General features: G+C 72.7%; 98 protein-coding genes, 1 tRNA gene and 1 riboswitch (1 of these 100 cut by a window edge). Of the genes, 38 read left to right on the forward strand and 61 right to left on the reverse strand.

Features of this window, described 5'->3' with window-relative positions; translation table 11 throughout:
* Positions 1-397 precede the first annotated feature (397 nt).
* On the reverse strand, positions 398-1,405 hold the full coding sequence (locus ACFZBD_RS29405; RefSeq protein WP_391145376.1) for a stage II sporulation protein M: 1,008 nt from the start codon (positions 1,403-1,405) through the stop codon (positions 398-400).
* A gap of 119 nt (positions 1,406-1,524) precedes the next feature.
* Between ACFZBD_RS29405 and ACFZBD_RS29410 the strand changes: the two genes are divergently transcribed.
* On the forward strand, positions 1,525-2,499 hold the full coding sequence (locus ACFZBD_RS29410; RefSeq protein WP_391145379.1) for an RDD family protein: 975 nt from the start codon (positions 1,525-1,527) through the stop codon (positions 2,497-2,499).
* Here ACFZBD_RS29410 and ACFZBD_RS29415 read toward each other — a convergent pair.
* The 8 genes from ACFZBD_RS29415 to ACFZBD_RS29450 all read right to left on the reverse strand — a co-directional run bounded on the left by ACFZBD_RS29415 (position 2,496) and on the right by ACFZBD_RS29450 (position 11,613).
* Positions 2,496-3,128, reverse strand: coding sequence for a hypothetical protein (locus tag ACFZBD_RS29415; protein ID WP_391145381.1), 633 nt, complete (start codon positions 3,126-3,128; stop codon positions 2,496-2,498). The genes ACFZBD_RS29410 and ACFZBD_RS29415 overlap by 4 nt on opposite strands.
* 166 nt (positions 3,129-3,294) lie before the next feature.
* Positions 3,295-4,752, reverse strand: a complete 1,458-nt coding sequence (gene ahcY, locus ACFZBD_RS29420) for an adenosylhomocysteinase (RefSeq protein ID WP_391145383.1) — start codon at positions 4,750-4,752, stop codon at positions 3,295-3,297.
* A gap of 337 nt (positions 4,753-5,089) precedes the next feature.
* Positions 5,090-6,055 (reverse strand): cation diffusion facilitator family transporter, encoded by a 966-nt coding sequence (locus ACFZBD_RS29425; protein ID WP_391145387.1) that lies wholly within the window; start codon positions 6,053-6,055, stop codon positions 5,090-5,092.
* A gap of 69 nt (positions 6,056-6,124) precedes the next feature.
* Positions 6,125-7,276: a mannose-6-phosphate isomerase, class I gene (gene manA, locus ACFZBD_RS29430; protein ID WP_391145390.1), complete on the reverse strand. Its 1,152-nt coding sequence runs from the start codon at positions 7,274-7,276 to the stop codon at positions 6,125-6,127.
* Positions 7,277-7,355: 79 nt separating this feature from the next.
* Positions 7,356-8,513, reverse strand: coding sequence for an SIS domain-containing protein (locus tag ACFZBD_RS29435; RefSeq protein ID WP_391145392.1), 1,158 nt, complete (start codon positions 8,511-8,513; stop codon positions 7,356-7,358).
* A gap of 178 nt (positions 8,514-8,691) precedes the next feature.
* Entirely contained in the window at positions 8,692-8,874 is a 183-nt protein-coding gene (locus tag ACFZBD_RS29440; protein WP_391145394.1) for a Trm112 family protein, read from the reverse strand.
* A gap of 655 nt (positions 8,875-9,529) precedes the next feature.
* Positions 9,530-10,897 (reverse strand): phosphomannomutase/phosphoglucomutase, encoded by a 1,368-nt coding sequence (locus ACFZBD_RS29445; RefSeq protein WP_391145397.1) that lies wholly within the window; start codon positions 10,895-10,897, stop codon positions 9,530-9,532.
* 287 nt (positions 10,898-11,184) lie between these two features.
* A complete protein-coding gene (locus ACFZBD_RS29450) occupies positions 11,185-11,613 on the reverse strand; it encodes a DUF3499 family protein (protein ID WP_391146112.1) in 429 nt (142 codons plus the stop codon).
* A gap of 655 nt (positions 11,614-12,268) precedes the next feature.
* Between ACFZBD_RS29450 and ACFZBD_RS29455 the strand changes: the two genes are divergently transcribed.
* The gene (locus tag ACFZBD_RS29455) at positions 12,269-12,673 is read left to right on the forward strand and encodes a metallopeptidase family protein (protein ID WP_391146115.1); all 405 of its coding nucleotides are present in this window, start codon (positions 12,269-12,271) and stop codon (positions 12,671-12,673) included.
* 61 nt (positions 12,674-12,734) lie between these two features.
* Here ACFZBD_RS29455 and ACFZBD_RS29460 read toward each other — a convergent pair whose 3' ends face one another.
* The 3 genes from ACFZBD_RS29460 to ACFZBD_RS29470 all read right to left on the reverse strand — a co-directional run bounded on the left by ACFZBD_RS29460 (position 12,735) and on the right by ACFZBD_RS29470 (position 18,482).
* A complete protein-coding gene (locus ACFZBD_RS29460) occupies positions 12,735-14,261 on the reverse strand; it encodes a DUF5719 family protein (protein ID WP_391145400.1) in 1,527 nt (508 codons plus the stop codon).
* Positions 14,258-17,998, reverse strand: coding sequence for a glycosyltransferase (locus tag ACFZBD_RS29465; RefSeq protein WP_391145403.1), 3,741 nt, complete (start codon positions 17,996-17,998; stop codon positions 14,258-14,260). Before ACFZBD_RS29465 ends, ACFZBD_RS29460 begins: the two co-directional genes overlap by 4 nt.
* 220 nt (positions 17,999-18,218) lie before the next feature.
* Positions 18,219-18,482, reverse strand: a complete 264-nt coding sequence (locus tag ACFZBD_RS29470) for a WhiB family transcriptional regulator (RefSeq protein WP_015033978.1) — start codon at positions 18,480-18,482, stop codon at positions 18,219-18,221.
* A 740-nt stretch (positions 18,483-19,222) separates the two neighbouring features.
* Between ACFZBD_RS29470 and ACFZBD_RS29475 the strand changes: the two genes are divergently transcribed.
* The 3 genes from ACFZBD_RS29475 to ACFZBD_RS29485 are packed head-to-tail and all read left to right on the forward strand — an operon-like array spanning position 19,223 to position 22,122.
* Positions 19,223-19,786, forward strand: a complete 564-nt coding sequence (locus ACFZBD_RS29475) for a cupin domain-containing protein (protein ID WP_391145406.1) — start codon at positions 19,223-19,225, stop codon at positions 19,784-19,786.
* A 36-nt stretch (positions 19,787-19,822) separates the two neighbouring features.
* Complete coding sequence (cofD, locus tag ACFZBD_RS29480) at positions 19,823-20,779, forward strand: 2-phospho-L-lactate transferase (RefSeq protein ID WP_391145409.1); 957 nt, start codon at positions 19,823-19,825, stop codon at positions 20,777-20,779.
* Positions 20,776-22,122, forward strand: coding sequence for a coenzyme F420-0:L-glutamate ligase (locus ACFZBD_RS29485; RefSeq protein ID WP_391145412.1), 1,347 nt, complete (start codon positions 20,776-20,778; stop codon positions 22,120-22,122). The genes cofD and ACFZBD_RS29485 overlap by 4 nt, the downstream gene beginning before the upstream one ends.
* A 96-nt stretch (positions 22,123-22,218) precedes the next feature.
* On the opposite strand, the gene ACFZBD_RS29490 is transcribed toward ACFZBD_RS29485, so the two are convergent.
* The 3 genes from ACFZBD_RS29490 to ACFZBD_RS29500 form a co-directional block, all read right to left on the reverse strand.
* Entirely contained in the window at positions 22,219-23,232 is a 1,014-nt protein-coding gene (locus ACFZBD_RS29490) for a DNA-3-methyladenine glycosylase family protein (protein ID WP_391145415.1), read from the reverse strand.
* 92 nt (positions 23,233-23,324) lie between these two features.
* Positions 23,325-24,407: a sugar phosphate nucleotidyltransferase gene (locus tag ACFZBD_RS29495; RefSeq protein ID WP_391145418.1), complete on the reverse strand. Its 1,083-nt coding sequence runs from the start codon at positions 24,405-24,407 to the stop codon at positions 23,325-23,327.
* A 95-nt stretch (positions 24,408-24,502) separates the two neighbouring features.
* A complete protein-coding gene (locus tag ACFZBD_RS29500) occupies positions 24,503-25,849 on the reverse strand; it encodes an N-acetylmuramoyl-L-alanine amidase (RefSeq protein WP_391145420.1) in 1,347 nt (448 codons plus the stop codon).
* A 137-nt stretch (positions 25,850-25,986) separates the two neighbouring features.
* Between ACFZBD_RS29500 and ACFZBD_RS29505 the strand changes: the two genes are divergently transcribed.
* The 4 genes from ACFZBD_RS29505 to ACFZBD_RS29520 all read left to right on the forward strand — a co-directional run bounded on the left by ACFZBD_RS29505 (position 25,987) and on the right by ACFZBD_RS29520 (position 32,351).
* On the forward strand, positions 25,987-26,739 hold the full coding sequence (locus tag ACFZBD_RS29505; RefSeq protein WP_391145422.1) for a TIGR03089 family protein: 753 nt from the start codon (positions 25,987-25,989) through the stop codon (positions 26,737-26,739).
* Between the two features lie 186 nt (positions 26,740-26,925).
* Positions 26,926-28,503: an LCP family protein gene (locus tag ACFZBD_RS29510; protein WP_391145424.1), complete on the forward strand. Its 1,578-nt coding sequence runs from the start codon at positions 26,926-26,928 to the stop codon at positions 28,501-28,503.
* Positions 28,504-28,727: 224 nt separating this feature from the next.
* The gene (locus ACFZBD_RS29515; protein WP_391145426.1) at positions 28,728-30,527 is read left to right on the forward strand and encodes an LCP family protein; all 1,800 of its coding nucleotides are present in this window, start codon (positions 28,728-28,730) and stop codon (positions 30,525-30,527) included.
* A 51-nt stretch (positions 30,528-30,578) separates the two neighbouring features.
* Positions 30,579-32,351: an LCP family protein gene (locus ACFZBD_RS29520; RefSeq protein ID WP_391145429.1), complete on the forward strand. Its 1,773-nt coding sequence runs from the start codon at positions 30,579-30,581 to the stop codon at positions 32,349-32,351.
* Positions 32,352-32,418: 67 nt separating this feature from the next.
* Here the strand turns inward: ACFZBD_RS29520 and ACFZBD_RS29525 are convergent, their stop codons facing one another.
* Positions 32,419-33,438 (reverse strand): glycosyltransferase, encoded by a 1,020-nt coding sequence (locus ACFZBD_RS29525; RefSeq protein WP_391145432.1) that lies wholly within the window; start codon positions 33,436-33,438, stop codon positions 32,419-32,421.
* A 253-nt stretch (positions 33,439-33,691) separates the two neighbouring features.
* Here ACFZBD_RS29525 and ACFZBD_RS29530 point away from each other — a divergent pair, with 253 nt between their 5' ends.
* Complete coding sequence (locus ACFZBD_RS29530; RefSeq protein ID WP_391145435.1) at positions 33,692-35,059, forward strand: LCP family protein; 1,368 nt, start codon at positions 33,692-33,694, stop codon at positions 35,057-35,059.
* A 71-nt stretch (positions 35,060-35,130) separates the two neighbouring features.
* Here ACFZBD_RS29530 and ACFZBD_RS29535 read toward each other — a convergent pair whose 3' ends face one another.
* Positions 35,131-35,664 (reverse strand): hotdog domain-containing protein, encoded by a 534-nt coding sequence (locus ACFZBD_RS29535; protein WP_391145437.1) that lies wholly within the window; start codon positions 35,662-35,664, stop codon positions 35,131-35,133.
* Between the two features lie 129 nt (positions 35,665-35,793).
* On the opposite strand from ACFZBD_RS29535, the gene ACFZBD_RS29540 reads away from it, so the two are divergent.
* Positions 35,794-37,068 (forward strand): LCP family protein, encoded by a 1,275-nt coding sequence (locus ACFZBD_RS29540; protein ID WP_391145439.1) that lies wholly within the window; start codon positions 35,794-35,796, stop codon positions 37,066-37,068.
* A gap of 226 nt (positions 37,069-37,294) precedes the next feature.
* Positions 37,295-38,623 carry a nucleotide sugar dehydrogenase gene (locus ACFZBD_RS29545; protein WP_391145442.1) on the forward strand — a complete coding sequence of 443 codons (1,329 nt, stop codon included), beginning with the start codon at positions 37,295-37,297 and terminating at the stop codon, positions 38,621-38,623.
* 247 nt (positions 38,624-38,870) lie between these two features.
* On the opposite strand, the gene ACFZBD_RS29550 is transcribed toward ACFZBD_RS29545, so the two are convergent.
* Both ACFZBD_RS29550 and ACFZBD_RS29555 read right to left on the reverse strand, forming a co-directional pair.
* On the reverse strand, positions 38,871-39,794 hold the full coding sequence (locus ACFZBD_RS29550; RefSeq protein ID WP_391145445.1) for a membrane dipeptidase: 924 nt from the start codon (positions 39,792-39,794) through the stop codon (positions 38,871-38,873).
* Between the two features lie 136 nt (positions 39,795-39,930).
* Positions 39,931-40,518: a tellurium resistance protein gene (locus tag ACFZBD_RS29555; RefSeq protein WP_391145447.1), complete on the reverse strand. Its 588-nt coding sequence runs from the start codon at positions 40,516-40,518 to the stop codon at positions 39,931-39,933.
* A 179-nt stretch (positions 40,519-40,697) separates the two neighbouring features.
* On the opposite strand from ACFZBD_RS29555, the gene ACFZBD_RS29560 reads away from it, so the two are divergent.
* Genes ACFZBD_RS29560 through ACFZBD_RS29580 form a run of 5 tightly spaced genes read left to right on the forward strand, consistent with a single transcriptional unit; the run spans position 40,698 to position 45,164 of the window.
* Positions 40,698-42,056, forward strand: a complete 1,359-nt coding sequence (locus tag ACFZBD_RS29560; protein ID WP_391145449.1) for a methyl-accepting chemotaxis protein — start codon at positions 40,698-40,700, stop codon at positions 42,054-42,056.
* Positions 42,053-42,535, forward strand: coding sequence for a hypothetical protein (locus ACFZBD_RS29565; RefSeq protein WP_391145451.1), 483 nt, complete (start codon positions 42,053-42,055; stop codon positions 42,533-42,535). Before ACFZBD_RS29560 ends, ACFZBD_RS29565 begins: the two co-directional genes overlap by 4 nt.
* A gap of 35 nt (positions 42,536-42,570) precedes the next feature.
* A complete protein-coding gene (locus tag ACFZBD_RS29570) occupies positions 42,571-43,236 on the forward strand; it encodes a VWA domain-containing protein (protein WP_391145454.1) in 666 nt (221 codons plus the stop codon).
* A gap of 12 nt (positions 43,237-43,248) precedes the next feature.
* Entirely contained in the window at positions 43,249-44,214 is a 966-nt protein-coding gene (locus ACFZBD_RS29575; protein ID WP_391145457.1) for a protein phosphatase 2C domain-containing protein, read from the forward strand.
* The gene (locus ACFZBD_RS29580; RefSeq protein ID WP_391145461.1) at positions 44,211-45,164 is read left to right on the forward strand and encodes a hypothetical protein; all 954 of its coding nucleotides are present in this window, start codon (positions 44,211-44,213) and stop codon (positions 45,162-45,164) included. The genes ACFZBD_RS29575 and ACFZBD_RS29580 overlap by 4 nt, the downstream gene beginning before the upstream one ends.
* 7 nt (positions 45,165-45,171) lie before the next feature.
* Here ACFZBD_RS29580 and ACFZBD_RS29585 read toward each other — a convergent pair whose 3' ends face one another.
* The 3 genes from ACFZBD_RS29585 to ACFZBD_RS29595 all read right to left on the reverse strand — a co-directional run bounded on the left by ACFZBD_RS29585 (position 45,172) and on the right by ACFZBD_RS29595 (position 48,127).
* A complete protein-coding gene (locus ACFZBD_RS29585; RefSeq protein ID WP_391146117.1) occupies positions 45,172-46,338 on the reverse strand; it encodes a membrane dipeptidase in 1,167 nt (388 codons plus the stop codon).
* Between the two features lie 113 nt (positions 46,339-46,451).
* Positions 46,452-46,991: a 5-(carboxyamino)imidazole ribonucleotide mutase gene (gene purE / locus ACFZBD_RS29590; RefSeq protein WP_391145463.1), complete on the reverse strand. Its 540-nt coding sequence runs from the start codon at positions 46,989-46,991 to the stop codon at positions 46,452-46,454.
* Entirely contained in the window at positions 46,988-48,127 is a 1,140-nt protein-coding gene (locus ACFZBD_RS29595; RefSeq protein WP_391145465.1) for a 5-(carboxyamino)imidazole ribonucleotide synthase, read from the reverse strand. Before ACFZBD_RS29595 ends, purE begins: the two co-directional genes overlap by 4 nt.
* 162 nt (positions 48,128-48,289) lie before the next feature.
* Between ACFZBD_RS29595 and ACFZBD_RS29600 the strand changes: the two genes are divergently transcribed.
* Positions 48,290-48,805, forward strand: a complete 516-nt coding sequence (locus ACFZBD_RS29600; protein ID WP_391145467.1) for a GtrA family protein — start codon at positions 48,290-48,292, stop codon at positions 48,803-48,805.
* A 28-nt stretch (positions 48,806-48,833) separates the two neighbouring features.
* Here ACFZBD_RS29600 and ACFZBD_RS29605 read toward each other — a convergent pair whose 3' ends face one another.
* Together ACFZBD_RS29605 and ACFZBD_RS29610 are read right to left on the reverse strand one after the other, a co-directional pair.
* On the reverse strand, positions 48,834-50,099 hold the full coding sequence (locus ACFZBD_RS29605; protein WP_391145469.1) for an ATP-binding protein: 1,266 nt from the start codon (positions 50,097-50,099) through the stop codon (positions 48,834-48,836).
* Between the two features lie 221 nt (positions 50,100-50,320).
* A complete protein-coding gene (locus ACFZBD_RS29610; RefSeq protein WP_391145472.1) occupies positions 50,321-50,998 on the reverse strand; it encodes a response regulator in 678 nt (225 codons plus the stop codon).
* Between the two features lie 427 nt (positions 50,999-51,425).
* Here ACFZBD_RS29610 and ACFZBD_RS29615 point away from each other — a divergent pair, with 427 nt between their 5' ends.
* Positions 51,426-52,943, forward strand: coding sequence for an oligopeptide:H+ symporter (locus tag ACFZBD_RS29615; protein ID WP_391145473.1), 1,518 nt, complete (start codon positions 51,426-51,428; stop codon positions 52,941-52,943).
* Between the two features lie 134 nt (positions 52,944-53,077).
* Here the strand turns inward: ACFZBD_RS29615 and ACFZBD_RS29620 are convergent, their stop codons facing one another.
* The 6 genes from ACFZBD_RS29620 to ACFZBD_RS29645 form a co-directional block, all read right to left on the reverse strand.
* Positions 53,078-54,439: a hypothetical protein gene (locus tag ACFZBD_RS29620; RefSeq protein WP_391145476.1), complete on the reverse strand. Its 1,362-nt coding sequence runs from the start codon at positions 54,437-54,439 to the stop codon at positions 53,078-53,080.
* A gap of 14 nt (positions 54,440-54,453) precedes the next feature.
* A complete protein-coding gene (locus ACFZBD_RS29625) occupies positions 54,454-55,599 on the reverse strand; it encodes a hypothetical protein (RefSeq protein ID WP_391145479.1) in 1,146 nt (381 codons plus the stop codon).
* Between the two features lie 179 nt (positions 55,600-55,778).
* Complete coding sequence (locus tag ACFZBD_RS29630; RefSeq protein WP_391145480.1) at positions 55,779-56,660, reverse strand: hypothetical protein; 882 nt, start codon at positions 56,658-56,660, stop codon at positions 55,779-55,781.
* Positions 56,660-57,346 (reverse strand): peptidase, encoded by a 687-nt coding sequence (locus ACFZBD_RS29635; protein WP_391145482.1) that lies wholly within the window; start codon positions 57,344-57,346, stop codon positions 56,660-56,662. The genes ACFZBD_RS29630 and ACFZBD_RS29635 overlap by 1 nt, the downstream gene beginning before the upstream one ends.
* Positions 57,347-57,529: 183 nt before the next feature.
* Positions 57,530-58,072 (reverse strand): ATP-binding protein, encoded by a 543-nt coding sequence (locus ACFZBD_RS29640; protein ID WP_391146120.1) that lies wholly within the window; start codon positions 58,070-58,072, stop codon positions 57,530-57,532.
* Positions 58,073-58,374: 302 nt separating this feature from the next.
* The gene (locus tag ACFZBD_RS29645; protein ID WP_391145485.1) at positions 58,375-58,743 is read right to left on the reverse strand and encodes an anti-sigma factor antagonist; all 369 of its coding nucleotides are present in this window, start codon (positions 58,741-58,743) and stop codon (positions 58,375-58,377) included.
* A 221-nt stretch (positions 58,744-58,964) separates the two neighbouring features.
* Here ACFZBD_RS29645 and ACFZBD_RS29650 point away from each other — a divergent pair, with 221 nt between their 5' ends.
* Positions 58,965-59,861, forward strand: coding sequence for a SigB/SigF/SigG family RNA polymerase sigma factor (locus ACFZBD_RS29650; RefSeq protein WP_391145488.1), 897 nt, complete (start codon positions 58,965-58,967; stop codon positions 59,859-59,861).
* A gap of 143 nt (positions 59,862-60,004) precedes the next feature.
* Here ACFZBD_RS29650 and hutI read toward each other — a convergent pair whose 3' ends face one another.
* The 4 genes from hutI to hutU form a co-directional block, all read right to left on the reverse strand.
* Positions 60,005-61,252 carry an imidazolonepropionase gene (gene hutI, locus ACFZBD_RS29655; protein WP_391145491.1) on the reverse strand — a complete coding sequence of 416 codons (1,248 nt, stop codon included), beginning with the start codon at positions 61,250-61,252 and terminating at the stop codon, positions 60,005-60,007.
* A gap of 17 nt (positions 61,253-61,269) precedes the next feature.
* A complete protein-coding gene (locus ACFZBD_RS29660; RefSeq protein WP_391146123.1) occupies positions 61,270-62,634 on the reverse strand; it encodes a formimidoylglutamate deiminase in 1,365 nt (454 codons plus the stop codon).
* 74 nt (positions 62,635-62,708) lie between these two features.
* A complete protein-coding gene (locus ACFZBD_RS29665) occupies positions 62,709-63,899 on the reverse strand; it encodes an allantoate amidohydrolase (protein WP_391146125.1) in 1,191 nt (396 codons plus the stop codon).
* Positions 63,900-63,916: 17 nt separating this feature from the next.
* Positions 63,917-65,581, reverse strand: a complete 1,665-nt coding sequence (gene hutU / locus ACFZBD_RS29670) for a urocanate hydratase (protein WP_391145492.1) — start codon at positions 65,579-65,581, stop codon at positions 63,917-63,919.
* 103 nt (positions 65,582-65,684) lie between these two features.
* Here hutU and ACFZBD_RS29675 point away from each other — a divergent pair, with 103 nt between their 5' ends.
* From ACFZBD_RS29675 to ACFZBD_RS29705, 7 genes are all read left to right on the forward strand, one after another.
* Complete coding sequence (locus ACFZBD_RS29675) at positions 65,685-67,013, forward strand: diaminopimelate decarboxylase (RefSeq protein WP_391145494.1); 1,329 nt, start codon at positions 65,685-65,687, stop codon at positions 67,011-67,013.
* A gap of 41 nt (positions 67,014-67,054) precedes the next feature.
* A complete protein-coding gene (locus ACFZBD_RS29680) occupies positions 67,055-67,519 on the forward strand; it encodes an SRPBCC family protein (RefSeq protein ID WP_391145497.1) in 465 nt (154 codons plus the stop codon).
* An 82-nt stretch (positions 67,520-67,601) separates the two neighbouring features.
* Positions 67,602-68,948 (forward strand): amino acid permease, encoded by a 1,347-nt coding sequence (locus ACFZBD_RS29685; protein ID WP_391145499.1) that lies wholly within the window; start codon positions 67,602-67,604, stop codon positions 68,946-68,948.
* A gap of 217 nt (positions 68,949-69,165) precedes the next feature.
* Positions 69,166-69,600: a hypothetical protein gene (locus tag ACFZBD_RS29690; RefSeq protein ID WP_391145502.1), complete on the forward strand. Its 435-nt coding sequence runs from the start codon at positions 69,166-69,168 to the stop codon at positions 69,598-69,600.
* Positions 69,597-70,355 carry a transcriptional regulator gene (locus tag ACFZBD_RS29695; protein WP_391145505.1) on the forward strand — a complete coding sequence of 253 codons (759 nt, stop codon included), beginning with the start codon at positions 69,597-69,599 and terminating at the stop codon, positions 70,353-70,355. The genes ACFZBD_RS29690 and ACFZBD_RS29695 overlap by 4 nt, the downstream gene beginning before the upstream one ends.
* Positions 70,355-70,789, forward strand: a complete 435-nt coding sequence (locus ACFZBD_RS29700) for a roadblock/LC7 domain-containing protein (RefSeq protein ID WP_391145508.1) — start codon at positions 70,355-70,357, stop codon at positions 70,787-70,789. The genes ACFZBD_RS29695 and ACFZBD_RS29700 overlap by 1 nt, the downstream gene beginning before the upstream one ends.
* An 86-nt stretch (positions 70,790-70,875) precedes the next feature.
* Complete coding sequence (locus ACFZBD_RS29705; RefSeq protein ID WP_391145510.1) at positions 70,876-71,247, forward strand: hypothetical protein; 372 nt, start codon at positions 70,876-70,878, stop codon at positions 71,245-71,247.
* Between the two features lie 5 nt (positions 71,248-71,252).
* Here ACFZBD_RS29705 and ACFZBD_RS29710 read toward each other — a convergent pair whose 3' ends face one another.
* Positions 71,253-72,116: a MurR/RpiR family transcriptional regulator gene (locus ACFZBD_RS29710; RefSeq protein ID WP_391145513.1), complete on the reverse strand. Its 864-nt coding sequence runs from the start codon at positions 72,114-72,116 to the stop codon at positions 71,253-71,255.
* A 96-nt stretch (positions 72,117-72,212) separates the two neighbouring features.
* Here ACFZBD_RS29710 and ACFZBD_RS29715 point away from each other — a divergent pair, with 96 nt between their 5' ends.
* Positions 72,213-72,626, forward strand: coding sequence for a hypothetical protein (locus tag ACFZBD_RS29715; RefSeq protein ID WP_391145515.1), 414 nt, complete (start codon positions 72,213-72,215; stop codon positions 72,624-72,626).
* Positions 72,627-73,161: 535 nt separating this feature from the next.
* Here the strand turns inward: ACFZBD_RS29715 and ACFZBD_RS29720 are convergent.
* Positions 73,162-74,559 carry a cystathionine beta-synthase gene (locus ACFZBD_RS29720; RefSeq protein WP_391145517.1) on the reverse strand — a complete coding sequence of 466 codons (1,398 nt, stop codon included), beginning with the start codon at positions 74,557-74,559 and terminating at the stop codon, positions 73,162-73,164.
* Positions 74,560-74,663: 104 nt separating this feature from the next.
* On the opposite strand from ACFZBD_RS29720, the gene ACFZBD_RS29725 reads away from it, so the two are divergent.
* The 3 genes from ACFZBD_RS29725 (at position 74,664) to ACFZBD_RS29735 (ending at position 78,368) form a co-directional block, all read left to right on the forward strand.
* Positions 74,664-75,686, forward strand: a complete 1,023-nt coding sequence (locus ACFZBD_RS29725; protein ID WP_391145520.1) for a GDSL-type esterase/lipase family protein — start codon at positions 74,664-74,666, stop codon at positions 75,684-75,686.
* 238 nt (positions 75,687-75,924) lie between these two features.
* Positions 75,925-77,145 carry an acetyl-CoA C-acetyltransferase gene (locus ACFZBD_RS29730; protein WP_391145523.1) on the forward strand — a complete coding sequence of 407 codons (1,221 nt, stop codon included), beginning with the start codon at positions 75,925-75,927 and terminating at the stop codon, positions 77,143-77,145.
* Positions 77,146-77,525: 380 nt separating this feature from the next.
* Positions 77,526-78,368 (forward strand): hypothetical protein, encoded by an 843-nt coding sequence (locus ACFZBD_RS29735; RefSeq protein ID WP_391145526.1) that lies wholly within the window; start codon positions 77,526-77,528, stop codon positions 78,366-78,368.
* A 147-nt stretch (positions 78,369-78,515) separates the two neighbouring features.
* Here ACFZBD_RS29735 and ACFZBD_RS29740 read toward each other — a convergent pair whose 3' ends face one another.
* On the reverse strand, positions 78,516-78,845 hold the full coding sequence (locus ACFZBD_RS29740) for a hypothetical protein (RefSeq protein WP_391145528.1): 330 nt from the start codon (positions 78,843-78,845) through the stop codon (positions 78,516-78,518).
* Positions 78,846-78,945: 100 nt separating this feature from the next.
* On the opposite strand from ACFZBD_RS29740, the gene ACFZBD_RS29745 reads away from it, so the two are divergent.
* On the forward strand, positions 78,946-79,176 hold the full coding sequence (locus tag ACFZBD_RS29745; protein ID WP_365715911.1) for a DUF4287 domain-containing protein: 231 nt from the start codon (positions 78,946-78,948) through the stop codon (positions 79,174-79,176).
* 196 nt (positions 79,177-79,372) lie between these two features.
* On the opposite strand, the gene ACFZBD_RS29750 is transcribed toward ACFZBD_RS29745, so the two are convergent.
* Both ACFZBD_RS29750 and ACFZBD_RS29755 read right to left on the reverse strand, forming a co-directional pair.
* Positions 79,373-80,260, reverse strand: coding sequence for a Bax inhibitor-1/YccA family protein (locus ACFZBD_RS29750; RefSeq protein ID WP_391145531.1), 888 nt, complete (start codon positions 80,258-80,260; stop codon positions 79,373-79,375).
* 142 nt (positions 80,261-80,402) lie between these two features.
* Positions 80,403-80,484 (reverse strand) — tRNA-Leu (locus ACFZBD_RS29755).
* Between the two features lie 400 nt (positions 80,485-80,884).
* Between ACFZBD_RS29755 and ACFZBD_RS29760 the strand changes: the two genes are divergently transcribed.
* Both ACFZBD_RS29760 and ACFZBD_RS29765 read left to right on the forward strand, forming a co-directional pair.
* On the forward strand, positions 80,885-81,655 hold the full coding sequence (locus ACFZBD_RS29760) for an ATP-binding cassette domain-containing protein (RefSeq protein ID WP_391145534.1): 771 nt from the start codon (positions 80,885-80,887) through the stop codon (positions 81,653-81,655).
* Positions 81,656-81,737: 82 nt separating this feature from the next.
* Positions 81,738-84,269: an FtsX-like permease family protein gene (locus ACFZBD_RS29765; RefSeq protein WP_391145536.1), complete on the forward strand. Its 2,532-nt coding sequence runs from the start codon at positions 81,738-81,740 to the stop codon at positions 84,267-84,269.
* 85 nt (positions 84,270-84,354) lie between these two features.
* Here the strand turns inward: ACFZBD_RS29765 and ACFZBD_RS29770 are convergent, their stop codons facing one another.
* From ACFZBD_RS29770 to ACFZBD_RS29835, 14 genes are all read right to left on the reverse strand, one after another.
* The gene (locus ACFZBD_RS29770; RefSeq protein WP_391145538.1) at positions 84,355-85,590 is read right to left on the reverse strand and encodes a phospholipase D-like domain-containing protein; all 1,236 of its coding nucleotides are present in this window, start codon (positions 85,588-85,590) and stop codon (positions 84,355-84,357) included.
* 138 nt (positions 85,591-85,728) lie between these two features.
* On the reverse strand, positions 85,729-87,033 hold the full coding sequence (locus tag ACFZBD_RS29775) for a class I SAM-dependent methyltransferase (RefSeq protein WP_391145539.1): 1,305 nt from the start codon (positions 87,031-87,033) through the stop codon (positions 85,729-85,731).
* A gap of 224 nt (positions 87,034-87,257) precedes the next feature.
* Complete coding sequence (locus ACFZBD_RS29780; protein WP_391145540.1) at positions 87,258-88,640, reverse strand: FAD-dependent oxidoreductase; 1,383 nt, start codon at positions 88,638-88,640, stop codon at positions 87,258-87,260.
* Between the two features lie 369 nt (positions 88,641-89,009).
* Positions 89,010-89,933, reverse strand: a complete 924-nt coding sequence (locus ACFZBD_RS29785; protein WP_391145541.1) for an exopolyphosphatase — start codon at positions 89,931-89,933, stop codon at positions 89,010-89,012.
* A complete protein-coding gene (locus ACFZBD_RS29790) occupies positions 89,930-90,481 on the reverse strand; it encodes a DUF501 domain-containing protein (RefSeq protein WP_391145543.1) in 552 nt (183 codons plus the stop codon). Before ACFZBD_RS29790 ends, ACFZBD_RS29785 begins: the two co-directional genes overlap by 4 nt.
* A 55-nt stretch (positions 90,482-90,536) precedes the next feature.
* Complete coding sequence (locus tag ACFZBD_RS29795; protein WP_391145545.1) at positions 90,537-91,028, reverse strand: septum formation initiator family protein; 492 nt, start codon at positions 91,026-91,028, stop codon at positions 90,537-90,539.
* Positions 91,029-91,129: 101 nt separating this feature from the next.
* Entirely contained in the window at positions 91,130-92,416 is a 1,287-nt protein-coding gene (gene eno, locus ACFZBD_RS29800) for a phosphopyruvate hydratase (protein ID WP_365715901.1), read from the reverse strand.
* 309 nt (positions 92,417-92,725) lie between these two features.
* Positions 92,726-93,415: a transglycosylase family protein gene (locus tag ACFZBD_RS29805; RefSeq protein WP_391145548.1), complete on the reverse strand. Its 690-nt coding sequence runs from the start codon at positions 93,413-93,415 to the stop codon at positions 92,726-92,728.
* A gap of 2 nt (positions 93,416-93,417) precedes the next feature.
* Positions 93,418-93,590: riboswitch (cyclic di-AMP (ydaO/yuaA leader) on the reverse strand.
* Positions 93,591-93,849: 259 nt separating this feature from the next.
* On the reverse strand, positions 93,850-94,791 hold the full coding sequence (locus ACFZBD_RS29810; RefSeq protein ID WP_391145550.1) for a transglycosylase family protein: 942 nt from the start codon (positions 94,789-94,791) through the stop codon (positions 93,850-93,852).
* 179 nt (positions 94,792-94,970) lie between these two features.
* A complete protein-coding gene (locus ACFZBD_RS29815; protein ID WP_391145553.1) occupies positions 94,971-96,233 on the reverse strand; it encodes a cytochrome P450 in 1,263 nt (420 codons plus the stop codon).
* 138 nt (positions 96,234-96,371) lie between these two features.
* Positions 96,372-97,346, reverse strand: a complete 975-nt coding sequence (locus tag ACFZBD_RS29820; protein ID WP_391145556.1) for a nucleoside triphosphate pyrophosphohydrolase — start codon at positions 97,344-97,346, stop codon at positions 96,372-96,374.
* A 106-nt stretch (positions 97,347-97,452) separates the two neighbouring features.
* On the reverse strand, positions 97,453-98,097 hold the full coding sequence (locus ACFZBD_RS29825; RefSeq protein ID WP_391145559.1) for a SurA N-terminal domain-containing protein: 645 nt from the start codon (positions 98,095-98,097) through the stop codon (positions 97,453-97,455).
* Between the two features lie 81 nt (positions 98,098-98,178).
* Entirely contained in the window at positions 98,179-98,595 is a 417-nt protein-coding gene (locus ACFZBD_RS29830) for a GtrA family protein (RefSeq protein ID WP_391145562.1), read from the reverse strand.
* Positions 98,592-99,554, reverse strand: a complete 963-nt coding sequence (locus tag ACFZBD_RS29835) for a glycosyltransferase (protein ID WP_391145565.1) — start codon at positions 99,552-99,554, stop codon at positions 98,592-98,594. Before ACFZBD_RS29835 ends, ACFZBD_RS29830 begins: the two co-directional genes overlap by 4 nt.
* A gap of 125 nt (positions 99,555-99,679) precedes the next feature.
* Between ACFZBD_RS29835 and ACFZBD_RS29840 the strand changes: the two genes are divergently transcribed.
* Positions 99,680-102,100, forward strand: coding sequence for a YfhO family protein (locus ACFZBD_RS29840; protein WP_391145568.1), 2,421 nt, complete (start codon positions 99,680-99,682; stop codon positions 102,098-102,100).
* Here ACFZBD_RS29840 and ACFZBD_RS29845 read toward each other — a convergent pair.
* The 5 genes from ACFZBD_RS29845 to ACFZBD_RS29865 form a co-directional block, all read right to left on the reverse strand.
* Entirely contained in the window at positions 102,090-102,488 is a 399-nt protein-coding gene (locus ACFZBD_RS29845) for a hypothetical protein (RefSeq protein WP_391145571.1), read from the reverse strand. The genes ACFZBD_RS29840 and ACFZBD_RS29845 overlap by 11 nt on opposite strands.
* A 140-nt stretch (positions 102,489-102,628) precedes the next feature.
* A complete protein-coding gene (locus ACFZBD_RS29850; RefSeq protein WP_391145573.1) occupies positions 102,629-103,918 on the reverse strand; it encodes a phospholipase D-like domain-containing protein in 1,290 nt (429 codons plus the stop codon).
* Between the two features lie 140 nt (positions 103,919-104,058).
* Entirely contained in the window at positions 104,059-105,579 is a 1,521-nt protein-coding gene (locus ACFZBD_RS29855; protein ID WP_391145575.1) for a protein kinase, read from the reverse strand.
* Entirely contained in the window at positions 105,576-106,133 is a 558-nt protein-coding gene (locus tag ACFZBD_RS29860) for a hypothetical protein (RefSeq protein ID WP_391145577.1), read from the reverse strand. Before ACFZBD_RS29860 ends, ACFZBD_RS29855 begins: the two co-directional genes overlap by 4 nt.
* A 169-nt stretch (positions 106,134-106,302) precedes the next feature.
* Positions 106,303-108,408: an N-6 DNA methylase gene (locus tag ACFZBD_RS29865; protein WP_391145580.1), complete on the reverse strand. Its 2,106-nt coding sequence runs from the start codon at positions 108,406-108,408 to the stop codon at positions 106,303-106,305.
* Positions 108,409-108,592: 184 nt separating this feature from the next.
* Between ACFZBD_RS29865 and ACFZBD_RS29870 the strand changes: the two genes are divergently transcribed.
* Positions 108,593-109,390 carry a DUF4352 domain-containing protein gene (locus tag ACFZBD_RS29870; RefSeq protein ID WP_391145582.1) on the forward strand — a complete coding sequence of 266 codons (798 nt, stop codon included), beginning with the start codon at positions 108,593-108,595 and terminating at the stop codon, positions 109,388-109,390.
* 208 nt (positions 109,391-109,598) lie between these two features.
* Positions 109,599-110,378 carry a hypothetical protein gene (locus tag ACFZBD_RS29875; RefSeq protein WP_391145584.1) on the forward strand — a complete coding sequence of 260 codons (780 nt, stop codon included), beginning with the start codon at positions 109,599-109,601 and terminating at the stop codon, positions 110,376-110,378.
* A 105-nt stretch (positions 110,379-110,483) separates the two neighbouring features.
* On the opposite strand, the gene ACFZBD_RS29880 is transcribed toward ACFZBD_RS29875, so the two are convergent.
* A complete protein-coding gene (locus ACFZBD_RS29880) occupies positions 110,484-111,230 on the reverse strand; it encodes an N-acetyltransferase (protein ID WP_391145586.1) in 747 nt (248 codons plus the stop codon).
* Between the two features lie 63 nt (positions 111,231-111,293).
* Positions 111,294-111,968: a DUF1524 domain-containing protein gene (locus ACFZBD_RS29885; RefSeq protein ID WP_391145587.1), complete on the reverse strand. Its 675-nt coding sequence runs from the start codon at positions 111,966-111,968 to the stop codon at positions 111,294-111,296.
* Positions 111,969-112,093: 125 nt separating this feature from the next.
* Here ACFZBD_RS29885 and ACFZBD_RS29890 point away from each other — a divergent pair, with 125 nt between their 5' ends.
* A complete protein-coding gene (locus ACFZBD_RS29890) occupies positions 112,094-112,303 on the forward strand; it encodes an Rv0909 family putative TA system antitoxin (protein ID WP_391145590.1) in 210 nt (69 codons plus the stop codon).
* Positions 112,304-112,456: 153 nt separating this feature from the next.
* On the opposite strand, the gene ACFZBD_RS29895 is transcribed toward ACFZBD_RS29890, so the two are convergent.
* Positions 112,457-112,723, reverse strand: the end of a protein-coding gene (locus ACFZBD_RS29895) for a hypothetical protein (RefSeq protein WP_391145593.1). It continues 621 nt past the right edge of the window; the window shows 267 of its 888 coding nt (coding positions 622-888); its start codon lies beyond the right edge, outside the window; the stop codon is at positions 112,457-112,459.

Genomic DNA, 112,723 nt, shown 5'->3' on the forward strand with positions numbered 1-112,723 from the left:
GGACGCTTCCTTCGTACTCACCCTCTCGGGCTTTCCTCCGGGCTTTTCCCTTCGGTCTTTCGTGTTTCCAGCTTAGCAGATCCGATTTCCGTTTCTGCCACCCGCTGGAGCGGGTTTCGCCTTCTTGGAATTCGCTTTCGCGCTTTCCCTTTCCGGCGGTTCCGACTTTATCAGATTCATTCGGGCCGACCTAATCGGTGGCTTTCGTGATTCGAATAAGGAATCGGATGGCTCCGTGGAAATCGATGTTCCCGACCGGAGCGAGAGAGACACTATCGGGTCGCCCTCGAACTTGTCCAGTTCAGGCAACCGTTAAAATCTACCTCCCCACAGCCCCCGTGTCAACAGGTTTTGTGGGCGAGGAGGAGACTAGCAGGTCAGCGGCGTGCTCCGCACATCAGGCTGCGGTGGGCAGCTGGGCGCTGCGGTCGGGCTCGTCGATGTCGCCGGTGTCGCCGGTGCGGGACGCGCGGGCGCCGAGGACGTAGACGTAGGCGAGGAAGGCCAGCTCGGCGCCGATTCCGATGGTGATGCGGGCCCAGGTGGGGAGGCCCGAGGGGGTTACGAAGCCTTCGATCAGGCCCGCGACGAAGAGGACCAGGGCAAGGCCGATGGCCATGCCGACGGCGGCGCGGCCCTGCTGGGCGAGGGCGGCGCGGCGGGTCGTCGGGCCGGGGTCGATGAGGGTCCAGCCGAGGCGCAGGCCGGTGCCGGCGGCGACGAAGACGGCGGTCAGTTCGAGCAGGCCGTGCGGCAGGACGAGGCCGAGGAAGACGTCGAGGCGGCCGGCGGCGGACATCAGACCGATGCCGACGCCGAGGTTCAGCATGTTGAGGAAGAGGATCCACAGCACCGGGACGCACAGGAACGCGCCGAGGACCAGGCACAGGGCGGCGGCGCGGGCGTTGTTCGTCCAGACCTGGGCGGCGAAGGAGGCCGCGGGGTGGCTGGAGTAGTACGTCTCGTACTGGCCGCCCGGGCGGGTCATCTCGCGCAGGTCGGCGGGGGCCCCGATCGCGGACTGGACCTCCGGGTGGGTGGCGATCCACCAGCCGATGAGCGCCGCGAGGAGGGTGGAGAGGACGGCGGTGGGGACCCACCAGTGGCGGGAGCGGTAGACCGCGGCCGGAAATCCGTTGGTCAGGAAGGTGACGGCGTCGCGCCAGGAGGCGCGGCGGGTGCCGGTGACCGTGGCGCGGGCGCGGGCGACGAGCTGGGTGAGGCGGGCCGTCAGCATGGGGTCCGGGGCGCTGGACTGGATCAGCGAGAGGTGGGTCGCCGTGCGCTGGTAGAGGGTGACGAGTTCGTCGGCCTCGGTGCCGGTGAGTCTGCCGCCGCGGCTCAGGAGGTGGTCCAGGCGTTCCCACTCGGCGCGGTGGGCGGTGACGTAGACGTCGAGGTCCATGATCGGCTGCTGCTCCAGGCACTGGGTGCGTACGGGTCCGTCCTACTGCGGCGCGCTGCGGGTCAGCTTGGCAGACTGTCGTACCGAGGGGTCGGGAAGGTCGGAGAAGGGTGGGCGTCGTGAGCGGGGTTGTGACGGGGGACGCCGTCGTCCTGGGGTTGCGGCCGGCGAGGGTGCCGAGTCGGGCCCTGGCGCTGTGCATCGACCTCGCGGTGGTGTTCACGGTCTATGTGCTGATCACCCTCGGGCTGGCGTTGGCCACGGCCTCGCTGGACGAGGCCGCACAGATGGCGGTGTCGATCGCGTCGTTCCTGCTCGTGCTGGTGGGGGCGCCGATCGCGGTGGAGACGCTGTCGCACGGGCGGTCGCTCGGGAAGATGGCGTGCGGGCTTCGGGTGGTGCGGGACGACGGGGGGCCGATCCGCTTCCGGCATGCGCTGGTGCGGGGCGCCGTCGGGGTCGTGGAGATCCTGATGACCTTCGGGGTCGTCGCGTGCATCGCGTCGCTCGTGTCGGAGCGGGGGCGGCGCCTCGGGGACGTCTTCGCGGGGACACTGGTCGTACGGGAGCGGGTGCCGGTGGCTCGTGGCGCGGCCGTTCCGCCTCCCCCGCCGTGGCTCGCCGGGCGGTTCGCCGGGCTGGATCTGTCGGCGGTGCCGGACGGGCTGTGGCTGGAGATACGTCAGTACCTGACGCGGGTGCGGCAGCTCGATCCGGTCGTGGGGCGGCAGCTCGCCGAGCGGCTGGCCGATGAGCTGGTCGCGCGGACCGGGACTCCTCCGCCTGCCGGGGTGCCGGCCGCGGACTATCTGGCCGGGGTGGTCGGTGAGCGGCAGGCTCGCGAGGCGCGGCGGGCCTTCGCCCCGGCCGCCGTGGCGCCCGCCGGGTTCGGGCCGGGGCCGGCTGTCGGTCAGGCTCCCGGGTCCCCGCCCGCGCCGGTCGGTCCCGGCCCGCACCCCTACGGGGGCGCGGGGTTCGCGGCTCCGGCCGGTCCCGTCGAGCACGCGGCTCCCGGGGGCGCTTCCGCTCCGGTGCCTCCGGCTCCTCCCGCTCCCCCCGCTTCTCCTTCGACGGGGTTCGCGCCTCCCGCCTAGAGCTCGTCCGGGGCGGAGGGGAAGACGGACGGCGGAGTCTCGAGGGCTTCGAGTTCGATGCCGGGGGCGGAGAGGACCACGTCGCCGGCGAGGTGGAGGGTGTGCCGCTCCCCCGTGTCCAGGGCGTTGACCTGGTATTCGTCCACGGTCAGGGGGCCGTTGTCAGTGGCGTGCGCTTCACTCTTCACCAGGGCCCAGGACTGGTCGATCGTGAGGGGGGCGAGGACCGTGTGCGAGAAGGCGACGAGCCGGACGCGGGCCGCGGGGGAACCGGGGGTGAGGCGCAGAAGTCGGCTGATCGCGACGAGGAACGCCGGTGAGGTGCCGGTGAAGGCGTGGGCGCGCACATTGCCTTCCGTGGCATGGCTGCCGGTGGGGTCGGTACGGACCCAGGTGACGCCGTCGAGGGCCGCGCCGCGGACCTGCCAGTCGGCGGCGTGGAGTTCGAGGCGGATGGGGCGGCCGAGTTCGTCGATGGCCAGGTCGACGGAGCCTGCGTGGTCGCCGGAGGGGGTGGTGGTCCGGGAGACGTAGCGCCAGCCGGAGGGGCCGGGCGCGCACTGGAAGTGTTCTTCGCCGAGGGGGGTGTGATCGTGCGGATCATGGAGCGAATAGCGGCCGCGGGGCATGGGTCCTCGGGATGGTTCCTGGGGCGGTAGGTCCGGGTCGGTCGGGCCGGGACGCCGGTGACGGACGCGGCAGGCCCCCGGCACGGGGGTGCGGGGGCCTGCCTGAGTCCTCTACGGGTGCCGTCGACGGGTGTGCGTCAGTGCACGGGCGCCGTCGGTCGGGGCATCAGTAGCGGTAGTGGTCCGGCTTGTACGGGCCCTCGACCCGGACGCCAATGTAGGCGGCCTGCTCGGGGCGCAGGGTCGTCAGCTTCACGCCGAGGGCGTCGAGGTGGAGGCGGGCGACCTTCTCGTCCAGGTGCTTGGGCAGGACGTACACCTCGGTCGGGTACTCCTCCGGCTTGGTGAAGAGCTCGATCTGGGCCAGGGTCTGGTCCGCGAAGGAGTTCGACATCACGAACGACGGATGCCCGGTCGCGTTGCCCAGATTGAGCAGCCGGCCCTCGGAGAGCACGATCAGGACCTTGCCGTCCGGGAACGTCCAGGTGTGGACCTGCGGCTTGACCTCGTCCTTCACGACACCCGGAAGCTTGGCAAGACCCGCCATGTCGATCTCGTTGTCGAAGTGACCGATGTTCCCCACGATGGCCTGGTGCTTCATCCGGGCCATGTCCGAGGCCATGATGATGTCCTTGTTGCCGGTCGTCGTGATGAAGATGTCCGCCGTCTCCACCACATCGTCCAGCGTGGCCACCTGATAGCCGTCCATCGCCGCCTGCAGCGCACAGATCGGGTCGATCTCCGTCACGATCACCCGCGCACCCTGACCACGCAGCGACTCCGCACAGCCCTTGCCCACATCGCCGTACCCGAACACGACCGCGGTCTTCCCACCGATCAGCACGTCGGTGGCACGGTTGATGCCGTCGATCAGAGAGTGACGGCAACCGTACTTGTTGTCGAACTTCGACTTCGTCACCGCGTCGTTCACATTGATCGCCGGGAACAACAGCGTGCCCTCGGACATCATCTCGTACAGACGGTGAACACCCGTCGTCGTCTCCTCCGTCACGCCGCGGATCTCCGAGGCGAGCTGGGTCCACTTCTGCGGGTTCTCACCGAGGGTGCGGTTGAGGAGGGTCAGGATGTGGGCGTACTCCTCGCTGTCCGCGGTGGACGGGTCCGGGGCGGAGCCGGCCTTCTCGAACTCGACGCCCTTGTGGACGAGGAGGGTGGCGTCGCCGCCGTCGTCCAGGATCATGTTCGGGCCGCCGGTGGGGGTGTTCGGCCAGGTCAGCGCCTGCTCCGTGCACCACCAGTACTCCTCCAGGGTCTCGCCCTTCCAGGCGAAGACCGGGACGCCGGCGGGGGCCTCGGGGGTGCCGTTCGGGCCGACGGCGATGGCCGCGGCGGCGTGGTCCTGGGTGGAGAAGATGTTGCAGGAGGCCCAGCGGACCTCGGCGCCGAGGGCGACCAGGGTCTCGATGAGGACGGCGGTCTGCACGGTCATGTGCAGCGAGCCGGTGATCCGGGCGCCGGCGAGGGGCTGCTGCTCGGCGTACTCGCGGCGGATCGACATCAGGCCGGGCATCTCGTGCTCGGCGAGGGTGATCTCCTTGCGGCCGAAGGCGGCCAGGGACAGGTCGGCGACCTTGAAGTCCTGCTGGTTGGCGACAGTCGTCATGACTGGGCTGCTCCTCGTGGTTCGGGTTCGAGGGTCGGTTGAAGCGCCTGACACCGCAGCTCGGGACCCCACGGGCATACGAATGCCCGGGTGCTCCCGCGGTGCAGTCGTCGGAGGCCCTCTCTCCCTCGGCCGGTCCGAGAGGACCGCCCGACCGCCATCAGCAGCGACGTCTGGCTGGTCACGAATCTACACCGATCAGCCCGGCGACCCACAGTCCGCCCGGGGCCGGGATTCGGCCGGATCCGGCCTCGACACGGGGGGTTGGAGATCTTCCGGGGACGGGGAAGGGCCCCGGACCGGGTGGTCCGGGGCCCTTCCCTCGCAGGTGGTGGGCTCAGTGGCCGGAGCCGCCCGGGGACTTCGCGGGGTTGGTGCCGGAGGCTGCCGCCGACTCGCTGTAGATGTCCGGTTCGAGGTAGATGACCCGGGCGATGGGGACGGCGGCGCGGATGCGGTCCTCGGCGGCGTTGATCGCGGTCGCGACCTCGGTGGCCGACTCGTCGTGCCGGACGGCGATCTTCGCGGCGACGAGAAGTTCCTCGGGGCCGAGGTGGAGGGTGCGCATGTGGATGAGGCGGGTGACGGTCACGCCGTCGACGACCGCGTCCTCGATCTTCTTCACCTGGTCGAGGCCGGCGGACTCGCCGAGCAGCAGCGACTTGGTCTCGACGGCGAGGACGAGGGCGATGACGATGAGCAGGACGCCGATGCAGAGCGTGCCGATGCCGTCCCAGAGGCCGTCGCCGGTGGCGAGGGCCAGGCTGACGCCGCCGAGGGCGAGGATCAGGCCGACGAGCGCGCCGAGGTCCTCCAGGAGGACGACCGGCAGCTCGGGGGCCTTGGCCCGGCGGACGAACTCCTTCCAGGAGAGCCCGCCGCGGATGTGGTTCGACTCCTTGATGGCGGTGCGGAAGGAGAACGTCTCGGCGATGATCGCGAAGACGAGGACGCCGACCGGCCAGTACCAGGCCTCGATCTCGTGGGGGTGCTTGATCTTCTCGTAGCCCTCGTAGATGGCGAACATGCCACCGACGGAGAAGAGCACGATGGAGACGAGGAAGGCGTAGATGTACCGCTCGCGGCCGTAGCCGAAGGGGTGCTGGGGGGTCGCTTGGCGCTGGGCGCGCTTGCCGCCGAGGAGGAGCAGGCCCTGGTTGCCGGAGTCGGCGAGGGAGTGCACGCTCTCGGCGAGCATCGAGGACGAACCGCTGAAGAGGAACGCCACGAACTTGGCTACCGCGATCGCGAGGTTGGCGGCGAGTGCCGCCACGATCGCCTTGGTTCCGCCTGACGCGCTCATGGGTGTACGAGTTCCCTTCGTCGATGCTGGGGCCGTGCCGCCGCCGCTGTGCGGCCGCACATTTTTACATCAGGCGATGACGGTGGCGCGGAAGACCGTACCCGCACCGGACAGTTCGGTCCGCTCTCCGGCCGGGACGAAGACGGACTCGCCTGCTGCGAGGGGCAGTTCGCCGGCGGTGGGCCGGCCGGCGACGGCGAGCAGGATCTGCGGGGTGCCGGCGGTGATGTCGGTGGGGGCGGCGCCCTCGGCCCGTACGTAGCGGGAGAGGCGGAACTCGTCGATCGGGGTGTCGTAGACCTCTTCGCCCGACTCGGTGGCCTCGGGGCGCAGGAGGGTCGGGTCGGTCGGCTCGAAGCGGACGACGCGGAGCAGTTCCGGTACGTCGACGTGCTTGGGGGTCAGGCCGCAGCGCAGGACGTTGTCGGAGTTGGCCATGATCTCGACGCCGAGGCCGTCGAGGTAGGCGTGGGGCACTCCGGCGCCGAGGTACATGGCCTCGCCGGGCTGGAGCCGTACGGGGTTGAGGAGCATGGCCGCGATGACGCCCGGGTCGGACGGGAAGTGGTGGGCGAGGGTGGCGTACGGGGCGTGGGCGCCGCCGAGCCGGTCGGCGGCGGCCGTGGCCTCGGCGACGGTGTGGCCCATCTCCTCGTGGTCGGCGGTCAGCAGGGCTGTCAGGACCTCGCGGAGGGCCGCCTCTTCGGGGTGGGCGTGCAGGAGGTCCACGTACGGCTTGAGGGAGTCGACGCCGAGTGCGGCGAGGGTGTCGGCGGCTTCGCCGGGGGCGCGGAAGCCGCAGAGGCCGGTGAACGGCGTGAGCGCGCAGATCAGTTCGGGCTTGTGGTTGGCGTCCTTGTAGTTGCGCCGGGGCGCGTGGATCGGGACGCCGGCCGCTTCCTCGGCGGCGAAGCCGGCCTCGGCCTGGGCGAGGTCGGGGTGGACCTGGAGGGAGAGCGGGGCGCCGGCGGCGAGGATCTTGAACAGGAACGGCAGGCGGGGGCCGAACTTCTCGACGGTGGGCGCGCCCAGTTCGCGTACGGGGTCGGCGTCGATGACCTCGTTCAGGGGTCCGCGCGCGGTGCGGGAGGGGGCCCCGGGGTGGGCGCCCATCCACAGTTCGGCCTGGGGTTCGCCGGTGGGGGTGGTGCCGAGGAGTTCCGGGATGGCCGTGGAGGAGCCCCAGGCGTAGGGGCGGACGGTGTTGACGAGGCGGTCCATGGGCCTTCCAGCCTTCCTCGGGGGTGCGGGTGTGCGAGGCCCGGGCCCAGGGTCCCGGGGAGGTGCCGTGGGGGGCGGGTCAGGTGGTGGTGTGGGGGGTGACGCCTGCGGAGGCCAGGGAGAGGTAGACGGCGGCGAAGTCGGTGACGGCGAGGAGTTCGGCCAGGGCTTCCAGCTCGCCGCCCTCCTCCGGTTCCAGTTCGCTGAGGGCCGTCTCGTGGCTGAGGGCGAGTTCGCGGGCGGCCGGGGCGGCGGTGAGGCCGCCGGCGGGCCGGTCGCGCAGGAGCACGACCCGGGCGCGCAGGGCCTGCGGCTCGTCGACCCGGTCGCGGAAGAAGTCGTCGGGGTCCGCCCCCGCGGCGTAGTCGCCCGCGAGCAGCACGCCGTGGGCGGGCAGGGCTTCGGGGAGTTCGGCGGCGAGTGCGGGCAGTCCGGCCAGTTCGGCGAGTACGGCGGCGAACCGGCGGCCCGCCGGGCCGGCGGCGGCGCCCTCGGTCCAGATCAGCGGGAGGGAGTCGGCGAGTTCGGCGGCGAGGGTCTTGGCCGGGTTGCTGTAGGTGGCGATGGCCGGGCCGCAGCGCTCGGCCGTGCGGTCGAGCCGGTCGGCGACCTTCTCCAGGGTCTCCTGGGGGGCGTCGAGGAGGCCGACCCGGTCGAGCAGCACCAGGAGCGGGGTGAACAGGGCCCAGAGGGCGCTGGGGCCGGCGGCGAGGTCGTCGGAGGTCTCCTCGGCGCTCTCGAAGGGGGCGGTGGCCATCGGCACGAGAAGGCCGTGGGAGCCGTTGACGGCTTCGGAGAGCGGGGAGGTCCTGGGGGCGACGGCGACGACGGTGATGCCCCGGCGGTACGCCTGCTCGGCGAGGAGGGCGAGCCCGGGCTCCGAGCCGTCGGTCGTGGGGATGAGCAGGAGGTCCACGGAGCCGGCCCAGCCCGGGAGCGCCCAGCGCAGGGCGCCCGCGGCGGCGGCGACGCCGGTGGGCTGGAGGCGGATGACGGGGGCGGCGGCTCCGGCGAGGGAGCCGATCAGATCGGCGACGCACGCGGCCGCGGTGCCGGGGCCCGCGACGAGGACGGCGCGGGGGCGGCCCTCGGGGCGGAGGTCGGCGATCCCGGCCTCGGCGGCGTGCCGGGCGGCGGTCCGTACCCGCGCGCCCGCCTCGGCGGCGCCGCGCAGGAGGCCTCGGCGGTCGGCGACGGCCAGGGCGTCCGGTGCGTCGAGGAGGGTCTCGTCCAGCATGGGGCCTCCGATGCGGGCGGGGCGGGTCGGGGTGGGGCGGGCGGCTGGGGGGGGTGGTCCCGGTGGTGCCCGGCCGTCGACCGGGCCCGTGTCGCCACCCGCACCATCCGTGCGTCTCGGATGCCGGCCGGCGGGCGTGCCGCGGCCGGGCAGCGCCGTCGGCGGCTGCTGTTCGCCACTACCCCGGGCGGCGGGCCTCATCCACGAGGAGGACCGGGATGCCGTCGCGGACCGGGTAGGCCAGGCCGCAGTCGTCGCCCGTGCAGACCAGCTCGGGGGTCTCGGCCGCCGTGCGGTCGTTCAGCGGCGCGTGGCAGGCCGGGCAGGCCAGGATCTCCAGGAGGCCGGCTTCGAGCGGCATGAGGTGTCCCTTCGAACGAACATGGTGGTACGGGCGGGCTTCGGGCCAGGTCAGCCTACCGCCGGGCCACAAGGGGGTGTCGTGTCGGTCAGGCCGGATCAGGGAGCGGCGTCCGGTGCCGTGGATCGCCGGGTGTCGTGTCGATGCCCGCCTCGTCACCCGGCGAGGATCCGGTGCGTAAGCGACGGGAAACCGACGGGGAGCGGGCGCGGTGCCGAAGGGAAGCGGGCGCGCACCCGACGGGGGTGGGGCGGGATGCCGGAGGGTGCGGTCCGGGGGGTGTGGCCCGGCGCAGCGCCTGCGGGGCCGGGCCGGGGCCGTGGGGCCGTGGGGCCGTGGAGGCCGGGGCCGTGGGGCGGGCCCCGAGTCGGATCCGTACGGGGTGATCCGGGCGCCACCCGTACGGGGCGGCGGGGCCGGGGCTCCGGCGGGAGCTCCGGCCCCGTTCCGTGTCGGCGGTCAGCGCGGGCCGGGGGCGAAGGGCGACGGCCCGCGCGTCCCGGCAGGCCATCGCGGGCCTGACGCCCGGCGCCGGGCGTCAGGCCCGTGGGCCTCGGGTCTTCGCGGGCACCCTCGTGGGCCTCGGGCCCTCGTGGGCCTCGGGCCGTCTCCGGTCCTCGCGGGCGCCCTCGTGGGCCCTGCGGTGTCGCGTACGTCAGGCCGTCGCGCGGACCAGGGCCAGGACCTCGTCGCGGAGCTTGGCCGTGGTGGGCTCGTCGCGGGATTCGATGTTGAGGCGCAGGAGGGGCTCGGTGTTCGAGGCGCGGAGGTTGAACCACCAGTCCTCGGACGTCACCGTCAGCCCGTCCAGCTCGTCCAGGGTCACGCCCTCCCGGCCCTCGTACGCGGCCCTGACCGCCGCCATGCGGGCGGTCTGGTCGGCGACCGTGGAGTTGATCTCGCCGGAGGAGGCGTACCGGTCGTAGGCGGAGACCAGGTCGGAGAGCGGGCCGTCCTGGCCGCCGAGGGCCGCCAGGACGTGCAGGGAGGCGAGCATGCCGGTGTCGGCGTTCCAGAAGTCCTTGAAGTAGTAGTGCGCGGAGTGCTCGCCGCCGAAGATCGCGCCCGTCTTGGCCATCTCCTCCTTGATGAAGGAGTGCCCGACGCGGGTGCGGACCGGCGTGCCGCCGTTCTCGCGCACGACCTCGGGGACCGACCAGGAGGTGATCAGGTTGTGGATGACCGTGCCGCCGGGGTGCTTGGCCAGCTCGCGCGCGGCGACCAGCGCCGTGATGGCGGACGGGGAGACCGGCTCGCCGCGCTCGTCGACGACGAAGCAGCGGTCGGCGTCGCCGTCGAAGGCGAGGCCGAGGTCGGCGCCCTCGGCGCGGACCCGGGCCTGGAGGTCGACGATGTTCTTCGGGTCGAGGGGGTTGGCCTCGTGGTTCGGGAAGGTGCCGTCGAGCTCGAAGTACATCGGCACGACGTCCAGCGGGAGGTCCGCGAGGACGGTCGGGACGGTGTGGCCGCCCATGCCGTTGCCCGCGTCCACGACGACCTTCAGCGGCCGGATGGCGGTGAGGTCGACGAGGCCCCGCAGGTACGCGGAGTAGTCCGCGAGGGTGTCCTGGCGGGTGATGTCGCCGGTGGTCCCGGCGGCCTCGGGCGCGCCCTGCTCCGACCACTGCTCGACGAGGGCGCGGATCTCGGCGAGGCCGGTGTCCTGGCCGACCGGGGCGGCGCCCGCGCGGCACATCTTGATGCCGTTGTACTGCGCCGGGTTGTGCGAGGCGGTGAACATGGCGCCGGGCAGGTTCAGCCGGCCGGAGGCGAAGTAGAGCTGGTCCGTGGAGCAGAGCCCGATCAGCGTGACGTCGGCGCCCAGGCGGGCGGCGCCGCGCGCGAAGGCGTCGGAGAGGCCCGGCGACGAGGGGCGCATGTCGTGGCCGATGACGATCGCGTCCGCGCCCGTCACCCGTACGAACGCGGCGCCGAACAGCTCGGCGAGACCCTCGTCCCACTGATCCGGCACCACCCCGCGGACGTCGTACGCCTTCACGATCTGCGACAGATCAGCAGCCACGGAACAACCCTCCTGAAGTCACCGCACGCGTATGCGGCGCGTGTACGGAGCGCCCAAACTACCCGGGGCGGGGCGTCCCTACGCAGACCGAGGGGTCGGTCGGGTACCGGTGGCCGGTTTCGGCAGGTGCCGGGGGTGCACGGGGCGGGACGGGCGGCCGCGGAAGCGTTCCGCCGGGGGAGGTACGGGGGACGCACGGGCGGCCATAAAAGCGCGCCGCCGAGGGAGACACGGCCCGGGGACGCGGATCGTCGCGGAAGCGTTCCGCCTCGGGGGCGTCGGGGGTGTCAGGAGTCCGGGGAGCGCAGGACCCGGAGGTGTCCGCGGCGTCCGACCTCCACCGGGTCGCCGCCACGGCCGCCCTTGCCGCCCGCCTCGGCGGCGCGTTCCTGGGGGCGTGCCGCCTCCCGCACCGCGTTGGCGAGGGCTTCGAGGTCGTCCCCGCTGGGCCGGGACGGAGCGGAGCCGTCCGTGAGCCGCACGACGTCCCAGCCGCGCGGGGCGGTGAGGCGCTCGCTGTGTTCGGCACACAGGTCGTAGCAGTGGGGCTCGGCGTAGGTGGCGAGCGGGCCGAGGACCGCAGTCGAGTCGGCATAGACGTACGTCAGTGTCGCGACGGCAGGGCGGCCGCACGCGGTGCGCGAACAGCGACGTACAGGGCTCACGACGTTGGACGGTACCGCACTCTTGAGCGGGCCGCGACGACTCTCCGCCAGGTCACTCGCCCGTGTCGCGGTGTGACGTCCGCCACGGCGCGTCCCCGGACCGCCCCGCTGACCTGCGCGGGAGGAGGCCGACGGGGGCCGCGGCGGCGGTCGATCCGGACGGCGCTCGGCGCCGATCCGGTCAAGGACGGCCAGATGGCCGATCTCCGCTACCTACCGAAACGAGCCGTCGCTTGGCCGGAATGCTCAATAAACGACAGCGGGGTCCGGCCGATCCGGGCCCGGCCTGTGTGCGGCCCGGCCGAGGAACACCGAGGAGAGTTACGCTGCGTCAGTGATGGACAGTCCTGTGCCGCCGCGCCCCTCGTCCCGTCCGTCGTCGAACCCGGCGGAGCCTGCCTCCGCGGGGCCGGGCCCGGCCGACGCGAGCCCGGGCCGCTCCGCCCCGGGCGGCTCGGACATGAGCGAGCCCGGTGACCACCCCGGCACGAGCGAGTCCGGTGACGAGCCCGGCATGAGCGGGTCCGCTGACGAGCTCGATGCCGAGGCCGGTGTGAGCGAGCCCGAGGATGAGTCCGATGCCGAGGCCGGTGTGACCGGGTCCGGCGAGGGCGAGCCGCGTGACGGCACGGCCAACCCGAACGAGTCGCACCCGAACGAGTCGCGTCCGGGCGCGTCGGCCCCCGCCGCGTCGGGCGCCGGTGCCGTGGAGGCGCGTCCGCGTCGGCGCGACCGGCACGGGCGGGGGATGCGCGGGCCGGTGGCCCCGCCGCAGGTCCCGCTGTCCGCGAGCCGGGCCGACTCGTTCCGCGATCTGGTCCTGGACTCCGTCGAGCGGCTGGAGCGGCGCTGGCCGCAGCTGGCGGAGGTCGAGTTCATGGTCCTGGACGTGCCGCCCGCGGTGACGGGCGAGGCCGTGCCCCTCGGGGGGTCCGTACCGGCGGAGAAGAGCGGCCCCGCGCGGGTCGTCGTCTACCGCCGGCCCGTGGAGATCCGCTCCAAGAACCGCGACGAGCGGGCGCTGCTCGTCCACGAGGTCGTGGTGGAGCAGGTGGCCGAGCTGCTGGGCCTGTCCCCCGAAACGGTCGATCCCCGCTACGGGCAGGACTGACCGGCGGATGCACGCCACGGGCGGAGGGCCACCCCCGCCGCCCGACCGGTTCGCGTACTCGTCAGTCGTCCAGGACGGACAGGTCCTGCTTCGCCGCCGGCACCACGACCGTGCCCCGGTCGTCGGCCAGCGTCTGGACCGTGAACATCGGGACGCCGTCCTGCGGGAGGGCCAGCATGCGCGCCGCGTGGACCGGGCCGCCCGAGACGCGCTCCACCGTCAGGGCGTAGGAACCCTTCAGGCCGGCCGGGACGGGCGGTGCCACGGCCGTCGTCGTCCCGGCCTTGACCGTGAACGTCTTGGAGACCGTGGTGCCGCCCCCCGTGCCGGCGGAGGCGGTGACCTTGACCTCGGCCGTCTCGGCGGGAGCGGTCAGCGAGAGCGTCGAACCGGCCGCGCGGTTGTCCGCGACGATGGCGCGGGCGGTGATCGCCGGGGTCGCCGGGATGAAGGCGACCTCCTGCTTGTCGCCCTTGCCGCGGACCACCCGCAGGGCGGCGGCCACGGGGGTGGGCTTCTTCGGGTCGGCCGGGGTGAGCAGCAGCGCGCCCGCCTCGCCCCGGGTGAGGTCCGGCAGGTCGACGGCGGCGGTCATCCCCGACTTCACCGACAGGGCCTGCGCGCTCGCCGGCACGATCGTGCCGCCCTCGCCGACCAGCTGGATCTTCAGGTCGGCGTCGTCGTCGCCGGGCGCGTACGCCACCAGGCGGACGGAGGTGGCGTCCTTCGGGATGCCGGGCAGGACGACGCGGGCGGCGGGGTCGGCCGACGCGGCGAGCCAGTCGCTGCCCAGCTTGTCGTCGGCGGCCCCGATGACCGCGCCGACGCGTCCGCTGCGGGTCGTCACGTGCACGGTCACGTCGGGCTGTGCGGCCTCGGTGGTGAGCGTGGAGAGCAGGACGGGGACGCTGGAGTGGGCCGGGACCGGGATGCCCTCGGTGAGCTGCGAGGGGAGGGCGCCCTCGGGGCCGTACAGCTCGATGTCGGCGACGGCGGCGGTGTCGTCGGGGTTGGTGAGGTGGACGTAGTCCTGGCGCTCCTTGGCCGTGGAGGCGGCCGGGAACCAGAAGTCCGTGTCCGGCGCGGTGCAGGAGACGCCGAGGAGCCCGCGGGAGCCGCCGGCCGGGACGACGGTGGTCTGCTGGACGGTCCAGCCGGGGGCGAGGGTGCCGGTCGCCGAGCCGGTGAGGGCGGGGGCGGCGCCGCCGTCGGCCTTGGCGGTGACGGGTGTGCCGGGCCGGGTGACGGTGGCCGGGGGCTTGGCGGCCCCGGGCTTCTTCGGCTTGCCGTCGGCCGGCGCGGCGGCGGCGGCCGGCCTGAGCTCCGCCTTGCCCGCCGCCCCCGGCTTGCCGGTGCCCGCGGCGGGCGCGCCGGTCTTCCCGGCCGGGGTGTACGAGGTGTAGACCGTCTCGGCCAGCTCGGAGACGCTCGGGGCCGGGCAGAGCAGGCTGGAGCGCTCCACGGGCAGCGGCTGCCCTGCGAGGGCGGGGGCCGCGGGGGCGCCGTCGGGCGCGGTCAGGGCGGCGAAGCCGGTGACGGCGGCGAGGGCGGTGGCGGCCGCGATCAGGGAGAGGGTGGTGCGCTTCACTGGTTGCTGCTCCCGTCGGGACGCTGCTCGGTGTCATAGCCGTAGCCGTACGGGTCGTACGCCTGCTGCCCGTGCCCCTGCCGGCCGTGCCCCTGCTGGTCCGGGGCCTGCGGGTCGTGCGGGGGCTGCTGCTCATAGGGCTGCTCGTACGGCTGCTGCTCGTACCCCTGCTGCTGGTACGGGTCGTACTGCTGCTGACCGTAGGTCTGCTCGTAGCCCTGCTCGTAGCCCTGCTCGTACGCCTGCTGGTCGTACTGCTGGGGGTGCTGCTGGTACGGGTCGGCGGCGTACGGCGCGTACTGCTGGGGGTAGCCCTGCTGGGCGTACTGCTCCTGGGGCTGCTGCCACTCGTCGGCGGTGTACGTCTGCTGCGCCGGGACGGTGACGGGCGCCGGGGCCTGTCCGTCCGCCGGGGCGTGCGCGGTGTCCGTGGCTTCCGCGCCCTCGGCGGCCGTGGCGGCCTCCGCCTCGGCGGCGGCGCGCAGCCGGCGGGCCCGGCGGCCGTCGCCCTCCATGGCCTGGGCGGGGACGGCGACCTCCTCCTCGGGCAGGTCGTCGTCGATCTCGCGTCGCCGGCCGGGCAGGGCGAGGACGAGCAGGACGACGGCGAGGCCGGCCTGGGCCCAGATCCAGGCGGTGTGGGTGAGCGGCTCGTCGTACGTGAGGTCGAGGCGGCCGCCCTCGGTGGGCAGGGCGAAGCCCTGGGCCCAGCCGTCGACGGTGGTCTTCTTCAGCTCCTTGCCGTCGAGCGTGGCCGTCCAGCCGTCGTCGGCGCGGTCGGCGATGCGCAGGACCCGGCCGGCGGGGCCCGCCGGGATCTTCGTGTGGGCCTCGACGGGTCCGGCGGCGACGGCGACGGGCCGGGCCGCGGTGTCCGTTCCGGCGCCGCTACCGGCGGGGGCGCCTTCGGCCGGGGCGGCGGGGACGATCATGGCGCGGGCGACTTCGCGGTCGACGCGCCAGAGCGCGCTGCCGTCGAGCTGGCTGAGGCGGCTGAGGCCGGGGGTGGAGTCGAGGACGCGGCTCATCTGGCGCGGTGCCCCGTCCCGTACGAGGACGTAGCGGATGGCGAAGCCGCTCAGCTCGGCCGTCTGGTCGGCGCCGGAGCCGGCCACGAGGTGGGCGACGACCTTGTCCAGGAGGGGGTCGCCGCCGGCGGCGGCGGCCAGTTCGGCGTCGCCGAGGCGACCGCCGGAGCCGCGGACGAGGGTGTACGCGACCTCGCCGGGCGAGGTGCCGCCGAGGACGAGGGTGCGGGGCTGGTCGCGGGTGCCGCTCTCCTCGGCGACGAACGCCGGGACCTGGACGGGGTCGCGGCGGGTCAGCGGGCCGTCGGCGCCGGCGATCATCCAGGTGACGGCGGCGGTGACCGGTCCGAGGGCGGCGGCGAGGGCGATGAGGGCGGCGACCGGCTGGCGCCAGCCGAAGCCGTGGGCGGCGACGCGGGTGCGGCCGCCTTCTGCGCCGATCATGCCGGCAACGAGGAGGGCCGCGCCGTAGACGAGGGTGGCGGGGCCGGCCCAGCCGGTGCCGTCGGCGCCGTTGGACAGGGCGGCGAAGAGGAGGCCGGCGAGGGCGGCGGCCCAGGCGGTGCGGACGGCGAACCGGCGCTCCTCGCGCAACAGCCCGGCCAGGGCGGCGAGCACGATGCCGACGAGGAGGAGGCCGCTGAGGGTGCCGGGGCCGCCGGGGCTGATCCCGAGCAGGTCGAGGGCGGAGGCCGTTCCCGTACGAATATCGAGCCCGGCCTCGCGGAGGAAGGCGCTCGGGCCGGTCAGCAGGGTGAGCGACCAGGGGGCCAGCACGAGGAGGGGGGTGCCGACGGTCGCCAGGAAGCGGAGTCCGTACGCGGTGATGTCGTCGCGGCGCAGGACGAGGACGGCGATGCCGAGGACAACCGCGAGCGGCCAGACGATCGGGGTGAACGCCATCGTGAAGGTCAGCAGGAAGGTGTAGGCCCAGGTGGCGCGCCAGCTGCCGCGGTCCGGGCGGTGGAGTCCGGCGGCGGCGACGGCGGCGCGGGCGATGAGCGGGAGCAGGATCGCCAGGACGGCGGTGCCGAGGCGGCCGGTGGCGAGCGCTCCGGTGGCGGCGGGCAGGAACGCGTACGCGATGGAGCCCCAGGCGCGCAGCAGCCGGGACTCGACGATCGGCCGGGCCGCGAAGTAGGCGGTGAAGCCGGCCAGCGGGACCGAGCAGACGAGGAGCAGGGTCAGCGCGAAGGAGGTGGAGCCGAGGAAGAGCGTGGAGAGTCCGGCGAGGACGGCGAGGTACGGCGGTGCGGTCTGGGTGCCGCCGGTGCCGATGGCGTGCCAGGCGTCGGCGTACCGGGCCCAGAGTCCGGAGACGGAGTCGGGGGCGGGCAGCAGGGCTCCGCCGGCGAGCGAGCCGCCGCCGTAGAGCCCGCGGCAGGCGACCACGGAGACGATGAGGAGCAGGGCGAAGAGGAGCGGTCCCGGCTTGCCGGCGATCTTCTTCAGGCGGGCGAACTGCTCGATCTCCAGGAAGTCGGCGTCGTCGCCGCCGGGGCCGGATTCGACGGCGCCGTGGCGGGATCCGCCGGAGTCGGCGTCGGAGCCGCCGAAGTCGGCGGCGACCTGTTCGGCGGCGGCCCGGACGGTGGCGCCGGGCGGCGGGAAGAGCGGGCGCAGTTCGCTCGCGGCGACGGCGGGGTTCTTGCGGCGCTTGCGGGCGGCGAGGATCCTCTCGGGCCGCAGCAGGGTGCCGAAGAGGCCCATGACCTCGTCGACGGCCTGGCCGGGGACCTTGCCGACGAGGTAGGCGAGGGTCCGCAGCAGGGTGCCGAGGACCAGCCGGACGAGGACGTACGGGAGGGCGGCGCCGCGGGTGTTGGCGAGGAGGGTGTAGACGGCTCCGGCCTTGTCGACGCGGTGCGGGTTGGCGACGGAGCGGCCGGCGCAGTCGACGGTGCGGCGTTCGCGGGCGGAGGCCTCGGCGTGCCGCAGGACGGCGTCGGGGGCGACGAGGACGCGGTGGCCGGCGGAGTGGGCGCGCCAGCAGAGGTCGACGTCGTCGCGCATGAGGGGCAGGCGCCGGTCGAAGCCGCCGAGCTCCTCGAAGACGTCGCGGCGGATCAGCATGCCGGCGCTCGACACGGACAGGACGGAGCGGACCTGGTCGTGCTGGCCCTGGTCCTGTTCGCGGCGGTCGAGTCCGGTCCAGCGGCGGCCGCTGCGGGCGATGGAGACGCCGGCTTCGAGCAGCTGCTTGCGGTCGTACCAGCCGCGGAGCTTGGGGCCGACGACGGCGGCGTACGCGTCGGAGTCGGCGACGCGCAGGAGTTCGGCGAGCGCGTCGGGCTCGGGGGCGCAGTCGTCGTGGAGGAGCCAGAGCCACTGCACGGGCTCGCCGTGCGGGAGTTCCGGCAGGTCGTAGGCGTCGTCGCGCCAGGTGCGGCTGACGGGGTCCCAGCCGCTGGGGCGCTTCAGGTACGGGAGTTCCTCGGGGCCGAGCACGGGGGCGGTGCGGGCGGCCTCCTCGACGGCGGCTCCGAAGCCGGTGCGGCGGGCGAGGTGCAGGACGCGGTCGTCGCCGATGGCGTCGGCGAGCAGGCGCGCGGAGTCGTCGGCGCTGCCGGTGTCGGCGGCGAGGACGTTCTGCACGGGGCGTTCCTGGGCGAGCAGCCCGGCGAGGGCGTCCGGCAGCCAGCGGGCGCCGTCGTGGGCGACGAGCACGGCGGTGACGACGTGTCGCGGAAACTCGGGAGTTGAGGACATCGAGGTACGGGCCCTCCGGCCGGGGGTCGCCCGCGGGGGGCGTGGGTGCGTCTCGGACGGGGCCCCACACTAACGGCTGCCAACGGGGACGGTCCGCCGCCTGTGGACAGAGCACAGGGGGCGGACCGTTCGGTGTGTGCGGGTGTGCGCGGTTTGGGGCCGGGCTTCGGCATCGTGTGCCGGGGTCCGGCGGGGCCGCGGCCGTCGGGCGCCGTGGGCGTCAGACGGCGGCCTTCTTGAGGCGCCGGCGTTCGCGTTCGGACAGACCGCCCCAGATGCCGAAGCGTTCGTCGTTCTGGAGGGCGTACTCCAGACACTCGGAGCGGACCTCGCACGCCAGGCAGACCTTCTTGGCCTCGCGGGTCGAGCCGCCCTTCTCGGGGAAGAAGGACTCGGGATCGGTCTGGGCGCACAGTGCGCGCTCCTGCCAGCCGAGTTCCTCGTCCGCGTCCTCGACCAGCAGTTCCTGGAACAACTCGGTCATGTGCGCCCCTCGTCTGTCTTTAGCGTCCCCGTGATGTAGCCGTTACCGATTCCGGCCGAACGACACGAGTGAAATTACAAGTTCGTGCTCTGTGCGAGTCAAGCCGGAATCTGCTATTGGGCCCGGTATTCACTCTGCGGAACCAAGGCTACGCGGAAAGTGTTCAAATCACTAAAAACCTGACACATGCCACCGGCCTGACCCGCGTCCCGCTCGAAGGGAAGGACGACCGAGGCGTGGATCTTGTTGCGATTCGGCCACGGAAGCGATCGGGATCACAGTCCGGTCACGAGACGTCTGCCGCGTTTACGGGCTTGGTTGCTGCGCCATGTCTCCTGGTCCGGCGCTGCACAAACCTTTCTCCGGGCGCTGTAACCGGATGAGGTGAAACTTTGCCCCCAAAACGGGCAATGAGTTGACAGTCGGGCCGCCCGCCCGTCACCTTTGGTGCCATGCCAGCGATCTCAGCGCCCTCCGCGACCCGCGCCCGTGGGTTCCGCCGCGCTGTCCAGGCTCGCTGTTGCTGTTGTTGTCCCAGCTGTTGATCCCTCAGCTGAAGATCCACCGGCTGTGGACACACCGGCCGTCGATGCCCCGGCTCCCTCAGCCCCAGGGCTCCGGCCCTCTCGCTCTCTCGCGTCACCCTTCTCGCGCTACCCCCGTTTTCCCGGGGCACCCCCATTTTTTTGCGACACCCCCGCACTGCACCTTTCTGCTCCTGCCGAGGAACCACCGCACCCATGAACAGCAGCGACAGCGACCTGAAGATCGCCGGCGACATCCTGGAGGTCCAGCACCTCCTCCAGCCCGCCCGCGAGCACCCCGCCACCGTGGCCGAGTTCGCCGGCCTCGCCCGCTCTCTCGCCGCGGACCGCGCCCAGTGGGCCCCGTACGTCCGGTACGACGCCACCACCCGCTGGTACCACCGGCTGCGCACCGGCCCCGGCTACGAGGTCTGGCTGCTCTCCTGGGTGCCCGGTCAGGGCAGCGGAGCCCACGACCACGGCGACTCGTCCGGCGTGCTGACCGTCCTCGAGGGCGAACTGACGGAGCGTACGGACCGGGGCGTACGGACGCTGGGGGCCGGGGCGCAGCGGGTCTTCGCGCCCGGGTACGTGCACGAGGTCGCCAACGACTCCCTGGAGCCGGCGGTCAGCCTGCACGTCTACTACCCGGGCCTGACCGAGATGCCCCTGCACGCCTCGCACCGCGAAGGGGCCACCGCGGCCCCGGTCGCCCCCGCGGGAGCCGGAACGGTCTCCGGACCGGGTGCTCCGGCCTCCGCGGCCGCCCTGGGAGCCTGACGTTCCCGTCCGTCACCCGCCTGACAGACTGTTCGCATGCGCATTGTGGTTCTGGCAGGTGGCATCGGTGGGGCCCGTTTCCTTCGCGGTCTGAAGCGGGCCGCGCCCGACGCGGAGATCACCGTCATCGGCAACACCGGTGACGACATCCATCTCTTCGGGCTGAAGGTCTGCCCCGACCTCGACACGGTGATGTACACCCTCGGCGGTGGCATCGACGAGGAGCAGGGCTGGGGGCGCGAGGACGAGTCCTTCACGGTGAAGGAGGAGCTCGCGGCGTACGGGGTCGGGCCCGAGTGGTTCGGCCTCGGCGACCGGGACTTCGCCACCCATATCGTCCGTACCCAGATGCTGGGCGCGGGCTTCCCGCTGAGCGCCGTCACCGAGGCGCTGTGCGCCCGCTGGCAGCCCGGCGTACGGCTGATCCCGATGTCCGACGACCGGATCGAGACCCATGTCGCCATCGACGTGGACGGCGAGTCCAGGGCGGTGCACTTCCAGGAGTACTGGGTACGGCTCCGGGCGTCCGTGGACGCGAAGGCCGTCGTGCCGGTCGGCGCCGAGACCGCGAAGCCGGCGCCCGGCGTGCTGGAGGCGATCGCCGAGGCGGACGTCGTTCTCTTCCCGCCGTCCAACCCCGTGGTGTCGGTCGGCACGATCCTGGCCGTGCCGGGGATCCGCGAGGCGATCGCCGAGGCGGACGTGCCGGTCGTCGGCCTCTCCCCCGTCGTCGGCGGCGCGCCCGTGCGGGGCATGGCCGACAAGGTCCTCGCGGCGGTGGGGGTGGAGTCCACGGCCTCCGCGGTGGCGCGGCACTACGGCTCGGGGCTGCTCGACGGCTGGCTCGTCGACACGGTCGACGCCGGAACCGTGGCGGACGTGGAGGCGGCGGGGATCCGCTGCCGGGCGGTGCCGCTGATGATGACGGACCTGGACGCGACCGAGGCGATGGCGCGCGAGGCGCTGGCGCTGGCGGAGGAGGTCCGGGGATGACGCGAGACACGGCCGTGCCGGGGGCGGCGGGGGACACCGGCGCGCCCGCCTACCGGGTGTGGGCGCCGGGCGGGCTGCCCGAGGTGCGGAGCGGGGACGATCTCGCCAAGCTGATCGCCTCCGCGGCCCCGGAGCTGCGGGACGGTGACGTCCTGCTCGTCACCTCGAAGATCGTCAGCAAGGCCGAGGGGCGGATGATCGCCGCCGACGACCGCGAGGAGGCGATCGACGCCGAGACCGTACGCGTGGTCGCGCGGCGCGGCGCGCTCCGGATCGTGGAGAACCGGCAGGGGCTCGTCATGGCCGCCGCCGGTGTGGACGCCTCCAACACCCCCGCCGGGACGGTGCTGTTGCTGCCCGTCGACCCGGACGCCTCGGCCCGGGCCATCCGGGAGGGGCTGCGGGACGCGCTCGGTGTCGACGTCGGCGTCGTCGTCACGGACACCTTCGGCCGGCCCTGGCGCAGCGGTCTGACGGACGTGGCGATCGGTGCGGCCGGGGTGCGGGTCCTCGACGACCTGCGCGGGGGTACGGACGCCCACGGCAACCCGCTCGGCGCGACCGTCGTCGCCACCGCCGACGAACTCGCCGCGGCGGGAGACCTGGTCAAGGGGAAGACGAGCGGGATGCCGGTCGCCGTGGTCCGCGGGCTGCCGCACCTGGTGGGCGAGGTCGCCGGCGCCGAGGGCGGGGCCCGGGCGCTGATCCGGGGCGCCGCGGACGACATGTTCCGGCTCGGCACCTCGGAGGCGGTCCGGGAGGCGGTGACCCAGCGGCGTACCGTCCGGGAGTTCACCGACGAGCCCGTCGACCCCGGGGCGGTCCGGCGCGCCGTCGCGGCCGCCGTCACGGCGCCGGCCCCGCACCACACCACGCCCTGGCGTTTCGTCCTGCTCGAATCGGCCGGGTCCAGGACCCGGCTGCTCGACGCGATGCGGGAGGCGTGGATCGCGGACCTGCGCCGGGACGGCAGGTCGGAGGAGTCGGTCGCCCGGCGCGTCCGCCGCGGCGACGTCCTGCGGAACGCGCCGTACCTCGTCGTGCCGTGCCTGGTCATGGACGGCTCCCATCACTACGGCGACGCGCGCCGGGACGCCGCCGAACGCGAGATGTTCGTCGTGGCTGCGGGCGCGGGCGTGCAGAACTTCCTGGTGGCGCTGGCGGGTGAGCGGCTGGGCTCGGCGTGGGTGTCGTCCACGATGTTCTGCCGGGACGTCGTCCGGGAGGTCCTCGGGCTGCCGGAGGGCTGGGACCCGATGGGAGCGGTGGCGGTCGGACACGCGGCGGTGGCGCCGAAGGAGCGGCCGGCGCGGCAGGCGGGACCGTTCATCGAGGTGCGCTGAGGCCACCGCAGACCGGGGCGGGCGCAGACCCGGGGCGGGCGCGGGCCGGGGCGGGCGGGCGCGGGCCGGGGCGGGCGGGCGCGGGCCGGGGCCTCGTCAGAGGGCCGCGATGTCGCCCGGGGTCATCCGGGGCGCGCGGCGGGGCGGGGTGTGGCCGCTGAGCAGGATCAGCCGGGCCGCGCGGTGCCGCTGGCCGGCGTAGGGCGCGAGCAGTTCCAGCATGGCCGCGTCGTCGGCGGTGCGGTCGCCCGCGAGGGCGTGGCCGACGATGCCGGGCAGGTGGTAGTCGCCGACGCTCACGGCGTCCGGGGCGCCGTTGCTGCGCTGGACGGTCTCGGCGGAGGTCCAGGGGCCGATGCCGGGGATCAGCTCCAGGCGCCGCTGGGCCTCCTCCGGCTCGATCGTGGCCGCCTCCTCCATGCGGCGGGCGACCTTGGCGGCGCGCAGGACGGTGGCGGCGCGCTTGCCGTCGACGCCGGCGCGGTGCCACTCCCAGGACGGGATGAGCGACCAGGTGCGGGCGTCGGGCACGACGTGCAGTCCGTACGTCCCCTCCGGCGTGGGCCCGGGGGCCGGCTCGCCGAACTTCCGTACGAGCAGACGCCAGGCGCGGTACGCCTCCGCGGTCGTGACCTTCTGCTCCAGGATCGACGGGACCAGCGACTCCATGACCAGGCCGGTCCGGGTGAGGCGGAGTCCGGCGCGGCGGCGGTGGGTGGCGGCGAGCAGCCGGTGGCGGGGGGTGAAGACGGACGGGTCGTCGTCGGCGCCGAGGAGCTGGGGCAGCCGGTCGAGGAACCACTGCGCGCCGGGCCCCCACGCCTCGGCCTCCACCGCGCCGCCCCGGGCGACGACCCTGAGCGTGCCGGGCCCGGCGGGCGTACGGCTGGTCCGCCAGACGGACCCGTCGGCGGTGGCCCGGAAGGTGGGGTCGCCGGGCCCGCGCCGCAGCGGGCCGAGGGTGAGCCCCAGGTCCAGCGGCTCCTCCGGCACCCACCGCCGCGTCACCGCGGCCGTCCGGACGGCACCGGCCGGGCGGGGAGGGGGCACGGCGACATGACCGCCCCGCACGCTGGTGCGGGTGGGACGTGGAGCGAAGCGGCCGGCCATGGGTACGAGGGTAAGCGGCCGGGGGCGGCGGGGGGTGCCGGAGACGGCGCCGGGCCGGGCCGCTCCGGTGCCGCTGGTCCGCTGGTGGTCCGCTACTGGTCCGAGGAGAAGCGGACCGAGCCCGCCGGGAGGCGGGCGTCGCACCAGACGCGGACGCCGTCGCGGAGTTCGTTGTCGGCCCCCACGTGGGCGCCGTCACCGATGACCGTGCCCGTCAGGACCGTGCGGGCGCCGATGCGGGCGCCCGCGCCGATCAGGGAGTCGGTGATCACCGCGCCGGGTTCGACCACCGCGCCCGCCAGCAGGACGGAGCCCGTGACGCGGGCGCCCTCGCCGACCACCGCGTCCGCGCCGACCACCGTGCCGCCGGTGAGCTTGGCGTCCGGGGCGACGCGGGCCGACGGCAGGACGAGCCGGTCGCCGCAGCGGCCCGGGACCGCCGGCGACGGGGCGCGGCCCAGGACCAGGTCGGCGGAGCCGCGGACGAAGGCCTGCGGGGTGCCCAGGTCGAGCCAGTAGGTGGAGTCGACCATGCCCTGGAGGTGCGCCCCCGAGGCGAGCAGGTCGGGGAACGTCTCCCGTTCGACGGAGACGGGGCGGCCCGCCGGGATCGTGTCGATCACCGAGCGGCGGAAGACGTACGCCCCCGCGTTGATCTGGTCGGTGACGATCTCCTCGGGCGTCTGCGGCTTCTCCAGGAAGGCCGTGACGCGGCCGGTGCCGTCCGTCGGGACCAGGCCGAAGGCCCGCGGGTCCTCGACGCGGGTCAGGTGCAGCGAGACGTCGGCGCCCGACGAGGCGTGGGTGGCGACCAGCGCCTGGATGTCCAGGCCGGTCAGAATGTCGCCGTTGAAGACCAGCACCGGGTCGTCCGGGCCGGAGTCCAGGCGCGAGGCGACGTTGCGGATCGCGCCGCCCGTGCCGAGCGGCTCGTCCTCGGTGACGTACTCCAGGCGCAGCCCCAGCGACGAACCGTCGCCGAAGTAGGGCTCGAAGACCTCCGCCAGATACGACGTGGCGAGCACGATGTGCTCCACGCCCGCCGCGCGGGCACGAGCCAGTTGGTGCGTCAGGAACGGGACGCCCGCCGCCGGAACCATCGGCTTCGGGGTGTTCACCGTCAGGGGCCGCAGCCGTGTGCCCTTGCCACCGACCAGGAGGATCGCTTCTGTCACCTGTCGTCTCTGCTTCCTGTCCGGGTCCGGTCACATCGCTCGTCCGTGCGATATGACCGGTCAGTTTATGCGGACGTTCAGGCGGGTTCTCGTCATCATCGGCCCTGGTACTTCGCCGACGCCGTCCGGGCGGTACCGAGCTTGCCGTACAGGCGCCCGCCGGGGCAGTCCGTCGCAAAGCCGTCACGGTGGCCGGCGATGGTGTTGAACTTGACCTTCTTGCCCTTTTTGTAGCGGTTCCCGCCGCCGGACGTCAGGGTCGCCTTTCCCTTCGGATTCCCCCCGTGCAGCCCCAGCTTCCACGCCGTCAGACGCGCCACGGCCGTCACGGCGGCGGCCGGCGGGTTGGTGGAACTGTAGGTGCCGATGACCGCGATCCCCATGCTGTTGGTGTTGAACCCCAGGGTGTGCGCGCCGAGGACCGGCTTGGACACGCCCCCGGCCCGGCCTTCGTAGATGTTTCCGCACTTGTCGACGGCGAAGTTGTAGCCGAAGTCACGCCATCCGCTGCTCTTCACGTGGTAGCGGTAGATACCGCGCAGGACGGAGGGCGCCTGGGCACAGGAGTAGTTGTTGCCGGTGGCCGTGTGGTGGACGAAGGCCGCTTTGACCGACTTGGTGTAGACGAAGCCCTTTTCGCGCATCTTCTCGTCCGCGCCCCAGCCCTTGCGGGTGACGATCTTCGGGCGGGGCCCGATGTACGGCTTCGCGGCGACGCCTGCGGTCGACAGCCCCGCCGCCGCGGCCGTGGCGGCCCGGGAGAGCGCCGGGAGCACCGACGCCCCGGCGGCCGGCACCGCCGAGGAGGAGGAGGAGGCCGCGGCGTTCGAGGAGGCGGACATCGCCCGCTGGGCGGCGGGCTCCGGCCACGCGCCCGGCGCGTCGGCGCGGGGCTCCGGGCCCGGGTCGATCAGTTCGAGGCGCAGTCCGGCGGGGAGCGCCGCCGCGCCGCGCCCCTCCGGCCGTACGCGGATCTCGACGCCGTCCGAATCGCCGACCCACAGCGGGGCGGTGGCGCCCCGCAGCGCCGCGGAGCTGCCCTCCCGGCTGTCCGGATCGGCGCCGTGCTCGGCGGTGTGGGTCTCCACGTCCTGCCATCCCGACCACTCCGAGCCGCCGGTGGCCCGGGTGCGGACCTGCACGGTGCCGTGCAAGGGGGCCCTGACGTCGTCCCACACCACGCCGAGCAGGGAGAACGGCCTGACGTCCTGCCGGGCGAGGCCGCGCTCGGCGGGGGCTCCCCCGATGGTCCGTTCACCGCCCCCGAGCGGAACGAGGCGCAGGGACTGGGTGGATCCGGCGAGGTCCCCCTCTCCCTGGGGGGCGGCGGGAGCGGCGGGCGGGGCGCCGGAGTGCGACGCCGCGGGGGTCGCGAGGGTCAGCGGCAGCGTGAGGGCTGCCGCGCACGTGACGGCGATCGAGGAAACCAGGTTGGCACGCATGGACCGATCGTCGGTACGGCGCGTCCGTTCCGCGCGGCAGGATGGGGCCCGGAAATGGACGGGCCGTCAGTCCGACCGGTGGACGGTGTCACCGGTACGGGGGGTTCCCGCGCCCCTCCGCGCGTACGCTTGCCCGCGTGAACGCCAGCGACCGCACCCCCGCCGACCTGCTGCGATCCGCGCTCGCCGCGGACCCCGCCCGCCCCTTGGTCACCTTCTACGACGACGCCACCGGTGAGCGCGTGGAATTGTCCGTCGCCACCTTCGCCAATTGGGTGGCCAAGACCGCCAACCTCCTCCAGGGCGAGCTGTCCGCCTCCCCCGGCGACCGGCTCGCCCTGCTGCTGCCCGCGCACTGGCAGACCGCGGTCTGGCTGCTCGCCTGCTCGTCCGTCGGCGTGACCGCCGTGGTCGGCGGCGACCCGGCCGACGCCGACTACGTCGTCGCGGGACCCGGGACGCTCGAGGCGGGGCTCGCCTGCTCCGGGGACCGCATCGCACTCTCCCTCGCCCCGCTGGGCCGCCGCTTCCCCGCGCCGCCCGCCGGATACGCCGACTACGCGGTGGAGGTGCCGAGCCAGGGTGACCGGTTCGCCCCCTTCGTACCGGTCGACGCGGACTCCCCCGCCCTCCTGGTCGGCGGTACGGAGTCGACCGGCGCCCAACTGGTCGAGCGCGCCCGGGCGGACGCCGGGGCGCGGGGCCTCGCGCCCGGGTCGCGGCTGCTCTCCGGGCTGTCGTACGACACCTGGGAGGGGCTGTCCGCCGGGCTGTACGCGCCCCTGGCCGCCGGCGGCTCCGTCGTGCTGTGCCGGAACCTGGACCAGCTGGCGCCCGAGGCGTTCGACAAGCGCGTCGAGAGCGAGCGGGTCACCGCGACGGCGGTGTGACGAGCGGCGGGAGAGCCACCCGTACGGCGCAGCGACCCGCCGAGTCCCCGGGTCTGCGCGTCCACTCCGGTGGATGATCGACGGGTACGCGTCCCTCCCCGGACAACCAAGCGTCGGGTTCAGCCGTCTACCCCTTCGACCGGCGGCCCGGGCGCGCCGCCGACGCCATGAAGGACGGACTCAGACGTGACGGACAGTGCTGCCACGCCCGCCGAACCGGACCACCCGGCCGAGGACGAGACGTCCAGCACCTCCGACACGCCCGCCGCCCCCGGACGCACCGGCAAGCCGGGCCGGACCGGCCGGACGAACGGCACGGGCAGGCCGGCCCGGACGGGCAGGAACGCCGGGAACGGCGGGAACGGCAGGACCGGCGGGCGCGCCGGGAACGGCAAGCCCGGTCAGGGCGGCAAGGGGGGCAAGCCGGGAACCGCCGGAAGCCCCGCCGCCTCCAGGACCGCGGGAGGCGGCGGCCCCGTCCACGAACCCGCCGACCCCGCCCGCGCCCGCGCCTCCTCCCCCACCGCCAGCGGAACCGGCACCCTGGCCCCGCCCCTCGCCCCGGGCCCCGGCGGAGGCGCCGGCGGCGGCGGAGGCCCCGGGGGTCCGGAGACCGGCGAGGAGCCCGACGGCGCCCCGCGGGGCAAGCGGCGGCACTGGCTGCGCTGGACGGCGCTCGGCGTCTCGGTCGTGCTGCTCGGCGCGGCCGGCGCCGGCTGGTTCTTCTACCGCAAGCTCGACGGCAACATCACCACGGACACCAGTGCCGCCGCCGAACTGCTCGAGTACGAGAAGGAGCGGCCCGCGCCCGTCGTCTCGGCCGCGCGGAACATCCTCATGATCGGCTCGGACACCCGGGCCGGGGCGGGCAACGCCGCGTACGGGCGGGACAAGGGCACCCAGCGGTCGGACACCGTGATCCTGCTGCACATCTCGGCGGGCCGGTCGAGCGCGACGGCGGTCTCCATCCCGCGCGATCTGATGGTGGACATCCCGAGTTGTCGGGAAGCGGACGGAAAGCGCAGCCGTGAGCAGTTCGCCCAGTTCAACTCGGCGTACGAGATCGGCGGGACGGCGTGCACGATCCGTACCGTCGAGCGGCTGACGAAGATCCGGGTCGACCACCACATGGTGATCGACTTCCGGGGCTTCAAGAAGATGGTCGACGCCGTGGACGGGGTGGAGGTCTGTCTCCGCGAGCCGATCGACGACGACGACGCCCGTCTGAAGCTGCCGGCCGGTCGCCAGACGCTCCGCGGCGAGCAGGCGCTGGGCTTCGTACGGGCGCGCAAGACGCTCGGCAACGGCAGCGACACCGACCGCATGGACCGCCAGCAGCAGTTCCTGGGCGCCCTGGTCAACAAGGTGCAGAGCAACGGGGTCCTGCTCAACCCGACGCGGCTCTATCCGGTGCTCGACGCGGCGACCAAGTCGATCACGACCGACCCCGGGCTCGACTCGCTGCGGGACCTGTACAACCTGGCGCGTTCCATGCGGAGCATCCCGACGGAGAAGGTGCAGTTCCTCACGGTGCCGCGCCGGCCCTACAGATACGACGCGAACCGGGACGAACTCGTCCAACCCAAGGCGAGCCAGCTGTTCACGCGGCTGCGCGAGGACAAGCCGGTGAACGTGGCGCGCGACAGCGGGACGGACGGACAGACGGACGGTCAGGACGACGCGGGGACACCGACGACGGCGCCGACGCCGACGTTCACCGGGCACAACGCGGCGGAGCGGGCCTGCCCGCAGGGGGGTGGGTAAAGCGGAGCTCAAGGGGAGGGCTGGGGTGGATGAGGTTTGGGCAAATTGCCCGGTTGTAAGGGGCGTGGAATTTGTCACGGACGTCGCCCCACGCTGAACTGGGCGGATAGTGTGACGCGATCCGGTGCTCCCGACCGCGTGGTCGCGCACTCAGACGGATCGAACGACCGAGCGCCAGACGGGGGAGGCGCCTCGCGTGGCACCGACGGAGGATTCAAGTAACCGTGGACGCGCACAGCCGTGGACGGGCGGATGAGATCGACCCCGCCGACCAGTGGGTGCTCAACCCGCAGACCGGCAACTACGAACTGCGACTGAACCACTCCGGTGAGTCGTCGGTTCCGTCCCCTCCCCGCGGTGCCACCACCCCCGGTCAGAGAACCGGCGGGCGTTCCCGCCAGGCCGGGCCCGGCCGCGGCGCCGGCCGGCCCGGCGACCACGGTCACGGCGCCGAGCCCGGCCGTGCGGCCGAGGGTTCCCGGACCGCGACCGAGGCACCCGTGCCCGGGCAGCGCCGCCGTCGTGTCACCGAGGGCACCGCGGGCGGGCAGCCGCCGTCGAGCCGGCGCAAGCGCAAGCCGCAGAAGTCCCGCAAGAAGAAGGTGCTGCTGTGGACCGGCGGCACGATGGCGGTCGTCCTCGTGGCCGGTGCGGCGAGCGCGTACGCCCTCTACTCCCACTTCGACGGGAACATCGACACGGTCGACGTGGCCGGGGCGGGCAGCGGTGGCTTCAAGAAGGACCAGGCCGTCAACATCCTCTTGATCGGCACGGACAAGCGGACCGGTGACGGCAACGAGGGCTACGGCGACAAGAGCAGCCCCGGCCACGCCGACACCACGATCCTCTTCCACGTCTCGAAGGACCGGACGAACGCCACCGCGATGTCCATCCCGCGTGACCTGATCACCGAGATCCCCGACTGCGAGACGAAGCAGACGGACGGCACGACCGCCACCATCCCCGGCAAGTCGGCGGACCGGTTCAACAACAGCCTCGGCCAGGACGGCCGCGACCCGGGCTGCACCATGCGTACGGTCAAGAAGCTCACCGGGCTGACCGTGGACCACTTCATGATGGCCGACTTCAACGCCGTCAAGGAGATGACGACCGCCGTCGGCGGCGTGAAGGTGTGCCTGGCCAAGCCGGTCAACGACCCGAAGTCCCATCTGAAGCTGCCGGCCGGCGAGTCGACCATCGAGGGCGAGCAGGCCTTGGCCTTCGTCCGGACCCGCTCCAGCTTCGGCAACAAGAGCGACCTCGACCGGATCCAGATCCAGCAGCAGTTCCTCAGCTCCATGATCCGGCAGATGAAGTCGGACGACACGCTCACCAGTCCGACCAAGCTGTACGGGCTCGCGGAGGCGGCGACCAACGCGCTGACCGTCGACACGGGCATAGGAAGTATCAAGAAGCTCAAGTCGCTCGCCGAGGAACTCGCCAAGATCGACACGAAGAACATCACCTTCGCGACGCTCCCGGTGATCGACAACCCGGACGAGCCCACACCGGTCACGGTCGTCCCGCACCCGACGCAGGCGCCGCAGCTCTTCGCCATGATGCAGTCCGACACCTCGCTCACCGAGGTGAAGAAGAAGCAGCAGGACGCCAAGAACGCCCAGGCGGCGCTGCTCAAGGGCGCACGGGCCACCGCGTCCCAGGTCCGCGTCGACGTCTACAACGGCAGCGGCATCACGGGCGCGGCGCAGAAGACGATCGACTGGCTGCAGAACGACCAGGGCGTGCTCCGGTCCAGCAACAAGAGCAACGCCCCCGAGAAGGCGGCGAAGACCACGCTGACCTACGCACCGAACCAGGCCGATCAGGCCCGCAAGCTCGCGGACATGATGGGCCTGCCCGCCACGGCGCTCAAGCCGGGCACGCAGAACGCCGGGGAGCGCGAGCCCATGACGCTCGTCCTCGGCGCCGACTTCAAGGGCGCGGGGGTGCCCATCACTGGTCCGGCAAAGGCGCCGGCCGGTGTGCAGAAGGTAGAAGCCGACAAACAGGTGTGCGCCAAGTGACCCGGAAACACCGGGTCACGGGCCGCGCCTGAGCAACGAGGGGACCCTGGGGTGGGACAGAGCAGCGTGCGCAGGGAGGGGACGCGTAAACGCGTTCCGCACGCCCGCGATTCGGGCTGGGACGACAGTCTCTACGACGACGGCGAGGGCGCCGGTGTCGGCACCCGCACGCCCGGCCGGGGGGCCGGCGGCGGTGCCGAGGACGAGGACGCGGGCGTTCCCGGCGGCGGTGGCCGCCGGGGCCGCGGATCCGACGGCAGCGGCGGCGACGGCCGCACGGGGCACCGACGCAAGGGGCCGCGCCGGCGCGCCAAGAAGTCCGGCAGACGCCGGATATTCCGCTGGGTCGCCGCGACGCTCTCGCTGCTGATACTCGGCACGGCGGGCGCCGGATACCTCTACTACCAGCACCTCAACGGCAACATCCGCAGCGGCGGCCGCGCGGGTGGCGACAGCGGCGTGAAGAAGACCGCGCCGAACGCGCTCGGCGACACTCCGCTCAACCTCCTCCTCATCGGCTCCGACAGTCGCGCCGACGCCAAGAACGTGGCGCTCGGCGGCGGCAAGAACGAGCGGGACCGCAAGCCGCTCGCCGACGTGCAGATGCTGTTGCACATCTCCGCCGACCGCAAGAACGCCTCCGTCGTCTCCATACCGCGGGACACGATCGTGCCGATCCCCGAGTGCAAGGACGGGGGCGGCACGTCCTACGCCGCCACCACCAACAGGCCCATCAACGAGACGCTCCAGCGCGGCGGTCCCGGTTGCACCCTGACCACCTGGGAGAGCCTCACCGGCGTCTACATCGACCACTGGATGATGGTCGACTTCGCGGGCGTGGTCGCGATGGCCGACGAGGTGGGCGGTGTCCCCGTCTGTGTGAAGACCGGTGTCCACGACCGGTCGACCCGGCAGGTCAAGGGCGGCTCCGGGCTGAAGCTGCCGCAGGGCACCACCGAGGTCAAGGGCGAGCAGGCGCTCCAGTGGCTGCGCACCCGGCACGCCTTCGGCAGCGACCAGAACCGCGCCAAGGCCCAGCACATGTACATGAACGGCATGGTCGAGAAGCTCCAGAACCAGAACGCCTGGACCGACACCGGCCGGCTGATGGGTCTCGCCGAGACCGCCACCAAGGCGCTCCAGGTGTCGGACGAGATCAGCTCGGTGGCGAAGCTCTTCGAGCTGTCGATGCAGTTGCAGAACGTGAAACTGGACCGTCTGACGATGGCGACCGTCCCGACGGCCGAGTGGGCGCAGGACCGGAACAAGCTCGTCATGGTCGAGAAGGCGGCCGACAAGATCTGGTCGATGCTCCGCGACGACGTCGCCTTCGACAAGAACGGCGAACCGGCGAGCGCCAAGCCGACCGCCTCCGGGCCCGCCAAGCCGAAGGGCCCGGCCGCGGGAGCGCCCGGCACCCTCTCCCTCACCGTGGTCAACGGCACGGGCGGCAACGGCGAGGCGTCCGTGGACGGCCGCGCCGGCGCGATGGCCGAGGCGCTGAAGGAGAAAGGCTTCACGGGGGCCGAGGCGGCGCGGAGCGCCGAGCCGCGCAAGGACACCGTGGTCACATACGCGAAGGCGGACGGCGATCAGGGCAAGGCCGACGCGGTGTCCGTGGCCAAGGCGCTGGGTCTGCCCGACTCGGCGGTGCGAGCCGACGCCAAGGCGGAGGGCATCACCCTGGTGATCGGCGCGGACTGGCGCGAGGGCACGACCTACAAGAAGCCCAAGGCGGAGGCGGGCGACCTGCCGGAGGGCGCCGCCGACAAGACGGACTGCATGGACGTCTACAGCGTGTACCGCTGGGACGGCAAGAGCTGATCCGGGCGGGCTCGTACGACGGCGAGGGCCGGGACCCCGACGGGATCCCGGCCCTCGGCGCGAGCGCTCAGACCTTCTCGGCGGTGACCGCCGGGCGGCGGCTCGCGATGACCTTCCGCGCGAGGGCGCGCGGGCTGGTCAGGAAGCCGTACCCCCAGGACATGTGCATCGTGGCGAGCGCCACCGGGATCTGCAGCCGGGCCTTCAGCGGCAGGCCCTTGCCGGCCGGGACCGAGCCCGCGGTGATCGCCGCGAGGTAGCCGGCCGGCACGACGAAGCCGAGCGGGGTGAGCGTGGCGCCCACCACCAGACCGGCCGCGATGGCGCAGACCGCCGTGGGCGGCGCGAGATAGCGGAGGTTGATGGAACCCTGGTGGTAGCGGGCCACCACATGGCGCCAACGGCCGTAGTCCTTGTACTGCTTGGCCAGGGCGCGCACGCTCGGCCGCGGCCGGTACTGGACGCGCAGCTCGGGCGAGAACCAGATCAGACCGCCCGCCTCGCGGATGCGGAAGTTCAGCTCCCAGTCCTGGGCGCGGATGAACTCCACGTTGTAACCGCCCTGCTGCTCCAGGGCCTCCCGGCGGAAGACGCCGAGGTACACGGTCTCGGCGGGGCCCGCCTGACCGCCGGTGTGGAAGGCGGCGTTGCCCACACCGATCTTGGAGGTCATCGCCGCGGCGACCGCTTCCTCCCAGGCGTTCTCGCCCTCGGCGTGCATGATCCCGCCGACGTTCTGCGCGCCGGTCTCCTCCAGGAGGCGGACGGCGGTGGCGATGTAGTCGGCCGAGAGCATGCCGTGGCCGTCGACCCGCACCACGATCGGGTGACTCGACGCCTCGATCGCCGCGTTGAGCGCGGCGGGCGTACGACCGGTGGGGTTGGGGACGGTGTGGACCCGGGGGTCCTCCCGTACGAGTTCGGCGGCGATCTCGTCGGTGCGGTCCGTGGACGGCCCGAGCGCGATGACCACCTCCATCTCGCCGTCGTACTCCTGCTCCAGGATGTGACGGACCGAGTTGCGCAGGTGCCGCTCCTCGTTGAGGACCGGCATGATCACGGAGACGGGCGGCAGCGCGGAGGGCATCTCTTCCTCGGGGTCACGGGGGAGGCGTAGGCCCTGTCACGTTACCGCGAACGGGGGACACGGACGCGCGCCGCGGGGGCCGGTGTGCGCTGGCGGTGATCGTATGGGCCTACGGTGCTCACGGTTCCCCTTGTCACACCCGCGGAGGTGTCCCCCGGTGCCCACACCGTCCCGCACGCCCCGTCCCCGCCCGGCCACCGCCCGTCCGGGGCAGGCCCGGCGCGTCAGACGGGCGGCGCGGCCTCGGTGGGGCATGCGGATGGCGACGACGCTCTCGGTGCTGGTCCTGGGCGCGGGTGGGATCGGTCACGCGGTGGTCACCGGCCTGGACACCGGCATCGACCGGGTCGACGCGTTCAAGGACATGAAGAACCGGCCCCAGGCCGGGCACGGGATGAACGTGCTGGTCGTGGGGACGGACGGGCGGGAGAGGATCAGCGAGGAGGAGCGGCAGGCGTACCGGCTCGGCGGCGCGCCCTGCCGGTGCACCGACACCGTGATGATCGTGCACATCTCCGAGGACCGGGAGCGGGCGAGCGTGGTGAGCCTGCCGCGCGACTCCTACGCGGAGATGCCGGAGCACGTCGACACGACCACCGGAAAGCGGCACCAGGCCCATCCGGTGAAGCTGAACGCCGCCTACGCCGAGGGCGGCCCCGGGCTGACCGTGCGGACCGTGGAGAGCATGACGGGCGTGAAGATCGACCACTATCTGGAGGTCGACTTCACCAGCTTCATGCGCACGGTCGACGCGGTCGGCGGGGTGCGGATCTGTACGACCCGGCCGATGAAGGACGCGTACACCGGGCTCGACCTGCCGGCCGGGACGCACGAGCTGTCCGGTGGTCAGGCGTTGCAGTACGTCCGCTCGCGCCATGTCGACGGGGCCGCGGACATCGGGCGGATGCAGCGCCAGCAGCGGTTCGTCGCCGCGCTGATCCACCAGGTGACCAGCAGCGGGGTGCTGCTCAATCCGGTGCGGTTCCGGACGGTCGCCAGGACCATGATGACCTCGGTGCGGGCCGACCGTGACTTCGGTACGCACCAGATGCTGGGGCTCGCCAAGGCGATGCGGACGTTCTCGCCGGCGTCGTCGGAGTTCGTGTCCGTGCCGATCGGGGACATGAGCTTCCCGGTGAAGGGGATCGGCTCGACGGTGAAGTGGGACGCGGCCAAGGCGCAGAAGATCTTCCAGTCCCTGCGCGAGGACCGGCCCCTGGCGCCGCTGCGCACGGTGGCCACCGGCCCGCAGGCGGTGGTGGTGGACGTGGCGCCGAGGACGGTCCGGGTGCAGGTCTACAACGGGACGCGCACGGGCGGTCTCGGCCGGAAGGCCGACGCGGCGCTGCGCGGCACGGGCTTCCACACCACCGGCGTCCCGCGCACCGGCCAGGGCCCGGAGCGCCGGCGCACGCTGGTGGAGTACGACCCCGGCTGGGACCGCTCGGCGAAGGCGCTGGCGGCGGCGCTGCCGGGGGCTGAGCTGCGGGCGGTGAAGGGGCAGGGCGGGACGATGAAGGTGACGCTGGGCGCGGACTACCGGGGGGTCACGGCGGTCCGTGTGGAGTCGCACACGGCGGCGTTCGAGCCGGTCACCGGCGACCAGGTGGTCTGCCCTTAGGTCGTGTCCCCGAGGGGCGTGGCCGGGCGGCCGCACGGCCCTCGCCGTCGCCGGCGTCGTGCCCGCGGCCGTCAGTCCTCGTAGCCCTCCGCCGCGCGGCGCTCCCGCAGGTCCTTGATCGCGCGGCGGCGGGCCAGCCGGTGGGTGCGGCGGATCTGCGCCTCCTGGTTGCGGCGCTTGTCCTGCTCCGTCTCGGGGAGGACGGGCGGGACCACGCGCGGCTTGCCGTCGGCGTCGACCGCCGCGAAGACCAGATAGGCCGAGCCGACCTGCTGGGCGGGGGTGGACTCGTTCCAGCGTTCGGCCATGACCCGGACGCCGACCTCCATGGAGGACCGGCCCGTCCAGTTGACCTGCGCCTTCACATGGAGCAGGTCTCCGACCCGGACCGGTTCGAGGAAGGCCATCTCGTCCATGGAGGCGGTGACGGCCGGGCCGCCCGAGTGGCGTCCGGCGACGGCGCCGGCCGCGTCGTCCACGAGCTTCATGATCACTCCGCCGTGCACCGTACCGAGGAGGTTGGTGTCGTGGCTCGTCATGATGTGGCTGAGCGTGGTGCGTGAAGCGGAGGTGGGCTTGCCCGGGATATCGCCCTGATCTGTCATGCCCTCCACCTTATGCCGGGTCCCGTCGGCGTCTCCGCTCCGTCCGCTTTGCATCAGCTTGGCAACAGCGCCGACCCGATACTCCCCCCACCCTGTCGGGCCGAGGCGGGCGGCCTGCACACTATCCGCATGAATGACTGGCCCGAAGACGGCGGATACGGCCGCGGCGGAGCGAACTCGCAGCCCGAGGGTGCTCGCCGCATGCGCCATGTGCAGCGCCCGCAGGTCCCCCAGCAGCAGCCGCAGCACGGCCAGGGGCAGGGCCAGGGGTACAACCCGAACTTCACGCAGCACCAGGCCACCGGCTACGACAGCGGCTACAACACCGGCCAGGTCTACGGCCAGGGCGGCGGCGGTCGGGGCACCGTGCCGCCGCAGCACGACCCCCGGTACGCGCCCCCGCCGCAGCCGGCCCGCCCCGCGCCCGACTGGCGGCGCCGGATCAAGGTCGGCTCCGTCGTGCTGCTGGTGGCGGTACTGGCCTGGGGCATCGGGACGTACGCCTGGGCCAGCTCCCAGATGCGCAACGAGGTCGACCTCGCCAAGGTCATCGAGCGGCCGGCCGAGGGCGACTGCACGACCTATCTGATCGTCGGCTCCGACAGCCGTGAGGGCATGTCGGCCGAGGAGAAGAAGAAGCTGCACACCGGCTCCGCCGAGGGCAAGCGGACCGACTCGATGATGATCCTCGCCGCCTGCGGCAGCGGGAACACGATGATCTCGCTGCCCCGTGACTCCTGGGTCACCATCCCCTCCTTCGTCGGCTCCGAGTCCGGCAAGAAGTTCGCCGCCCGCGGCGGCTCCAAGCTGAACGCCGCGTACGCGATGGACGGGCCGGAGCTGCTGGTCCGGACGGTCGAGTACAACACCGGGCTGCGGATCGACCACTACGCCGAGATCGGCTTCGCCGGCTTCGCGAACATCGTGGACGCGCTCGGCGGTGTCGAGATGAACATCGAGAAGGGCTTCAAGGACAAGAAGTCCGGCGCCGACTTCCAGGCCGGTCAGCAGACCCTCAACGGCGAGCAGGCCCTGGCCTTCGTCCGCACCCGCTACGCCTTCGCCGAGTCGGACCTGGCCCGGACGAAGAACCAGCAGAAGTTCCTGTCGGCCCTGGCCAACCAGGCGGCGACGCCGGGCACGATCCTCAACCCGTTCGCGCTCTACCCGACCCTGGGCGCCGGTCTGGACACGCTGATCGTGGACAAGGACATGTCGCTGTACGACCTCGGCAAGATGTTCTTCGCGATGAAGGGGATCAGCGGGGGCGACGGGAAGTCGATGAACATCCCGATCTCGGGCAGCGCGCCGCAGGGCTCCCTGAAGTGGGACATGCCGAAGGTGAAGCAGCTGGTCGGGCAGATCCAGAACGACGAGCCGGTGACGGTGACCTCGAACCGCTGAGGCGCCGGCCCCGGACGCACGAGAGGCCCCCACCGCGCGGTGGGGGCCTCTCCCGTTCCCACCCGACCACCCCTGACTACCGTCGAGTAACCGGGAGGGCGGGGCGGGCCGGCGCTCCGGGACCGGGTGAGCTTTCCGACAGCCCCTGCCCGGCCGCACCGCGTCCGCACCGGCCCCGACTATGCTCGGGCAGGCATTTCCCGCCTGTACGCACATGGAGTCCCGCATGGCCCTCAAGATCACCGTGATCGGCACCGGCTACCTCGGCGCGACACACGCGGCGGCCATGGCGGAGCTGGGCTTCGAGGTCCTCGGGCTTGACGTCGTACCCGAGAAGATCGAGCTGCTGGCGTCGGGCCGGGTGCCGATGTACGAGCCCGGGCTCGAGGATCTCCTCGCGCGGCACGCGCACGGGATCGAGGGCTCGACCGGGCGGCTGCGCTTCACCACCTCCTGGGAGGAGGTCGGCGCCTTCGGCGACGTCCACTTCGTCTGCGTGAACACCCCGCAGAAGCACGGCGAGTACGCCTGCGACATGTCGTACGTCGACGCGGCCTTCACCTCGCTCGCCGGGGTGGTCCGCCCGGGCGCGCTGGTCGTCGGCAAGTCGACCGTGCCGGTCGGCTCGGCCGAGCGGCTCGCCGGGCTGCTGCCGGAGGGCGTCGACCTGGCCTGGAACCCGGAGTTCCTGCGCGAGGGCTTCGCCGTCCAGGACACCCTGCACCCGGACCGGATCGTGGCCGGCGTGCGGAGCGAGCGGGCGGAGAAGACGCTGCGCGAGGTGTACGCCGGGCCGATGGGCGAGGGCACGCCGTTCGTGGTGACGGACTTCCCCACGGCCGAGCTGGTGAAGACCGCGGCGAACTCCTTCCTGGCCACCAAGATCTCCTTCATCAACGCGATGGCGGAGGTCTGTGAGGCCGCCGGCGGCGACGTCGCCAAGCTGGCCGAGGCGATCGGCTACGACGACCGGATCGGGGCCAAGTTCCTGCGGGCCGGGATCGGCTTCGGCGGCGGCTGCCTGCCGAAGGACATCCGGGCGTTCATGGCCCGGGCCGGCGAGCTGGGCGCCGACCAGGCGCTCACCTTCCTGCGGGAGATCGACTCCATCAACATGCGGCGGCGCGGCCAGATGGTCGAGATGACCCGGGACGCCCTGGGCGACGGCTCGTTCCTCGGCAAGCGGGTGGCCGTGCTCGGCGCGACGTTCAAGCCGGACTCGGACGACGTACGCGACTCGCCCGCGCTGAACGTGGCCGGCCAGATCCACCTCCAGGGCGGACAGGTGACGGTCTACGACCCGAAGGGCATGGACAACGCCCGCCGGCTCTTCCCGACGCTCGGGTACGCGGACTCGGCGCTGGAGGCGGTGCAGGGCGCGGACGTGGTGCTGCACCTCACCGAGTGGCGCGAGTTCCGCGACGCCCTCGACCCGGCGGAGCTCGGCGAGGTCGTCGCCTCGCGGGTGATCCTCGACGGCCGCAACGCGCTCGACGCGAACCGCTGGCGCGAGGCCGGCTGGGCCTACCGGGCGATGGGCCGGCCGCGGGCGTAGGGCCTTTCGTTTGGATCAGGCCGGATCAGGGAGCGGGGTCTGGTGCCGTGCATCGCAAGGCGGAGGAGGGAGTCAACGCGGAGCGTTGGCGACTGACGACAACGCGGCGAGGTGCGGTGCCAGGGCCCGCGAGCCCGGCATGATCCAAACGAAAGGCCCTAGGGGAATGCCTGCCGATCCGGCCTGATCGGCAAGACACCCCCCTAGGGCGCCTCCCGCGGATAGATCCAGAGGCGCCCGGGGGCCGTCAGGGGGCGGGGCGGCGCAGGCGCGTGGCGCGGGAGTGGAACTCGGTCTCGCGCAGGACGCGGGCCACGTTGCCGCCGGTGAGCCCCTGGATGTCCTCCTCCGGCCAGCCGCGCCGCAGCAGCTCCGCGACGAGGCCCGGATAGCCGGTGTGCGGCGCGGGGCTGTGAGAGAGGCCGACCGACCGGGCTCCGGCCAGGGCGCGCAGTCGGTCCAGCGCGTCGGCCGCGACGGAGACGCCGTCCGCCGGCGGGACCATGCACACGCCGCCGTTCCGGCCGAGCAGGCCCAGCACGTCGTCCGGGATGGCCTCCGGCTCCGCCCGGGTGAACAGGACCGGGGCCTTGGTGGTCTCCAGGGCGCTGCGCAGCGTGTCCGGGGCGGCGCCCGAGAGCTCCACGAGGACGCCCAGCCGGTTCATCTCCCGTACCACCTGATGGGTGAAACGGTCGAAACCGGTCAGCGTGACGGCCCGGACGCCGAGCTGCTGGTACGCCCGGAGCGTGGCGAGCGAGCCGCCGAGGGCGGCGGCGCTCGCCGGGCCCAGCACGGCCGCGACCCGACCGCAGTTGCGGGCGTCGTCCATCTCCGTCGTCGTCCGCGCCAGGCGCAGATCCTCCGGACAGGCGGCGACCAGGGCCCGTACGGTGTCGATCCGGCGCAAGGTGTCGACGACGGGGTCCTCGCCGGGCTCCGGATGCAGCGACCAGAACTGCGCCGCCACCTCCGGCGCCCGCGGCAGCGGCAGGTCCTCGGGGTCGGGGACCTCGGTGAGGTGCGCGTGCCCCTCGATGACCGGGTGGGCGGCCAGCAGCACGCGGGCGCGCTCCTCGTCCGGGGCCGACGGTGGCCCGGCGTCGTCGAGCTCGCCGACGGCGGCGGAAGCGGCCGAGAGGGCAGGGGCGTCGTCCAGCAGGTCTGCCATGGGGGACTCCGAACTCGGGTGCGGCAGTACCACCCCACCGGACGCGGCGGGGCAGTACCGTCCACCGTGCCACCGCCCCCCGCCCGGGTCGCGGTGGACGGCGCGTTCGAGGGACGGACGGCCGGCTCCCGGAGCCTCAGTCCTTGGTCCCGATGATCCACTCCATGCCGAAGCCGTACGCCCGGTCCATCTGCGGCTGCGGCCCGTGCGTGTCGGTGCCCATGAACCAGCGGACCTCGCGGCGCACGCTCAGCCCGCCGGAGGCCGGCTCGATCAGGGCGATCGCGCAGCCCAGCGCCCCGGCCGGGGCGTCGTCCAGCAGGATCCGGAAGCCGCCCGACGGGGCCGTGACGGTCACCGCCGCGCCCAGGCTGCGGAAGTCCACCGCGCCCTCGTAGACGTAGGTGAAGACCAGCAGCCGGCGGAAGCGGGCGCGGTGCTCCAGGCTCACCTGGAGGGTCTCGCCGTCGGACGTGGCACCGGTCCGGTCGTCCCCGTCGAGCCGTGCGTACGGGGGTTCGGTGAGCGCACCGAAGAGACGGCCGAGGGGCTGCACCACGTGCGCGCTGCCGTCGGCGAGCGCGACCATGCAGCCCAGGTCGAGATCGGCGCCGGTCGCGGCGGACCAGTTCAGGTTCGCCTGGAGCACCCCGCGTCCGGACACCTGTGCGAGGGGCGCCGCCCGGGTCAGGAGCGGCGCGGCGGGCTGCTTGAGACGGATCACTCCGCGCGGACGGTCGGCACGCACAACAAGCCCCCCGGGAAGACGAGTTCAGTGGGACGCAGAGTAACGGCGGTTGGGCTACGATCGGTTCCCATCGGGGGATTGAACGGTGCTCTGTTCGCGCTGGGGAGCGTGCGGCGCGGGCCATCGGCCCCCTGCTGTCTCTTGTGGGGGTGGGCATGCCCGTGCGGGCTCCGGCGGACCGTTCCACGGTCGCCCGGCAGATCGAAGAACTGGCCGCGGAGGCGGAGCTCTCCGCCCGGGCGGGCGAACTCAAGGCCCTTTCCCGCGCGTTACGGGCGGACGACGACTCCGGTCTGCTCGACCCGTGGGCGGATCTCGATCTGCTGCACGCCTACGCCCGTCCGGAGAGCGTGGACCAGGGCGCCCCGGAGCAGGAGCACGCGGCCTGGGGCTGGCTCGAAACGCTCCTCGGCGGCCTGGTCTTCGTCCCGCTCGCACTGACCTGGCTCGGCCTGACCCGCGCGACCAGCGCCTACGAAGCCCTCACCGGAGCGGACCCGAGAGCCGCCGGGCGGCCCTTCCTCCAGCTCTGGCAGTCCGGCTTCGAAGGCCGCCTGACCGGCTTCTTCACCTTCGGCCACGTCGCCCTCTTCGCCACGATCGCGATCCTGGTGCTGCTCGCCCTGGTCCTGCTGCACGGCTGGCGCAAGGCCACCGTCGGCCGCCGCGCCGAGGAGGGGCGGCGCCGCGCCGACGCCCTGCTCCGCCGGCTCGTCCCCGTCCTGACCCAGGCCCAGCTCCATCTGAACGACCACCGCATGGCCTCGCCGCAGCGGTTCGCCGCCGAACTCACCAAGTCCGCGGCGACGCTGACCCGGCTCGGCGACAAGGCGGCCACCACCCAGCAGGAGCTGACCCACGCCGCCACGCTCGTCGGCGACTCCGTGGACAAGGCCGAGCGCCGGCTGGCCGGCATCGACACCTCCGTACGCCCCCTGGAGTCCGCCGCGAACCGGATCGAGGAGGCGGTGCGCGGCAACACCAAGGAGATCGAGGCCGCGGTGAGCGGCAGCGGGGCCACGGTCCGCCAGGCCCTGGAGGACGTACGGGAGATGAGCGGCGAGGTCCGGGACGTCGTGGACCGGGCCGGGGAGCGGGTGGAGGACTCCGTGACCGTGCTCGCCGCCTCGCAGCGCTCCTTCACGACCGGGATCGAGGTCACCGGCGACGTGTCCGCGCAGATCCTCGGCCGGCTGACGGAGGTCGTGGACGCCACCGCCCGCGGCAGCGCCGAGGCCCGGGAGCTGCTGGGCCGGCTCGCCGCGCAGACCGAGGCCCTGGGGCGGGTGGCCGAGCGGTTCGGGGACGCCGTCGAGGCGCTCCGGACCATGCCGGCGGCCCCCGCGGCACCGGGCACGGGGTACGAGTACGGTCCGGAGCGGGAGCCGTACGCGGGCCGGGCGGGCGGCCACGGTCCGGCGGGGACGGACGACGGCCCGCAGGACTCCCCGCGCCGTCCGGCCCTGCCCCCCGCCCCCCGCGACGCCGTGCCGCCCCGGGCGGACGTCCGGTGAGAGCGCCGCGGTTCAACCCGCTGCACCTGGCCGGCTGGCTCTTCGCCGACATGCTGCTGGTGCTCGCCCTCGTCGCCATGGGCGACCAGGGCGACCCGCTGGCCGCCGAGGCCGCCCCGCCGAAGGCGTCCGGGAGCGCGAAGCCCGGACCCACGAAGAGCGCCCGCCCCAAGGGGCCGCGCGCCGTGACCCGTACGCCCGTGAAGGTGTCCATCGACGCCGCGCCCGGCGACCGCGCGCGGATCCAGGCGCGGCTGCGCGCCGTGACCGCGCGGTACGAAGGGCGGCAGGCGGCCTTCGTCCTGACCTTCGGGCGGCACTCCGACCCGGGCGCCGGCGGCGACTACGCCCACGAGGTCAACTCCCTGCTGGAGAAGGCCCGTCCGCAGATGTTCAAGGGCGCCACCACCCGCGACTTCTGGAAGGGCGGGTCCTCGGGCGGCCACGCCGACCTCGAGATCTACTTCTACACCTACTGACGTCCAGCGACGCCCCATCCGGAGGGAAGCAAGCCGTGCAGATTCTCCCGTTCTACCTCTTGTGCGACGAGTCGGGGTCGATGGCGGGGGACAACCTCGACACGCTCAACTCGACCCTGCCCGAACTGCACCACGAGATCAGCACCAACCCGACCGTGGCCGACAAGACCCGGTTCTGCCTGATCGGCTTCTCCACCGAGGCGAACGTGCTCCAGCCGCTCGTCGACCTCAGCGACATCGAGGAGGTGCCCGCGCTCGCCGCCGGCGGCCTCACCTCGTACGGCAACGCCTTCCGCACGCTGCTGCGCTGCATCGAGGCGGACGTGGCCGCGCTCAAGGCCGAGGGGCACGAGGTCTACCGCCCCGTCGCGTTCTTCATGTCCGACGGCATCCCGACCGACGACGACTGGCACCAGGCCTACAAGGAGCTGGCCGAGTCCCGCTACTGCCCGAAGATCATCGCCTTCGGCATCGGCGACGCGGAGGAGGCCACCATCGCCCACGTGGCCAACTTCCGCGCCTTCATGCAGCAGAACAGCCAGGTGTCGGCGGCGCAGGCGCTGCGCGAGTTCGCCTCCAGCCTCACCCGGTCGATCGTGCGGTCGGCGAGCAGCATCGCCGCCAACGGCGACTCCGACTTCACGCTCACCGTCGACGAGACCGTGCCCGGCTTCGCGACCGTGTCGCTCGACAAGCTCTGAGGCGGGACGACGATGGAACAGGAGAACCCGCCGGCCCCGCCCCCGGCCCTCGGAGCGCCCGCGCACAGCGGCCGCAAGCCCCCGAGCTATCCGCCGGTGCCCCAGGCGCTGCCCCGGGTGTCGGACGACCCCACCGCCGCCGTGCTGCCGGACATCGTCCTGGACGGCGCCGCCCACGGCCCGCTGACGGTACGGGCGGCCTCCGTACGCGGCGACTCGCACCGCTATCTCGGCGAGCCCCGGCAGGACGCGCTCGGCGTGAGCCTGCTCGGCGAGCCCGGCGCGGCGGAGCTGCTGATGCTCGCCGTGGCCGACGGGGTCGGTTCGGCGCGCCTCTCGCACGTCGGGTCCAACCACGCCTGCCGCTGGGCCGCGTGGATCCTCGCCCGCTACGCCGAGGAGCTGCACGAGACCCTGGTGACCGAGGACGCGGAGCGGTTCGCCGCGCTCGCGGACACGGCGGCCGAGTGGATCGCGGCCCGCCTGACCCGGACCGCCGAGCGCGCCGCGCACGAGCCCGCGAGCTACGCCACCACCCTGCGCGTCCTCCTCGTCCCGCTCGACCCGGCCGTCCGCACCCGCGGCTTCCTGGCCGTCGGCGACGGCGGCACCGCGCTGCTCTCCGACGGCCGCTGGGACCTGACCGTCACCGACCCCGAGCCGGACCCCGGCGCGGGCGCCGAGGACGGCGAAGCCGCCGAAGCGGCCGTCATCGACACCCGTACGGCGGCCCTGCCGCTGACCGGGACGGCCGTCACCCGGCTCATCGGCACCCGGCCGGGGGACGTCCTGGTGCTCGGCACCGACGGGCTGTCCACGCCGCTGGCCGGCGAGCAGGAGATGCGGGACTTCCTCCGCACGGCCTGGGGCGGCGGGACCGTGCCCGATCCGGCGGACTTCCTCTGGCAGGTGCAGTACCGGGTGAAGTCGTACGACGACGACCGGACCGCGGCCGTCCTGTGGGAGGCCCCGGCGTGAGCGCGCACGACGGTGCCGATGTCACGCAGGCCTCCCTGAAGATGCTGGGGAGGCTCTCGGTCGGCGGCCAGGGCGAGGTCCACGAGGTGGGCGGGCCGGGCGGCCTGCTCTTCAAGAAGTACCTGGAACCGCACAAGGTCGACGGGGACGCCCTCGCCTCGCTGGTGTCGCTGCGGCAGGGCCTCGCCCCGGCCGAGCGGGACCGGCTCGACCGGGAGGCGGCCTGGCCGCTGTGCCGGGTGGTGGACGGCGGCCGGGTCACCGGCTTCCTGATGCGCCGGGCGCCCGCCACCATGAGCTGGCGTACCGGCAAGGGAGACAGCAAGCTCATCGAGCTGTCGTACCTGCTGCGCGCGCCGAAGGCGGCCTGGCAGGGGGTCAGGCAGCCGTCCCCCGCCGAGCGGCACGCCCTGACCGTGGCGATCGTGGAGCTGTTCCAGTGGCTCCACACGATGGGGCTGGTCGTCGGCGACCTCTCGCAGGCGAACGTGCTGTGGTCCCTGGACCCCGGGCCCTCCGTCCACCTGCTCGACTGCGACGGCGTCCGGATCACCGGCCGCTCGCCGGTCCTCGACCAGGCGGACACCCCGGACTGGCTCGACCCGCTCGCCCCGCCCGGCTCGGTCACCGTCGACAGCGACCGCTACAAAGCCGCGCTCATGATCGGCCGGATCCTCGCCCAGGACGCCTACGCCTCCCCCGGCAAGCCGCTCGACCCGGTCGCCGGGGTGCTCGACGAGCGCCGGACGGCGGCGGTGCGACGGCTGTGGGGGCTGGCGGGCGGGGCGTACGGCACCCGGCCCGACCTCGGGCAGTGGCGCACGGCCCTGGCCGGGCGGGACACGATCCGGCTCATCGCGGCCCAGCCGGCCGCCCGGCCGGTGGTGGACCGCTCCAGGTTCGACGGGGGCGGGAACCGGGAGCGGGGCACCATTCCGCTGCGGGACTGAGAGCCCGTCAGCGGGCCGGGCGGTCCAGCGCGTCGAGCGTCGCGATCGACGGGCCCCGGGTCGCCCGCAGGTCGCGGGAGACCGCCTCGGCGTCGCGCAGCGCGCGAACCGCGTTGGACCACGTCAGCTTGGCGAGGTCGGCGGGCGACCAGCCACGGACCAGCAGCTCCGCGATCAGGTTCGGATAGCCGGCGACGTCGTCGAGGCCGGACGGGGTGAACGCCGTGCCGTCGTAGTCGCCGCCGATGCCGATGTGGTCGATGCCGGCGGCCTCGCGCATGTGGTCGAGGTGGTCGGCGACCGTGGCCGCCGTGGCGACCGGGCGCGGGTTCTCCGCCTCGAAGGCGCGGTGGACCGCCATCGCCCTCGGGGTGGTGTCCAGGTGGTGCAGGCCGTGGGCCCGCATGTTCGCGTCGGCCCGGTCCGTCCACTCCACGGCGGCGGGCAGGATGAACTTCGGGACGAACGTCGCCATCGCCACGCCCCCGTTGGCCGGCAGCCGTTCCAGCACGTCGTCGGGGACGTTCCGCGGGTGGTCGCAGACGGCCCGGGACGAGGAGTGCGAGAAGATCACCGGCGCGACGGAGGTGTCGAGGGCGTCCCGCATCGTCGTCGCGGCGACGTGCGAGAGGTCGACGAGCATGCCGACACGGTTCATCTCGCGGACGACCTCGTGCCCGAAGGCCGAGAGCCCGCCGACGCCCGGCTCGTCGGTCGCCGAGTCCGCCCACGGGGTGTTGTCGTTGTGCGTGAGCGTCATGTAGCGCACGCCCAGGGTGTGCAACGCGCGCAGGGTGGCGAGGGAGCCGTTGATGGAGTGGCCGCCCTCCGCGCCCTTCAGGGAGGCGATGCGTCCCTCCCGGCGGGCCGACTCCATGTCGTCCGCGGTGAGGGCGGGGGCGAGGTCGGCGGCGTACCGGGTGACGAGCTGGTCGACGATGTCGATCTGCTCCAGGGTGGCGCTGACCGCGTCGTCGCCCGTGAGGCGGCAGGGGACGTAGACCGACCAGAACTGGGCGCCGACGCCGCCGGCCCGCAGCCGGGCCAGGTCGGTGTGGAGCGCTCCGGACTGGTCGGCCGCGATGTCCATGCGGTCCAGGTCGTAGCGGACGTGCTCGCGCAGCGCCCAGGGCAGGTCGTTGTGCCCGTCGACGACGGGCGCGGAGGCGAGCAGCTCCCGCGCCTCGGCGAGCCGGTCGGCGGCACGGGCGCCGGACGCGGGTGCGGCGGACGCGGAGGCACGGGTGCCGGGCGCGGGGGTGCCGGGCGTGGGGGTGCCGGGCGTGCTCACTTGGCGAATCCGAAGGACTCCGAGCCCTCGACCTTGGCCCGCAGCCGCTTGCCCTTCTCCGTCGCCTGGTCGTTCAGCTCCTGCTGGAAGTCCCGCATCCGGGCGAACAGCTCCGGGTCGTGCGCGGCGAGCATCCGGACCGCCAGCAGACCGGCGTTGCGCGCGCCGCCCACCGAGACCGTGGCCACCGGCACCCCGGCCGGCATCTGCACGATCGAGAGCAGGGAGTCCATGCCGTCGAGGTACTTCAGCGGGACCGGCACGCCGATGACGGGCAGCGGGGTGACGGAGGCGAGCATGCCCGGCAGGTGGGCGGCGCCGCCCGCGCCCGCGATGACCGCCTTCAGGCCGCGGCCGGCGGCCTGCTCGCCGTACGCGATCATCTCGCGCGGCATGCGGTGCGCGGAGACGACGTCGACCTCGTACGCGATCTCGAACTCGTCCAGGGCCTGCGCCGCGGCCTCCATGACGGGCCAGTCGGAGTCGGACCCCATGACGATGCCGACGACGGGGCTCTGGGGACGCTCGGGGCTCATTCGGTGATCGTTCCTCGCAGATAGCCGGCGGCGTGACGCGCGCGCTCCAGCACGTCGTCCAGGTCGTCGCCGTAGGTGTTGACGTGCCCCACCTTGCGGCCGGGCTTCACGTCCTTGCCGTACATATGGATCTTCAGCTGAGGGTCGCGGGCCATGCAGTGCAGATAGGCGTAGTACATGTCGGGGTAGTCCCCGCCCAGCACATTGCACATGACCGTCCAGGGGGCGCGCGGACGCGGATCGCCCAGCGGGAGGTCGAGGACGGCCCGGACGTGGTTGGCGAACTGCGAGGTGATCGCGCCGTCCTGGGTCCAGTGGCCGGAGTTGTGGGGGCGCATGGCCAGCTCGTTCACGAGGATCCGGCCGTCGGTGGTCTCGAACAGCTCGACGGCCAGATGGCCGACGACCCCCAGCTCCTTCGCGATCCGCAGCGCCAGCTCCTGCGCCTGCCCGGCCAGCTCGTCCGAGAGGTCGGGGGCAGGGGCGATCACCGTGTCGCAGACGCCGTCGACCTGGCGGGACTCGACGACGGGGTAGGCGACGGCCTGGCCGTGCGGGGACCGGACGATGTTCGCGGCCAGCTCGCGCGCGAAGTCGACCTTCTCCTCGGCGAGGACCGCGACGCCGGCGCGGAACGGGTCGTGGGCGTCGGCCTCCGTACGGACGAACCAGACGCCCTTGCCGTCGTAGCCGCCGCGCACGGTCTTGAGGATGATCGGGAAGCCGCCCACCTCGGCGGCGAAGGCCGCCGCGTCCGCCGGATCGGCGACGATCCGGTGGCGTGGGCTCGGCGCCCCGATCTCGTCGAGCCGGGCGCGCATCACCCCCTTGTCCTGGGCGTGCACCAACGCGTCGGGCCCCGGGCGGACGGGGATGCCGTCCGCCTCCAGGGCCCGCAGGTGTTCGGTCGGGACGTGTTCGTGATCGAAGGTGATCACGTCACAGCCACGCGCGAAGTCACGCAGCGTAGCCAGGTCGCGATAGTCGCCGATGACGACCTCGCTCACCACCTGGGCCGCCGAGTCCTGCGGGGTGTCACTGAGGAGCTTGAACCTGATGCCGAGGGGGATGCCCGCCTCGTGGGTCATACGGGCGAGCTGACCGCCACCGACCATGCCGACTACCGGGAACGTCACCCTCTTAGGGTATCCGCACGATCGGCGAAGCCTCCTCCCCCTGTGCTTTGGCACAGGGCCGCCCGCTTTTCGCGTGCTTTGCGATGTCCACGGGCGTGCCGCGGACGGGCTGGTTAGCATGGCCGGGTTGACATCATCCGACGGACGGGGCTGAGCATCACCATGAGTGAACGAAGCGCACTGCGCGTGCGGCTTGATCAGCTCACCCGTGAGTTCGCGAAGTTCGGCGCGGTCGGTGCTGTCGGGCTCCTGGTGGACCTCGGGGTGTTCAACCTCGTACGCCACCTCACCGACCTGCCGGTCGTGCGGGCCAGCATCATCGCCACCGTCGTCGCCATCGCCTTCAACTACGTCGGGTTCCGCTACTTCACCTACCGTGACCGCGACAAGAGCAGCCGGACGAAGGAGCTGTCGCTCTTCTTCCTCTTCAGCGTCATCGGTCTGGTGATCCAGAACGGCGTGCTGTACGCGGCGACGTACGGCTTCGGCTGGGACACCCCGCTGCAGAGCAACGTCTTCAAGTTCCTCGGGATCGGTGTCGCGACGCTGTTCCGCTTCTGGTCGTACCGGACGTGGGTGTTCCGTACGCTGCCGGCGCGGGAGGCCGTACAGACCGCCGAAGCGTTCCTCGAGCAGGCCCCGCGGCAGGCGGTCCGCAAGCAGCCCGACCGGGTCTGACCGGGGCCGGTGCGGCGCGGCCGGGGCTCTAGCGGACCGGGCGTTCCTGGTCCGTGTGGCTCTTGACCTCGCGGCTCAGGAAGAGCGCGAAGACCGGCGGCTGCTGCTGGAGCAGTTCGAGCCGCCCGCCGTCCGCCTCCGCGAGGTCGCGGGCGACGGCGAGGCCGATGCCGGTGGAGTTGCGGCCGCTGATGGTCCGCTCGAAGATCCGCGCGCCGAGGTCGGCGGGGACGCCCGGCCCCTCGTCGGTGACCTCGATCACGGCCTGGTTGCCGATGACGCGGGTGCGCAGGGCGACGGTGCCGCCGCCGTGCATGAGCGAGTTCTCGATCAGCGCGGCGAGGACCTGGGCCACCGCGCCGGGTGTGCCGACCGCTCGCATGCCCTGCTTGCCGGAGTGGACGATGGCCCGTCCGGCACCCCGGTAGGCGGTACGCCACTCCTCGATCTGCTGCTTGACGACCTCGTCGAGGTCGAAGGCGATCGCGGAGCCGGTCCGGGGGTCGCGCGAGTTGGTGAGGAGCCGCTGGACGACGTCGGTGAGCCGCTCGACCTGGGCGAGGGCGATCGTCGCCTCCTCCTTGACGGTGTCGAGGTCGTCGGCGACCGCGACCTCCTCCAGGCGCATGGACAGGGCGGTGAGGGGCGTCCGGAGCTGGTGGGAGGCGTCGGCGGCGAGCCGGCGCTCGGCGGTGAGCATCCGGGCGATCCGCTCGGCGGAGGCGTCCAGGACGTCGGCGACCCGGTCCAGCTCGGGCACTCCGTACCGCCGGTGGCGCGGTCGGGGGTCGCCCGAGCCGAGGCGCTCGGCGGTCTCGGCGAGGTCGGTGAGCGGGGACGCCAGCCTGTTGGCCTGCCGTACGGCGAGGAGTACGGCGGCCACGACGGCGAGCAGGGCCACGGCGCCGATGATCAGGAGGGTGCGGCCGACCTCGGCGGTGACGGTGGAGCGGGACTCCTCGACGGTGACGGTCTCGCCGCGCTCGCCTTCCGCCGTGGCACGGATGACGCTGCCCTGGGGGCGGGCGCCGATCTCGATGGGGTCGCGGCCGGGGATCTCGATGAGGGCGTACCGCTTGGCGCCGCTCTGCTCGGCGAGGATGTCGGGGTTGACGGGTTCCCCGCCGATGAGGCGGCTGTCGACGATCGCGACCAGGCGCAGGGCCTCGGAGTCCACGCTCTCCTGGGCGCTGCTGGAGATGGTGCGGGTCTCGACGATGACGAGGGACACCCCGAAGACGGCGATGACGACGAGCACCACGGCGAGCGTGGAACTGATGAGCCTGCGGCGCACGGGGCCCTCCGGGCGGGGGTACGGGGTCCTGCCGCCCCGAGCCTACGGCGCGGGGGCGGGCGGACACGGCGCGACGGGTCGGGCCGGTGGGGCGGGGGCGGGCATGCCCGGATCGGGGCCCGGGCCGGGCGGGTGACTGGGGCGGGCGACTGAGGCACGGCCGGTGGGGCCAGTGAGGCCCGGGGGGCTCGGTCGCGGCGAACCCCGTCGCCAGCTGCGGCCTAGCTCTTCTCGAAGCGGAAGCCGACGCCCCGGACGGTGGCGATGTAGCGGGGGTTGGCCGCGTCGTCGCCCAGCTTCTTGCGCAGCCAGGAGATGTGCATGTCGAGGGTCTTCGTCGAGGACCACCAGGTGGTGTCCCAGACCTCCCGCATCAGCTGATCGCGGGTCACGACCCGGCCCGCGTCCCGGACCAGGACCCGGAGCAGGTCGAACTCCTTGGCCGTGAGCTGGAGCTCCTCGTCGCCCATCCAGGCGCGGTGCGACTCGACGTCGATGCGCACGCCGTGGGTGGACGGGGCGACGACCGGCTCGGTGGCGCCGCGCCGGAGCAGGGCCCGGACGCGGGCGAGGAGTTCGGCGAGCCGGAAGGGCTTGGTGACGTAGTCGTCGGCGCCCGCGTCGAGCCCGACCACGGTGTCGACCTCGTCGGCGCGGGCGGTCAGGACCAGGATCGGGACCGTGTGGCCCTCGGCGCGCAGCCTCCGGGCGACCTCCAGGCCGTCCATGCCGGGCAGCCCGAGATCCAGCACCACGAGGTCGACGCCGCCCTGGAGTCCGGCGTCGAGGGCGGTGGGCCCGTCCTCCCGCACCTCGACCTCGTACCCCTCCCGCCGCAGGGCGCGGGCCAGCGGTTCCGAGATGGATGCGTCGTCCTCGGCGAGCAGTACACGGGTCATGGGGTGATGGTAGTCCGCACGGCCCCTGGCCAGGGGCATGATCCACAGGGTGACGGGCCGCCCTGGGCTTCAGAGCGGTTAACCTGCTGATGACCTTCGATCATGGTCATACGGTTCCCGATGGACCTGTGATCCATCTCTCAAGTCCTTCCATATCCGCCCCTGTCGTGCCGTATGGTGGCGAGGCGTCTGTTGCGGTAAACGGGGACCTTTGGCTGCTTCGCACACCAAGGGTCTCTTTTCTGCGCGAGGTGGGCCGTGCCGACCTCCAGGACAGCGAACGACCTGTGGGCCGGGTCCCGGAGCGCGATACCGCGCCCCGGGGCGTGGATCCCGGCGCGGTGCGACCGCCCCTCGCCGGTGCCGGCCTCCCCCACCGGGCGCACCACGCTCACAAGGCGCGCGTCCCGACAGAGCAAGGATCGACATGGCGTCCAGCCTGACGACGACTTCGTCCGGAACCCCTGGTTCCGAGAAGACGTTCCTCGGCCACCCCCGCGGCCTGGCCACCCTCTTCTTCACCGAGATGTGGGAGCGCTTCTCCTACTACGGCATGAGGGCCCTCCTCGTCCTGTACCTGGTCTCCGGAGGCGCGGACGCCGCGACCGGCAGCCAGGGCGGCGGACTCGCGATGACGGCGGCCACGGCGACGGCGATCTACTCCGTCTACGTCTCGATGGTCTACCTGATGGCCATGCCGGGCGGCTGGTTCGGTGACCGCGTCTGGGGCGCCCGGAAGACCGTCACGATCGCCGGTTTCGTCATCATGGCCGGTCACGCCTCGCTGGCCCTTCCCGGCCAGGCGATGTTCTTCGTCGGTCTGGCGCTCGTCGCCGCCGGCTCGGGTCTGCTGAAGGCCAACATCTCGACGATGGTGGGCCACCTCTACGACGGCCCGGACGACCCGCGCCGTGACGGTGGCTTCACGCTCTTCTACATCGGCATCAACCTCGGCGCGTTCATCGCGCCCTTCGTCGTCGGCACCGTCGGCGAGACGGTCAACTGGCACCTCGGCTTCCTCCTCGCGGCCCTCGGCATGGGCATCGGCCTCGCCTGCTTCCTGGCCTTCACCAAGAGCCTGAGCCCGACGAGCAGCGTCGTCCCGAACCCGCTCTCGGCCGAGGAGCGCAAGCGCATCCTGGTCAAGGTCTCGCTCGTCGTCGTGCTGACCGCCGTCTTCTACGGCGCGGTCGTGGCCCTGGACCTGTTCACCCTGAACTGGGCCCTGGTCCCGCTCACCCTCGCCGGCCTGATCATCCCGGTCACCGTCCTCGCCCGCATCAAGCGCGACAAGGACCTCGACAAGACCGAGCAGTCGAAGATGAACGGCTACATCTGGTTCTTCGTGGCCGCCGCCATCTTCTGGATGATCTACGACCAGGGCGGCTCCACGCTGTCGCTGTTCGCCGACGACAAGACCGGCACCCTCTTCGGCTTCGACCCGTCGGCGACCTGGTACCAGGCGCTCAACCCCATGTTCGTCATGGCGCTGGCGCCGGTCTTCGCCTGGCTGTGGCTGTGGCTGGCCCGCAAGAACCAGGAGCCGAACACCATCGTGAAGTTCTCGATGGGTCTGGTGCTGGTCGGCGCGTCCTTCTTCGTCTTCATCGTCCCGATGGGCATGGCGGGCGAGAGCGGCCTCGTCTCCCCGATGTGGCTCGTCTCGATCTACATGATCCAGACCATCGGTGAGCTGTGCCTCTCCCCCGTCGGCCTCTCCGTCACCACGAAGATGGCGCCGAGGAAGTACGCCTCCCAGATGATGGGCGTCTGGTTCCTCGCCGTCACCGCCGGTGACTGCACCACGGGTCTGCTCTCGCTGGCCGGTGTGGACCTCAACGGCACGGGGATCATCGCCCTGCAGGCGGCTCTCGCCGTCGGCGCCGGCTTCGCGGTCTTCATGTACCGCAAGAAGGTCCAGGCCCTGATGGGCGGCGTCCACTGACGCGTCCGTTCCCGGACCGCCGTACGCACGGAGGGCCGCCGCACCGATCGGTGCGGCGGCCCTCCGCCGTTTCCGTGGCGCAAGTGGCCGTTTCCGTGGCGCACGCGGCCGGTTTCGTGGCGCACGTGCCGGGGTCAGCGCCTGAGCCGCGCCCACGGGGTGAAGGTGAACACCGCGCCGCCGAGGAGGATCACCGTGCCCGCCACCAGGGCGAGGGCCCGCAGGGCGCCCTCGTCCTCGGCGCCGGTGTCGGCGAGGCCGCCGCCGGAGCCTGCCGAGCCGCCCGTGCCGCCGCCCGCGCCGGCGTCACCGCCGCTGCCGCCCGAGGCGCCGCCGGCCTGCTTGGTGGTGTCGAGCTCCAGGGACGCCTGGACGCTCCCCTTGACCTGGCACGGGATCACGATCGGCGAGCCGCCGAGCGAGACGTGGATCGTCAGGGTGCCAGGGCTGAGCGTGGCCTTGCCCGTGGCGCCGGGTGTGTACGTGCCCTTCATGTCCGGCAGGTCGACCGGCTTGCCCTGCTCCAGCGGGGCGGAGTTCGCCGGACCCTGGACGTTCACCGTGCCGCTGTCCGCGCCGCCGATCCTGATCGCCATCGACGGCTTCAGCGCGCCGGCGGGGAGCGGGGCGGGGCTGTCCATGACGCCCTTGGCGGTCTTGACGGTGAGGTCGTAGGCCCCGCCGTTCTTCTTTGCGTTGACGGTCACCTTGGAGGTGATGTTCGCCGGGCCGGGCGACTGGCAGGCGAACTGGACCGCCACCTCCTTGCCGGGGAAGTCGGTCTGGCCGCCTCCACCACCGGAGCCGCCGGAGGCCGTGGACCCGCCGGACGTCGTGGAGCCGCCCGACGTCGTGGAGCCGCCGGACGCGGTCGTACCGCCGGAGACCGTGGACCCGCCCGACGTCGTCGTACCACCGGACGTGGTCGTACCACCGGACGTGGTCGTACCGCCCGTCGTCGAGCCGCCGCCCGCCGACACCTTGATCGTCGCGCCGACCCCGACCGCCGCCTTCGGCGCACACTTCGTGTCCGTCGACAGCGGCTTCGAGACGTTGATCGTGTACTTGTCCGGCGTCAGCGTGATCTCGCCCGCCTTCTCCAGCTTCAGCTTGCCCTTCATGTCCGGCAGCACCATGGGGCTGTTCTTCGGGATCGGCGGGTTCTGCCGCGGTCCCTCCAAGGTCAGCGTGCCGCTCGCCGCGCCGCCCACCTTCACGACCCCGGACGGCTTGACGGTGTCCTTGCCCAGGTCGAGGACGTCGGGGTTCTTGGACGCGGCCGCGACCGTCTTCCAGACGATCTCCACCTCGTCGCCGACCTTGGCCTCCGCCGGCGCGGTGATCTGCACCTTCGTGGTGCCCTGCACCGGTGGCAGGCCGGAGATCGCCGGTGGAATGCACTCGGTCGGGTAGGCGACCTCGGCTGCCTGGGCAGGGGCGGCGGTCAGCAGGATCCCCGCGCCGCCGAGCATCAGCGCGACTTCGGCCGCGCTCATCCTCCGTTGCGTGCTCACGAATGTCCCTTCGTCGTCGGGCTGTTCTCTGACGGTGCGGAGTCCGGGGTGAACCACGGCAGGACCGTGGTCGTGTCGTCCCTCCCGGGGACGGGTCCGGCGGGGGCACGGCCGGCGTCGGCCGCCGTACGGGCCGGAGTGCGGCGGGCCGGAGGCCGGCGTACGGGTGTGGTGCGGGCGCGGCGGTGCCCCGCGCCGGGCCCGGGCCGCACCCGGTCCACCACCGCCATGCCGATACGGAAGAGCGCGGCCGGGACGACCACGGCGAGGAGCAGCCAGAACAGCGTCACGCCCCACGGCCGGCCCACGCCCCACGGCTGTTCGACCAGGACCTTCCCGGCGTACTTCACCGAGACCTGGTAGTCGCCGTGCGCGCCCGCCGAGAGTTCGACGGGCAGCCGGACGAGGGCTTTCCTGCCGGGTTCGACGGTGCCGCGCCACTGCCGTTCCTCGTACGTCGGCGAGAAGACGCCGTGGCTCGTGCCGACCTGGAAGACCGGGTCCTTGACGGCGGACCGGCCGAGGTTGCCGACGGTGAAGACGATCTCGCGGGCGGGCGGGGCGCCGAACCAGACGAGGACGCCGCTGGAGCCGTCCAGGCGCGCGGAGGCGAGGACGGCGAGCCTGCCGTCGCCGGAGGCCTCGGGCAGCGGGGCGGTCGGGTGCCCGGCGACGGTGAAGGCCACGTCCACGGCGTCCTGCGCGCCGGTGACCCCGGCGACGTGGACGACGCACGGGCAGGGGACGGGCGGTTCGGCGACCGGGACCTTCCGGCTGAAGCCGCCCTTGGCGTCGACGGTGGCCGCCCTGCCGACCGTGTTGGCGCAGGAGTTGGTACCGCCGATCACCCCCTTGCCGGGCTCGGCCTGGCCGCAGATCAGCAGCATCAGCAGGGCTCCGGGCTTCCATTTCGCCCCGCTTACGGTGATCTCGCCGCCCTTGCCGCCCTCGGCACGGGACAAGGAGACCGTGGGCCCGGGCGCGGCGGCCTGGCGGGGCGCGGCGGGCACGGCGACCTGGCGGAACACGGCGGGCGCGGCGACCTGGCGGGGCGCGGCGGACAGTTCGCCGGCGGCGGCCTCGGCGGCGGGCAGGAAGGGGAGCAGGGGCAGCGCCGCGGCCAGGAGGGCGCAGAGCAGCACGACACGGGCCCACCCGGGCGCCCGACCGCCCGGCACCCGGGCCCGGCCCCGCGGCACGGCTCGGGGCCGCTGGGCAGCCGCCCCGGCCTCGCCGCGTTCCACGGCACTGGGCCGTGCGGTCGCCCCGCCGGGCCGGCGGCCGCCTCGTCCCGTCGCGCGAAGGCCCGTCACCGTCACGGTCATCGTCTCTCCCCTGCCGTCGCCTCGGCCAACTGGCGTTCCACCGACCGCCCTTCGGGCTCGGGTCCGGCCGGTGGGGCCCGCCGGCGGCCTCCCCTGCGCGCCCACGCCGTCGTCGCGGCCACCGCCGCCGCGCCCGCGAAGAGCGCGCCCGCGACCACGGCGGCGGGCGGGACGAGGACCGCCTCGGCCCGGGCGGTCACCGGCGGGGCTCCGGACGCGGTGGCGCGCAGGTCGACGGTGACCGAGTCGAGCGCGGGCGGGTCGGGCCAGGGTTCGCTGCGGGCGAGCCGTTCCCCGGGGCGCAGGGAGACCGGCAGGGCCCGGGAGGGCCGGTCGAGGACGGTGCCGAGGATGCCGTGGGCGCGTACGGACAGGTGGGGTTCGAGGACGGTGCTGCCCCGGTTGACCAGCGTGTAGTGGAGGGTGCCGGCGTCGTCGAGCCGTACGTCCTCGACGGTGAACGCGGCCAGCCGCGGCCCGCTGACCCGCAGGTGGACCGGCACCCGGGCCTGCCGGCCGGCGGCGTCGGCGGCGAGGACCGCGCCCCGGTGGTCGCCGGGTGCGGTCCTCGGCGTGACGGTCATGGCGAAGGGCACGTCCGCCCGGGTCCGCGCCGGGACGGTCACCGACCGGGCGGCGAAGGAGACGGAGGCGGCGCCCTCGCCGCTGAGGCGTACCGTGACCGGCGCCGTGCCGGGGTTGGTCAGGGACAGGGTGTCCCGCAGGACGCTCCCGGCCTCGCCCTCCAGGTAGACGTAGGGCCGCTGTTCGGCCGGCGCCGCCGTCCAGCCGGGCGGGGGCGCGGCCGCCACGGCGCCCAGCAGCGCGGCGACGGCGGCCCCCGCCCTCCACGACCGGCCGGCCCAGGCGCCCCGCATCAGCGCGCCGTGCGCCGCGTGAGCCAGAGGACCCCGACCGCGCCGGTCAGCAGGACGGTGCCGCCGAGGGTGCCGAGCGCGGTCGCGGAGTCGAGCGGGCCGGTCCTGGGCAGTTCGCCGCCGCCCGAGGGCGGGGTCTCCTCGGAGCCTCCGCCGGACGCTCCACCGCCACCGCCGGGCGCGGTGACCGCCAGCTCCAGGGAGGGCCGGGGGTTGTTCTTCGGCGTGCAGACGGCGGCGTCCATGCCGAGGGCGTGGACGGTGAGCGTGCCGGCCGTGAAGGTGACCTTGCCGCTCTTCGTCGGCGTGTACGTCCCCGTCAACTGCCCGATCTTGATGGGGGTGTCGGGCGGGATCGCCTCGGTGTTGGGCGTGCCCTTGACCTTCACCGTACCGCTGCCGGCGCCCCCGACCTTGAGCTCGGCGCGCGGGGTCATGACCCCCTTGGGGAGTTCGACGGGGCTGTCGGAGACGCCCTTCTCGAACGACATGGTGAGCGTGTAGGAGCCGCCGTTCTTGACGGCCTTGATGTCGACGGGCGAGACGGCGCCCTTGGGGCCGATCTTCGTCTCGCAGGCGTAGTCGACGTCGACGACGGCGGCCTGGGCCGCGGGGGCGGAGGCCAGCACCACCGAGCCCGCCGCCGCCACTACCAGCGCGAAAGCTGTTCTCCTCCGGTACGGCACCTCAAGCACCCCTCACCGCAAAGTTACTGACGGCTTATCAGATTGGGCGTCAAGGTACGCCTGGGGCGTTGAGGAGGGAAGACACAGGGAAGGGTGAAGTGGCGGCGGGCGCGCGTGCCCGCCGCACGGAGACCTTCAGGGACGCCCGCGGGACGGCCGGGGGCCGTACTGGCGGGCGCGGAGCTACGCGGGAGCGGCCAGTTCCGCCCAGACCGTCTTGCCGGGGGCGCCCGGTGTGCGCTCGATTCCCCAGTCCAGGCAGAGCCGCTGCACGATGAACATGCCGTGTCCGCCCGGCCGCCCGGCGCGGTGCGGGGTGCGCGGTGCGGGCTGGCCGGCGCCGCGGTCGTCGACCTCCAGGCGCAGCACCTTGGCGCGGCGCCGTACGCGGAGCTCCTCGGCGCCGTCGGCGTGCAGGCAGGCGTTGGTGACCAGCTCGGAGACGACGAGGAGGACGTCCTCGGCGGCGGCCCTGGCCTCGGCGGTGGCGGCCGGGAGCCAGCCCCAGTCGTAGAGGGCCGACCTGGTGAAGTCGCGTGCGAGGGGGACGGTGCCGCTGGCGGAGCCGAGGGGGAGCGTCCGCACGTCCAGGTCGACGCCGGAAGGCGCCCCGGAGGCCGCACCCGTCACAGCGTCCACCGTCGTGCCGTCCGCCGTACCGCTCGTCGCCCCGCCGGGCGTGCCGTCCGGCAGGGCGCTCTGCGCGTGGCCCGCCGTACCGCTCACGGCGTGACCCGCCGTACCGTCCGCGTCGCTGCCCGCCGTGCCACCCGTCACACCGTCCGTCATCACGTCCGCACCCAGGGTCATGCCGTCGGCGCGGGCGGAGACGGCGTCGGCCACGGGGGTCACGCCACCGGAGGCGGCGGCGCCCGTTTCGGCACCCGCGACGGAGCCCGCGGGCTCCCCGACCTCCCTGCCACCGGCAGCAGTGTCCATCAGCGCTTCACCTCACCGATTCAACCGATTCACCAGACAACGCACGAACCTGGGCTCTTCTGCCCGGCCGTTTCCCGACAACACACGAATCAGTCGGGGAGGGCCGCCGCGAGGGAGTCGTGCACGGTGAAGACGACGTCCGCACCGGTGATCTCGAAGACCCGCGCCACCACGGGCCGCATCCCGGTGAGATGGACCCCTCCCCCCGCGGCGTCCGCCTTGAGCCGCGCCCCGAGGAGCACGTTCAGACCGGTGGAGTCGCAGAAGTCGAGCCGTGAGCAGTCGACGACGAGCCGTGAGCGGCCGGCGTCGAGCGCTTCGTCGAGTGGTGTACGCAACAGGTCGGCGGTGTGGTGATCGAGCTCACCCACCGGAGTGAGGATCTCGCTCGCTCCCACGGTGCGGACCTCGACCCGCAGCCGTACGGGCTGCGCGCTGCCGACGTTCTGGCGGTCCATGCCCGTGCCTCTTCTCGCTCTCGCGGATGCCGGTTGACGTGCGTCGAACCATACAAGGTCCGCGCCGTTGATGGCAGTCGGTCTCTCCCATATAACGCCACAAAAGGGACAATTGACACTTGCAACGATCCCCTTCGAGCAGGTAGGCCTAGTAAAGAACATCCGACACGGCCGGCTTTGGAGGCGCCGCAAACCGCAGCGAAAGAACGATGGAGGAGACCATGTCACCCCGGCTCGACGCCACGCGTACCCCCGACGCGCCGTCGGCAATCACTCCGCCCCCCACCCACGATCTCGAGCTCGGCCTCGACCCCGGCCTCGCGCTCCCCGAGATCCCGCCCTACGACCGGATCGAAGCTCTGGACGCACGGGCGCTCTCGAAGACGCTCTTCGCCCGCCTCGAGCACCTCGAGGAGGGCACGCACGAGTACGCGTACGTCCGCAACACGCTCGTCGAGCTCAACCTCGCCCTGGTGAAGTTCGCCGCCTCACGGTTCCGCTCCCGCAGTGAGCCGATGGAGGACATCATCCAGGTGGGCACGATCGGCCTGATCAAGGCCATCGACCGTTTCGAACTCTCCCGGGGCGTCGAGTTCCCCACCTTCGCGATGCCGACCATCATCGGCGAGATCAAGCGCTTCTTCCGCGACACCTCGTGGTCCGTGCGCGTTCCGCGAAGGCTCCAGGAGCTCCGCCTCGACCTCGCCAAGGCGGGCGACGAGCTGTCCCAGCGGCTCGACCGCACGCCGACCGTGAGCGAACTCGCCGCCGAGCTCGACCTGAGCCGCGAAGAGGTCGTCGAGGGCATGACCGCGAGCAACGCGTACACCGCGAGCTCGCTGGACGCCCAGCCCGACGACGACGACGGCGAAGGCGCGCTCGCGGACCGGATCGGCTACGAGGACCACGGCATCGAGGGCATCGAGTACATCGAGTCCCTCAAGCCGATGATCGCCTCGCTGCCGCCCCGCGAGCGGCGCATCCTCTCGCTCCGCTTCGTGGCGGGACTGACCCAGTCGGAGATCGGCGAGGAGCTCGGCATCTCCCAGATGCACGTCTCCCGGCTGCTCTCCCGCACGCTGGGCAGGCTGCGCAAGGGACTGACGCTGGAGGAGTGACGCCCGGCGTCGACCGAAGGCACGCGGGAAGGGCCCGTCCCAACGGACGGGCCCTTCCGCCGTGTTCACCCACACCTCACCCTGCTCACCTGCCCCACCGGCCCCCGGTCATGCGCGCCGTCGGCGGCCGGGGAGGCGCCGGCTCAGTGAACGCGGGTGCCGTGGTGCCAGACCGCGGTGGTGAGGGGGACTCCGGGGCGGTAGGCCAGGTGGACGTGGGACGGGGCGTCCAGGAGGGCGAGGTCCGCGGAGGCGCCCGGGGAGAGGCGGCCGACGTCCGTGCGGCGCAGGGCGGCCGCGCCGCCCGCCGTGGCCGACCAGAGCGCCTCGTCCGGGGTCATGCCCATGTCGCGGACCGCCAGCGCGATGCAGAACGGGACCGACGAGGTGAAGGACGAACCGGGGTTGCAGTCCGTGGACAGGGCCACCGTCACCCCCGCGTCCAGCAGGCGGCGGGCGTCCGGCCACGCGGCGCGGGTGGAGAACTCGGCGCCCGGCAGCAGCGTCGCGACCGTGGCGCCCGAGGCCAGGGCGTCGACGTCCGCGTCCGTGAGGTGCGTGCAGTGGTCCGCGCTCGCCGCGTCCAGCTCCACGGCGAGCTGGACGCCGGGGCCGTACGAGAGCTGGTTGGCGTGCACCCGCGGGTGCAGGCCCTTCGCCCGGCCGGCCGTCAGGACGGCCCGCGCCTGGTCCCCGTCGAAGGCGCCCTTCTCGCAGAAGACGTCGATCCAGCGGGCGTACGGAGCGCAGGCGTCCAGCATCGGGCCGGTGACGAGGTCGACGTACCCCGCGGGGTCGTCGGCGTAGTCCGGGGAGACGATGTGGGCGCCGAGGTAGGTGACCTCGTCGGTGTGGGCGGCGGCGATCCGCAGGGCGCGGGCCTCGTCCTCGACGGTGAGGCCGTACCCCGACTTGGTCTCGAAGGTCGTGGTGCCCTGTGCGAGCGCCTCGCGGAGGTAGCGGGCCACGTTCGCCGACAGCGCCTCGTCGGAGGCCGCACGCGTCGCCGCGACCGTCGTGCGGATGCCGCCGGCGGCGTACGGCTGCCCGGACATCCGGGCGTTGAACTCGGCGGTGCGGTCGCCCGCGAAGACCAGGTGCGAGTGGGAGTCCACGAAGCCGGGGATCACCGCCCGGCCGCCCGCGTCGACCCGGTTGTCAGTGGCGGGTGCTTTTCTTGATTCACCGACCCAGACGACCCGGTCGCCGTCGATGACGACGGCCGCGTCCTGGATCAGTCCGAGAGGGGTTCCGTCACCGAGGGAGGGGTCGTTGGTGACCAGGCTGGCGATGTTGACGATGGCGGTGGCCGCCGTCGCCACGGGGCTGTTCGTGCTCGTCGGCGCGGAGGTCGCCGCGGTGCTGTTCGTCGCCGCAGGGCCCGTGTTCATGATGAGAGGTGTCTCCTTCAGCCGCGCAGGGCGGCGATCGAGTCCGCGAGGGCCCGGGGCACGTCCGGTACGGACCGGTGGACCCCGTCCTGTACGACAGGGCGTCCGCGGACGACCGTGTGACGGACGTCCGCGGCCGACGCTGCGAATACCGCCGTCTCGGCTGCCAGACGCGGCACCGGTCCCGCTGTCCTGACGGAGTCCAGGGCGATCGTCGTGAAGTCGGCGAGCGCGCCCGCCTCCAGGCGGCCCGCCTCGTCCCAGCCGAGGGCCGCGTGGCCGTCGGTGGTCGCCGCCCGCAGCAGCGCCGCCGCCGTCCAGTGGCCGCGGGTCCGGGACCGGAGCCGCTCGTCGAGCTCCATGGCCCGCGCCTCCTCCAGGAGGTCGATGACCGCGTGGCTGTCGCTGCCCAGCGACAGCGGCGAGCCCGCCCGCTGGAGGGCGACCGCCGGGCCGATGCCGTCCGCGAGGTCGCGTTCGGTCGTGGGGCACATGCAGGTGCCGGTCGCGGACGAGCCGATCAGGTCGATGTCGTCGTCCGTCAGGTGGGTGTTGTGGACGCCGGTGGTCCGCGGGCCGAGCACGCCGTGGTCGGCCAGGAGCCGGGTCGGGGTGCGGCCGTGGGCGGCGAGGCAGGCCTCGTTCTCGGCCGTCTGCTCCGACAGGTGCACGTGGAGCGGTGCCTCCCGCTCCCGGGCCCAGGCCGCGACCGTCGACAGCTGGTCCGCGGGGACCGCCCGCACGGAGTGGATCGCCGCGCCGATCCGTACGCCGTCGCCCTCCTTCAGCCGCGAGACCCGCTCGGCCCAGGCATCCGCCGTCCCGTCGGAGAAGCGGAGCTGGTGCCGGTCCGGGGCGGCGCCGAAGCCGGAGGAGAGGTAGGCGGTGTCGAGGAGCGTGATCCGGACGCCCGCGTCGGCCGCCGCCTGGACGAGCGCCTCGCCCATCGCGTTGGGGTCGGCGTACGGCGTGCCGCCGGGCGCGTGGTGGAGGTAGTGGAACTCGCCGACGGCGGTGATGCCGGCCAGCGCCATCTCGGCGTACACGGCCCGGGCGAGCGCGTGGTAGGTCTCCGGGGTCAGCCGGGAGGCGACCTGGTACATCACCTCGCGCCACGTCCAGAAGGTGCCGGAGCCGACCTGGACGGTTCCGCGCAGGGCGCGGTGGAAGGCGTGCGAGTGGGCGTTGGCGAGGCCGGGGACGGTCAGGCCGCGCAGGACGACGGCGCCGGGCGGCGGGGCGGTGACGCCCGTGCGGACGGCGGTGACGCGGCCGTCGGCGACCTCCAGGGCGACCCCGGGCTCGACGTAGGTGTCGAGCCAGGCGTGCTCCAGCCAGTACGTCCTCGCGCCGGTCCCGGCCGCCGGCCGCGCCTCGGCCATGGGCCGTACGTCGGCCGGAGGCTGTCCGTCGGCCGTCGTCCTCGCGTCCGTCGTCGGCTGCCCCGCGCCCGTCCCTACCTGCACGCCAGTCCTTCCAGTACGTCGGCGAGTGCCCGGATCCCCGCCACGCAGTCGTCCTCGGCCGCGAACTCGGCCGGGGAGTGCGAGACGCCGGTGGGGTTCCGTACGAACAGCATGGCGGTCGGGACCGCTTCGGAGAGGATTCCGGCGTCGTGTCCCGCGCCCGTGCCGAGGACGGGGGTCTTCTCGCCGAGGATCCCGGCCAGCTCGTCCCGGAGCGTATGGGCGAACTCCACGACCGGGGTGAAGGACTCCCGGACGACGGTGAGGTCGATGCCGTGGCGGGTGGCGTAGTCGCGCGCGGCGCTCTCGATGCCGGCGGTGACGGTGTCCAGGGACCCCTGGTCGGCGGCGCGGGCGTCGAGCCAGCCGCGGACGAGGGACGGGATCGCGTTGACGCCGTTCGGCTCGACGGCGATCTTGCCGAAGGTGGCGACGGCGCCCGCGAGTTCGGCCTCGCGGCGGGCGGCGAGGACGGTCTCGGCGTAGGTGAGCATCGGGTCGCGGCGGTCGACGAGGCGGGTGGTGCCGGCGTGGTTGGCCTCGCCCGCGAAGTCGTACCGCCAGCGGCCGTGCGGCCAGATCGCGGAGGCGAGGCCGACGGCGTCGCCGGACAGGTCGAGGGCGCGGCCCTGCTCCACGTGGAGTTCGACGAAGGCGCCGATCCGGGCGAGGCGCTCGGGGTCGGGGCCGATCGTGCCGGGGTCGTGGCCGGCGGCCTCCATGGCCTGCGGGAGGGTGATCCCGTCGGCGTCGCGGAGTTCGTACGCCTGCTCCTTGGTCAGCCGGCCGGCGGCGAGGCGGGAGCCGACGCAGGCCAGGCCGAAGCGGGCGCCTTCCTCGTCGCCGAAGTTGACGATGGCGAGGGGCCGGGTGAACCGGACCTTGCGGGAGCGGAGTTCGTCGAGGGCGGCGAAGGAGGAGACGACGCCGAGGGGGCCGTCGAAGGCGCCGCCGTCGGGGACGGAGTCGAGGTGGGAGCCGGTGACGACGGCGTCGCCCGCGGCGGGGTCGCCGAGCCAGGCCCACTGGTTGCCGTTCCGGTCGACCTCGTAGTCCAGGCGGCGGGCCTCGGCCTGCATCCGGAACCAGAGCCGGCAGTCGGCGTCGGCACCGGTCCAGGCGTAGCGGCGGTAGCCGCCGGAGGCGGCGCTGCGGCCGATGGGCCGCAGCGACCGCCACATGGCGTGGAAGGAGTCGCTCACGCGGAGCCTTCCTCGCGCATGGGCACGCGGACGCCCTTGTCGTCCGCGACGGACTCGGCGATGTCGTAGCCCGCGTCGACGTGGCGGATGACGCCCATGCCTGGGTCGTTCGTCAGGACGCGGCGGATCTTCTCGCCGGCGAGCTTCGTGCCGTCCGCGACGGAGACCTGGCCGGCGTGGATGGAGCGGCCCATGCCGACGCCGCCGCCGTGGTGGAGGGAGACCCAGGAGGCGCCGGAGGCGACGTTGACCATGGCGTTGAGGAGCGGCCAGTCGGCGATGGCGTCGGAGCCGTCGAGCATCGCCTCGGTCTCGCGGTACGGGGAGGCCACCGAGCCGCAGTCGAGGTGGTCGCGGCCGATGGCGAGCGGGGCGGCCAGCTCGCCGCTCGCGACCATGTCGTTGAAGCGCTCGCCGGCCTTGTCGCGCTCGCCGTAGCCGAGCCAGCAGATGCGGGCGGGCAGGCCCTGGAAGTGGACCCGCTCGCCGGCCATCTTGATCCAGCGGTGGAGGGACTCGTTCTCCGGGAACAGTTCCAGCATCGCCTTGTCGGTCTTGGCGATGTCCGAGGCCTCTCCCGAGAGCGCCGCCCAGCGGAAGGGGCCCTTGCCCTCGCAGAAGAGGGGGCGGATGTAGGCGGGGACGAAGCCGGGGAAGGCGAAGGCGCGGTCGTATCCGGCCAGCTGGGCCTCGCCGCGGATGGAGTTGCCGTAGTCGAAGACCTCGGCGCCGGCGTCCATGAAGCCGACCATGGCCTCGACGTGCCGCGCCATCGACTCGCGGGCCCGGGTCGTGAAGCCCGCCGGGTCCTTGGCGGCGTACGCGGCCATGTCGTCGAAGGCGACGCCGACCGGGAGGTAGGAGAGCGGGTCGTGGGCCGAGGTCTGGTCGGTGACGATGTCGATCGGGGCGCCCTCGGCGAGCATCCGCGGCAGCAGCTCGGCCGCGTTGCCGAGGAGGCCGATGGAGAGCGGGCGGCGGGCGTCGCGGGCCTCGGTGGCGAGGGAGAGGGCGTGGGCGAGGCTGTCGGCCTTCACGTCGAGGTAGCGGTGCTCGATGCGGCGCTCGATGGCGCGCGGGTCGACGTCGACGCAGATCGCGACGCCGTCGTTCATCGTCACGGCGAGCGGCTGCGCGCCGCCCATGCCGCCGAGGCCGGCGGTCAGCGTGATGGTGCCGGCGAGGGTGCCGCCGAACTTCTTGGCCGCGACGGCGGCGAAGGTCTCGTAGGTGCCCTGCAGGATGCCCTGCGTACCGATGTAGATCCACGAACCGGCCGTCATCTGGCCGTACATGGTGAGGCCCAGCTGCTCCAGGCGCCGGAACTCCTCCCAGTTCGCCCAGTCGCCGACCAGGTTGGAGTTGGCGATGAGGACGCGGGGGGCCCACTCGTGCGTCTGCATGACGCCGACGGGGCGGCCGGACTGGACGAGCATCGTCTCGTCCTGCTTCAGCGTCCGCAGGGTGCGGACCATCGCGTCGAAGGAGCGCCAGTCACGGGCGGCCTTGCCGGTGCCGCCGTAGACCACGAGCTTGTCGGGGTGTTCGGCGACCTCGGGGTCGAGGTTGTTCTGCAGCATGCGGAGGGCAGCTTCCTGCTGCCATCCCAGGGCGCTCAGCTCCGTACCGCGCGGGGCCCGAACGGGGCGGGGTCCTGACATGGGGCAGCCTCCTCCGATGTGAATCAGTTATTCACATCCTGGACTGCTGAATATCTGTAGTCAACAGCTGCGTCGGCCGGCGTCCCGGTGGTGGGATGGGGGCATGGCTCCCCACCGTCGCGATCAGGCCGTCCGTGCCGCCGTCGAACAAGGCCTCCTCTCCCCCTCCCGGCCCGTCGTCGCCCTCCTCGACACCGCAGGCGTCCGCGCCTCCGCCGCCGCCCTCGTCGCCGCCTTCGCCGCCGTCACCGACGCCCCCGTCCTGCACGCCTTCGCCGTGAAGGCCGCCCCGCTCGTCCCGGTGCTGCGCCTGCTGCACGCGGCGGGGCTCGGCGCCGAGGTCGCCAGCCCCGGCGAGCTGGCCCTGGCCCGCGCGGCCGGCGTCCCCCCGGCTCGTACCGTCCTCGACTCCCCCGCCAAGACCCCCGCCGAGCTGCGCCAGGCCCTCGCCCTGGGCCTCGCCGTCAACGCCGACAACCTCCAGGAGCTGGCCCGGATCGACGCGCTCGTCGCCTCCGCGCCGACCGCGAGCCCCATCGGCCTGCGGGTGAACCCGCAGATCGGCGCCGGTTCGATCGGCGCCCTGTCCACCGCGACCGCCACCTCCAAGTTCGGGGTCGCGCTGCGCGACGAGGGCGCGCGCGAGGCCGTCGTCCAGGCCTACCTCGACCGGCCCTGGATGAGCCGGCTGCACACCCACACCGGCTCCCAGGGCATCCCGCTCGCCCTGATGGCCGAAGGAGCCGCCGCCGCGTACGCGCTCGCCGAGGAGATCAACGCCAAGGCCGGGCGGCGGCAGATCGACACCTTGGACATCGGCGGCGGGCTCCCGGTGAACTTCGCCTCCGACGAGGAGACCCCCACCTACGCGGAGTACGCCCGGCTGCTCGCCGACACCGCCCCCGGCCTCCTCGACGGGCGCTACGCCCTGGTGACCGAATTCGGCCGGTCCCTGCTGGCCAAGCACGGCACGATCCTGGCCCGCGTCGAGTACACCAAGACCTCCGGCGGGCGGCCCATCGCCGTCACCCACGCCGGGGTCCAGGTCGCCACCCGCACCGTCTACGCCCCGGAGTCCTGGCCGCTGCGCGTCCTCGCGTACGACGCCGACGGCCGGCCCCGCACCGGCCCCGGCATCGCGCAGGACGTCGTCCAGGACGTGGCCGGGCCCGCCTGCTTCGCGGGCGACATGCTCGCCACCGGCCGCGCGCTGCCGCTGCTGCGGCCGGGGGACCTCGTCGCCGTCCCGGACACCGGCGCGTACTACTTCGCCCACCACTACGCGTACAACAGCCTGCCCCGGCCCGGCATCCACGGCTTCACCGTCGACGACGGGGGCGCCGTCTCCTTCGCGACCGTCCGCGAGCCGCAGACGCTCGACGAGATCGTCGCCGAATCCGGCGGGGACCGGCCCGACGCCCTGCTGCCGTAGCAACGGGAGCGGGTGCCGGGGCCCGGTGGTTCCATGGAGCCATGGCTACCAAGAGCGTCGTCGTCGAACGCCGGATCCAGGCGTCCCCCGGCCCGGTCTGGGAGACGCTGACGGACCTCCCGGGCATGGAGCGGGTCCTCAAGGGCGTCGACCGGGTCGAGGTGCTGACCGAGGGCGCCTTCGGCGTCGGGACCCGCTGGCGGGAGACCCGCACGATGTTCGGCAAGCAGGCCACGGAGGAGATGACCGTGACCGAGAGCGTCCCGCCCGACCGGTACGTCACCGTCGCCGACTCGCACGGCATGCACTACGTCTCGGAGATCGCGCTCCTGCCGGCCGGCACCGGGGCCACGACGGTACGGATGACGTTCTCGGCCACCCCCGCCGCCGGCCGCTCGATGGGCCTGCTCACCCGGCTCCTCAGCGGCCTCGGCGCCAAGGCGGTGAGCCGGGCCCTCGCCAAGGACCTCGACGACATCGCCGCCTCGCTGGAGCGCCGCGCCTGAGCCCGTACGGCGGGCGGCGGGCATCAGTTTCGGGCCGTCGGGGCAGAGACCATCCCATCGGCAGACGGGAGAGAGGTCCTCCATGGCCACAGACGTGTCCGAACAGCCCCCACAGCCCGCCCTCAAGCGCGCCATCGGGCCCAAGCTGCTCATCCTGTTCGTCATCGGCGACATCCTCGGCACCGGCATCTACGCCACCACCGGCAAGGTCGCCGGAAAGGTCGGCGGCGCGCTCTGGCTGCCGTTCGCGATCGGCTTCGTCGTCGCGCTGCTCACCGCCGCCTCGTACGTCGAGCTCGTCGGGAAGTACCCGAAGGCCGCCGGAGCCGCGCTCTACACCCAGAAGGCGTTCAAGGTCCCCTTCCTCACCTTCATCATCGCCTTCATGGTGATGTGTTCGGGGCTCTCCTCCGCGAGCGCCGCGGCCCGCGCCTTCAGCGGTGACTACTTCCTGGAGTTCACGGACGCGATCCCGCCCACGCTCATCGCGATCGTCTTCATCGTGGCCCTCGCCTGCCTCGCGCTGCGCGGGGTGTCGGAGTCCGTGAAGACCAACGTCGTCCTCACGCTCGTCGAGCTGACCGGACTCCTGATCATCCTCGCCATCGGCGCCTGGGCCGTCCTGTCGGGCGACGGGGAGCCGTCCCGGCTCACCGAGTTCGAGGCCTCCGGCGGCGGCTACGCCCTGCTGACCAGCGTGCTGGGCGCCACCGCGCTCGGCTTCTTCGCCTTCGTCGGCTTCGAGGACTCCGTCAACATGGCCGAGGAGACCCAGGATCCGGTCCGGACCTTCCCCCGGGCCATCTTCGTCGGCGTCGCCGTCACCGGCACCATCTACGTCCTGGTCGCCCTGGTCTCCTCGCTCCTCGTCGACCACGAGACGCTGGCGAAGTCGAGCGGACCGCTCCTGGAGGTCGTGAAGGCCGGCGGGGTCGATTTCCCGCCGAAACTCTTCGCGCTGATCGCCCTGTTCGCGGTCACCAACTCCGCGCTCATCAACATCATGATGGCCTCCCGGCTCTGCTACGGCCTCGCCAACGAACGGGTCCTGCCCCGGGTGATGGGCAAGGTCCTGAAGCACCGGCGGACGCCCCTCAGCGGCATCGTCTTCGTCACCCTCCTCGCCATCGGCCTGGTCTCCACGGGCGAGATCGAGGGACTCGGCGACACCACGGCCTTCCTCCTGCTGTGCGTCTTCGCGGTGGTCAACATCGCCGTTCTCGTGCTGCGCAAGGACCGGGTGGAGCATGCTCACTTCCGTACGCCGACGGCGCTGCCGGTGCTCGGCGCGATCACCTCGGTCATCCTGGCCAGTCCGCTCGCGGAGCGGTCGGCCGACGTGTACATCCGGGCGGGCGTGCTGGTGGCGATCGGCATCGGGCTGTGGGGAGTGAACAAGCTGGTGCTGAAGGTCCGGCGGGAGGACTGACACCGGCGGCCGGGCAGCGGACGCGGACGGCACGGCACCGGCGCGGACGGCGGGAACGGTCGGGACCGGGGCGCGGAGGGACGCAACGACAGAAGCGTCCCGAAGTGACGGCATGTTCCGATGGAAAATGCCAGAACGCCTGACCGGGCCCCGCGACGTTCAGTAACGTCACCGTCACTGCCGTACGTCCGCACGCCGCATCGGGAGGGGAGTCCGCGTGCCCGGAATCGACGAGTGCCTGCTGGAGGCCATGAGCCTGCCGGGCGCCCGAGGCGCCTCGCTGGTCGACTGGACCAGTGGCCTCGCGCTCGGCACGGCGGGCGACTCGCCGGTCGGCGACCACGAGACGACCGCCGCCGAGACGGCCGAACTGGCGCGCGCGGCGGCCGAGTACGACTCCTTCGCGAGCGCTCCCCCGGCGGCCGACGGCGCGGCCGCGGGCAGGTCCGCGGACGGCGCCCCCGAGGCGAAGGGCCCGCCCGTCGAGGACCTGATCGTCACCACCCGCGCCGGCTACCACGTCCTCCGCTTCGTCGAGACCTCCTTCGACAGCAGCGTCTTCCTCCACCTGTGGCTCGACCGCGACACCGGCAACCTGGCCCTCGCCCGGATCCGGCTGCGCGACCTCGCCGAGAGGCTGGTCCTGGGATGACCGTCTCCCCGATGCTGACCCGCCTCGCCTCCGAACGCGCCACCGGCGCCCTGCTGCGCGACCACGGCACGCTCTACCTCGTCGACGGCCGGGTCGTGCACGCCGAGAGCCCCGCCGCGCCCGGCCTCGACGTACTGCTGAGCGCGGCCGGCCGGCTCCCGCGCGAGGGCTGGGACGAGGCCGTGGACCGGGCCGGCGCCCGGCACCAGGTGGGCCGGTTCCTCGTCGACAGCGGCCGGCTGGGCGACGGCGAGCTGGAGATCTGCCACCTGGGCGCCGTCTTCGACGCCGCGTTCTTCGTCCTCGCGCCCGGCAGCGGTCCGACCCGCTTCCGGTACGGGGTGGCGCACTGGTTCGGCACGGTCCGGCCGGTCTCCGCCGAGGCCGTGGAGCGCGAGACCGTACGCCGCCGTGAACTCCTGGACAGTGTCTGGCCGTACGCCGCCGTCGACACCTGCCCGGTCGTTCCGCGGGCCGCCTCCCCCGGCCAGACGGTGAGCCCGCGCCAGCGGGCCCTGCTGGCCGCCGCCGACGGGGCGCGCACCCCGGCGGAGATCGCCCGGGTGCTCGGACGCCCGGCGTTCCACACCCTGCTCGACGTCCGGCGCCTCGCCGCGGCCGGTCTCGTCGAGACCCCCCTCGAATCCCCGACGGCCGTCCCGCCCACCGTCCCGTCCTGGGTCGGCGAACTGGCGGCCGACCCCGACATCGCCCTGCTGCGCCGGCTTCGTGACGCCTTGGAGGCAAGCCTGTGATGAGGCGTGCCCTGCGCATGCGCGCCGAGAGGAGACAGCTGATGACGGCAGAAGCCGAGGTGCTCGGCGAGCTGAGACGGCTGCGGGCCCGGCTGCCCCAGCTGACCGGCGCGCTGGCCGCCAGCGCCGACGGCCTGGTGCTGGCGCAGGACACCGTCGACACGGAGGCCGAGGGGGTGGCGGCGCTGACCGCGGCCGCCCTCGGCGTCGCGCAGCGGCTCACCGACTCCACGGGCCAGGGCGCGTTCCGCGAACTGCTCGTCCGGGGCGAACGCGGCTACGTCGCCACGTACGCGGCGGGCGGGTCGGCCGTCCTCACGCTGCTCGCCGAGCCCCGGATCAACGTGGGCCGGCTCCATCTGGAGGCCCGGCGCTCGAGCTCCCGGATAGGCGAGCTCGTCGACGGGGCGCTGGAGCGCAAGGACCTGAACTGAGCAAACCCTCTCAGCACCGTCCGGATCGGAACGACCCGGGCCGGATATCCGCAGTCCCTCACGCATACGCAAAGGAACCGATACCCATGGCGAACACCGAGACCGCTCTCAAGGAAGCCGCGTCCATCGAAGGTGCGATCGGCGCCGCGCTGGTCGACTACACCAGCGGCATGGCGCTCGGCACGATCGGCGGCGGCAAGGAGCTCGACCTCACGGTGGCCGCGGCCGGGAACACGGACGTGGTCCGGGCCAAGGTCAGGACGATGGAGATGCTGGGTCTCCAGGAGGACATCGAGGACATCCTGATCACGCTCGGCACGCAGTACCACCTGATCCGGCTGCTGAAGGGGCGCGGGGCCAACGGCCTGTTCCTCTATCTGGCGCTGAGCAAGGACCGGGCCAATCTGGCGATGGCCCGCCACCAGCTGCGCAAGATCGAGCTCGAGCTGGAGATCTGACCGGCTCACTCGACGAAGAGGCCGCGGACGACCGCCTTCGTGTCGAACTCCTCCAGGCGCGCCTGGGCGTCGGGCAGTTCGTCCGCCATCGCCTCCAGGAGCACCCGGCCCAGCAGCATCGGGGCGCACGCCGTGTCGAAGGCGAGGCCGGTGCCGACGGCGGCCGGGATGAGCAGGTCGCTGTGGGCGGCGACGGGTGCGAACGCGGACTCGGCGACGGTCACGACGGTCAGCCCGGCGGCCCGCGCGTACTCGAGGGTCTCCACGACCTCGCGGGGGTGGCGGGGCAGCGCGAAGCAGAGCAGGGCCGTGGCCCCGGCCCGTACGGCCGCGTCGATGCGGTCGGTGAGCATCGAGCCGCCCTCGTCGAGGAGGCGGACGTCCGGGTGGACCTTGGCGGCGAAGTACGCGAAGCCCCGGGCCTGCGAGGAGGCGGCGCGCAGCCCGAGCACCGGCAGCGGCCGGGAGGCGGCGAGGAGCCCTCCGGCGCGGGCGACGGGGGCGGGGTCGGCGAGCAGGTCGGCGAGGTGGCGCAGGTTCTCGATCTCGCCGAGGACGGCCTGCTGGTACTCGTTGTGCTCGCTGCGCTCCCCGGCGGTCCGCTCGGCGGGCGCGACCTCGCGCAGGTGGCGGCGGAGCGCCGGGTAGCCGTCGAAGCCGAGGGCGACGGCGAAGCGGGTGACGGAGGGCTGGCTGACGCCGGCGAGTTCGGCGAGTTCGACGCTGGACAGGAACGGCACGTCGGCGGCCCGCCGCACCATGCAGTGTGCGATGCGCCGCTGGGTGGGTGTCAGCCGGTGCCCTTCGAAGAGCGCCTGCAGCCGTCCGGCCGGGCTGTCGCTCACGCCGTCCCCCTTCCGATTATTCATTCACCCCGAACTCTGCATGAGGATATGCAGGAGGGCAAGAAAAGACGGGGGCTGGCCCCACTGACCTCGCGCCGGCGGGTCCGTACGGTGGCGGGCATGAATACCCGCGACCCTGAGCTCAAGAACGAGCTGGACGCCACGTTGCACGCCCGCCGGGAGTTGGGCGCCGAGTACGAGGCGGCCCTCATCGAGTCTTTCCTCGGCAAGGTGGAGGAGAGTCTGGACGCCACGATCGACCGCCAGGTGCGGCGCCGGCTGGCCGAACAGCGGACGGAGTCCGTCCGCGGGGGCCGGGCGCCGGCGGCGGGGGTGGAGGGCTTCGGCGAGAGGTTCGGTTTCGGGATCATCTCCCTGATCGTCGCGGTCCCTCTGTCGGCGATCGCCGCGCACCAGGCGCAGCTGGAGGGCCTGATCGTGACGTGGCTCGGCATCGTGGGCGTGAACTTCGTCCACGCCTTCCGCGGCCGCCTGCCCCGCCGCACCGGCGACAGGACCCCGGACGCCTTCTAGGGCATACGTACGCCTAGGGGGCCCCGGGCGAGTGAGCCGAAGGGCGCCGCGGGCGTCGAAAGGGAGAACGCGCACAGGCCGCGAGGAACGAGCGGCCGAGCACGATCGACCGTCGACGCACGCACAAAGGCGCCCGGAGGCGAACCGAACCCAAAAAAGGGGCGAGTGAGCCGAAGGGCGCGCGGCTGTCGAAAGGGAGAACGCGCGCAGCCCGCGAGGTACGAGCGGGCGAGCACGATCGACCGTCGACAGTCGCACAGAGCGCCCGGAGGCGAACCGAGCCCTCTAAAAAATAAGGCGGGGACCGCCGCACCCCCGTGAAACGGGGGGCGGGACGACGGCGGTCCCCGCGAGGGGCGCGGGTCCGGGTCAGGGCCGGGGTCCGCGTCCGCGGCGTGCGGAGGAGGTCCGGGAGCCGCTCCGTAGTCCTTGACGCCGACAAGGACTACTGTGCCGGGGGCGTGTTAAGCGGGTGCTGCGGCGACGTGTCGCGCTCGTACCGTTTGCGCGAACGTCCGAGCGGCCAGCTCACGGCCTACTTGGCGACGTGCTTGACCCCTCCGCCGGCGAGGAAGGCGAGGAGGTCCTGGCGGCTGACGACGCCGGTGGGCTTGCCTTCGACCAGCACGATCGCGGCGTCGGCCTTGCCGAGGACGGACATGAGGTCGGCGACGGGCTCGCCGGAGCCGACCTGCGGCAGCGGCGGGCTCATGTGGCGCTCCAGCGGGTCCTCGAGGGAGGCGCGCTTGGTGAAGAGGGCGTCGAGGAGTTCGCGTTCGACGACGGAGCCGACGACTTCGGCGGCCATGACGTCGGGGTGGCCGGCGCCGGGCTTGACGATGGGCATCTGGGAGACGCCGTACTCCCGCAGGACTTCGATGGCCTGGCCGACCGTCTCCTCGGGGTGCATGTGGACGAGGGAGGGCAGGCCGCCCTCCTTGTGCCGGAGGACGTCGGCGACGGTGGCGGACTCGGTGTCCTCCAGGAAGCCGTAGTCGGCCATCCACTCGTCGTTGAAGATCTTGGAGAGGTAGCCGCGGCCGGAGTCCGGGAGGATGACGACGACGATGTCGTCGGGGCCGAGCTCGCGGGCGACCTCGAGCGCGGCGACGACCGCCATGCCGCAGGAGCCGCCGACGAGGAGGCCTTCCTCCTTGGCGAGGCGGCGGGTCATCTGGAAGGAGTCCTTGTCGGAGACGGCGACGATGCGGTCGGTGCCGTCGCGGTCGTAGGCGCTGGGCCAGAAGTCCTCGCCGACGCCTTCGACGAGGTAGGGGCGGCCGGAGCCGCCGGAGTAGACCGAGCCTTCGGGGTCGGCGCCGATGATCCGGACGGAGCCGCCGCTGACCTCCTTGAGGTATTTGCCGGTGCCGGAGATGGTGCCGCCGGTGCCGATGCCGGCGACGAAGTGGGTGATCTTCCCGTCCGTCTGCTCCCAGAGCTCGGGGCCGGTGGTCTCGTAGTGCGAACGGGGGTTGTTCGGGTTCGAGTACTGGTCGGGCTTCCAGGCGCCGGGGGTCTCCCTGACGAGCCGGTCCGAGACGTTGTAGTACGAGTCGGGGTGCTCGGGGTCGACGGCGGTGGGGCAGACGACGACTTCGGCGCCGTACGCCCGCAGTACGTTGATCTTGTCAGTGGACACCTTGTCGGGGCAGACGAAGATGCACTTGTAGCCCTTCTGCTGGGCCACGATCGCGAGGCCGACGCCGGTGTTGCCGGACGTGGGTTCGACGATCGTCCCGCCGGGCTTGAGAGCACCACTCTCCTCGGCGGCTTCGATCATGCGGACCGCGATGCGGTCCTTGACCGAGCCGCCGGGGTTGAAGTACTCGACCTTGGCCAGGACGGTCGCCTGGATGCCGGCCGTGACGTTGTTGAGCTTCACCAGCGGGGTGTTGCCGACGAGGCTGATCATCGAGTCGTGGAATTGCACCGTAATCTCCGGGGTCTCCGTAATGGTGCGGCAAGCGTATGCGTAGTCGGAGCGTGTTACGGGGCAGTTAGACCCTGAACGGCTTGAAGGAGGTGACTGCCCCCATGTCGAGGGCGAGGGTGGCACGGCGGATCGCGGCGGGCGCCGCGTACGGCGGTGGGAGCATCGGGCTGCTCGGTGTGGCGGCGGTGGGGGTGCTCCTGGCCGAGGTGCAGCTGGCGAAGAGGTCGGTCGGGGGCGGGGTGGCGCCGCTGCCACCGGCGACGGAGGGCCTGTACGGGCGTTCGTTCGTGGCCTCGGACCCGGCGTCCTCCCCTCTGCGGATGGCCCTTCTGGGTGATTCGACGGCGGCGGGTCAGGGGGTGCGCCGGTCCGGGCAGACTCCGGGGGCGTTGCTGGCGTCGGGGCTCGCGGCGGTGGCGGAGCGTCCGGTGGATCTGCGGAACGTGGCGCTGCCGGGGGCGCGGTCGGACGATCTCGAACGGCAGGTGTCGTTGCTGCTGTCGGCGGCGGCGGGGCCGCCGGACGTGTGCGTGATCATGATCGGTGCGAACGATGTGACGCATCGGATGCCGCCGACAGAGTCGGTGCGGCATCTGGCGGCGGCCGTGCGGCGGCTGCGGACGGCCGGGGCCGAGGTGGTGGTGGGGACCTGTCCGGATCTGGGGACGATCGAGCCGGTGTACCAGCCGTTGCGCTGGCTGGCCCGGCGGGTGTCGCGCCAGCTGGCGGCGGCGCAGACGATCGTGGTGGTGGAGCAGGGCGGGCGGACGGTGTCGCTGGGCGATCTGCTGGGTCCGGAGTTCGCGGCGAATCCGCGGGAGATGTTCGGGGTGGACAACTTCCACCCGTCGGCGGAGGGGTACGCGACGGCGGCGATGGCGGTCCTGCCGACGCTGTGTGCGGCGCTCGGCGTGTGGCCGGAAACCGACCGTCTGGAGCCGGACCGTCACGAGAACATGCTGCCGGTGGCGAAGGCGGCGGCGGAGGCGGTCAGGGAGGCCGGTACGGAGGTCACGGGGGCGCGGGCGCCCTGGGCACTGCTCAAGCACCGCCGTCGGCGGCGGCTGCCGGAGACCGCGACGCCGGAGCCGGAGCCGTCCTCGGAGGACGCGCGTCGGCCATGACCGGAGCGGGGGCGGCGGGGTGGCGGGGTGGCCGGTTCGCGGCGGCCGGGGGCCCGCTCGGCCGGGGCGTCCGGGCCCCGGCGCCGCCCCTCGCCTTCACCCCGCCCCGGCCTTGACTGAGCGCTCGCTTAGAAAAGAGGCCCGCATCACACGGCCAGGCCGGTGACCAACGCGGTACGTACGGGTAACTTCCCCTTCAGTCCTGCCGTACCGCACCCGCACCCTCCCTGGAGCCGTGATGCCCGAAGCCGTCATCGTCTCGACCGCCCGCTCCCCGATCGGCCGGGCCTTCAAGGGCTCCCTGAAGGACCTGCGTCCCGACGACCTGACCGCGACCATCGTCCAGGCCGCCCTGGCGAAGGTTCCCGAGCTCGACCCGCGGGACATCGACGACCTGATGCTCGGCTGCGGCCTGCCGGGCGGCGAGCAGGGCAACAACCTGGGCCGGATCGTCGCCGTCCAGATGGGGATGGACCACCTTCCCGGCTGTACGGTCACCCGCTACTGCTCCTCCTCGCTGCAGACCTCCCGTATGGCGCTGCACGCCATCAAGGCCGGCGAGGGCGACGTCTTCATCTCGGCGGGCGTCGAGATGGTGTCGCGCTTCGTGAAGGGCAACTCCGACTCGCTGCCGGACACGCACAACCCGCTCTTCGCCGACGCCGAGGCCCGTACGGCCGCCGTGGCCGCCTCGGAGGGTTCCAGCTGGCACGACCCGCGCGAGGACGGCCTGGTCCCGGACGCGTACATCGCGATGGGCCAGACCGCGGAGAACCTGGCCCGGCTCAAGGGCATCAGCCGCCAGGAGATGGACGAGTTCGGCGTACGGTCGCAGAACCTGGCCGAGCAGGCCATCAAGAACGGTTTCTGGGAGCGGGAGATCACTCCGGTGACGACCCCGGACGGCACGGTCGTCTCGGCGGACGACGGCCCGCGCGCCGGCGTCACCCTGGAGGGCGTGCAGGGCCTGAAGCCGGTCTTCCGCCCCGACGGCCTGGTCACCGCCGCCAACTGCTGCCCGCTGAACGACGGCGCCGCCGCGCTGGTGATCATGTCGGACACGAAGGCCCGCGAGCTGGGTCTGACGCCGCTCGCCCGGATCGTCTCGACCGGCGTCTCGGGCCTCTCCCCCGAGATCATGGGCCTCGGCCCGGTCGAGGCCTCCAAGCAGGCCCTCAAGCGCGCCGGCCTGACGGTGGGCGACATCGACCTGGCGGAGATCAACGAGGCTTTCGCCGCGCAGGTGATCCCGTCGTACCAGGACCTGGGTCTGGATCTGGACAAGGTGAACGTCAACGGCGGCGCGATCGCCGTCGGCCACCCCTTCGGCATGACCGGCGCGCGCATCACGGGCACGCTGATCAACAGCCTGCAGTTCCACGACAAGCAGTTCGGCCTGGAGACGATGTGCGTGGGCGGCGGCCAGGGCATGGCGATGGTCATCGAGCGGCTGAGCTGAGCCGGAGCGGAGGGTAGGGGTCGCCTGAGGAACGAAGGCGGCACCTGCCCGCAGCCGTGGCGAAGCGAAGCGCGACCAACAAAGCGAGCGGCTGAGCTGAGCCCCTAGCGCGAGGGCCGGTCGGGGCAGCGCTCCCATGGCCTTTCGGTGCGGGTCCCAACCGTGCCGCGTCCCAGCCGTGACCGAATCTCCCCCAGGATGTGACCTACGTCCCGGGGGAGAGTCGTTCCCGCAGGTCACAACGGTCCCGGGACTAAACACCGGGCACAAATACCTGTCCATTTCGTGACGTAATGCACTGACAGGACGCGCACTCCCACGCCAAGCTGAGGTAGGAAGTCGGGGGATCGACTCGAATCGGGAGTACGTCAGTGAGCGCCATGTCTCTTGCCCTGCTGGTGACCACGGCCGCCGCCACGGCCGTGGGCGCCGCCGCCCTGCACGCCGCCCATGGTCTCCGTAAGCAGGTCGCCGCTCTGCGTAGCGAACTGACCACCGCGCACGGGGTGTCCGTCCCGCATGCCCGCCAGTCGCCCGCCTCCGAGATACGCGAGGCGGTCGCCGAGGCGCTCGCCGAGGAGCGGGAGCGGGAGCTCGCGGAGGCGCGCGCCTTCTGGGCCGCGCAGGAGGCCCGTGACGCGGCCGACGCCCCCTCCCTGCTGGGCGGTCTGTCCGGCTCCGTGGAGGACAGCCCCTTCTACGTCCCGCGCCAGAGCGACTTCGTGGGCCTGGAGGCGATGGCCATGGAGGCCATGGAGGCCGAGGCCGCGGCGCTGGACGGCGCCGGCGCCGAGAGCGTCCTGGAGGAGTTCCCGGAGCTGAACGAGTACGCCGAGGACTCCCCGGAGCTGGCCGCCGCCCGCCGCCGCCACCCTTCGCACCCGGACTTCGTGCCGGTGCAGACGCCGGTCGTGACCGACCACGAGCGCACGGTGTCGCGTCTGGAGAAGCTCGCCGACACGGCCACGGCCCTGACCGACGTGCGGCCCGGCCCGCTCGGCACGCTCGACGTGTACGTGTTCGCCGACGGCACCACGCTCTGCATGACCCCTGGTCACCGCGAGACGGCGGAACGCCTCGCCGAGGCGCTGCGCGCGGGCCACACGCCCGTCCTGCTGGGCGGTTCGGGCGTCTCGGGCGCGTACGCCCTGACGTTCTCCTGCGGCGACGAGACGGACGACAACGTCTACATCCTGGCGGACCGCGTCATCGCCTCGCTCTGATTCGCTCCGACCGCTCCGCCGCTCTGCCGCTCTGCCGCTCTGACCCACGGGGCCCTTCCCCGGGCCCCCGAGCCCCGTCCGGGCCCTGACCCTCGGGCCCGACGCCCCTCGCATCCTGCGGGCTTTCGGCGGGCTTGCGGCGGCCTCTCAGAGCCCCGCCCGCCGCGTCGCCTCGCGTACAAGATCCACGGCCTCGCCCAGGTCCCCTTCGAGGGCACCGTCCGGGGCCGTCCGCAGAACTTCCGCCAGATCGTTCCCCGCGACCACGAGTTGGTCCGCCACGGTGAAGACCCCCGCGTCCGGCATGACCCGCTCGGTGGCCCCGGGCTCCTCGATCCGCTGGGCGCGCCGCGCCAATTCCCTGGCCAGCGCCAGTCCTTCGGCGGCGGCCCCGCGCTGGAGGCGGCTCTGCGGGGCGGCCCGCAGCCGGTCGGCGAAGCGCTCGACGGCGGCGCTCAGTTCACTCGTATCACGCACTCCGCGACCCTACGCGCCCTCCGGGGACTGTTGCCAACGAGCCTTCGCTCAGGCACGGTGGCGGGAAGGAGCACACGGCAACACGCGTCCGGAGGCGCCGATGTCCCACGTCTTCTCCGAAGAGACCCATCGCAATCTGCTCGCCCGCATCCCGCACTGCACCGGTCGTGAGGTGTCCGACTGGCTTCGCGCCGTAGAGGAAGGCCCCTCCCTCGTCCGTTTCGAGGAGAAGGTCAGCTGGCTCCGGGGCGAACACGACCTCGCGTACAGCCACGCGAAGGCCATCATCCATGAGTACGACCTCCGACGGGCGGCCCGCAGACTGCTCTGACGCCCCCTCCCGCCGCCGCGGCGAGCCCGCGGAACCCGCGCACCGGAAGCGCACCGGAACGGACCCCGCGAACCGGAAGCGGAAGCGGAAGCGGAGGCGCACGACACAGCGAAAGGGCCCGCCCGGCAGTCGCCGGACGGGCCCTTCGTCATGCGGTCACGCTGTCACGCGGTTCCGGGCGTACCCGGCCGACGTGTCAGTCGTCGCCCTGGAGGATCGACAGCACACGCAGCATCTCCAGGTAGATCCACACCAGGGTCATGGTGAGGCCGAAGGCCGCCAGCCAGGACTCCTCGCGCGGGGCGCCGTACGTCACGCCGTCCTCGACCTGCTTGAAGTCGAGGGCGAGGAAGCAGGCGCCGAGGATGATGCCGATGACGCCGAACAGGATGCCGAGGCCGCCGCTGCGGAAGCCCAGGCCGTCACCGCCGCCGAAGACGGCGAACAGGAGGTTCACCGCCATCAGCAGCATGAAGCCGATGGCGGCCGCGATCACGAAGCCGTAGAAGCGGCGGGTGACGCGGATCCAGCGCATCTTGTAGGCGATCAGCACACCGGCGAAGACCGCCATCGTGCCCAGGACCGCCTGGACCACCACACCCGGGGAGATGTAGGTGGAGACGGCGCTGGAGATCACGCCGAGGAAGACGCCCTCGAAGGCGGCGTACGCCAGGATCAGGGCCGGCGAGGCCTTGCGCTTGAAGGACTGCACCATCGCCAGGACGAAGGCCACCAGGGCCGCGCCGATGGCGATGCCGTAGGACGTGCCGATGTTCGCCGAGTCGACGGGCAGCAGGACCCACGACAGGACGGCGGTCAGCACGACCGTGCCGAGCGTCATGGCCGTACGGCTCACGACGTCGTCGATCGTCATCACGTCGCCGCGGGTCTGCGGCGGGGCGCCGAGCTGGGCGCTCGGGTCGGTGGCGTAGGGGTTGGTCGCGTACGGGTTCGCGGCGCCTTCGGCGTACGGGTTCGTTCCGACGGCGGGGCCCCCGGCCTGCGGCTGCTGCGCGTTGAAGCCGGCGTAGCCGTTGTCGCGGCTGAACCCCCGTCGCGAGAAGACCGGGTTGCTGCTCCTCATCTCACTCCTCCATGGCCGCACTGCGCGGCCTTGCGTCAAGAGTAATGCGGAAGCAAAAGAATCTCCCTCGTGCTGGGGGAGGATCTTTCCAGGATCGTCGAAAGGGCCCGTCGGCCGCCACCGGGCGGGATACGGGGAGCTGTGCCCGGAACCGGACTCGAACCGGTACGGCCCGAAGGCCAGCGAGGTTTAAGCTCGCCGTGTCTGCATTCCACCATCCGGGCATGGCGGGCGGCTCCGCGTTGGCACATGAGCCTATCGGGACGCGTCCCTCGTTCAGCGGAACGGCAACCCGATGTTGTCTTATTTTATTGACGCCTGAGGGTGCGTCAGTGCAGGTCGGGGCCTTTCTGACGAAGTGTGACGGGGCTCGCAGGCGCAAAGGCGCACACTCGGGAATGACGGAAAGTCGCCGCCCGGTGACGGATTCCCCCGCGGGGTACCGGGCCTCTGGGGCTCCGGCGGGCTTCTCAGGGGCGCCGTCATACCTCAGGAGGAGGGGCGGGCCGCCCGGTCCGACTCGAGACTGCCCCGGGAACGGGCATGTGGGCGGACGACCGGGGCCGTAACGCTCGACACGATGGAGAGGTTCCCGAACGTCCCGCAGTGACAGGAGTCTCCCTCGTGACCACCACCCCCACCGTGTCCCGCGCCACCGCGGTGGCAGCCCGCGCCACGGAGCTCTCGAAGGTCTACGGGCAGGGCGAGACCCAGGTGGTCGCCCTGGACCGGGTCACCGTGGACTTCCGGCAGGGAGAGTTCACCGCGATCATGGGCCCCTCCGGCTCCGGCAAGTCGACCCTGATGCACTGCGTCGCCGGTCTCGACTCCTTCAGCTCCGGCTCCGTCCGGCTCGGCGAGACGGAGCTCGGCACTCTGAAGGACAAGCAGCTCACGCAGCTGCGCCGGGACAAGATCGGCTTCATCTTCCAGGCGTTCAACCTGCTGCCGACGCTGACGGCGATGGAGAACATCACGCTGCCGATGGACATCGCGGGCCGCAAGCCCGACAAGCAGTGGGTGGAGCGGGTCATCGACATGATCGGCCTGTCCGGCCGGCTCGGCCACCGGCCCACGCAGCTCTCCGGCGGCCAGCAGCAGCGCGTCGCCGTGGCGCGCGCCCTCGCCTCCCGCCCCGAGATCATCTTCGGTGACGAGCCGACCGGAAACCTGGACTCCCGCTCCGGCGCGGAGGTGCTGGGCTTCCTGCGCAATTCCGTACGGGAGCTGGGGCAGACGGTCGTCATGGTGACGCACGACCCGGTGGCCGCCTCCTACGCGGACCGGGTGATCTTCCTCGCGGACGGCCGGATCGTCGACGAGATGATCAGCCCGACGGCGGACGGCGTGCTCGACCGGATGAAGGCGTTCGACGCCAAGGGCCGCACGAGCTGACCCACCCCCGGGGCTCCGCCCCGGTCCGCGGCCCTTCGACGTTCCGCCCCCGGCAGGGGGCTCTCCACTCCAGGACACACCCATGCTCCGTACCGCCTTGCGCAACGTGCTCGCGCACAAGGCCAGGCTGCTGATGACCGTGCTCGCCGTCATGCTCGGCGTCGCCTTCGTCTCCGGCACCCTGGTCTTCACCGACACCCTCTCCCAGGCCTTCCGCAGCCAGTCGGCCAAGAGCTACGACGACGTCGCCGTCGCCGTCAGCATGTATCCGCGGCCCGAGGAGGCCGCGAAGACGCCGGGCCTCTCCGAGGACGTCCTCGACCGCCTCGGCAAGCTCGACGGCGTCGCCGGCGTCACCGGCCGGGTCGACGGCTTCGCCGGCGTGCCCGACAAGGACGGCAAGCTGATCGGCGTCGGCTGGTCCAACAAGGGCACCAACTTCGCCCCCGGCTCCGACGGCAAGGACCGGTCGTACGCCTTCGTCCAGGGCGCGGGCCCGGTGGAGGACGGCCAGGTCGCGCTCGACAAGGACACCGCCGACAAGGGCGGCTACCAGGTCGGCGACCGCGTCCGCGTCGCGACCAACGGCCCGGTGAAGGAGTACACCCTCTCCGGTGTCTTCACCACCGAGGACGGCGCGGTCAGCGCCGGCGGCAGCCTGGTCCTCTTCGACACCTCCGTCGCGCAGCAGCAGTACCTGAAGGCGGGCTTCTACCGGGACGCGACCGTCGTCGCCACGCCCGGCACGGACGCCGACAAGCTCCTGGACGAGGTCCTGAAGGTGGTCCCGAAGGCGGCCACCGCCCAGACCGGCAAGGCGCTCGCCGACGAGCAGGCCCGGGAGATCGAGGCGGGGCTCGGAGCGCTCAACCAGGTGCTGCTCGGCTTCGCCGGCATCGCGCTCTTCGTCGGTGTCTTCCTGATCTCCAACACCTTCACCATGCTGGTCGCCCAGCGCACCAGGGAACTCGCGCTGATGCGCGCCGTCGGCGCCTCGCGCAAGCAGATCACCCGTTCCGTGCTGGCGGAGGCCGGTCTGGTCGGCCTGGTCGCCTCCGTCGTCGGTTACGGCCTGGGCGTGGCCCTGGCGGTCGGTCTGCGGTCGGGCATGAACGCCTTCGACATGAAGGTGCCGGGCGGCCCGCTGGTCCTCGGCAGCACCCCGGTCATCGCCGCGCTCTCCGTCGGCGTCCTGATCACCATGCTCGCCGCCTGGCTGCCCGGCCGCCGCGCCGCGAAGATCCCGCCGGTCGCCGCGATGAGCAGCGTCCACGCCGCCGCGACGACCAAGTCGCTCGTGGTCCGCAACTCCATCGGCGCCGCGCTCACCGCGCTCGGCGCGATCATGATCGTGCTCGGTGCCGGCAAGGGCGGCGACGACGGCCGGATGCTCATCGCGGGCGGCGCCTTCGTCACCCTCGTCGGTGTGATCGTGCTGATCCCGCTGCTCTCCCGCCCGGTGATCGCCGTGATCCGTCCGCTCTTCGTGGGCGTCTTCGGGGTCGCCGGCAAGCTGGCCGGTCTCAACGCGGTCCGCAACCCGCGCCGTACCGGCGCCACCGCCTCCGCGCTCGCCATCGGTCTGACCCTGGTCACCGGCCTGTCCGTGCTCGGTACGACGGTGGGTGCGGCGCTGGACAAGATGACGACGGACCAGATCCGCGCCGACTACATGATCTCGATGGCCAGCGGCGACGGCATGAACAAGGACGCGCTCGCCGCGATCGAGAAGACCCCGGGCGCGACCGCGGTCTCGCCGCAGCTGGCCGGCTGGCTCACGCTGAAGGGCAAGGACGTCTCGGCCTCCGGTGTCACCCCCGGCGACATCGAGAAGCTGATCAAGCTCGACACCGTGCAGGGCTCGCTGGGCTCGCTGGGCCAGGGGCGGATCGCGATCGCCGAGAAGACGGCGGCCAAGCAGGGCTGGAAGGTCGGCGACACGCTCCCGGTCGAGTACGGCGACAAGCAGAAGAACAGGCTGACGGTCGGCGCGATCTTCGAGGACAGCGAGTTCGTCTCGCCGGTCGTGATCGACGCGAAGCTCCTCATCGCCCACGAGCAGCAGTCCTACATCCCGCAGATCTTCGTCTCGATGGACGGCGGCGCGTCCGCGGCCAACGAGAAGGCGCTCGTGGAGGCGATGGGCGACAACCCGGCCGTCACCGTCATGGACCAGAAGGACATCCGTGACCTGTTCGGCGGCCAGATCAACCTGCTCCTGAACATCATGTACGGGCTGCTGGCGATGGCGCTGATCATCGCGGTGCTCGGTGTCGTGAACACCCTGGCCATGTCGGTGTTCGAGCGGCAGCAGGAGATCGGCATGCTGCGGGCGATCGGTCTTGACCGGCGCCGGGTGAAGCGGATGGTCCGGCTGGAGGCGGTGGTCATCTCGCTCTTCGGCGCGGTGGTCGGCATCGGTCTCGGCTCCTTCCTCGGCTGGGCGATCGGCGAGACCATGCGGGAGAGCCTGCCGGGCTACGCGCTGGTGCTGCCGTGGGACCGGATCGGTGTCTTCCTCGTCCTCGCCGGTCTGGTGGGCGTGCTGGCCTCGCTGTGGCCGGCCCGCAGCGCGGCGCGGCTGAACATGCTGACCGCGATCAAGACCGAGTAGCGGCGGCACGGACCGCGCGCGGACGGCGAAGGCCGGACACCTCCGAGGTGTCCGGCCTTCGCCGCGTCCGCGTCCTGCCGGTGCGTCAGCTTCCCGCGCAGTAGCTCATCAGGTGGTCGTGGTCGGCCTTGAACTGGTCGTACAGCGTCGCGTCGTCGATCTTCAGCAGCGTCTCGTCGTTGGCCCGCAGCGCCGGGTAGGTGTAGTTGTGGCTGCCGGTGAAGACCAGCTTCCGGTCGGCGACGCCGTTGTACGTGCCCTCCACGAGCAGGTACTTGGAGTGGAGCCCGACCTTGACGAGGCCGGGCCCGCGGTCCTCCTGGCACTCCACGCGCTGGGTGAGCTTGCCGGAGATGGTGTTCTCGACGCCGTCGTTCATGGCGTCGGGCGCGCCGTCGTGGGCGAGGGTCACCGAGCAGCCGGCGTTCTTCAGGGCGACGAGCTTGGCGGCGACCTCGACACGGGTGAAGAGGTTGGCGGCCATCCGCACCCGGGTGCCGCCGGCGCAGCCGACGTTGTCCAGGATCAGCTTGACGGTGTCGGTGGAGGCGTCCTTGTCGAAGGTGGTGCCGGCGGCTTCCTTGCGGGGGAAGAAGTACGCCTTGTACGGGCTGCTCTCGGGGGTCTTGTAGTAGTGGCTCAGGCCGGTGGCGGAGGTGCCGTAGGTGAGGAGGTCGGCCCAGTAGGCGCGGTAGATCGCGTAGAGGCCGCTGTCGACGATGGTGACGGCGTTGTTGAAGAGGTCGGTGCGCTGGAGGTTGGTCATGTTGGCCGAGGTCTGCACCACGACGTCGTTCGCTCCTCCGGTGGAGGAGAAGAGGAAGAACTTGTTGTGGTTGATGGCGCCGTCGGGGTCGGTGGGCAGCTTGCGGGTGCCGATGCAGCCGCGGCCCTTGGGGCAGGCGAAGACCCAGGAGCTCTGGGTGCGGTCGGTGCCGAGGCGGGCGGCGAGGCGGGTGTACTCGCCGCCGTCCGTGGTGACGGAGGCGTGGTCCAGGATCACCTTGACGGCGACGCCGCGGGTCTTGGCGGCGGCGAGCGCGTCGGTGACCGTGTCCTCGGTGAAGGTGTAGAGGCCGGCGGTGATGGCGGAGCCGGCGGGGGCCTGGTCGATCAGCCCGATGATGTGGTCCCGGATGCGGCTCTGCGCGGCGCTGTCCCCGGCCGGGTCGTTGAAGGTGGCGGTGGTGGTCACGGCCTCTGCGGCGGTGGCGGCGGCCGGGGCCGCGGCCGGCGGGGCCGCGTTGCCGGGGAGGGCCGCGGTGGCCAGGAGGCCGGCGGTGGCGGCCAGGGTGAGCAGCAGACGGGTCGGGCGGTGCACGGTGGGTTCCCCCTCGAACCTGAACGGCGCATGTCCGGCATACCTCGGTATGCGGCATATGCATGACAATGCGGACGCGGAAGAGAAGGGCGCCGGTTCGCACCGGCGCCCTCGTCCGAGCCCGAAGTCCCGAACGTATCAACGCTGGAGCGGCTCGTTCCACACGCGCGGCCGCAGAGCCACCCCGGACGTCCCCTCCTCCGGCGTCTTCACCGCGAGGAACTGGTTGACGCCGATCCGGTTGCGCTCGAAGGAGACCGCCGAGGCCGCCATGTACAGCCGCCAGACTCTCGCCCGGCCCGGCGAGACCATCCGCACGGCCTCGGCCCACCGGCTCTCCAGATTGGCCACCCAGCGGCGCAGCGTCAGGGCGTAATGCTCGCGGATGGCCTCCACGTCCCGCACCTCGAAGCCGGCGTCCTCCAGCGTGGCGAGCGTGCGGCCCATCGGCGCCAGCTCCCCGTCCGGGAAGACGTACGCGTCGATGAACGGGTCGATCTCGTAGGTGCCTTCGTCGGGGGTGGGGCGGCGGGAGATCTGGTGGTTGAGCAGCCGGCCCCCCGGCTTGAGGAGCGCGTACAGCGTGTCGGCGTACTCGCGGTAGCGGACCTCGCCGACGTGCTCGGCCATGCCGATCGACGAAATGGCGTCGTACGGCCCGTCCCTGACGTCGCGGTAGTCCTGCACCCGGATCTCGATCCGGTCGGTGAGGCCCTCCTCGGCGATCCGCTTGCGGGCGTGGACGGCCTGCTCGCGGGAGAGGGTGATGCCGACGACCCGGACGCCGTACTCACGGGCGGCGTGGATGGCCATGGACCCCCAGCCGCAGCCGACGTCGAGGAGCCGGTCGCCCTCGGTCAGGCGCAGCTTGCGGGCGATGAGGTCGAGCTTGTCGCGCTGCGCCTCCTCCAGCGTGCCGGCCTCGGTCCAGTAGGCGCAGGAGTAGACCATCGAGGGCCCGAGGACCAGGGCGTAGAAGTCGTTGCCCACGTCGTAGTGGTGCCCGATCGCCTGCCGGTCGCGGAGCTTGGTGTGCAGGGCGCCGCTGCGGCGGCGCACCTCCTCGGCGGGTGGCGCGGGAGGCGGAAATGGGCCCGCCAGCTTCAGCAGCGCCCCGGCCGCGGCCCGGAGCCGGGGGTCACGTACGGCCTCCAGGGCGCTCCTGGTCTCCTCCGAGCGCTCCCAGACGAGCCCGGCGAGCCGGTCCAGGACGTCGTACAGGTCGCCCTCGACGTCGATCTCGCCGGACACCCAGGCGCGGGCCAGGCCCAGTTCGCCGGGTTTCCAGAGCAGCCGGCGCAGGGCCCGGCGCTCGCGGACGATCAGGACGGGGCCGTCGGCGGGTCCGGCTTCGCTGCCGTCCCAGGCGCGCAGGCGCACCGGGAGCGGGGCTCCCAGCAGATCCTCGGCGAGAGTGGTCAGCCGCGATGCGGCGTCGGCCATGGTGCACACCTCCGTGATGTCGTGCCCCAGAAATGTTCGTCACCACGTAAACACCGTCCGTAGGCGAAACCAGTCCCGCCGTGGCACAACGACTCGGTAAAACAGCCGAAGGGCCGTCCGCACCACGGATGGCGGACGGCCCTTTCGGGTACTGCGGGGCACTGCGGGCGCGGCGGCGGCCTATGAGAGGGGCCGCTCGTCGTGCCGGTGGGGCGCGAGCCGGGTCAGGAGGCCTTGGCCTTCTCCTGGGCCGGCGCGGCGACGGGCGCCGGAGCCGGCTTGGCCGCCTCGTAGAACTCCTCGCGCGGCGTCTCCATCGCACCGAGGGAGACGACCTCGCGCTTGAGGAACATCGCGAGGGTCCAGTCGGCGAAGACGCGGATCTTACGGTTCCACGTCGGCACGGCCATGCCGTGGTAGCCACGGTGCATGTACCAGGCGAGACGGCCCTTGAGCTTGATCTTCGCCTTGCCCATGACGATCATCGCGACGCCCTTGTGGAGGCCGAGGCCCGCCACCGCACCCTTGTTGGAGTGCTCGTACGTCTTCTGCGGGAAGCCCCGCATGCCCGAGACCACGTTGTCGCCGAGGACCTTCGCCTGGCGCAGCGCGTGCTGGGCGTTCGGCGGGCACCAGGCGTTCTCGACGCCGGCCTTGCGGGAGGCGACGTCCGGGACCTGGGCGTTGTCGCCGGCGGCCCAGATGTAGTCGGTGCCCTGGACCTGGAGCTTCTCGGAGGTGTCCACGTGGCCGCGCGGGCCGAGCGGGAGACCGAAGCGGGCGAGCGCCGGGTTCGGCTTCACGCCGGCGGTCCAGACGATCGTGTTGGAGTCGACCTCGAGGCCGTTCTTCAGCACGACGTGGCCGTCGACGCAGGAGTCCATCGACGTCGAGAGGTAGATCTCGACACCGCGGCCCTCGAGGTGCTCCTTGCCCCAGCGGCCCAGCTCCGGGCCGACCTCGGGAAGGATCTTGTCGGCGGCGTCGACCAGGATGAAGCGCATGTCCTCGCGCTTCACGTTGGTGTAGTACTTCGCCGCGTCGCGGGCCATGTCCTCGACCTCGCCGATGGTCTCCGCGCCGGCGAAGCCGCCGCCCACGAAGACGAAGGTCAGCGCCTTGCGGCGGACGTCCTCGTCGGTCGTCGAGTCGGCCTTGTCCAGCTGCTCCAGGACGTGGTTGCGCAGGCCGATGGCCTCCTCCACGCCCTTCATGCCGATGCCCTGCTCGGCCAGGCCGGGGATCGGGAACGTGCGGGAGACCGCGCCCATCGCGATGACCAGGTAGTCGAAGGGCAGCTCGTAGGCCTCGCCGACGAGCGGCGCGACCGTGGCGACCTTGCGGTCCTGATCGATGGTGGTGACGCGGCCGGTGAGCACCTCGGCTCCGCGCACGACGCGTCGCAGGGGGACGACGACGTGCCTCGGCGAGATGCTGCCTGCGGCGGCTTCGGGGAGGAAGGGCTGGTACGTCATGTACGAGCGCGGGTCGACGACCGTGACGGTCGCCTCGCCGTAACGCATCTTCTTGAGAATGCGTCGAGCTGCGTACAGGCCTACGTACCCACCGCCTACTACGAGGATCCTGGGACGCTCCGTGGTGCTCATGCCATCGAGTATCCACCCCTCCGAGGGGGGTCGCTCGTGCGCCCCTTCACAAGCTCTTCCGGTACCTCTGCTACACTGCGCGGCCCACGTGACCCAGGTCATGGTGCTGCAAAGGAACCACCGGGTATCGGCGGGCGTTGTTCACCCCTGTTGAACTGGCCTGGAGAGCTGTCGTTAACCCTGAACCGGGTGGTGCGTTCACACGATGGAAACAGAGTGCGAACGGGGTCCTCGACCTACGAAAGCGCCCCGGTGGGGGCCTCGGAGGCCCTGATGGCCCTCCCTGACCCCCCTCGGGGCGCTTTTCCTTGTGAAGAACTTCACGAACTTTCTCGGCGGCTCCCGGCGGGGACCCCCGAAGGCTGTCCGTTATGCCACGGACAGGGCGATTCCGTCGAGGATGTCGTGCTCGCTGACGACTACCTCCGCGGCGCCCGTGCGCTCCATGATCTCCAGCAGCACCAGGGCCCCGACGGCGATGACGTCGACCCGTCCCGGGTGGATGACGGGGATCGCCGCCCGCTCGTCGTGGCCGGCCGCCAGCAGTCGGCCGGTCACCTCGGCGACCTGGTCGCGGGAGATCCGGGAGTGGTGGATCGCGGTGGAGTCGTACTCCGTCAGACCGAGCGCGATGGCCGCGACCGTCGTCACGGATCCGGCGAGCCCGACGAGCGTCCCGGCCTCCGCGATCGGCACCGTCCCCGCGGCCAGGTCGAGCGCGGCCCGGACGTCGGCCCGCACCGCCTCGATCTCGGCGGGGGCCGGCGGGTCGCTGCGCACGTGCCGCTCCGTCAGCCGGACGCAGCCGATGTCGACGGAGCGGGCCGCCTCGACGTGACGGTCGCCGACGACGAACTCGGTGGAGCCGCCGCCGATGTCCACCACCAGACAGCGGCCGGCGCCGGGCAGCTCGGAGGTGGCACCGGTGAAGGAGAACTCGGCCTCCTGGTCGCCGCTGATCACCTCGGGCCGGACGCCCAGGATCTCGATCACGCCGTCGACGAACGCGTCGCGGTTCTCGGCGTCCCGCGAGGCGGAGGTGGCCACGAACCGGAGCTTGTGCGCGCCCAGCTCCGCGATGACGGCGGCGTACTCCCGGCAGGCGGCGAAGGTGCGCTCCAGGGCCTCGGGGGCCAGCCGCCCCGTCCGGTCGACGCCCTGGCCGAGCCGGACGATCGTCATCCGCCGGTCGAGCTCGGTCAGCTCGCCGGTGCCGGGGTCGACGTCGGCGACGAGGAGACGGATGGAGTTGGTGCCGCAGTCGATGGCGGCGACCCGGGTCGCGCCGGTCACGCCGTCCCCTCCTTCTTCTCCTCGTCCTTCTCCCCGCACGGGGTGACGCAGGGGCCCTTGGCCCACCACTCCGGCAGCATCGCGATCGCCTCGTCGCCGAACGGGTTGACCCCCGGTCCGGCGGCCAGCGAGTGGCCGACCAGGACGTGCAGGCACTTCACCCGGTCCGGCATGCCGCCGGCGCTCGGGAAGCCCTCCAGGACCTCGATCGCGTCCCGGCGGGCGATGTAGTCCTCGTGCGCGGCCCGGTAGGCGGCGGCCAGCTCCGGATCGGTGGAGAGCCGGGCCTGCATCTCCTTCATGACCCCGTTCGCCTCCAGGGTGCCGATGGCGGAGGCGGCGCGGGGGCAGGTCAGGTAGTACGTGGTGGGGAAGGGGGTGCCGTCCGGGAGCCGCGGCGCGGTCTCGACGACGTCCGGGTTGCCGCACGGGCAGCGGTGCGCGATGGCGCGCAGCCCGCGGGGCGGGCGGCCGAGCTGCGCCTCGAATGCGGCGACGTCCGCCTCGGTCGGCTCGGTGCGTGCGGTCTGCGGAGGGGGCGTTTCCATGCCTGCGTCTGTCTTCTCGTCGGTGGGCGGTGCGGGGCGTGTTGCCGTCACACCATCATCTCGCGCCCGCGTGTTCACGGGGCGCGTCGGCGCGGTCGACGCCGTCCCAGAGGTTGGAGTACCACGGGCGGTCGGCCGCCCCCTGCTCGGCGCGGCGGGCGCGCTCCGCCTCGGGGTCGTTCACGGTGAAACCGGTCTCGCCGGGGAGGACGTAGTGCAAATGCTCGCGGGCGAGGCGGCGGACGTACGCCGGGTCCTGGAGCCGTGCCTTCTCGTCCCGCAGCTCCTCGACCCGGGCCGCGGCCTCGGCGGCCTGGCGCTCCTGCTCGGCGATCTCGCCCTGCTGGGAGACGTACTGCCGCATGGGATAGGCGAGCGCCACGACCAGCGAGCAGACGATCAGGGCGAGGAAGGCCGCGCGGCCGGTGAGCCGGGAGCGGCGGGCCTGACGGCGGGTCTGGGAGCGGTAGACACGGGCGGCGGTCTGCTCCCCGAGCAGCCTGATCCGGGTCGCGGTCGAGAAGCGGTCCCGGTTCTTCGCGGCCATGTCGTGTCGCCTCCCCTGTCCGTTCCCTCACGCGCGTACGTCCCCGCACACGGTACGGGACCGGGTGCGGGGACGTACGGAAGCTACCTGCGGGAGGTCGTTCAGCCCTTGAAGCGGGGGAACGCGCTGCGGCCGGCGTAGACCGCGGCGTCGTCGAGGATCTCCTCGATGCGCAGCAGCTGGTTGTACTTGGCGACGCGCTCGGAGCGGGCCGGGGCACCGGTCTTGATCTGGCCGCAGTTGGTGGCGACGGCGAGGTCGGCGATGGTGACGTCCTCGGTCTCGCCGGAGCGGTGGGACATCATGCACTTGAAGCCGTTGCGCTGGGCCAGCTCGACGGCGTCCAGGGTCTCGGTCAGCGAACCGATCTGGTTGACCTTCACCAGGAGGGCGTTGGCGGACGCCTCCTCGATGCCGCGGGCCAGGCGCTCCGGGTTGGTGACGAAGAGGTCGTCGCCGACGAGCTGCACCTTGGCGCCGAGCTTCTCGGTGATGACCTTCCAGCCGGCCCAGTCGTCCTCGAACAGCGGGTCCTCGATGGAGACCAGCGGGTAGGAGGCGACGAGCTCCTCGTAGTACTCGGTCATCTCGGCGGCCGAGCGGGACTTGCCCTCGAACTCGTACGAGCCGTCCTTGTAGAACTCGGAGGCGGCGCAGTCGAGCGCGAGCGCGATGTCCTTGCCCGGGACGTAACCGGCCTGCTTGATGGCCTCGAGGATGAGGTCGAGCGCGGCGCGGTTGGAGTCCAGGTTCGGGGCGAAGCCGCCCTCGTCGCCCAGGCCGGTGGAGAGGCCCTTGGTCTTCAGGACGGACTTGAGGGTGTGGTAGACCTCCGTGCCCCAGCGCAGCGCCTCGGAGAAGGACTCCGCGCCGATCGGGGCGATCATGAACTCCTGGATGTCCACGTTGGAGTCGGCGTGCGAGCCGCCGTTCAGGATGTTCATCATCGGAACGGGCAGCAGGTGCGCGTTCGGGCCGCCGAGGTAGCGGAAGAGCGGCAGGTCCGACGCCTCGGAGGCGGCGTGCGCGACGGCGAGGGAGACACCGAGGATGGCGTTGGCGCCGAGCGAGGACTTGTCCGGGGTGGCGTCCAGGTCGAACATCGCCTGGTCGATCAGGCGCTGCTCGGTGGCGTCGTAGCCGACGAGCTCCGGGCCGATCTGCTCGATGACGGCGAGGACGGCCTTCTCGACACCCTTGCCCTGGTAGCGGTTCGGGTCACCGTCGCGAAGCTCGAGGGCCTCGAACGCACCGGTGGAGGCGCCGGACGGAACAGCAGCACGGCCGGTGCTGCCGTCGTCGAGGCCGACCTCGACCTCGACCGTGGGGTTGCCTCGGGAGTCCAGGATTTCCCGGGCTACGACGACGTCGATGGACGGCACGAGCATCTCCTTCTGGGATGTGAAGCTAGATGTGAAGCATGCGGCGCAGGGTCTCTTTGGCCTTGCGGCAAGAGCCTAACCGGCTCCGGGGCTCCCGTCGGCCGGGCGCCCGCCCGCTGGGACGAAAAAGGACCCGGGGGCATGCATATGGGGCCAAAGGCCCTCAGATCTACTCGGCGGTAACCACGGGTGGGGCCCGGACGCGCGGAACCCCGGCCCGCAGCGCTCGGGGGAAGGGCGCTGCGGACCGGGGTGGTCACCGCGGGAGGGTCGTGGGGCCCGTGCGAGCCGCCGGACGCGCACGGGCCGCCGGGCTCACTTCAGGTGGAGCTGCTGGCCCGGGTAGATCAGGTCGGCGTCGTCGACGATGTCCTTGTTGAGCTCGAAGAGCTTCGCCCAGCCGCCCTTGACGTCGTGGGCGGCGGCGATCGTGCTCAGGGTGTCGTCGGCCTTGACCTTGTACTCGCCGTCACCCTTCTCGACCTTCTTGCCGGTGGGGGTGGTGACGGTCTTCTTCGGCGCGGCCTTCTTCTCGGCCTTCGGCGCGGTGCGCTTCTCGCTGCGGGTCGTCGGCTGCTCTGCCTTGCGCTCCGGCGCGGGGGCGGCCTGCTCGGCGGAGCCGCCGTCGTACGAGGCGCCGGAGAGGCCCACGCCGCAGCTCGGCCAGGCACCCTTGCCCTGGCCGGCCAGGACCTTCTCGGCGACCTGGATCTGCTGCGACTTGGAGGCCTGGTCGGCGGAGGCGGCGTACGCGGTGCCGCCGTAGGCGGCCCAGGTGGAGGCCGAGAACTGCAGGCCGCCGTAGTAGCCGTTGCCGGTGTTGATGGACCAGTTGCCGCCGGACTCGCACTGGGCGACGGCGTCCCACTCGGAGGACGTGGCGGCGGAGGCGGAGCCCGCGGTCATCAGCGGGGCGGCGACGGCGACACCGGCGACGCCGACGAGCGCGACGGCGCGGGTGGCCTTGGAAGCGCGACGGTGCTTGCCCTTACCCGAAAGCAGCATGGAGTTCTCCTCACCGACGCCTGCGAGGTGAGCTGTCGGGTTCGGACCAAGTGAGTTGTCCGGCCGCGTGACCAGCACGCGGCTCCACCCCAAGCCGGTGTTCCGGCCGTCTCTCAACGGCCGGGACCGGCGCTTACCTTGGGTCCCCCGCTCCTGCCTACGGCGCTTGCGCGACGACTGTTCCCATCGACCGACGGCAGGATTCGGCGTTCCCGGTCGACGGGGCCCGCGGTGGCGAGCGGTGTCGACCGTAAACACAGACCCCCGTGAAGTTCAAAGAGGTCCATAGGGGAGAAATCACCCCTCCTTGCCCCTGCCCAAAAGCCGTTTACGCAGGTGAGAGGCGACAGGAGCAAACTTTGCGGACGTGACACGCCAGTTGGGGCAAAGAGACCCTTGTCTCACTTGCACAGAACCGGACATACAGCCCCTAACTACCCCTGCGCGGGGACGGTTTCGGGGGTCAGGTCGAGGCTCTGGCCAGGGAGGATGAGGTCCGGGTCGGCACCCACCGTTCCACGGTTGGCGTCATAGAGGGCGGTCCAGCCGCCGGGCAGCTCGTTCTGCTGGGCGATCTCGGTGAGGTTGTCCCCCGGCTTGACGGTGTATTCGTCCGCAGTGCCGGGAGTGCCCGTATTGTCCGCAGGCTCTCCAGGGGTGGCGCCCTTTGTCGTCCCGTCAATCCCGGTCGCGCCCTCGGCCGGCTCGCCCGGCGAGGCGTGACGGCCGCCCTCGCGGCTCGCTTCCGTACCGCTTTCGCGCGTGGTGTCCGTTTGGCCCGGCTCTTCGGGGGCGGCGCCGCCGCGGTGCTTGCCGGTGCCGGGGGCGACCGGCTCGGACGGGGTCCCGGACTCCGGCGCGCCGGTGGCCGTGGAGGCGTCCGGCGTCGCCGGGGTGGCGGGCGCGGACGTGGCGGGCGCGGACGCCCGGGGGGTGACGGGCGCGATCGGGGAGGTCCCCGGGGTGGCGGACGCGGACGGGAGGCCGTCGGTCCGGTTCGACTCCGCGGCCGGCCCGGTGGGCTCCTCCGGCGTGATCGGAGGCCCCGGGTCGACGTCGGGGGCGGTGCCGTCGTTGGTCAGACCGGCGATCGGGGCGCAGGTGGCCCACTCGGTGCCGCCCGCGGCGAACGCCCGCTCGGCCACGGTGATCTGCTGCGCCCGGCTGGCGAGGTCCGCACTGGTCGCGTACGACAGGCCGCCGTGCCGCTCCCAGGTCTCCTGGGTGAACTGGAGTCCGCCGTAGAGCCCGTTGCCGAAGTTGGCACTCCACAGGCCACCCGATTCGCACTCGGCCACCCGGTCCCAGGTGGCGACATCGGCGGCCGAGGCGGACCCGGCGCCGAGCAACGGCAGCGCGAGAGCCGATCCGGTCACGCCTGCGGCGACGACTATGGCGGGGGCCTGGCGGGGTCTGCGGTGACGTCCGTTCCCGGAGCGCATGCGAGGTGCCTTTCGCGTGACGGCTGAGACTGCGGTGAACGTAGCGGCATTCGAACGTCAGTCACAAGTCGATGCAGCGGAGATCACGTAAAAGTCACAGTCTTGATGGGCCGTCAGCTGCCAGAACGGGTGAACTCCACCGGAAGCGTGCGCAATCCACGCATGATGAGTCCTCCGCGCCACCGCAGATCCGCCGGGTCGGCGGCGAGGCGGAGGTCCGGCAGCCGGGTCAGAAGGGTGGCCAGGGCGATCTGTCCTTCGAGCCGGGCGAGGGGGGCGCCGATGCAGTAGTGGATGCCGTGGCCGTACCCCAGGTGCTGGTTGTCGCGCCGGGACAGATCGAGGGTGTCGGGCGCGTCGAACCGCGCCGGATCGCGGTCGGCGGCGGCGAGCACGACGAGGACGGGATCCCCCGCCGGGATCTGCTGTCCGCCGATCGTCAGCGGCTCCAAGGCGTAACGCCACGTGGCCAGTTCGACCGGCCCGTCATAGCGCAGCAGCTCCTCGACACCGGTCTCCAGAAGGCCCCGCTCCCCCGCCGCGAGCGACTCCTGCAGACGCGCGCGCTGGCCGGGGTTCCGCAGCAGGGCGTAGACCCCGTTCCCGACCAGATTGACCGTGGTCTCGAAGCCGGCGAAGAGCAGGATGAAGGCCATCGCCGCGGCCTCGTTCTCGGTGAGGTGCTCCCCGTGGTCCGAGGCCTTGATGAGCCCCGAGATCAGGTCGTCCCCGGGGTCGAGCCGCTTGCGGTGGATCAGCTCGGCGAGGTACCCGCGCATCTTCTTCACCGACCGCGCGACCCCGCCGCGCGGCCCGCCGCCGTGCCGGATCATCATCCCGGCCCAGTCCCGGAAGTCGTCCTGGTCCTCGCGCGGGACACCGAGCAGGTCGCAGATGGCGTAGATGGGGAGCGGGAAGGCGAACTCGTGGATCAGGTCGGCGCTGCCCTCCCGCGCGAACCCGTCGATGAGCCGGTCCGTCAGCTCCTGCACCCGGGGCGCGAACTCGGCGACCCGCCGCGGCGTGAACGCCTTCGACACCAGCCGCCGCAGCCGGGTGTGGTCCGGCGGGTCGATGTTGAGCAGGTGCGTCATCAGCTCGGCCTTGCGCTCCCCCGGGATCCCCGTTTTCCCCTTGGCGTGCGCGGACTCGGCGTGGTGCGCCGGGTTCTTCGACAGCCGCTGGTCGGCGAGCGCCTGACGCGCGTCGGCGTACCGGGTCACCAGCCACGCCTCGACCCCGCTGGGCAGCTGGGCCCGGTGCACGGGGGCGTGCTCGCGGAGCCAGGCGTAGGCGGGGTACGGATCGGTCGCGAACTCCCAGGTGAAGAGCTCGGGAGCGGCGGGGAGACCGGAGACGGAGGGCTGGTCGTGCATGGTGCCGACAGTAACCGGCCGGGCCGGGGGCGGGGCGCCGGGCTGCGGAGGGGACTCCGCGGCGCGGAGCGCCCCGGCCGCGCGTCCGGGGGCCGCGAGGCGCCTCCCCTCCACAGTGCCCCCCTAGACCGTGAGGCCCTACACCGTGAGGCCCTCCGCCGCGCGGATCGTGTCGCGGTAGGCGCGGGCGGCCGCGCGGAGGGCCGCCTCCGGGTCGACGTCGTCCGCCTCCGCCCGGGCGGCGAGGGCGAGCAGTTCGTAGCCGATGCCCTCGCCGGCCGGCGGTTTCACGTCGAGGCCGGCCGTCCGGACCCGGCCGGCCAACTTCGTGGCGAGCGCGAGGCCCGGCTGCCCGAGGGGCACCCCGTCCGTCACCGAGGCGCGCTGCTTCTCGACGGCCTTGGTGCGCAGCCAGTGGGCCTTGACCTCCTCCGGGGTCTCGGCGGTCGCGTCGCCGAAGACGTGCGGGTGGCGGTGGATCAGCTTCTCCACGATCGTCGCGGCGACGTCGTCGACCGAGAAGGGCTCGTCCTCGTCCTCCTCGGCGATCCGGGCGTGGAAGACGACCTGGAGGAGGACGTCGCCGAGCTCCTCGCGCAGCTCGTCGCGGTCGCCGACCTCGATCGCCTCGACGAGTTCGTACGCCTCCTCGATGCCGTACTTCGCGAGCCCCTTGTGGGTCTGCCGGGAGGACCACGGGCACTCCCGGCGGATGCGGTCCATGACCTGCACCAGGTCGAGGAGGCGGGCGCCGGGCAGGTCGTACGAGCCGGGCAGCAGCTCCAGGTCGGGCATGGCCACCCGGCCCGAGCCGGCGAGCCGGGCGAGCCCGTCCGTCAGCGCCTGGTCGCCCTCGCCGGACGGCAGGACGACCACGGTCCGTCCGCCGGCGCACCGGTCGACGAGGTCCTGCGCGGTGGGCCGGGCGTGCTCGACGGTGATCCCGGCCTCGCGGAGGTACGGCAGCTGGGGGTGGTGCTCGTCGGCGCACACCACGCGGTCGGCGGCGCGCAGCGCCTGCCAGGCCGGCCAGGACAGCAGTCCGGGGGCCACGCGATGGCTGGCGGTGAGAAGGACGACACGACCGGTCCCGGCGGGTGCTTCAGCGTTCACCCTTCGACCTTACGCGGGCCCGCCGGGCGCCCGGCCCCCGCGTCCCGCCGCCCGCCCGGCCGGTGAACCGGGCCATGGCGGCCGCTTCCGTTCCTCGTCCGTGCTGCTACGCGCCCGCCGGGACGGCCTGCGGGTCCTGGCTGATCTGGCGCAGCCAGGGCGCGGTGTAGGTGCCGAGCTGGATCTTCTCGTCGTCCCAGGCGCCGAACCGCGGGTTCACGTCGATGTCGAGGTCCTTGGAGGCGGCGGTGAAGACCTCGGTGAGCTTCTTCTGGCCCTCGGGGGTGTTGGCGATGCCGAGCTTGGCGGCGATCTTGTTCATGAGGACGGTGCGGCGGACGACCTCGTCGATCCGGTCGGGGGCGACCCCCTGCTGCTGGAGCAGCATCGCGGCGAGCTGGGCCTCGCCGCCGCTCTGCGCGGCGAACTCGCCGCGCGCCTTCTGGATCTCCCCGCGGCTGACGGTGATGCCGTGGTCGGCGCCGACCCGCTCCACCACCCGGTCGAAGATCATCACGTTGAGCTTCTCGCGGCTGAGGTCACCGGTGGCCTTGATCAGGTCCGCGGACTGGGGCGACTTCTGCTGGGCGGACCGTACGTCCCGCACCTGCGCCTGGAGGCTGGACACCTCGATCCGCTCGCCGCCGACGACGGCGGCGGCCCCCGGGTGGGCGTCGCTGCCGCAGGCGGCGAGCAGCGGAGCCGCGGCGAGGAGCGCGGCGGAGACGGAGAGCGCGGTGCGGCGGTGCAAAGGAGCCTCCCGGCGTGGGTCGTGCGGCAGTGGAACGACCTTGCGGTGATCGATGTTAGGCAGTCGCCGTGGCCGGGGCCACTACTTCGAAGCGACTGTTTCGGTCAACGACTCCCGTGTTCGGGTGGTGTCGGGTCGCAACATGATCGTCCGGGAGACCAGGAAGGTGATGGGGATGGCCGCCGCGGCGGCCATCAGGGGGGCGTAGCGGCTGTCGACGCCGGCCAGGTCGACCAGGACGTAGACGCCGACGGTGGTGATCACGAAGTTCGCCGCGTTGGTGAGCGGGAAGAGCAGGAACTTCCGCCAGGTGGGGCGGGTGCGGTAGGTGAAGTACGAGGTGAGGAAGAACGAGCCGATCATGGAGAACACGGACGCGACGACATGCGCGGCGATGTACGGCATCCAGGCGACGAGGAGCAGGTACGGGCCGTAGTAGGTGGCCGTGTTCACGACGCCGACCAGCGCGAAGCGCACGGCCTGCCAGGTCACCGTCATCGCCGTACGAGCTCCTCCGGGCGCTGCCGCTGGGCGGGCACCCCCACGTTCGTCGCCTTCACCAGGAAGTGCGGGCGTCGCTTCACCTCGTAGTAGATCCTGCCGACGTACTCCCCCACCAGCCCCAGCATCACCATCTGGACGCCGGCCAGCGCCGTGACCGTCACGAGCAGGGTGACGTATCCGGGTGTGTCCACGCCGTTCACCAGCGCGACACCGACGATCCAGGCCGCGTACGCCAGGGCCACCGAGACCAGGACCATTCCCAGATAGACGGCGGCCCGCAGGGGCTTGTTGTTGAAGGAGAGAAGTCCGTCGAGGCCGTAGTTCAGCAGCTTTCCGAAGCTCCATTTCGAGCGGCCTTCCTCCCGCACCGCATTCTCGTACTCGAACGTGGTGGTACGGAATCCGACCCAGGCGAAGATGCCCTTGGAGAATCGGTTGTACTCGGTCAGTTCCAGGATCGAGTCGACCGTTCGGCGGGAAAGCAGCCGGAAGTCGCCGACCCCGTCGACCAGCTCGACGTCCACCAGCCGGTTGATCGCCCAGTAGTAGGCGCGCGCGGTCACGGTGCGGGTCACCCGGTCGCCGGTGCGGGTCCGGCGGGCGATGACCTGGTCGTACCCCTCGGCGTGGAGGGCGACCATGCGGTGCACGAGCTCCGGCGGATGCTGGAGGTCGGCGTCCATGATCACCACAGCGTCGCCCGCGGCGTGCCGCAGGCCGGCCAGCATCGCCGCCTCCTTGCCGAAGTTCCGGCTGAAGGAGACGTAGCGGGCACGGGGATCGGAGGCGGCGATCTCCTCCAGGAGCGGGAGCGTACGGTCGTGACTTCCGTCGTCCACGTAGACCAGCTCGAATTCGCCGTCAAAGCGGGAGAGTTCGGTGGTCACATGGTCGTGGAAGCGGCCGATGATCTCCTCTTCGTTGAAGCACGGGACCACAATCGAGAGCAGCACGGGAGAAACGACAACGGAGCCGGATGTCGGCGGTGGATTCGCGACGTGACGGCGAGACGACCATTGAATGAACTGGCCGCCTAAGCACACGATTTCGTTTCTCCGGCTGGCATATTCGAACCATCATGAAGATCAGGACCCAGCGGGCGGGACGCGCCGCGGGGCTCGCCGGGTTCCTCACCGTGCTCGCCGTGTGCACCGGGGACGCCGTCGCCCGTGCCTTCCCCTTCGGCCCACGCCGACGCGCCGTCAACGACCTGGCCAACCAGTTCGTCCCGTTCCACGCGCACCTGTGGGACCTGCTGCGCGGGGACGCCGACGGCGGACTGCTCCTCAACTGGCGGTCCGGCTGGGGCACCAGCTTCCTGCCCGACCTCGGCACCTATCTGACGAGCCCCTTCGCTCCACTCGTCGCGCTGTTCCCGCGCGACGACATCGAGTACGCGGTCTACGCCGTCACGGTCCTGAAGACGGCGGTGGCGGCCGCCGCCATGACCGCGCTGCTGCTGCGCACCCGGCCGGGCACGTGGTGGGCGGCCGGGCTGCTCGGCGCCTCGTACGGCCTGTGCGGCTGGTCCGTCGCCGAGGCCACGTACAACCCCATGTGGCTCGACGGGCTGATCGCCTTCCCGCTGCTGTGCCTCGTGGGCGAATGGGTTCGGGAGGGGCGGCGGCCGCTCCTCGGGCCGCTGGTGGTCGCGCTCTGCTGGATCGCGAACTTCTACACCGCGTACATGGCCGCCCTCGGCGCGGCCCTGGTCCTGCTGGTCCGGCTCGCCGAGACCGACTCCTTCCGCCTCCGCGTGGTGGGCCGGGCGGCCGCCACGACCGGGCTCGGCGTGGGGCTCGCCGCGCCCGTCCTGTTCCCCGTCCTCCTCGGCTCCCGGCTCGCGCACCCCGGTCTCGTCCGGGAGTTCGCCCCGGTCGTCTGGCCGGACTTCCTCGCCCGGCTGCTGCCCGCCACGTACAGCTTCTCCAGCCCCGCGGTCTTCGTCTTCACCGCCGTGCCGTTGCTCGCGCTGTCGCTGCCGCTGCGCCGGGACGTCGCGTGGCGCGAGCGGTGGCTGTGGGCGGGGCTGGCCGTGACCGTGGCGGTGTCCACGCAGTGGGGCCCGACCCATCTGCTGTGGCACCTCTTCGCCACGCCGAACGGCAGCCCCTACCGGCAGACGTTCGTCCTCGCGGGCGTCCTCGTCCTCACCGCCTGGGCCGGCCTCGCGCACGGCCCGCCCGACCGGCGGGCGCTGCTCGGCGGGGCCGGGGCGGTGGGTCTCGCGGCGGCGGTCACGCTGCTCAGCCCGCTGGCGCACGGCTGGGCGCTGCTGCTGGGCGCGGCCGGATGCGCCGCCGTCGTCGGGGCGATGCTCCTGCCCCGGCGGGGGCGGTACGCGGCCGTGGCCGCCGTCGTCCTGTCGGGGGCGCTGGTCGGGCAGGCGGCGGCGACCACCGCGTACGCCGACCGGGAGCGGGCGGCCCGCCTCGACGACTATCCGGCGTACGGCGCGGAACACGCGCGCCGGGCCGCGGCGCTCGCGGCGGTCGACGGCTGGCCTGCCTACCGGACGGACTCCGGGCTGCCCCGGGTCGCGGGCAACGATCCGCTGCTGCTGGGCGGGCAGGGCGGCGCCTACTACAGCAGCCACACCCCCGAGGCCCTGACGCGGACGCTGACGGCGCTCGGCGGCGGCTGGACCTCGCGCGGCCGGAACCTGCCGAGCCTCGACAACCCGGTGACGGACGCCCTGTTCGGGGTCGGCGCGCGGTGGCGGGACGGCGCCGTCGTCCGCACGGATCCCGCGCTGGTCCTCCCGCTGGTGACCGTACGGCCGGAGGGCACGGCGCCGCCGCGGTACGGGCCTTCGCCGTTCCGCAACCAGGAGCTGCTGCTCGGGGCGCGGGTCTACGAACCGGCGGGGGCGGGCGGGGTCTGCCCGGCCGGCCGCGAGGTCGTCCTCTGGGCGCCGGACTTCACCGGCACGGCCCGGCTCGGGGCCCGGACCACGCGGCTCCTCGGCGGCCTGCCGAAGCGGCGGGCGGCGATGGTCGCCCTCGGCGTCCCGCGCACGGCGGGCGAACGCCCGGTCCTGACCGGGCGGGGCGAGCGGGGGCAGGTGGAGTGCCTGGACCACGCGCGCCTGCGGACGGCGGTGGCGGGGCTGCGGGCGACGGCGCCGACGTCGGTACGGATCACGTCCACCGGCCTGCGGGCCACCTTCGCCCCCGGCACCCGCGGCACGCTCGTCCTGGCGGCCCCCCGCATCGCGGGCTGGCGCTGCGAGGGCCGCCCGGCCGGTTCGTACGGCGGCCTGGTGGCGACCCCCGTTCCGCCCGCCGGCACCGCGGTGACCTGCGCGTTCCGTCCCCCGGGGCTCCGGGCCGGGCTGGGCGCGGGGGGTGCGGCGGCGGTGCTGCTGCTGGGTTCGGTCCTCCGGCGGCGGCGTTCCTGCGGCCCGTCCGCGCCTTCCATGGGCCCGGGGCCGGGAACGCGCGAGGGGCCGGACGCGGTGCGTCCGGCCCCCTCCGCGCGGAGCGGCGTCAGTTCTTGACGGGCTGCAGGCAGAGGACGAACTTCTCGTGCTCCCACTCCTGCGCCAGCGCGCTCAGCTCGCCGCACTTCTCGACGTCGAAGGTGCCGTCGACGACCTTGGTGACCTTGTAGAGGTCGGGCGCCTTGTCGTCGCACCCCTTGGTCTCGACCTTCGGGTCGTCGTCCGGGCCGGTGACGGTGATGCAGTCGCCGGCCTCGGCGTGGGTGGGAAGGTCGCCGCTGATCGCCGCGTACCCGAACTTCACGCCGAGCGCGATCGCGATGGCCGCGACGATGCCCAGGATCTTCTTGCCCAGGCCGCCCTTCTTCGGCGGCTCGGCGGGGGCGACGGGCTCGCCGAAGGCGGCGGGCTGCTCGGGGGTGACGGGCGGCGGCGTGGTGGTCATGAAGGATTCCTTGGGGACGTGTACATGATCAAACGCGAACGCTACATGTCGCAGATCGGTCAAAACGGACCAGGAGGAACCCGTCACCGATCAGATGCGCACTCGTGATCCTGTCGCCCCGTCAGCCGCCGCCCGGGTCCCTACAGACCCTCCGACTCCGACGCCGCCCGCTGGGCCGCGAAGTTCACCGCGTAGGCGTCGAAGACCGCCGGGTCCTCGTACTTCAGCATCGCCTCGTCGTTCACCTTCAGCGCCATCGTCGTGTACGTGTGGCTGCCGGTGAAGACGATCTTCTTGTTGGCTCCGCCCAGGTACGCGCCGTCGATCAGCAGGTACTTCGTGTGCGACGACGTGCCGCCGCGCTCGAGGGCGTGGAGCTGGTGGAGCACGATGCGGCCCTTCGCCGTCGGGCGCGTCAGCCACTCGGCCACCCGCAGCGGGAACTTCGCCGCGTCGATCGGCCAGTTGTCGAGCTTCCCGTAGACGATCTCGACGTGGCAGCCCGCGTCCGCGAGCTTCCAGAGCTGCTCGGCCACGTCCGGGCGGGCGATGTGGCCCTGCGCGATCCGGATCCGCGTACGGCCGTCGGACGTGCCGGAGCCCGGGGCGTTGCCGTAGCAGGGAGCCGCCGTGCCGACCGGCTGGGCAACCGTCTTCAGGACGTTGACCACCGGGTCGGTGCCGGAGCGCGGGAAGAAGTAGACCTTCGCCTTGCCCGCCTGCGTGTCGTGCGCGTACTCGTCGACCTGCGGGACCTGCCCGACGGCCGCCCCCGCCTGGTCGCCGAAGTACGCCGTGTACGCGTCGAACAGCTCCTTGTTGCCCGCCACCGTCATCGCGTCGTTCCACAGCTTCGTGCGGTCCTGCTCGATGAGGTTGCCCGAGGACTGCACCACCACGTCGTCCACCGGCACGGTGCCGTTCCCCTTGGTACGGGAGAACAGGAAGTACTTGTTGTGGTTGACGTTGTCGTACCAGCCGTTCGGGTCCGCCGCCGTGGTGCCCGGGTCCTTCGCGAGGCAGGCCTCCTCCGGCTTGCATATCCGCACCCAGGAGTCGCCGCCGAGCCCGTTCTTGAGGTTCGAGACGGCCGGGTAGCCGGCGGTGTCGGCGTCGAGGACCACCTGGACGGTCACCCCGCGCGCGTGGGCGGCGAGCAGCCGCTCGGTGAGCCACTGGGAGCCGTAGAGGTACAGGGAGACCCGGATCGACGACTGCGGCTCGGCGCCGTCGACGAGCCGGCCCAGGTGGCTGAGGATCCGCCCCTGGGCGGTCGTGTCGCCCGACGGGTCGTTGAAGACCGGCCCGGTCGTGACGGCCGTGACCGGCTCCGCGCTCGCCGCCGGGGTCGCCATCAGCAGGGCGCCCAGCGCGAGCGAGGCCGCCGTCGTTCTGTATCCGTGCTTCTTCGCGCGCTGCTTCGTGGTCACGTGCCCTCGTTCTCGTTCCTTCGGGTGGCGTCCGCGCACCCGCGCGTACGCTGCACGGCCCGGGCGGAGGAGCCGCCCGGGCCGGACGAGAATCATCGCCCGACCGACGATCTTGCGGCCGTGATCCGGCTCACACCCCGTCAGACGTGCGGGCCCATCTGCTGCTGGCGGGCGAGCGCGCGCCGCAGATCGGCCGGGACCGCGTGGTACGGACCGTAGGCGCGCTCGGTGTCGTAGAGCAGCGCCTGGAGGTGCTGGTGCGCCGTCGCGTGGTCGCCCATGGCCAGCAGGAGGTTCCCGATCCGCCGGCGGATGTCGAAGCCGCGCGACGGGTCCGTGCCGCCGTCGACGTACGGCAGCAGCGCGCGGTACTCCGCCAGCGCGTCCGCGGTCTCGCCGAGCTGTTCCAGGCACTGCGCCGCGTCGAAGCGGAACCGCAGCGTCTGCGGGTCGGCCGGGCCCGCCTCCGCGGTGCGGTCCTCGGCCAGGCGGCGCAGCTCCGGCAGGGCGCGGCGGTACTGACCGTCGTCCATCAGGGTCGTGGCGTACTGCTTGCGCAGGATCCGGACGACGGGCGAGTGCTCGCCGTGCTCGGCCGCGGCGGCGGGCAGGATGCCGCCGAGGATGTCGACGGCCTGGGTGATCGACCCCTCGCCCAGCAGCCGCTTGACCTCGTCGACGGCGGCGGCCACGTCCGGGCGCGAGACGGGCGGGGCGACCGGCGGCGCGACGGGGGGCGGCGGCGGGACGGCGGCCCGGTCGGGCCACGGCGCGTGCGGGCGCAGGAAGGGGCGCGTCGGATCGAGCGGCCCCGAGGGGACCCCGCGCGCGGGCAGCAGCGGCAGCAGCGCCTCGTACACCTCGTGCGCGTCGGACGGCCGGTGCCGGTGGTCCTTGGCGAGCAGCCGCAGGACCAGCGCCTCCAGGGCCTCGGGCACCTCGGGGCGCAGCCGGCGGACCGGCAGCGGCGGCTCGTACAGGTGCCGGTGCAGCACGCCGAGGGCGGTGGAGCCGGCGAAGGGCACGTTCCCGCTGAGGAGTTCGTGGAGCAGCACGCCGAGCGCGTACAGGTCGGTGTACGGGCCGACGGCGCCGCCCATCGCCTGTTCGGGCGCCATGTAGGCGGGGCTGCCGATGGGCGAACCGGTGTGGGTGAGGCGGGTGGTGTCGGTGTCCAGGACGGAGGCGACGCCGAGGTCGAGGACGGTGACGCTGCCTTCGGGGCGCACCATCACGTTCCGCGGCTTGAGGTCGCGGTGGACGATCGGCACCGCGTGCACGGCGGCGAGGACCGCGCACAGCTGCGCGGCGACGGAGACCGCCCAGGGCCAGGGGTACGGGTCGTGTTCGGCCAGGTGGTCGGCGAGGTCCGCGCCCTCGACGTACTGCATGACGAGGTACAGCTCGTCGCCGTCGCTGCCGGCGTCGTGGACGGTGACCAGGCCCGGGTGGTCGACCTGGGCGGTGACCCGGCACTCGCGGACGAAGCGGCGCCGCATCTCGCCGGCGGCGGTGGCGGCGGCCATGTGGTCGGGTCGCAGGAGTTTGACGGCGACACGGCGGTCGAGCCGTGTGTCGTACGCCGTCCACACCTGGCCCATGCCGCCCTGGCCGATGAGCGTGGAGAGTTCGTAACGGCCGCCGATGACGCGTCCGTTCACTTCCCCTCGTCCTTACGGAGGAGGTGGCTCAGCTCGTCCAGCTCGGCGCGGACCTCGTCGAGCCGGGGGTTGTGCGGCTGGGGGGCGGGGGTCTGAGGGGTGTGCGGCGGCGGGGTGGGGTGGGGCTGCTGTTGCGGCTGGGGCGGGACGGCCGGGAGAGGCTGGGCCTGCGGCTGCGGGTGCGCCTGGGGCTGGACCTGGGGGTAGGCGGGCGGGTAGCCGTACCCCGTCCGGTGCTGCGGGACGGTCGTCGCGTACGGCGACGCTCCCGCCGGTCCCATCCGGCGCACCTTGTCGTGCCGGATGTCGGCGTAGAGGAAGTAGGCCGTGAACACGAGGGCGCTGAGCAGGATCAGGCCGACGGTGACGTCCGCCTGCGTCGTCTCGACGTCGTCGGGCATCAGGACCAGGCCGGTGATCACGACGGCGGTCGCCACACCGCACAGGATCCAGTCGGACGTACGGCGCGTCACGATGGCGAGCCGCAGCATCGTCGCCCAGGTCAGCATCCCGCAGCTGAAGAGCGGAAGCGCGGCGAAGAGCACACGGAGCACGACGATCGACGTCGGGAGGGCACGCGGAGGTGCCGGGGGCTCATAGCCGGGGCCGTACATTCCTGCTCCTGGTCACCTGGATCGGTTGCGGGTCCGAGCGTATACACCGACGACGACAACGGCTCCCGGGTTGTACGGAACCGTTGCCGAACCGATCAGGGCGCGGGGGTCAGGGAGCCACCGTGCCGTCCGCGAGCCCGTCGTAGAGACCCTGGACCAGCAGGTCGCCGAGCCGTCCGGCGAGGCGCAGGGCGTCCTCGAACTCGGCGAGGGCGCGGAAGCGTTCGCCGTACCGCTGCTGCTCGGCGAGCGGCAGGCGCGGGAGCTGGAGGCGGCGGACGTCGAGCCGGGTGGCGGTGGAGGCGTAGCTGCTGGCCTGGCGGTTGTTGGCGGTGCCGCGCAGGAATCCGGCGAGGAACCAGGGGTCGAGGGCGGCCGGGTCGGGGCGCAGCAGCTGGAGGTTGCGGCCGAGGGCGGCCCCGGCGGTGGCCGCGTCGACGACCCGGGCGACGGAGCCGCCGCCGAGGACGGGGACGACGACGTCGCCGGCGCGGAGCAGGACGGGCTCCTCGGGCGGCCCGTCGGGGAGGGCCCCGGAGGGCGGCTGGGCGGCGAAGACGTCGTTCTCGGTGAGCACCCGGGCGGGATGGTCCCGGCGGGGCGCCTCGGGGCCGGCCGTGCCGGTGGTGCCGGTGGTGCCCGCGCCGCCGGCGCGGAGTTCGAGGGCTCCGGTGCGGGCGAGTTCGCCGACGGTGACGCCGGTGAGGCGGGCGGCGGCCGGGTCGGCGGTCGTGGGCGGCGGGGGCGGGGGGGCGAGGGCGACGGTGCGGCTCAGGGTCTCGGCGAGCCGGTCGCGGACCCGCGCCAGGTCCGCCGCGCCGCCGGCGGCGGCCGGGGGCGGCAGGTGGCGGGCGGGGGCCAGGTCGACGTCGTCGTCGAGGAGTTCGATGACGGGCACGGCCCGGCTCGCGCCGGGGACCTGCTCGACGGTGCCGTCCTGGGCGAAGGGCAGCCAGGCGTCGAGGACGGCGGTGTGCACGGCCTGCCAGTCGAGCCGGTCGCGGCCCGGGCCGCCGCCCTGCTGGTCGGCGGCGAGGGACGCGGTGTCGACGACGAGGAGTTCCTGGGAGGCGGCGGTTCCGGCGACGGGCCTGCGCAGCACCCAGAGGTGGAGCGGGATGCCGTACGGCGGCGCGGCGCCGGCGGGCAGGGCGACGACGGCCCGCAGGGCGCCCCGGCGCAGCAGGTCGGCGCGGATGCGGCGGCCGGAGCGGCGGGAGGCTGCGGCGGGCGGCATGAGCAGGACGGCCGTGCCGCCGGGGCGGAGGCGGGCCAGGGCGTGCTGGACCCAGGCGAGTTCGGATTCCGTACGGGCCGGGAAGCCGTACTCCCACCGCGGGTCGTAGGCCAGTTCCTCGTGGCCCCAGTTGCGCTCGTTGAACGGCGGGTGGCACAGCACGGCGTCCGCCGCCAGGTGCGGGAAGGCGTCGGCGCGCAGGCTGTCGCCGGCCCGCACGCGGACGTCGGCGTCGCCGGCCAGGGCCAGGCGCAGGGCGGTGAGGGCGGCCAGGTCGGGGTCGGCGTCCTGGCCGTGGAGGGCGCCGGGCCGCTCGACGGCGCGCAGCAGGGTGCCGGTTCCCGAGGCGGGGTCGAGGACGGTGGGGGGTCCGTCGGTGCCGGCGGCGGCGAGGGCGGCCATCAGGGCGGCGGGCCCGGGCGGGGTGAGCGTGTACTGGCGCGGGTTGGCGTCGAGGTACCGGCCGAGGAGGAACTCGAAGGCCTCACGGGGCCCGGTCTCGGCGGCGAGGTCGGCGGCCCCGCGCACGAGGGGGAGGGACGGGGCGAGTTCGGCGGCGGTGGGGGTGCGCACGCTGCGCTCGGGGCCGAACCGCTCGGTGAGCGTCTCCTCCAGGGCGATCGGCAGGGTCGCGGCGAGCCGTTCGTCGTCGGCGGCGGCGAGCGTCGGCCAGGCCGCGGCCCGGTCGCGTACGAGCAGCAGCACGGCGCCCGCGTGGGCGAGGGCGGTGACGGCTCCCGCGGGATGGCCGGCGACCTGCTGCCAGACCCGCTCGCGCAGGGGGACCTCGGCGAGCTTGCCCTGGGCGCGCAGCCACTCCTCGACCTCGGCGAGGGCGAAGGAGGGACTGGTCTCCGTGCCGCCGACGGGGCGGGGGAAGTCGGCGTGCCGGCGCCGCCAGTTGCTGACGGCGGCGCGGCCGACCCCGGCCAGCCGGGCGATCCCGGCGGCGGTCACCTCTGTCGCGCGCTCCGGCACCGTCCGACTCCCTTCGTGGTCCTGCTGTCGTCGTTGTGGCGTCGATAGTACCGACGCGCGCAAGGCTCACCGCTTCACAGCGTGATCCGACCTGAAAGACGTGAACCGTGTTGACTCGGTTCACAGGCTCTGCTGTTATTGATCCATCGCTCCAGTCAGTCGACCGGTCCGGGAGGACACAGTCATGTCGTACGACACCACGCACTTCCAGCCCGCGCCGGCGCCGGCGGCGTTCCGCAACGGGCTCGGCACCGCGGCCCTGGTCCTCGGGATCATCGGCACGGTCTCCGGCCTGATCCCGTTCTTCTTCTGGCTGGCGGGCATCCTGGGCCTGATCGCGCTGGTCCTCGGGCTTGTGGGCAAGGGCCGGGTGAAGCGCGGCGAGGCGAACAACAAGGGCGCGACCGTCACGGGCGTCGTCCTCGGCCTCGCGGCCCTGGTCCTCTCGGTGGTCGGCGCAGTGATCACGTTCGCGGCGGTCAGCGAGGCGGTCGACGAGATCGACAAGGCCGTCAAGGACGCCGCCCCGAAGGACCCGACGTCGAAGAAGCCGGGCGCGTCGGCGGGCGGCGGGGACACGGGCACGGCCAAGGCCCTGGGGGCCGGCGCGAGCTCCACGTACGACGACGGGCTGAAGGTCACGGTCTCGGCGGCGAAGACGTACTCCCCGAGCGAGTACGCCGTCGGCCACACCGAGGGCAACAAGGCCTACCAGGTCACCGTCGTCATCGAGAACGGCGGCACGAAGCGGTTCGACTCCACGCTGGCGACGCTGGACGCCCGCGCGGGCAAGGACGGGGTCGCGGCCGAGCAGATCTTCGACGAGAAGGTCGGCAGCGGCTTCGACGGCGCGGTCCTGCCCGGCAAGAAGTCCACGGTCACCTTCGCCTTCGACGCCCCGGCCGACGCGAAGACCCTCATGGTCGACGTGAGCCCCGGCCTGGAGCACAACGCCGCCCAGTGGGAGCTGAAGATCGGCTGACCGCCGGGGCCGCGCGGGCCCCGCGGGCCCCCGCCCCTCGGCACCGCCCGGCGCTCCCCGCCGCCACGGCGCACCCCCGTACCGCCCGGCGCCTCCCCGCCGCCTCCGCACGCCCCCGCCGCCGCCACGGCGCTCGAACCGCACGCAGTCCCACCGCCGCCACGGCGCCGCCCCGCACCGCACGCTTCCCACCTCCGGAGAACCCCGCATGTCCGAGCTCACCCACCCCCGCCCCCGCCTCCGCCCCCGCCTCCGTCTCCGTCGTACGGCCCTCGCCACGGCGTTCTGTGCCGCTCTGGCGCTCGGCGCCGCCGCCTGCGGCCCGTTCGGTGACGACCCGAAGGCCGCCGGGCCGTTCGGGGAGCTGACCGGGCCGCAGATCGCCGACAAGGCGATCACCGCGACCAAGGCCGCCGACTCCCTCACCCTCGACCTGGCCGTCAGGACGACCGACGGGCCGATGAAGGCGCGTCTGGCCGTCGACATCCGGAAGAAGTGCGCCGGCACGCTGACGGTCGGCACGACGGGGACGGCGGAGGTGGTGAAGCCGGACGACACGTTCGCCTACCTCCGCTTCGACGAGGCCTTCCTGCGGGAGCAGGCCAAGGGCGAGTCCGCCGAGATGCAGGAGGCCGTGCTGAAGGAGCTGAGGGGCCGCTGGGTGAAGACGGCGGTGTCGGACCCGGAGGCCAAGGAGAGCCTGGAGCTCTGCGACCTGAAGGCGCTCCTCGCCGACTTCGAGCAGGGGACCGCCCTCTCCGTGAAGAGCGGCGAGACCACGGTCGGCGGCAGGAAGGCGCTCATGCTCACGCAGGCGTTCGACAAGGAGAAGACGACGCTCTACGTCGCCACGGAGGGCGAGCCGCACCTGCTGAAGATCGTGACGGCGGGCGGCGAGGAGCCGGGGACGATCGCCTTCACCGACTACGGCAAGCCGGTCACCGCCACGCCCCCGCCCGCCAAGGACATCCTCGACGAGAAGCAGTAGCCCGAGGAGCGCTGAGCCGAGGAGCCGGGGGACGGCGACGGGGTGTGCGGGCCGCCGGAGGGGGGCGGCCCGCACACCCCGTCGGGTGTTCACGGATCGGTCGGGTTACAGGCGGTGGCGGACCCAGACGTTCGGCTCGACGTAGACGGCGTAGCCGCGGGAGACATCGCAGTGCACCGGCACCAGGGCGCCCTCGACCTCCACCGGGCCGTCGGTGTCGAAGGGCAGGCCGGTCCACTTGCGCCAGTCGTCCAGGGCGGCGGCGATCGTCATCGACACCGGGGCGACGGACTCCACCGCCCCGCCGGCGCGGACGTGGACCCGCAGCCAGGGGTCGGTGGGCAGCCCGTCCGCCTCGCGGGTACGGAAGGCGTATTCGCTCATCGGCGTACCGGCCTCCAGATGCTTGCCGTTGGGCCGCACCGGCGCGACGAGCTGGGTGAAGCCGAGGCGCTCGGCGTTGTCCCGCATGGCGGCCAGCATCCTGGCGGAGACGCCCCGGCCCAGCGCCTCGCGGGCGACGGTGACCTCGATGGCGCTGACGGTGTCGGGGATCCGGCCGTGCCGCTTGTCGGAGAAGGCCCACAGCAGCATCTGGTCCCAGCCGGTGGCGGGCAGTTCGCCACGGCCCTCGGCTCCGAGCTGGAACGGGACGCTGAACGCGCGCGCCACGACCGTGCCTTCGGGGTCGGTGGCGACCAGGACGTACTCCGGGAGTTCACCGACGACCCGGCCGATGTTGGCCCAGCCGATCGGGTCGTGGAGCATGAACTCCGGCCACAGGTCGAGCATCCGCCACATCGGCCCCTCGAGTTCGGGACGTTCGGCGAGAGTGGTTATGTTCAGCTCCATCCGCGCAGGCTAACGATCTCGCCCCCGCTCCCCAACCGGTTTTTCTTCGGACCCGCCCGGCCCCTACGGCAGTTTCTGCCGCGGGCAGGCGGCGAGGACCCGCTTCATCGCGTCCCGCTCGGCGCGTGTGACCCACACGCCGTACTTCTTCTTCACCGCGACCTGCCCGGCCACGTACGGGCAGCGGTACGTCTTGTTCGGCGGCAGCCAGGTCGCCGCGTCGCCGTCGGACTTGCGGCGGTTGGCGCCGGAGTCGACGGCGAGGAGGTTGAGCGGGTCGTTGGCGAACCGGCGCCGCTTGCCCGCGTCCCACTGCTGCGCGCCCTTCTGCCAGGCGTCGGAGAGGGCCACGACATGGTCTATGTCGATCTTGCTGCGGCCGCGGACGTAGTCGACGCGGCCGCCGGTGTAGGGGTCGTCGGCGAGGACCCCGGAGGCGACCTTGCAGCGGCCGTCGGTGAAGCGGACGTCGGCGAGGTCGCGCTTGAGGATGTCGTCGCGGGTGCCGCAGCCGTTGCCGTCGACGTCGGCCCAGGCGCGGCCGAACTTCTCCCGGTCGTAGCCGGTCTTCGGGGCGCGGCCCTTGACGGTGAGGATGTCCACGGCGGCGAGCGCGGATCCGGCGCCCCCGGGGGCGCCCTTGGCGGGCCGTCCTTCCGGTGGCGGCGTACAGCCGGAGGCGAGGAGGGCGGCGGCGGCGAGCGCGGCGAGACGCGGGATCCTGCGGTAGCTGGGCACGCGGGGATATTAGCCAGGCACCGCGGGGGGTCCGCCAGGGTGCCGGGTTGCCCGGCGCGCGGAATCGGCGCGGGGCGCGTAGCGTCGAATGCGGTGTATGTCCCCTTCCGAAGGAGTCTGGACGCATGGGGATCATGGACAAGCTCAAAGAGATGCTGGGCCAGCACCCGGACAAGACCCAACAGGGGGTCGAACGCGCCGGGGACATGGTCGACAAGAAGACCGGCAACAAGTACACGGGTCAGGTCGACCAGGCACAGCGGCACGTCGGGGACAGGCTCGGCGCGAAGGACCGGCGGGAAGAACCCCCGCCGCCCCCTCCGCCCACCACCTGACGGCGCCGGTCCGACCCAGGACGTGTCGCGACGTTCCCGCCTCGCCGGGAACGCCGGGCACGCGCTGGCTCCACCCCCACACCTCCGCGGCCGTGGACGTGCTTCGCGCACGCCACGGCCGCGGCGCGTACCGCCGCGCCCCCGCGGCTCCGCTCAGATCTTGCCGATGCCGAGGGTGTTCTCGGCCGGGAGCAGCCCCGAGCCGATCACCGCCAGCCAGGGGCCGCCGAGGAGTTCGGCGAGCCGGGCGGTTCCTTCGTGGCCGAGGGCGTCCCAGGGGGCGGCGGCCAGACGGTCGGTGCGCAGTTCGACCTCCGCGCGCAGGGCCCGGCCGGCCTCGGTGGCCGTGCCGTCGGCGGCGAGCAGACCGCGGGCGGCGAGGCGGTCCCGGGCCGCGCCCCATTCGGCCTCGCTCCAGCC

It is taken from the genome of Streptomyces sp. NPDC008121 (genome assembly GCF_042957155.1).
Lineage (GTDB): Bacteria > Actinomycetota > Actinomycetes > Streptomycetales > Streptomycetaceae > Streptomyces.

What these genes read in the sequence shown, in the direction of transcription:
- ACFZBD_RS29405 (WP_391145376.1), bottom strand. Translation starts at nt 1,405, where the DNA reads ATGGACCTCGACGTCTACGTCACCGCCCACCGCGCCGAGTGGGAACGC.
- ACFZBD_RS29415 (WP_391145381.1), bottom strand. Translation starts at nt 3,128, where the DNA reads ATGCCCCGCGGCCGCTATTCGCTCCATGATCCGCACGATCACACCCCC.
- ahcY (WP_391145383.1), bottom strand. Translation starts at nt 4,752, where the DNA reads ATGACGACTGTCGCCAACCAGCAGGACTTCAAGGTCGCCGACCTGTCC.
- ACFZBD_RS29425 (WP_391145387.1), bottom strand. Translation starts at nt 6,055, where the DNA reads ATGAGCGCGTCAGGCGGAACCAAGGCGATCGTGGCGGCACTCGCCGCC.
- manA (WP_391145390.1), bottom strand. Translation starts at nt 7,276, where the DNA reads ATGGACCGCCTCGTCAACACCGTCCGCCCCTACGCCTGGGGCTCCTCC.
- ACFZBD_RS29435 (WP_391145392.1), bottom strand. Translation starts at nt 8,513, where the DNA reads ATGCTGGACGAGACCCTCCTCGACGCACCGGACGCCCTGGCCGTCGCC.
- ACFZBD_RS29440 (WP_391145394.1), bottom strand. Translation starts at nt 8,874, where the DNA reads ATGCCGCTCGAAGCCGGCCTCCTGGAGATCCTGGCCTGCCCGGCCTGC.
- ACFZBD_RS29465 (WP_391145403.1), bottom strand. Translation starts at nt 17,998, where the DNA reads ATGTCCTCAACTCCCGAGTTTCCGCGACACGTCGTCACCGCCGTGCTC.
- ACFZBD_RS29470 (WP_015033978.1), bottom strand. Translation starts at nt 18,482, where the DNA reads ATGACCGAGTTGTTCCAGGAACTGCTGGTCGAGGACGCGGACGAGGAA.
- ACFZBD_RS29475 (WP_391145406.1), top strand. Translation starts at nt 19,223, where the DNA reads ATGAACAGCAGCGACAGCGACCTGAAGATCGCCGGCGACATCCTGGAG.
- cofD (WP_391145409.1), top strand. Translation starts at nt 19,823, where the DNA reads ATGCGCATTGTGGTTCTGGCAGGTGGCATCGGTGGGGCCCGTTTCCTT.
- ACFZBD_RS29485 (WP_391145412.1), top strand. Translation starts at nt 20,776, where the DNA reads ATGACGCGAGACACGGCCGTGCCGGGGGCGGCGGGGGACACCGGCGCG.
- ACFZBD_RS29490 (WP_391145415.1), bottom strand. Translation starts at nt 23,232, where the DNA reads ATGGCCGGCCGCTTCGCTCCACGTCCCACCCGCACCAGCGTGCGGGGC.
- ACFZBD_RS29500 (WP_391145420.1), bottom strand. Translation starts at nt 25,849, where the DNA reads ATGCGTGCCAACCTGGTTTCCTCGATCGCCGTCACGTGCGCGGCAGCC.
- ACFZBD_RS29525 (WP_391145432.1), bottom strand. Translation starts at nt 33,438, where the DNA reads ATGCCCTCCGCGCTGCCGCCCGTCTCCGTGATCATGCCGGTCCTCAAC.
- ACFZBD_RS29530 (WP_391145435.1), top strand. Translation starts at nt 33,692, where the DNA reads ATGCGGATGGCGACGACGCTCTCGGTGCTGGTCCTGGGCGCGGGTGGG.
- ACFZBD_RS29535 (WP_391145437.1), bottom strand. Translation starts at nt 35,664, where the DNA reads ATGACAGATCAGGGCGATATCCCGGGCAAGCCCACCTCCGCTTCACGC.
- ACFZBD_RS29540 (WP_391145439.1), top strand. Translation starts at nt 35,794, where the DNA reads ATGAATGACTGGCCCGAAGACGGCGGATACGGCCGCGGCGGAGCGAAC.
- ACFZBD_RS29545 (WP_391145442.1), top strand. Translation starts at nt 37,295, where the DNA reads ATGGCCCTCAAGATCACCGTGATCGGCACCGGCTACCTCGGCGCGACA.
- ACFZBD_RS29550 (WP_391145445.1), bottom strand. Translation starts at nt 39,794, where the DNA reads ATGGCAGACCTGCTGGACGACGCCCCTGCCCTCTCGGCCGCTTCCGCC.
- ACFZBD_RS29560 (WP_391145449.1), top strand. Translation starts at nt 40,698, where the DNA reads ATGCCCGTGCGGGCTCCGGCGGACCGTTCCACGGTCGCCCGGCAGATC.
- ACFZBD_RS29575 (WP_391145457.1), top strand. Translation starts at nt 43,249, where the DNA reads ATGGAACAGGAGAACCCGCCGGCCCCGCCCCCGGCCCTCGGAGCGCCC.
- purE (WP_391145463.1), bottom strand. Translation starts at nt 46,991, where the DNA reads ATGAGCCCCGAGCGTCCCCAGAGCCCCGTCGTCGGCATCGTCATGGGG.
- ACFZBD_RS29600 (WP_391145467.1), top strand. Translation starts at nt 48,290, where the DNA reads ATGAGTGAACGAAGCGCACTGCGCGTGCGGCTTGATCAGCTCACCCGT.
- ACFZBD_RS29610 (WP_391145472.1), bottom strand. Translation starts at nt 50,998, where the DNA reads ATGACCCGTGTACTGCTCGCCGAGGACGACGCATCCATCTCGGAACCG.
- ACFZBD_RS29615 (WP_391145473.1), top strand. Translation starts at nt 51,426, where the DNA reads ATGGCGTCCAGCCTGACGACGACTTCGTCCGGAACCCCTGGTTCCGAG.
- ACFZBD_RS29620 (WP_391145476.1), bottom strand. Translation starts at nt 54,439, where the DNA reads ATGAGCGCGGCCGAAGTCGCGCTGATGCTCGGCGGCGCGGGGATCCTG.
- ACFZBD_RS29630 (WP_391145480.1), bottom strand. Translation starts at nt 56,660, where the DNA reads ATGCGGGGCGCCTGGGCCGGCCGGTCGTGGAGGGCGGGGGCCGCCGTC.
- ACFZBD_RS29645 (WP_391145485.1), bottom strand. Translation starts at nt 58,743, where the DNA reads ATGGACCGCCAGAACGTCGGCAGCGCGCAGCCCGTACGGCTGCGGGTC.
- ACFZBD_RS29650 (WP_391145488.1), top strand. Translation starts at nt 58,965, where the DNA reads ATGTCACCCCGGCTCGACGCCACGCGTACCCCCGACGCGCCGTCGGCA.
- hutI (WP_391145491.1), bottom strand. Translation starts at nt 61,252, where the DNA reads ATGAACACGGGCCCTGCGGCGACGAACAGCACCGCGGCGACCTCCGCG.
- ACFZBD_RS29660 (WP_391146123.1), bottom strand. Translation starts at nt 62,634, where the DNA reads ATGGCCGAGGCGCGGCCGGCGGCCGGGACCGGCGCGAGGACGTACTGG.
- ACFZBD_RS29665 (WP_391146125.1), bottom strand. Translation starts at nt 63,899, where the DNA reads ATGTGGCGGTCGCTGCGGCCCATCGGCCGCAGCGCCGCCTCCGGCGGC.
- hutU (WP_391145492.1), bottom strand. Translation starts at nt 65,581, where the DNA reads ATGTCAGGACCCCGCCCCGTTCGGGCCCCGCGCGGTACGGAGCTGAGC.
- ACFZBD_RS29675 (WP_391145494.1), top strand. Translation starts at nt 65,685, where the DNA reads ATGGCTCCCCACCGTCGCGATCAGGCCGTCCGTGCCGCCGTCGAACAA.
- ACFZBD_RS29680 (WP_391145497.1), top strand. Translation starts at nt 67,055, where the DNA reads ATGGCTACCAAGAGCGTCGTCGTCGAACGCCGGATCCAGGCGTCCCCC.
- ACFZBD_RS29685 (WP_391145499.1), top strand. Translation starts at nt 67,602, where the DNA reads ATGGCCACAGACGTGTCCGAACAGCCCCCACAGCCCGCCCTCAAGCGC.
- ACFZBD_RS29695 (WP_391145505.1), top strand. Translation starts at nt 69,597, where the DNA reads ATGACCGTCTCCCCGATGCTGACCCGCCTCGCCTCCGAACGCGCCACC.
- ACFZBD_RS29700 (WP_391145508.1), top strand. Translation starts at nt 70,355, where the DNA reads ATGAGGCGTGCCCTGCGCATGCGCGCCGAGAGGAGACAGCTGATGACG.
- ACFZBD_RS29705 (WP_391145510.1), top strand. Translation starts at nt 70,876, where the DNA reads ATGGCGAACACCGAGACCGCTCTCAAGGAAGCCGCGTCCATCGAAGGT.
- ACFZBD_RS29710 (WP_391145513.1), bottom strand. Translation starts at nt 72,116, where the DNA reads ATGAATAATCGGAAGGGGGACGGCGTGAGCGACAGCCCGGCCGGACGG.
- ACFZBD_RS29715 (WP_391145515.1), top strand. Translation starts at nt 72,213, where the DNA reads ATGAATACCCGCGACCCTGAGCTCAAGAACGAGCTGGACGCCACGTTG.
- ACFZBD_RS29725 (WP_391145520.1), top strand. Translation starts at nt 74,664, where the DNA reads ATGTCGAGGGCGAGGGTGGCACGGCGGATCGCGGCGGGCGCCGCGTAC.
- ACFZBD_RS29730 (WP_391145523.1), top strand. Translation starts at nt 75,925, where the DNA reads ATGCCCGAAGCCGTCATCGTCTCGACCGCCCGCTCCCCGATCGGCCGG.
- ACFZBD_RS29735 (WP_391145526.1), top strand. Translation starts at nt 77,526, where the DNA reads ATGTCTCTTGCCCTGCTGGTGACCACGGCCGCCGCCACGGCCGTGGGC.
- ACFZBD_RS29745 (WP_365715911.1), top strand. Translation starts at nt 78,946, where the DNA reads ATGTCCCACGTCTTCTCCGAAGAGACCCATCGCAATCTGCTCGCCCGC.
- ACFZBD_RS29750 (WP_391145531.1), bottom strand. Translation starts at nt 80,260, where the DNA reads ATGAGGAGCAGCAACCCGGTCTTCTCGCGACGGGGGTTCAGCCGCGAC.
- ACFZBD_RS29765 (WP_391145536.1), top strand. Translation starts at nt 81,738, where the DNA reads ATGCTCCGTACCGCCTTGCGCAACGTGCTCGCGCACAAGGCCAGGCTG.
- ACFZBD_RS29775 (WP_391145539.1), bottom strand. Translation starts at nt 87,033, where the DNA reads ATGGCCGACGCCGCATCGCGGCTGACCACTCTCGCCGAGGATCTGCTG.
- ACFZBD_RS29780 (WP_391145540.1), bottom strand. Translation starts at nt 88,640, where the DNA reads ATGAGCACCACGGAGCGTCCCAGGATCCTCGTAGTAGGCGGTGGGTAC.
- ACFZBD_RS29790 (WP_391145543.1), bottom strand. Translation starts at nt 90,481, where the DNA reads ATGGAAACGCCCCCTCCGCAGACCGCACGCACCGAGCCGACCGAGGCG.
- ACFZBD_RS29795 (WP_391145545.1), bottom strand. Translation starts at nt 91,028, where the DNA reads ATGGCCGCGAAGAACCGGGACCGCTTCTCGACCGCGACCCGGATCAGG.
- eno (WP_365715901.1), bottom strand. Translation starts at nt 92,416, where the DNA reads ATGCTCGTGCCGTCCATCGACGTCGTCGTAGCCCGGGAAATCCTGGAC.
- ACFZBD_RS29805 (WP_391145548.1), bottom strand. Translation starts at nt 93,415, where the DNA reads ATGCTGCTTTCGGGTAAGGGCAAGCACCGTCGCGCTTCCAAGGCCACC.
- ACFZBD_RS29815 (WP_391145553.1), bottom strand. Translation starts at nt 96,233, where the DNA reads ATGCACGACCAGCCCTCCGTCTCCGGTCTCCCCGCCGCTCCCGAGCTC.
- ACFZBD_RS29830 (WP_391145562.1), bottom strand. Translation starts at nt 98,595, where the DNA reads ATGACGGTGACCTGGCAGGCCGTGCGCTTCGCGCTGGTCGGCGTCGTG.
- ACFZBD_RS29840 (WP_391145568.1), top strand. Translation starts at nt 99,680, where the DNA reads ATGAAGATCAGGACCCAGCGGGCGGGACGCGCCGCGGGGCTCGCCGGG.
- ACFZBD_RS29845 (WP_391145571.1), bottom strand. Translation starts at nt 102,488, where the DNA reads ATGACCACCACGCCGCCGCCCGTCACCCCCGAGCAGCCCGCCGCCTTC.
- ACFZBD_RS29870 (WP_391145582.1), top strand. Translation starts at nt 108,593, where the DNA reads ATGTCGTACGACACCACGCACTTCCAGCCCGCGCCGGCGCCGGCGGCG.
- ACFZBD_RS29875 (WP_391145584.1), top strand. Translation starts at nt 109,599, where the DNA reads ATGTCCGAGCTCACCCACCCCCGCCCCCGCCTCCGCCCCCGCCTCCGT.
- ACFZBD_RS29880 (WP_391145586.1), bottom strand. Translation starts at nt 111,230, where the DNA reads ATGGAGCTGAACATAACCACTCTCGCCGAACGTCCCGAACTCGAGGGG.
- ACFZBD_RS29890 (WP_391145590.1), top strand. Translation starts at nt 112,094, where the DNA reads ATGGGGATCATGGACAAGCTCAAAGAGATGCTGGGCCAGCACCCGGAC.